This is a genomic window from Agromyces sp. NSFZ (assembly GCF_056156205.1).
Genome location: NZ_CM149585.1, coordinates 1,403,067 through 1,515,820 on the forward strand (window position 1 = coordinate 1,403,067; position 112,754 = coordinate 1,515,820).

107 protein-coding genes and 1 tRNA gene (2 of these 108 cut by a window edge) are annotated in these 112,754 nt (G+C 71.8%); 68 read left to right on the top strand and 40 right to left on the bottom strand.

Translation table 11 applies throughout. The annotated features are described in order from the left end of the window. Positions 1-2,947, top strand: partial view of a glycosyltransferase gene (locus tag ACVFI9_RS06610; protein ID WP_474765254.1) — the 3' portion only. The gene continues 119 nt to the left of window position 1, outside the view; the window shows 2,947 of its 3,066 coding nt (coding positions 120-3,066); its start codon lies off the left edge, out of view; its stop codon occupies positions 2,945-2,947. Further along, complete coding sequence (locus tag ACVFI9_RS06615; protein WP_474765255.1) at positions 2,937-4,388, top strand: DUF5719 family protein; 1,452 nt, start codon at positions 2,937-2,939, stop codon at positions 4,386-4,388. Before ACVFI9_RS06610 ends, ACVFI9_RS06615 begins: the two co-directional genes overlap by 11 nt. A 64-nt stretch (positions 4,389-4,452) precedes the next feature. On the opposite strand, the gene ACVFI9_RS06620 is transcribed toward ACVFI9_RS06615, so the two are convergent. Continuing rightward, on the bottom strand, positions 4,453-4,893 hold the full coding sequence (locus tag ACVFI9_RS06620) for a hypothetical protein (RefSeq protein ID WP_474765256.1): 441 nt from the start codon (positions 4,891-4,893) through the stop codon (positions 4,453-4,455). A 45-nt stretch (positions 4,894-4,938) separates the two neighbouring features. On the opposite strand from ACVFI9_RS06620, the gene ACVFI9_RS06625 reads away from it, so the two are divergent. The 4 genes from ACVFI9_RS06625 (at position 4,939) to ahcY (ending at position 8,816) form a co-directional block, all read left to right on the top strand. Then, positions 4,939-5,154 carry a DUF3499 family protein gene (locus tag ACVFI9_RS06625; RefSeq protein ID WP_474765257.1) on the top strand — a complete coding sequence of 72 codons (216 nt, stop codon included), beginning with the start codon at positions 4,939-4,941 and terminating at the stop codon, positions 5,152-5,154. Beyond that, entirely contained in the window at positions 5,151-6,584 is a 1,434-nt protein-coding gene (locus tag ACVFI9_RS06630; RefSeq protein WP_474765258.1) for a phosphomannomutase/phosphoglucomutase, read from the top strand. The genes ACVFI9_RS06625 and ACVFI9_RS06630 overlap by 4 nt, the downstream gene beginning before the upstream one ends. Positions 6,585-6,640: 56 nt before the next feature. Further along, on the top strand, positions 6,641-7,267 hold the full coding sequence (locus ACVFI9_RS06635; RefSeq protein ID WP_474765259.1) for a hypothetical protein: 627 nt from the start codon (positions 6,641-6,643) through the stop codon (positions 7,265-7,267). Positions 7,268-7,337: 70 nt separating this feature from the next. Beyond that, positions 7,338-8,816 (top strand): adenosylhomocysteinase, encoded by a 1,479-nt coding sequence (ahcY, locus tag ACVFI9_RS06640; RefSeq protein WP_474765260.1) that lies wholly within the window; start codon positions 7,338-7,340, stop codon positions 8,814-8,816. A gap of 109 nt (positions 8,817-8,925) precedes the next feature. Here ahcY and ACVFI9_RS06645 read toward each other — a convergent pair whose 3' ends face one another. After that, the gene (locus tag ACVFI9_RS06645) at positions 8,926-9,768 is read right to left on the bottom strand and encodes an RDD family protein (RefSeq protein ID WP_474765261.1); all 843 of its coding nucleotides are present in this window, start codon (positions 9,766-9,768) and stop codon (positions 8,926-8,928) included. Positions 9,769-9,785: 17 nt separating this feature from the next. Here ACVFI9_RS06645 and ACVFI9_RS06650 point away from each other — a divergent pair, with 17 nt between their 5' ends. Next, a complete protein-coding gene (locus ACVFI9_RS06650) occupies positions 9,786-10,781 on the top strand; it encodes a stage II sporulation protein M (RefSeq protein WP_474765262.1) in 996 nt (331 codons plus the stop codon). Positions 10,782-10,961: 180 nt separating this feature from the next. Here ACVFI9_RS06650 and ACVFI9_RS06655 read toward each other — a convergent pair whose 3' ends face one another. The 6 genes from ACVFI9_RS06655 to ACVFI9_RS06680 all read right to left on the bottom strand — a co-directional run bounded on the left by ACVFI9_RS06655 (position 10,962) and on the right by ACVFI9_RS06680 (position 17,313). Beyond that, entirely contained in the window at positions 10,962-12,299 is a 1,338-nt protein-coding gene (locus tag ACVFI9_RS06655; RefSeq protein WP_474765263.1) for a DUF58 domain-containing protein, read from the bottom strand. Between the two features lies 1 nt (position 12,300). Beyond that, positions 12,301-13,275, bottom strand: a complete 975-nt coding sequence (locus ACVFI9_RS06660; RefSeq protein WP_474765264.1) for an AAA family ATPase — start codon at positions 13,273-13,275, stop codon at positions 12,301-12,303. After that, positions 13,272-14,543: a DUF4350 domain-containing protein gene (locus tag ACVFI9_RS06665; RefSeq protein ID WP_474765265.1), complete on the bottom strand. Its 1,272-nt coding sequence runs from the start codon at positions 14,541-14,543 to the stop codon at positions 13,272-13,274. Before ACVFI9_RS06665 ends, ACVFI9_RS06660 begins: the two co-directional genes overlap by 4 nt. Next, a complete protein-coding gene (locus ACVFI9_RS06670; RefSeq protein ID WP_474765266.1) occupies positions 14,540-15,235 on the bottom strand; it encodes a DUF4129 domain-containing protein in 696 nt (231 codons plus the stop codon). Before ACVFI9_RS06670 ends, ACVFI9_RS06665 begins: the two co-directional genes overlap by 4 nt. Next, positions 15,226-16,467 carry a hypothetical protein gene (locus ACVFI9_RS06675; RefSeq protein ID WP_474765267.1) on the bottom strand — a complete coding sequence of 414 codons (1,242 nt, stop codon included), beginning with the start codon at positions 16,465-16,467 and terminating at the stop codon, positions 15,226-15,228. Before ACVFI9_RS06675 ends, ACVFI9_RS06670 begins: the two co-directional genes overlap by 10 nt. A gap of 63 nt (positions 16,468-16,530) precedes the next feature. Further along, positions 16,531-17,313: an SDR family oxidoreductase gene (locus ACVFI9_RS06680; RefSeq protein ID WP_474765268.1), complete on the bottom strand. Its 783-nt coding sequence runs from the start codon at positions 17,311-17,313 to the stop codon at positions 16,531-16,533. Positions 17,314-17,524: 211 nt separating this feature from the next. On the opposite strand from ACVFI9_RS06680, the gene mtrA reads away from it, so the two are divergent. The 6 genes from mtrA (at position 17,525) to secA (ending at position 26,169) form a co-directional block, all read left to right on the top strand. Further along, complete coding sequence (gene mtrA / locus ACVFI9_RS06685; protein ID WP_474765269.1) at positions 17,525-18,205, top strand: MtrAB system response regulator MtrA; 681 nt, start codon at positions 17,525-17,527, stop codon at positions 18,203-18,205. Positions 18,206-18,213: 8 nt separating this feature from the next. Then, positions 18,214-19,917, top strand: coding sequence for an MtrAB system histidine kinase MtrB (gene mtrB / locus ACVFI9_RS06690; RefSeq protein ID WP_474765270.1), 1,704 nt, complete (start codon positions 18,214-18,216; stop codon positions 19,915-19,917). After that, positions 19,910-21,583, top strand: a complete 1,674-nt coding sequence (locus ACVFI9_RS06695; protein WP_474765271.1) for an LpqB family beta-propeller domain-containing protein — start codon at positions 19,910-19,912, stop codon at positions 21,581-21,583. Before mtrB ends, ACVFI9_RS06695 begins: the two co-directional genes overlap by 8 nt. A gap of 96 nt (positions 21,584-21,679) precedes the next feature. Next, the gene (locus tag ACVFI9_RS06700) at positions 21,680-22,351 is read left to right on the top strand and encodes a ComF family protein (RefSeq protein WP_474765272.1); all 672 of its coding nucleotides are present in this window, start codon (positions 21,680-21,682) and stop codon (positions 22,349-22,351) included. Positions 22,352-22,442: 91 nt separating this feature from the next. Continuing rightward, complete coding sequence (hpf, locus tag ACVFI9_RS06705; RefSeq protein ID WP_474765273.1) at positions 22,443-23,147, top strand: ribosome hibernation-promoting factor, HPF/YfiA family; 705 nt, start codon at positions 22,443-22,445, stop codon at positions 23,145-23,147. Positions 23,148-23,364: 217 nt separating this feature from the next. Beyond that, positions 23,365-26,169, top strand: a complete 2,805-nt coding sequence (secA, locus tag ACVFI9_RS06710) for a preprotein translocase subunit SecA (protein ID WP_474765274.1) — start codon at positions 23,365-23,367, stop codon at positions 26,167-26,169. 248 nt (positions 26,170-26,417) lie between these two features. Here secA and ACVFI9_RS06715 read toward each other — a convergent pair whose 3' ends face one another. Further along, positions 26,418-26,864, bottom strand: a complete 447-nt coding sequence (locus tag ACVFI9_RS06715; RefSeq protein WP_474765275.1) for an Rv3235 family protein — start codon at positions 26,862-26,864, stop codon at positions 26,418-26,420. Between the two features lie 176 nt (positions 26,865-27,040). Between ACVFI9_RS06715 and ACVFI9_RS06720 the strand changes: the two genes are divergently transcribed. Next, on the top strand, positions 27,041-27,640 hold the full coding sequence (locus ACVFI9_RS06720) for a hypothetical protein (RefSeq protein WP_474765276.1): 600 nt from the start codon (positions 27,041-27,043) through the stop codon (positions 27,638-27,640). A 13-nt stretch (positions 27,641-27,653) separates the two neighbouring features. Here the strand turns inward: ACVFI9_RS06720 and ACVFI9_RS06725 are convergent, their stop codons facing one another. Then, positions 27,654-27,947: a helix-turn-helix domain-containing protein gene (locus ACVFI9_RS06725; protein WP_474765277.1), complete on the bottom strand. Its 294-nt coding sequence runs from the start codon at positions 27,945-27,947 to the stop codon at positions 27,654-27,656. A 121-nt stretch (positions 27,948-28,068) separates the two neighbouring features. Between ACVFI9_RS06725 and ACVFI9_RS06730 the strand changes: the two genes are divergently transcribed. The 3 genes from ACVFI9_RS06730 to ACVFI9_RS06740 all read left to right on the top strand — a co-directional run bounded on the left by ACVFI9_RS06730 (position 28,069) and on the right by ACVFI9_RS06740 (position 31,568). Continuing rightward, on the top strand, positions 28,069-28,698 hold the full coding sequence (locus tag ACVFI9_RS06730; RefSeq protein ID WP_474765278.1) for an SAF domain-containing protein: 630 nt from the start codon (positions 28,069-28,071) through the stop codon (positions 28,696-28,698). Beyond that, on the top strand, positions 28,698-29,960 hold the full coding sequence (locus tag ACVFI9_RS06735; protein WP_474765279.1) for a CpaE/TadZ family protein: 1,263 nt from the start codon (positions 28,698-28,700) through the stop codon (positions 29,958-29,960). Before ACVFI9_RS06730 ends, ACVFI9_RS06735 begins: the two co-directional genes overlap by 1 nt. A gap of 108 nt (positions 29,961-30,068) precedes the next feature. Next, positions 30,069-31,568 (top strand): sensor histidine kinase, encoded by a 1,500-nt coding sequence (locus tag ACVFI9_RS06740; RefSeq protein ID WP_474765280.1) that lies wholly within the window; start codon positions 30,069-30,071, stop codon positions 31,566-31,568. Positions 31,569-31,636: 68 nt separating this feature from the next. Here ACVFI9_RS06740 and ACVFI9_RS06745 read toward each other — a convergent pair whose 3' ends face one another. After that, positions 31,637-31,885 (bottom strand): WhiB family transcriptional regulator, encoded by a 249-nt coding sequence (locus tag ACVFI9_RS06745; RefSeq protein WP_055859573.1) that lies wholly within the window; start codon positions 31,883-31,885, stop codon positions 31,637-31,639. Between the two features lie 231 nt (positions 31,886-32,116). On the opposite strand from ACVFI9_RS06745, the gene ACVFI9_RS06750 reads away from it, so the two are divergent. Beyond that, on the top strand, positions 32,117-32,551 hold the full coding sequence (locus ACVFI9_RS06750) for a hypothetical protein (protein WP_474765281.1): 435 nt from the start codon (positions 32,117-32,119) through the stop codon (positions 32,549-32,551). Positions 32,552-32,570: 19 nt separating this feature from the next. Here ACVFI9_RS06750 and bcp read toward each other — a convergent pair whose 3' ends face one another. From bcp to aroA, 3 genes are all read right to left on the bottom strand, one after another. Beyond that, entirely contained in the window at positions 32,571-33,050 is a 480-nt protein-coding gene (gene bcp / locus ACVFI9_RS06755; RefSeq protein WP_474765282.1) for a thioredoxin-dependent thiol peroxidase, read from the bottom strand. Positions 33,051-33,111: 61 nt separating this feature from the next. Further along, the gene (gene rsgA / locus ACVFI9_RS06760; RefSeq protein ID WP_474765283.1) at positions 33,112-34,149 is read right to left on the bottom strand and encodes a ribosome small subunit-dependent GTPase A; all 1,038 of its coding nucleotides are present in this window, start codon (positions 34,147-34,149) and stop codon (positions 33,112-33,114) included. Next, the gene (aroA, locus tag ACVFI9_RS06765) at positions 34,146-35,516 is read right to left on the bottom strand and encodes a 3-phosphoshikimate 1-carboxyvinyltransferase (protein ID WP_474765284.1); all 1,371 of its coding nucleotides are present in this window, start codon (positions 35,514-35,516) and stop codon (positions 34,146-34,148) included. Before aroA ends, rsgA begins: the two co-directional genes overlap by 4 nt. 37 nt (positions 35,517-35,553) lie before the next feature. Here aroA and ACVFI9_RS06770 point away from each other — a divergent pair, with 37 nt between their 5' ends. The 3 genes from ACVFI9_RS06770 (at position 35,554) to ACVFI9_RS06780 (ending at position 38,950) form a co-directional block, all read left to right on the top strand. Further along, positions 35,554-36,288 carry a sigma-70 family RNA polymerase sigma factor gene (locus ACVFI9_RS06770; protein ID WP_474765285.1) on the top strand — a complete coding sequence of 245 codons (735 nt, stop codon included), beginning with the start codon at positions 35,554-35,556 and terminating at the stop codon, positions 36,286-36,288. Beyond that, entirely contained in the window at positions 36,285-36,542 is a 258-nt protein-coding gene (locus ACVFI9_RS06775) for a zf-HC2 domain-containing protein (protein WP_474765286.1), read from the top strand. Before ACVFI9_RS06770 ends, ACVFI9_RS06775 begins: the two co-directional genes overlap by 4 nt. A 173-nt stretch (positions 36,543-36,715) precedes the next feature. Next, positions 36,716-38,950, top strand: coding sequence for an MMPL family transporter (locus tag ACVFI9_RS06780; protein WP_474765287.1), 2,235 nt, complete (start codon positions 36,716-36,718; stop codon positions 38,948-38,950). A gap of 76 nt (positions 38,951-39,026) precedes the next feature. Here the strand turns inward: ACVFI9_RS06780 and ACVFI9_RS06785 are convergent, their stop codons facing one another. Continuing rightward, positions 39,027-42,842 carry a multifunctional oxoglutarate decarboxylase/oxoglutarate dehydrogenase thiamine pyrophosphate-binding subunit/dihydrolipoyllysine-residue succinyltransferase subunit gene (locus tag ACVFI9_RS06785; protein ID WP_474765288.1) on the bottom strand — a complete coding sequence of 1,272 codons (3,816 nt, stop codon included), beginning with the start codon at positions 42,840-42,842 and terminating at the stop codon, positions 39,027-39,029. Positions 42,843-42,992: 150 nt separating this feature from the next. Between ACVFI9_RS06785 and guaB1 the strand changes: the two genes are divergently transcribed. The 4 genes from guaB1 to ACVFI9_RS06805 all read left to right on the top strand — a co-directional run bounded on the left by guaB1 (position 42,993) and on the right by ACVFI9_RS06805 (position 47,530). After that, a complete protein-coding gene (gene guaB1 / locus ACVFI9_RS06790; RefSeq protein WP_474765289.1) occupies positions 42,993-44,432 on the top strand; it encodes a GMP reductase in 1,440 nt (479 codons plus the stop codon). Positions 44,433-44,655: 223 nt separating this feature from the next. Further along, positions 44,656-45,984, top strand: coding sequence for a hemolysin family protein (locus ACVFI9_RS06795; protein WP_474765290.1), 1,329 nt, complete (start codon positions 44,656-44,658; stop codon positions 45,982-45,984). Continuing rightward, positions 45,981-47,018 carry a hemolysin family protein gene (locus ACVFI9_RS06800; protein ID WP_474765291.1) on the top strand — a complete coding sequence of 346 codons (1,038 nt, stop codon included), beginning with the start codon at positions 45,981-45,983 and terminating at the stop codon, positions 47,016-47,018. Before ACVFI9_RS06795 ends, ACVFI9_RS06800 begins: the two co-directional genes overlap by 4 nt. A gap of 77 nt (positions 47,019-47,095) precedes the next feature. Then, positions 47,096-47,530: a VOC family protein gene (locus ACVFI9_RS06805; protein WP_474765292.1), complete on the top strand. Its 435-nt coding sequence runs from the start codon at positions 47,096-47,098 to the stop codon at positions 47,528-47,530. Between the two features lie 15 nt (positions 47,531-47,545). Here the strand turns inward: ACVFI9_RS06805 and ACVFI9_RS06810 are convergent, their stop codons facing one another. Further along, complete coding sequence (locus ACVFI9_RS06810; protein WP_474765293.1) at positions 47,546-48,181, bottom strand: HAD family hydrolase; 636 nt, start codon at positions 48,179-48,181, stop codon at positions 47,546-47,548. A 22-nt stretch (positions 48,182-48,203) separates the two neighbouring features. Between ACVFI9_RS06810 and ACVFI9_RS06815 the strand changes: the two genes are divergently transcribed. Continuing rightward, complete coding sequence (locus ACVFI9_RS06815) at positions 48,204-49,049, top strand: ADP-dependent NAD(P)H-hydrate dehydratase (RefSeq protein WP_474765294.1); 846 nt, start codon at positions 48,204-48,206, stop codon at positions 49,047-49,049. A 13-nt stretch (positions 49,050-49,062) separates the two neighbouring features. Here ACVFI9_RS06815 and ACVFI9_RS06820 read toward each other — a convergent pair whose 3' ends face one another. The 3 genes from ACVFI9_RS06820 to ACVFI9_RS06830 form a co-directional block, all read right to left on the bottom strand. Further along, a complete protein-coding gene (locus ACVFI9_RS06820) occupies positions 49,063-49,794 on the bottom strand; it encodes an amino acid ABC transporter ATP-binding protein (RefSeq protein ID WP_474766193.1) in 732 nt (243 codons plus the stop codon). A 62-nt stretch (positions 49,795-49,856) separates the two neighbouring features. After that, complete coding sequence (locus ACVFI9_RS06825; protein WP_474765295.1) at positions 49,857-50,732, bottom strand: amino acid ABC transporter permease; 876 nt, start codon at positions 50,730-50,732, stop codon at positions 49,857-49,859. Further along, positions 50,729-51,565, bottom strand: a complete 837-nt coding sequence (locus ACVFI9_RS06830; RefSeq protein WP_474765296.1) for an ABC transporter substrate-binding protein — start codon at positions 51,563-51,565, stop codon at positions 50,729-50,731. Before ACVFI9_RS06830 ends, ACVFI9_RS06825 begins: the two co-directional genes overlap by 4 nt. 185 nt (positions 51,566-51,750) lie before the next feature. Between ACVFI9_RS06830 and ACVFI9_RS06835 the strand changes: the two genes are divergently transcribed. The 3 genes from ACVFI9_RS06835 to ACVFI9_RS06845 all read left to right on the top strand — a co-directional run bounded on the left by ACVFI9_RS06835 (position 51,751) and on the right by ACVFI9_RS06845 (position 54,766). Continuing rightward, positions 51,751-53,055 (top strand): glycosyltransferase 87 family protein, encoded by a 1,305-nt coding sequence (locus tag ACVFI9_RS06835; protein ID WP_474765297.1) that lies wholly within the window; start codon positions 51,751-51,753, stop codon positions 53,053-53,055. Between the two features lie 30 nt (positions 53,056-53,085). Next, the gene (locus ACVFI9_RS06840) at positions 53,086-53,397 is read left to right on the top strand and encodes a thiamine-binding protein (RefSeq protein ID WP_474765298.1); all 312 of its coding nucleotides are present in this window, start codon (positions 53,086-53,088) and stop codon (positions 53,395-53,397) included. A gap of 118 nt (positions 53,398-53,515) precedes the next feature. Further along, a complete protein-coding gene (locus ACVFI9_RS06845) occupies positions 53,516-54,766 on the top strand; it encodes an MFS transporter (RefSeq protein WP_474766194.1) in 1,251 nt (416 codons plus the stop codon). A 39-nt stretch (positions 54,767-54,805) separates the two neighbouring features. On the opposite strand, the gene ACVFI9_RS06850 is transcribed toward ACVFI9_RS06845, so the two are convergent. The 6 genes from ACVFI9_RS06850 to ACVFI9_RS06875 all read right to left on the bottom strand — a co-directional run bounded on the left by ACVFI9_RS06850 (position 54,806) and on the right by ACVFI9_RS06875 (position 61,889). Continuing rightward, the gene (locus ACVFI9_RS06850; RefSeq protein ID WP_474765299.1) at positions 54,806-55,456 is read right to left on the bottom strand and encodes a response regulator; all 651 of its coding nucleotides are present in this window, start codon (positions 55,454-55,456) and stop codon (positions 54,806-54,808) included. Further along, the gene (locus ACVFI9_RS06855) at positions 55,457-56,722 is read right to left on the bottom strand and encodes a hypothetical protein (RefSeq protein WP_474765300.1); all 1,266 of its coding nucleotides are present in this window, start codon (positions 56,720-56,722) and stop codon (positions 55,457-55,459) included. Further along, a complete protein-coding gene (locus tag ACVFI9_RS06860) occupies positions 56,719-57,876 on the bottom strand; it encodes a sensor histidine kinase (RefSeq protein WP_474765301.1) in 1,158 nt (385 codons plus the stop codon). Before ACVFI9_RS06860 ends, ACVFI9_RS06855 begins: the two co-directional genes overlap by 4 nt. Before the next feature lie 102 nt (positions 57,877-57,978). Further along, on the bottom strand, positions 57,979-59,184 hold the full coding sequence (gene metX, locus ACVFI9_RS06865) for a homoserine O-acetyltransferase MetX (RefSeq protein ID WP_474765303.1): 1,206 nt from the start codon (positions 59,182-59,184) through the stop codon (positions 57,979-57,981). Between the two features lie 118 nt (positions 59,185-59,302). Next, positions 59,303-60,628: a bifunctional o-acetylhomoserine/o-acetylserine sulfhydrylase gene (locus ACVFI9_RS06870; RefSeq protein ID WP_474765305.1), complete on the bottom strand. Its 1,326-nt coding sequence runs from the start codon at positions 60,626-60,628 to the stop codon at positions 59,303-59,305. A 109-nt stretch (positions 60,629-60,737) separates the two neighbouring features. Further along, the gene (locus ACVFI9_RS06875) at positions 60,738-61,889 is read right to left on the bottom strand and encodes an acyltransferase family protein (RefSeq protein ID WP_474765306.1); all 1,152 of its coding nucleotides are present in this window, start codon (positions 61,887-61,889) and stop codon (positions 60,738-60,740) included. A 72-nt stretch (positions 61,890-61,961) separates the two neighbouring features. Between ACVFI9_RS06875 and ACVFI9_RS06880 the strand changes: the two genes are divergently transcribed. The 6 genes from ACVFI9_RS06880 to ACVFI9_RS06905 all read left to right on the top strand — a co-directional run bounded on the left by ACVFI9_RS06880 (position 61,962) and on the right by ACVFI9_RS06905 (position 66,062). Further along, a complete protein-coding gene (locus ACVFI9_RS06880) occupies positions 61,962-62,747 on the top strand; it encodes an SDR family oxidoreductase (protein WP_474765308.1) in 786 nt (261 codons plus the stop codon). A 1-nt stretch (position 62,748) separates the two neighbouring features. Continuing rightward, on the top strand, positions 62,749-63,438 hold the full coding sequence (locus ACVFI9_RS06885; protein ID WP_474765309.1) for a potassium channel family protein: 690 nt from the start codon (positions 62,749-62,751) through the stop codon (positions 63,436-63,438). A 47-nt stretch (positions 63,439-63,485) separates the two neighbouring features. Then, positions 63,486-64,010, top strand: coding sequence for a phosphoribosyltransferase (locus ACVFI9_RS06890; RefSeq protein ID WP_474765310.1), 525 nt, complete (start codon positions 63,486-63,488; stop codon positions 64,008-64,010). Continuing rightward, the gene (locus ACVFI9_RS06895; protein WP_474765311.1) at positions 64,007-64,726 is read left to right on the top strand and encodes a Type 1 glutamine amidotransferase-like domain-containing protein; all 720 of its coding nucleotides are present in this window, start codon (positions 64,007-64,009) and stop codon (positions 64,724-64,726) included. Before ACVFI9_RS06890 ends, ACVFI9_RS06895 begins: the two co-directional genes overlap by 4 nt. A 1-nt stretch (position 64,727) precedes the next feature. After that, complete coding sequence (locus ACVFI9_RS06900; protein ID WP_474765312.1) at positions 64,728-65,420, top strand: uracil-DNA glycosylase; 693 nt, start codon at positions 64,728-64,730, stop codon at positions 65,418-65,420. A 63-nt stretch (positions 65,421-65,483) separates the two neighbouring features. Beyond that, entirely contained in the window at positions 65,484-66,062 is a 579-nt protein-coding gene (locus tag ACVFI9_RS06905) for an N-acetyltransferase family protein (protein WP_474765314.1), read from the top strand. 22 nt (positions 66,063-66,084) lie between these two features. On the opposite strand, the gene ACVFI9_RS06910 is transcribed toward ACVFI9_RS06905, so the two are convergent. Beyond that, entirely contained in the window at positions 66,085-66,729 is a 645-nt protein-coding gene (locus tag ACVFI9_RS06910; RefSeq protein WP_474765315.1) for a hypothetical protein, read from the bottom strand. Between the two features lie 48 nt (positions 66,730-66,777). Between ACVFI9_RS06910 and ACVFI9_RS06915 the strand changes: the two genes are divergently transcribed. The 6 genes from ACVFI9_RS06915 to ACVFI9_RS06940 all read left to right on the top strand — a co-directional run bounded on the left by ACVFI9_RS06915 (position 66,778) and on the right by ACVFI9_RS06940 (position 73,421). Continuing rightward, complete coding sequence (locus ACVFI9_RS06915; protein ID WP_474765316.1) at positions 66,778-68,202, top strand: amidase; 1,425 nt, start codon at positions 66,778-66,780, stop codon at positions 68,200-68,202. 202 nt (positions 68,203-68,404) lie between these two features. After that, on the top strand, positions 68,405-69,382 hold the full coding sequence (locus tag ACVFI9_RS06920) for a siderophore-interacting protein (RefSeq protein ID WP_474765317.1): 978 nt from the start codon (positions 68,405-68,407) through the stop codon (positions 69,380-69,382). A 7-nt stretch (positions 69,383-69,389) separates the two neighbouring features. Then, complete coding sequence (locus tag ACVFI9_RS06925) at positions 69,390-70,499, top strand: FecCD family ABC transporter permease (RefSeq protein WP_474765319.1); 1,110 nt, start codon at positions 69,390-69,392, stop codon at positions 70,497-70,499. Beyond that, on the top strand, positions 70,496-71,554 hold the full coding sequence (locus tag ACVFI9_RS06930; protein WP_474765320.1) for a FecCD family ABC transporter permease: 1,059 nt from the start codon (positions 70,496-70,498) through the stop codon (positions 71,552-71,554). Before ACVFI9_RS06925 ends, ACVFI9_RS06930 begins: the two co-directional genes overlap by 4 nt. After that, positions 71,551-72,360 (top strand): ABC transporter ATP-binding protein, encoded by an 810-nt coding sequence (locus ACVFI9_RS06935; protein WP_474765322.1) that lies wholly within the window; start codon positions 71,551-71,553, stop codon positions 72,358-72,360. Before ACVFI9_RS06930 ends, ACVFI9_RS06935 begins: the two co-directional genes overlap by 4 nt. Positions 72,361-72,404: 44 nt before the next feature. Further along, entirely contained in the window at positions 72,405-73,421 is a 1,017-nt protein-coding gene (locus ACVFI9_RS06940; RefSeq protein ID WP_474765323.1) for an iron-siderophore ABC transporter substrate-binding protein, read from the top strand. 56 nt (positions 73,422-73,477) lie between these two features. On the opposite strand, the gene ACVFI9_RS06945 is transcribed toward ACVFI9_RS06940, so the two are convergent. The 3 genes from ACVFI9_RS06945 to ACVFI9_RS06955 all read right to left on the bottom strand — a co-directional run bounded on the left by ACVFI9_RS06945 (position 73,478) and on the right by ACVFI9_RS06955 (position 76,283). After that, positions 73,478-73,876, bottom strand: coding sequence for a Fe-S oxidoreductase (locus ACVFI9_RS06945; RefSeq protein WP_474766195.1), 399 nt, complete (start codon positions 73,874-73,876; stop codon positions 73,478-73,480). A gap of 8 nt (positions 73,877-73,884) precedes the next feature. After that, positions 73,885-75,327: a dihydrolipoyl dehydrogenase family protein gene (locus ACVFI9_RS06950; protein WP_474765325.1), complete on the bottom strand. Its 1,443-nt coding sequence runs from the start codon at positions 75,325-75,327 to the stop codon at positions 73,885-73,887. A 62-nt stretch (positions 75,328-75,389) separates the two neighbouring features. Then, positions 75,390-76,283, bottom strand: coding sequence for an arginase family protein (locus tag ACVFI9_RS06955; RefSeq protein ID WP_474765326.1), 894 nt, complete (start codon positions 76,281-76,283; stop codon positions 75,390-75,392). A gap of 134 nt (positions 76,284-76,417) precedes the next feature. Between ACVFI9_RS06955 and ACVFI9_RS06960 the strand changes: the two genes are divergently transcribed. Continuing rightward, a complete protein-coding gene (locus ACVFI9_RS06960) occupies positions 76,418-76,615 on the top strand; it encodes a hypothetical protein (RefSeq protein WP_474765327.1) in 198 nt (65 codons plus the stop codon). 80 nt (positions 76,616-76,695) lie between these two features. Here the strand turns inward: ACVFI9_RS06960 and ACVFI9_RS06965 are convergent, their stop codons facing one another. From ACVFI9_RS06965 to ACVFI9_RS06995, 7 genes are all read right to left on the bottom strand, one after another. Continuing rightward, entirely contained in the window at positions 76,696-77,433 is a 738-nt protein-coding gene (locus tag ACVFI9_RS06965; protein WP_474765329.1) for a PspA/IM30 family protein, read from the bottom strand. A 61-nt stretch (positions 77,434-77,494) separates the two neighbouring features. Next, positions 77,495-79,537 (bottom strand): TPM domain-containing protein, encoded by a 2,043-nt coding sequence (locus ACVFI9_RS06970; protein WP_474765330.1) that lies wholly within the window; start codon positions 79,535-79,537, stop codon positions 77,495-77,497. 106 nt (positions 79,538-79,643) lie between these two features. Then, positions 79,644-80,414, bottom strand: a complete 771-nt coding sequence (locus tag ACVFI9_RS06975; RefSeq protein ID WP_474765332.1) for a hypothetical protein — start codon at positions 80,412-80,414, stop codon at positions 79,644-79,646. Between the two features lie 16 nt (positions 80,415-80,430). Continuing rightward, entirely contained in the window at positions 80,431-80,964 is a 534-nt protein-coding gene (locus tag ACVFI9_RS06980) for a sigma-70 family RNA polymerase sigma factor (RefSeq protein ID WP_474765333.1), read from the bottom strand. A 167-nt stretch (positions 80,965-81,131) separates the two neighbouring features. Next, positions 81,132-81,204: transfer RNA gene (locus tag ACVFI9_RS06985), tRNA-Arg, on the bottom strand. A gap of 72 nt (positions 81,205-81,276) precedes the next feature. Beyond that, positions 81,277-82,473 (bottom strand): ROK family protein, encoded by a 1,197-nt coding sequence (locus ACVFI9_RS06990; protein ID WP_474765334.1) that lies wholly within the window; start codon positions 82,471-82,473, stop codon positions 81,277-81,279. Between the two features lie 13 nt (positions 82,474-82,486). After that, a complete protein-coding gene (locus ACVFI9_RS06995; RefSeq protein WP_474765335.1) occupies positions 82,487-83,113 on the bottom strand; it encodes an iron ABC transporter ATP-binding protein in 627 nt (208 codons plus the stop codon). A gap of 39 nt (positions 83,114-83,152) precedes the next feature. Between ACVFI9_RS06995 and ACVFI9_RS07000 the strand changes: the two genes are divergently transcribed. From ACVFI9_RS07000 to ACVFI9_RS07045, 10 genes are all read left to right on the top strand, one after another. Continuing rightward, entirely contained in the window at positions 83,153-84,826 is a 1,674-nt protein-coding gene (locus ACVFI9_RS07000; RefSeq protein ID WP_474765336.1) for an arginine--tRNA ligase, read from the top strand. Then, entirely contained in the window at positions 84,826-85,590 is a 765-nt protein-coding gene (locus ACVFI9_RS07005) for an LmeA family phospholipid-binding protein (protein ID WP_474765338.1), read from the top strand. Before ACVFI9_RS07000 ends, ACVFI9_RS07005 begins: the two co-directional genes overlap by 1 nt. Before the next feature lie 178 nt (positions 85,591-85,768). After that, positions 85,769-87,229 (top strand): diaminopimelate decarboxylase, encoded by a 1,461-nt coding sequence (gene lysA, locus ACVFI9_RS07010; protein WP_474765339.1) that lies wholly within the window; start codon positions 85,769-85,771, stop codon positions 87,227-87,229. Next, complete coding sequence (locus ACVFI9_RS07015; protein ID WP_474765341.1) at positions 87,226-88,536, top strand: homoserine dehydrogenase; 1,311 nt, start codon at positions 87,226-87,228, stop codon at positions 88,534-88,536. The genes lysA and ACVFI9_RS07015 overlap by 4 nt, the downstream gene beginning before the upstream one ends. After that, positions 88,533-89,630, top strand: coding sequence for a threonine synthase (gene thrC / locus ACVFI9_RS07020; RefSeq protein ID WP_474765343.1), 1,098 nt, complete (start codon positions 88,533-88,535; stop codon positions 89,628-89,630). The genes ACVFI9_RS07015 and thrC overlap by 4 nt, the downstream gene beginning before the upstream one ends. After that, complete coding sequence (gene thrB / locus ACVFI9_RS07025; protein WP_474765344.1) at positions 89,627-90,589, top strand: homoserine kinase; 963 nt, start codon at positions 89,627-89,629, stop codon at positions 90,587-90,589. The genes thrC and thrB overlap by 4 nt, the downstream gene beginning before the upstream one ends. A 261-nt stretch (positions 90,590-90,850) precedes the next feature. Next, on the top strand, positions 90,851-93,052 hold the full coding sequence (gene rho / locus ACVFI9_RS07030; protein WP_474765346.1) for a transcription termination factor Rho: 2,202 nt from the start codon (positions 90,851-90,853) through the stop codon (positions 93,050-93,052). Beyond that, positions 93,053-94,129 (top strand): peptide chain release factor 1, encoded by a 1,077-nt coding sequence (gene prfA, locus ACVFI9_RS07035; protein WP_474765348.1) that lies wholly within the window; start codon positions 93,053-93,055, stop codon positions 94,127-94,129. Then, positions 94,126-94,623 (top strand): N-acetyltransferase family protein, encoded by a 498-nt coding sequence (locus ACVFI9_RS07040; protein ID WP_474765349.1) that lies wholly within the window; start codon positions 94,126-94,128, stop codon positions 94,621-94,623. The genes prfA and ACVFI9_RS07040 overlap by 4 nt, the downstream gene beginning before the upstream one ends. Positions 94,624-94,933: 310 nt before the next feature. After that, positions 94,934-95,827, top strand: a complete 894-nt coding sequence (locus ACVFI9_RS07045) for a hypothetical protein (protein ID WP_474765351.1) — start codon at positions 94,934-94,936, stop codon at positions 95,825-95,827. Positions 95,828-95,945: 118 nt separating this feature from the next. On the opposite strand, the gene epsC is transcribed toward ACVFI9_RS07045, so the two are convergent. Next, positions 95,946-96,524 carry a serine O-acetyltransferase EpsC gene (gene epsC, locus ACVFI9_RS07050; RefSeq protein ID WP_474765352.1) on the bottom strand — a complete coding sequence of 193 codons (579 nt, stop codon included), beginning with the start codon at positions 96,522-96,524 and terminating at the stop codon, positions 95,946-95,948. A gap of 4 nt (positions 96,525-96,528) precedes the next feature. Next, a complete protein-coding gene (gene cysK / locus ACVFI9_RS07055) occupies positions 96,529-97,464 on the bottom strand; it encodes a cysteine synthase A (RefSeq protein WP_474765354.1) in 936 nt (311 codons plus the stop codon). A 117-nt stretch (positions 97,465-97,581) separates the two neighbouring features. On the opposite strand from cysK, the gene prmC reads away from it, so the two are divergent. Beyond that, a complete protein-coding gene (prmC, locus tag ACVFI9_RS07060) occupies positions 97,582-98,454 on the top strand; it encodes a peptide chain release factor N(5)-glutamine methyltransferase (protein WP_474766196.1) in 873 nt (290 codons plus the stop codon). Between the two features lie 13 nt (positions 98,455-98,467). Here the strand turns inward: prmC and ACVFI9_RS07065 are convergent, their stop codons facing one another. Continuing rightward, positions 98,468-99,448, bottom strand: coding sequence for a TetR/AcrR family transcriptional regulator (locus tag ACVFI9_RS07065; protein ID WP_474765356.1), 981 nt, complete (start codon positions 99,446-99,448; stop codon positions 98,468-98,470). A gap of 120 nt (positions 99,449-99,568) precedes the next feature. Here ACVFI9_RS07065 and ACVFI9_RS07070 point away from each other — a divergent pair, with 120 nt between their 5' ends. Further along, positions 99,569-100,504 (top strand): ATP-binding cassette domain-containing protein, encoded by a 936-nt coding sequence (locus tag ACVFI9_RS07070; RefSeq protein ID WP_474765357.1) that lies wholly within the window; start codon positions 99,569-99,571, stop codon positions 100,502-100,504. A 5-nt stretch (positions 100,505-100,509) separates the two neighbouring features. Beyond that, on the top strand, positions 100,510-101,334 hold the full coding sequence (locus ACVFI9_RS07075; protein WP_474765359.1) for an ABC transporter permease: 825 nt from the start codon (positions 100,510-100,512) through the stop codon (positions 101,332-101,334). A gap of 91 nt (positions 101,335-101,425) precedes the next feature. On the opposite strand, the gene ACVFI9_RS07080 is transcribed toward ACVFI9_RS07075, so the two are convergent. Next, positions 101,426-102,061, bottom strand: a complete 636-nt coding sequence (locus ACVFI9_RS07080; protein ID WP_474765360.1) for an HAD-IA family hydrolase — start codon at positions 102,059-102,061, stop codon at positions 101,426-101,428. 42 nt (positions 102,062-102,103) lie between these two features. On the opposite strand from ACVFI9_RS07080, the gene ACVFI9_RS07085 reads away from it, so the two are divergent. The 13 genes from ACVFI9_RS07085 to ACVFI9_RS07145 form a co-directional block, all read left to right on the top strand. After that, positions 102,104-102,889, top strand: a complete 786-nt coding sequence (locus ACVFI9_RS07085; protein WP_474765362.1) for an L-threonylcarbamoyladenylate synthase — start codon at positions 102,104-102,106, stop codon at positions 102,887-102,889. Beyond that, positions 102,886-104,214 carry an MraY family glycosyltransferase gene (locus ACVFI9_RS07090; RefSeq protein ID WP_474765363.1) on the top strand — a complete coding sequence of 443 codons (1,329 nt, stop codon included), beginning with the start codon at positions 102,886-102,888 and terminating at the stop codon, positions 104,212-104,214. Before ACVFI9_RS07085 ends, ACVFI9_RS07090 begins: the two co-directional genes overlap by 4 nt. Continuing rightward, complete coding sequence (locus ACVFI9_RS07095; protein WP_474765365.1) at positions 104,195-104,671, top strand: hypothetical protein; 477 nt, start codon at positions 104,195-104,197, stop codon at positions 104,669-104,671. The genes ACVFI9_RS07090 and ACVFI9_RS07095 overlap by 20 nt, the downstream gene beginning before the upstream one ends. Positions 104,672-104,906: 235 nt before the next feature. Next, positions 104,907-105,686 (top strand): F0F1 ATP synthase subunit A, encoded by a 780-nt coding sequence (atpB, locus tag ACVFI9_RS07100; RefSeq protein ID WP_474765367.1) that lies wholly within the window; start codon positions 104,907-104,909, stop codon positions 105,684-105,686. A gap of 45 nt (positions 105,687-105,731) precedes the next feature. Next, on the top strand, positions 105,732-105,968 hold the full coding sequence (gene atpE / locus ACVFI9_RS07105) for an ATP synthase F0 subunit C (protein ID WP_067947113.1): 237 nt from the start codon (positions 105,732-105,734) through the stop codon (positions 105,966-105,968). A gap of 28 nt (positions 105,969-105,996) precedes the next feature. Further along, positions 105,997-106,557 (top strand): F0F1 ATP synthase subunit B, encoded by a 561-nt coding sequence (locus tag ACVFI9_RS07110; protein ID WP_474765368.1) that lies wholly within the window; start codon positions 105,997-105,999, stop codon positions 106,555-106,557. 3 nt (positions 106,558-106,560) lie between these two features. Further along, positions 106,561-107,352, top strand: a complete 792-nt coding sequence (locus tag ACVFI9_RS07115; protein WP_474765370.1) for a F0F1 ATP synthase subunit delta — start codon at positions 106,561-106,563, stop codon at positions 107,350-107,352. A 96-nt stretch (positions 107,353-107,448) separates the two neighbouring features. Continuing rightward, positions 107,449-109,089: a F0F1 ATP synthase subunit alpha gene (atpA, locus tag ACVFI9_RS07120; protein WP_474765372.1), complete on the top strand. Its 1,641-nt coding sequence runs from the start codon at positions 107,449-107,451 to the stop codon at positions 109,087-109,089. A gap of 40 nt (positions 109,090-109,129) precedes the next feature. Continuing rightward, positions 109,130-110,026, top strand: a complete 897-nt coding sequence (locus tag ACVFI9_RS07125; protein ID WP_474765373.1) for a F0F1 ATP synthase subunit gamma — start codon at positions 109,130-109,132, stop codon at positions 110,024-110,026. A 21-nt stretch (positions 110,027-110,047) separates the two neighbouring features. Beyond that, the gene (gene atpD, locus ACVFI9_RS07130) at positions 110,048-111,508 is read left to right on the top strand and encodes a F0F1 ATP synthase subunit beta (protein ID WP_474765375.1); all 1,461 of its coding nucleotides are present in this window, start codon (positions 110,048-110,050) and stop codon (positions 111,506-111,508) included. A gap of 2 nt (positions 111,509-111,510) precedes the next feature. Continuing rightward, positions 111,511-111,771: a F0F1 ATP synthase subunit epsilon gene (locus ACVFI9_RS07135; RefSeq protein ID WP_474765376.1), complete on the top strand. Its 261-nt coding sequence runs from the start codon at positions 111,511-111,513 to the stop codon at positions 111,769-111,771. Positions 111,772-111,781: 10 nt separating this feature from the next. Further along, on the top strand, positions 111,782-112,354 hold the full coding sequence (locus ACVFI9_RS07140) for a P-loop nucleotide/nucleoside kinase family protein (RefSeq protein ID WP_474765377.1): 573 nt from the start codon (positions 111,782-111,784) through the stop codon (positions 112,352-112,354). Next, positions 112,355-112,754 carry the 5' portion of a YaaA family protein gene (locus ACVFI9_RS07145; RefSeq protein WP_474765379.1) on the top strand. The gene runs 362 nt beyond the window's last position, so 400 of the gene's 762 nt are visible here — the first part of the coding sequence; it begins with the start codon at positions 112,355-112,357; its stop codon lies beyond the right edge, outside the window.

Sequence of the window (112,754 nt, forward strand, 5' to 3'; positions counted from 1 at the left end):
CGCCGCCGACGCACTGGCCCGCGAGCAGATCGGCGCGGCCGGGGCGACGCAGGTCGTGGAGCTGCAGCAGGCGCTGAGCTTCGGTGAGGCGATCCGCACGGCCGACCGCACGCTCGACGCCCCGACCTCCGACGCCGACGCGCTCTGGCTCCTCGCCGAGGACTCGGCACCCGACGCCGACGCGCTCGCCGCCCTGACGGCGACCCTCGAGACGGCCCGGTCGGTCGCGGTTGCGGGGCCGAAGCTCCTGGAGTGGGACGAATCCGAGCGCATCGCCGGGCTCGGCCGCACCGTGACGCGCATGGGTCGCAGTGTCCCGGTCGTCGCCGGGGAACTCGACCAGGGGCAGCACGACCGACTCAGCGACGTCCTCGGACTCGACCCGGCGGCGATCCTCGTGCGGCACACGGTCTGGCGCGCGCTCGACGGCTTCGACCCGGGTCTTCCCACGGTCGACGACGCCCTCGATCTCGGGATCCGTGCGCGGCTGGCCGGCCACCGCGTGGCCGTCGTCCCCGAGGCGAGGGTGCGGTTCGCCGCCGACGGGATCGCCGGCCCCGAGGGCGGCGGCCGCGGGCGCACGGCGCGCCGCGGTTCTCGGGCGGCCCGGGCTGCGGAGCTCCATCGTCGCCTCGTGTACGCGCTGGCAGCCCTGGTGCCCCTGCACTGGCTCAGCTTCCTCCCGCTCGCCCTGCTCCGCTCCGTCCGGCACCTGCTCGTCAAGCGGCCGGGCGCGATCGTCGGGGAGTTCGCGGCAGCCCTGACGACGATGTTCGCGCTGGGGCGGGTCGGCCGCGCGCGTCGCGTGCTCGCGGCATCCCGCAGCACCGGATGGTCGTCGATCGCGCCGCTGCGCCTGCAACCCGACGAGGCCCGCCGGCGACGCCAGGCCGCCGCCGAAGCCAGGAGGGTGCGAGCTCGCGGACGCACCGAGGAACTCCAGTTCCTCGGGGCGGGCGGCGGCTGGGTGCTGCTCGCGACCGTCGTCGCATCGGTCGGCCTGTTCTCCTGGCTCATCGGTTCCACCGGAGTCGGCGGTGGCGGCCTCCTCCCGCTCTCGGGGTTCGCCGAGCTCTGGCGCAATGCCGCCTACGGCTGGCGCGACATCGGCACCGGATTCGTCGGGGCCGCGGACCCGTTCGCCGGAGCACTCGCCGTGCTCGGCTCCCTCACCTTCTGGTCGCCGTCGTTCGCCGTGCTGCTGCTCTGGCTCATCGCGATGCCGGCCGCGGCGATGGGCGTCTGGTTCGCGGCATCGCGGCTCACCGAACGAGGCTCCGTCCGTGCGCTCGCCGCCATCGTCTGGGCCGTGGCGCCGATGTTCCTGAGCGCGCTCGCCGAGGGGCGGTCGGGAGCCGTCCTCGCGCACGTGCTGCTCGGCTGGCTCGCGTTCGCGGCGCTCGGTGCGGCGACCTCGTGGGCGGCTGCGGCCACCGCTTCGCTGCTCTTCGCTGCGGTCGTGGCGGCTGCGCCGAGCCTCGCCCCGGCGCTGGTGCTCGGATGGCTCGTCGCGCTCGCCGTGAGCGGCCGCGCCGCCGTGCGGCTGGTCGGCCTCCCCATTCCCGCGCTCGTGCTCGCGCTGCCGCTCGTCGTCGAGCAGGTCGGGCGCGGGACGCCGCTCGCGCTCCTCGCCGACCCGGGCGTGCCGGTCGTCGGTCCCATACCCACGGCCTGGCAGCTCGCGTTGGGACTCCCGGCTGGGGGATGGGGCGGCTGGGAGGAGATCGTGCGGGCGGTCACGCCGCTCGACCCCCGGTGGGTCGCCTCCGCCCTCCTGGTGCCGCTCGTGCTCGCCGCCCTCGCGGCGGTGCTCACCTCCGACGTCCGCCGCACCGTGCTCACGCTCGCCACCGCGCTCGCCGGATACGCGACCGCGGTCGCCGCCACCAGGATCTCGGTGGCCACGGTCGGGGATGAGACCGTCCCCATCTGGTCGGGCGCCGGGCTCAGCCTCGCCTGGCTCGGACTCATCCTCGCCGCGATCGCGTTCCTCCACGCGCTGCGCCGCGGCGCGGCCGTCGTTTCGGCCGTCGTCGCGGTGTTCACGATCGTCGCCATCGTTCCGTCCGTCGTCGCGCTCGCGACCGGTGCCGTGCCGCTGCGCCCGGCGGGTGAGCGGAGCCTCCCCGCCTACGTGGTCGCCCGGGCCGAAGCCGATCCGCGGATCACCACGCTGCGGATGGAGCCCGAGCCCGACGGCGGCATCCGTGCCACCCTCGAGCATGGCACGGGGGTCACCCTCGACGATCAGTCCACGCTGCACCAGACGCGCGCGCAGTTGACCGGCGACGAAGAGGAGCTCGCGACGATCGCCGGCAACCTCGCCTCGCGAAGCGGGTTCGACCCCGAAGCCGCCGTGCGGGAGTTCGGGGTGGCGTTCGTGCTGCTCGCACCTCCTGCCGACGACGGGCGCGAGTCGACGCAGGCCGAGGAGCGAGCGCGCACCGCCCTCGACGGCAACCCGGCGCTCGTCGCCGTCGGTGAGACGGACTTCGGCGGGCTCTGGAGGTTCGTCGAGGCCGAACCGGATGCCGCGGCCGCCCGTGTGCCCGCCGATGCGGGAGGCTGGCTCGCCACCGTGATCACGATCGCGCAGCTCGTCGTCATCGGCGCGGCACTGCTGCTCTCGATCCCGACCGGAGCCGGACGGGAGGCGGACCGTCGCCCCGTGCGCCGTCCGCCGCGTCGCCGGCCCGCGTGGCGGATCCCGACGCGACGACGCCCGAAGACCCCCGAGCCCGTCGTGCCGGCCGCGGATGCCGCGCACGCCGGGGCCGCCGCCGTGGATCCGGAGGCTGCGGAGGCCGCCGTCGCCCCGTACGTCGGCGCTTCGGCTGAGACCTCCGACGACCCGGCCCCGACCGTGACCGACGCCGACGCCGACGTGGACGGCGACGTGGATTCGGGCCGCGGCAACGAGCGGCAAGGAGACGACGATGGCCGTTGATCGCAAGCTCGTCCGCATCGGCGTGCGTGTGCTCGCCCTGGTCGCCGGGGCGGCGATCGCCGTCGCCAGCGTCGCGGCGGCCGCGCTCGTGCCCTGGCCCGAGTACCGGGTCGAGGTGGCTTCCCAGGAGGTGCAGCCCGCCGAGAGCCGGCAGCTGCGGGTCTGTCCCGGTCCGCTGTTCGCGCTCGGCGAGGACCCGGCGGCGGCGACCGCGGTGTCATCCGTCGGCCCGGCCGAGCTGGTGACGGCGACCGAGCCCTCGGGCGTTCCGCTCGAGCAGGTGCCGCTCGCCGCGCCGGCCAACGCGCGGGCCGCCGAGGACGGCACGCCGGTCGCCATCGCCGCGGAGCCCGGCGGCGTCGACGCCGGCATGCTCGCGGGCGCCCAGTCGCAGTCGGTCGGGAGCGAGACCCTGGCGGGCTTCACCGCGGCGGCGTGCGCCGAGGCCGTCGCCGAATCGTGGCTCGTCGCGGGCGCGACGAACCTCGGCCGCAGCGGAGTCGTGCTCCTCTCGAACCCCTCGGCGGTCGCCGCGACCGTGGACCTGCGCGTGATCGGCGAGACCGGCCCCGTCGAAGCACCGTCCGCGCTCGGCATCACCGTGCCCCCCGGGACGCAGCGCGTCCTCCCGCTCGCGGGCCTCGCCCCCAACCTCACCTCGCCCGTGGTGCACGTCACGAGCGCGGGCGGAGCCGTTGCCGCGAGCCTCGAGCACTCCGTCGTCGTCGGGCTCGCGCCGGCGGGCATCGAGCTCACGGGCGGGACGGCGGCGCCGTCGACCCGTCAGGTCATCCCCGGAGTCGTGGTGCCGCAGGCGGGCGGGGTCGAGGCGACCGAAGACCATGCCGACGGCGACGACCATCCGATCGTCCGGTTGTACGCGCCCGGCGAGGAGACGGTCGACGTCTCCATCGGCGTCGTCCCCGAGTCGGGATCGGGCGGGGACACGATCGAGGCGGCGCTCGAGCCCGGACGGGTCGTGGATGTGCCGCTCGGCGTGCTCGACGCGGGCACGTACACGATCCGCATCGAGGCCGACGCGCCGGTCGTCGCCGCGGCGCGCGCGACCGTCGGCGGCGCCGAGGGCGAGACGGATGCCTCCGCGCCCTCGGATCTCGCATGGACGGTCGCCACGGCGCCGCTCCTCGAGGCGGCCGTGGTCGCCGTGCCCCGCGGGCCGTCGCCGACGCTCCACCTCGTGAACCCCGACGCCGAGGCGGGGGCCGAGGTCACGGTCGTGAGCGGCGGATCGGAGCAGGTCGTCACGGTGCCGCCGGCGGGGGCGGCCTCGGTGTCGCTCGGGGCAGGGGCATCCGTCGTGCTCACCGGCACCGAGGGGCTGCACGCGACCGTTTCGTTCGCCGGCGACGACGGGCTGGCATCGTTCGGCGTGCAGCCGCCGAGCCCGCTCGACTCGCCGATCCGGGTGTATCCGCGCTGAGCTGCGTCGAACTGAGCTGCGCTGGCGCTGCGCACCGACGGCACTCCTCGCGGCGGCGCGCTGCTCAGAGGTGGCGGTAGCGCCCCGGTGCGAGCTCCCACGGGTCCTTGTCGAGCAGCTCGGCCACGGCGCGGAACACGCAGCTCTCGATGAGCAGCTTCTCGTCGCGGTCCTCGCCTTCCTGGAGCCGCAGGAACCGCACGATGGGGAGGCGGTAGAACGTGATGCGGCGTTCGTCGTGCCAGACCTTCCACCGGTCGATGTGGTCGCCGTGGATCGCCTCGGCCGGACCCTGCGCGACCTCGAACACCACGCCCTCGAGTTCGGGCCAGAGCCCGCGCAGGTACGCGGCGGTCGTGGCGATCGTGAAGTCGAACTCGTCGAGCCGCGTGCGCAGCGGCTCGAGGTGCGGGCCGGTCACGGCCGAGCGCATGCCGCGCCCGTGCCGGTCCCGTGCGAGTCGCCGGGGGGAACGGGGCGTCGCGACACGACGGGATCGAGGCATGCCTTCCATCGTAATGTCCCCGCCCGTCGCTACTCTGGTGGAGCCATGAGACGTTGTTCGCGCACCGCATGCGCCGCCGAGGCGGTCGCGACGCTCACCTTCGACTACGCCGACTCGATGGCCGTGCTCGGGCCGCTCGCCGTCGCGCGGGAGCCGCACGGCTACGACCTCTGCGCACGCCATGCCGAGCGCACCTCGGCGCCCGTCGGCTGGCAGATCGTGCGGCACGTGTCACTCGGTGGGGTAGGTTTCAAGGCGTGAATCCCGCTGCATCATCCGAGGCTCGCGCGCGCCTCGACGCCATCGTGAAGGCCTACGACGTCCGCGGAATCGTGGGGGAGGGCCTCACCGACGAAACGGTGGAGTCGCTCGGCGCGGCCTTCGTCGACGAGGTCGGCGCGGCCGGAGACCGGGTCGTCGTCGGGCACGACATGCGCGACTCCTCGCCCGGATTCGCGGCCGCCTTCGCGCGCGGCGCCACCCGCCGCGGTGCCGACGTCGTCTCGATCGGCCTCTGCTCGACCGACGAGACGTACTTCGCCTCGGGGTCGCTGAACGCGCCCGCGGCGATGTTCACGGCGAGCCACAACCCCGCCGCCTACAACGGCATCAAGTTCTCGCGTGCGGGCGCACAGGGCATCTCGCTCGACACGGGGCTCGCCGCCATCCGCGACCGTGCCGCCGATTATGTCGAGCAGGGCATCGCGGATGCCGCTACCGCCGGTTCGGTCACCGAGGCCGACGTGCTGGCCGACTACGCCGCGCACCTCCGCTCACTCGTCGACCTCAGCGGCATCCGCCCCTTGAAGGTCGTCGTCGACGCCGGAAACGGCATGGGCGGACTCACCGTTCCGGCGGTGCTCGGCGAGGCCGCAGGCCTTCCCGCGCTGCCCCTCGAGATCGTGCCGCTCTACTTCGAGCTCGACGGCACGTTCCCGAACCACGAGGCCAACCCGCTGGAACCCGCCAACCTCGTCGACCTGCAGCGCGCCGTCGTCGAGCACGGTGCCGACCTCGGGCTCGCCTTCGACGGCGACGCCGACCGCTGCTTCGTGGTCGACGAGCGCGGTGAGGCCGTGACGCCGTCGGCGATCGCCGCGATCGTGGCGCTGCGCGAGATCGAGCGCGTTCGGGCGGCGGGCGAGCACGACGTCGTCGTGATCCACAACCTCATCACCTCGCGCATCGTGCCCGAGACCATCGAGGAGGCCGGGGCGCTCGCGGTGCGCACGCGGGTCGGCCACTCGCTCATCAAGGACCGCATGAAGGAGACCGGGGCGGTCTTCGGCGGCGAGCACTCGGCGCACTACTACTTCCGCGACTTCTGGGGTGCCGACAACGGCATGCTCGCCGCCATGCACGTGCTCGCCGAGTTCGGCGCGCAGGATGCCCCGCTCTCCGCGTTCGCGGCACGGTTCGACCCCTACGCCCTCTCGGGCGAGATCAACTCGACCGTCGCCGACATCCCGGCCGCCTACACCCGCATCGTCGACGCGTTCACGGGTCGAGGCGACTTCGACGAGCTCGACGGGCTCACCGTCACGGGCGTCACCGCGGGCGACGAGCCGTTCTGGTGGTTCAACGTGCGGCCCTCGAACACCGAGCCGCTGCTGCGGCTCAACGTCGAGGGAGAGGATGCCTCGACGATGGCGGCGATCCGCGACGAGGTGCTCGCGCTCATCCGCGCCTGACCCGAGAGGGTCATCCGTGCCTGGCCCGAGAGGGCGAAGTGAAGAAGGGGCCTGGATTGAACACTCGTTCCGCGCGGATCGCGCTCGTGGTCGCACTGTGTGCCGCACTGACCGGCTGCGCCGCCGGCGCATCCGACGGGGTGCCGGCGAGCCCGTCCTCGATCGAGTCGCCGACCTCCTCGCCGACCCCCATCCCGAGCGCTGAAGAGCCGACCCAGGATCCCGAAGACCCGAGTACGTGGATCATCGACGGCGCAGGCATCGGGCCGCTGCGCCTCGGTGCGGCATTCGATGCCGGGACGCCCGCGGCGGGACCGTACGCTGCCGAGACGATCGAATGCTCGAATCCTTCCGTGAACTCGCTCGTGGCCGACGGGTTCGCACCGCTGACGGTCGTGACGGCCGAGGCCGGCTCAGACATCGTGCTGCTTCAGGTGACGAAGTGGGACGCATCGGTCGACACCGCATCTCCGGCGACCACCGAGGGCGTGGAGCTGGGGATGGACGCTGAGGAACTCCAGGCCGCGTACCCCGGCATCCAGCCGAACGGGGTGAGCAACAACTCGACCACGTACGCCGTCGAGGACGGCGACGGGTGGATGGTCTTCTGGACCCTCGACGACCAGATCGTCCTGATGGCGTCGTCGGCCCAGCCGATCCTCCCGTCGGAGCTCTGCGGCTGAACGCCACGTCGTGACCACGATTTCCGGGTGGACCGCAGCCGGAACACGCCCACCTGACAGAATGGTCGGCATGGATGCCGCCGTCACCACCGCCCTGCCGTACAAGGTCGCCGACCTCTCGCTCGCCGAGGCGGGCCGCCATCAGCTGCGCCTCGCCGAGAACGAGATGCCCGGACTCATGGCGCTCCGCGCCGAGTTCGGCGAGTCCAGGCCGCTCGCCGGGGCGCGCATCGCGGGCAGCCTGCACATGACGGTGCAGACCGCGGTGCTCATCGAGACGCTCGTCGCGCTCGGCGCGCAGGTGCGCTGGGCGAGCTGCAACATCTTCTCGACGCAGGACGAGGCGGCCGCGGCGGTCGTCGTCGGCCCCGACGGCACGGCCGACGATCCCAAGGGCGTGCCCGTCTTCGCCTGGAAGGGCGAGACCCTCGAGGAGTACTGGTGGTGCACCGACCGCATCTTCGACTGGAGCGCGGAGGCCGCGGCATCCGGAGCCGACTGGATCGGCCCCAACATGATCCTCGACGACGGCGGCGACGCCACGCTGCTCGTGCACCAGGGTCGCGAGTTCGAGGCCGCAGGCACGGTGCCCGACGCGACGGATGCCACGAGCCACGAGTTCCGCGTCGTCCTCGACACCCTGCGCCGCTCGCTCGAACTCAGCCCCGACCGGTGGACGCGCATCGCCGCCGAGCTCAAGGGCGTCACCGAGGAGACCACCACGGGCGTGCACCGCCTCTACGAGCTGCACGCCAAGGGCGAGCTGCTGTTCCCCGCCATCAACGTCAACGACTCGGTGACGAAGTCGAAGTTCGACAACAAGTACGGCATCCGCCACTCGCTTCCCGACGGCCTGAACCGGGCCACCGACGTGCTCATGGGCGGCAAGGTCGCGTTCGTGGCCGGGTACGGCGACGTGGGCAAGGGCGCCGCCGAGGCCCTCCGCGGACAGGGCGCACGCGTCATCGTGAGCGAGATCGACCCGATCAACGCGCTGCAGGCGGCCATGGACGGCTATCAGGTGTCGCGCCTCGAGTCGGTGATCGGCGAGATCGACATCCTCGTGACCGGCACCGGCAACAAGGACGTGGTGCGCGTCGAGCACCTCCTCGGTCTCAAGCACCTCGCGGTCGTCGCGAACGTCGGCCACTTCGACAATGAGATCGACATGGCCGGCCTCGAATCGCTGCCGGGTGCCGAGCGCATCGAGATCAAGCCGCAGGTGCACGAGTGGCGCCTGCCCACCGGCCGCAGCGTGCTCGTGCTCAGCGAGGGACGTCTCATGAACCTCGGCAACGCGACGGGGCATCCGTCGTTCGTCATGTCGAACTCGTTCGCGAACCAGGTGCTGGCGCAGATCGAACTGTGGACGCGACCCGAGGCGTACCCCGTGGGCGTGTACGTGCTGCCGAAGCACCTCGACGAGAAGGTGGCGCGGCTGCACCTCGACGCCCTCGGCGTCGAGCTCACCGAGCTCACTCCCGAGCAGGCGGCCTACATCGGCGTGCCCGTCGAAGGTCCGTACAAGGTCGACCACTACCGGTACTGAGTCGCGTCGCTCCCTGAGCCTGTCGAAGGGAGCCTGTGGAGGGGAGCCTGTCGAAGGGCGGGCTCGCCGTCACCGGCTCATCGAGCGGAACCGGCGCGGATGTCGCGCCTCAACGCTCGGGGAACCCCAGCGGCTTCGTGGTGAGCTGCGCCGCGAGCGCCGCCATGCGACGGTCCTCGATCGCGAGCGCCGCGAGGTCGCGGTCGCGCCGGAGGGCGACGACCGCCGCGAGGAACAGCTCGGGCGGGGCATCCGGCACCGGTGACACGAAGGGCGTCACCTCGGCGGCGAGCGAAGCCGCGACGCGGCCACGGCTCTGCGGGGTGAGGTGCTCGACATTGCCGAAGAACGCGGCGACGCGCCGCGCGACCGGATCCGGCAGTCGCCCGACGTCGGCCACGGTCGACCAGCCGGCGAGCTCGGGCGGCACCCCGAACGCCGTCTGCGGCAGCCTCGGTACGCGCTCGACCTGGGAGTGGGTGCCCGCGAGCAGATCGCCGAGGCGCTTCGACGACGGATTCAGGAACCCGACGAGCACCGCGAGGCCGCCGAGCGTGAGGTAGATCTCGATGACGCCCGTGAGCGCGCGGATGAACGCATGCCGGAACCCGATCGCGCCGCCGTCGTCGCGCACGACGCGCAGGCCGAGCGCGAGCTTGCCGAGCGACCGTCCCCGCGAGGCCGTCTCGACGGCCGTGGGCAGCACCACGATGCAGAACACGAGGCCGCCGATGATGATGGCGCGCGCCGCGGCCTCGTCGACCGGCACTCCCGACAGCGCCCAGAGCAGCCCGAGCATGAGCACGATCGTGACGATCACGTCGATCGCAGCGCCGCCGGCCCGGATGAGCGCGCTCGCCGGGCGGACGTCGAGGGTCACGGCCTCGCCGGTGACGACCCCCTCGTCGTCGAATCGGGCGGCCCGGCTCAGGGTCCCGGTCGCGTCGGCCATGGGTAGTATTCAAGCAGATGGACCTCGACGCGCTCGCCACCGCCCGCCACGACGACTGGGACCGGCTCGACGCGCTCTCGCGGTCGCGGCGGCTCGGCGGCCCCGGCGCCGATGAGCTCATCGAGCGGTATCAGGGCGCGGCATCCGACCTCTCGCTCGTCCAGACGACGGCGGGCTCGACCGCCCTCGGTGATCGTCTCTCGATCTCGCTCGCGCGGGCTCGGCTGCGGTTCACGGGCGCACCCGAGAACCCGCTCCGGCAGTTCACGCGGTTCGTCGTCGTGAGCCTGCCCGCCGCGCTGTACCGGCTGCGATGGCCGACCCTCGCCGTCGCCGTCGTCACCTTCGCGGTGGCGGCGCTCTACACCTGGTGGATCGGCGGCGATCCCCGCGTGCTCGCCACCCTCGGCAGCGAACGAGAACTGCGCCAGTTGGCCGAGGAGGGCTTCGTCGCCTACTACTCCGAGAACCCCGCGGCCTCGTTCGCGGGCGCCGTGTGGACGAACAACGCGTGGATCGCGGCGCAATGCGTCGCGTTCGGCATCACCGGTGTGTGGGTGCCGTACGTGATCCTGCAGAACGCGCAGAACCTCGGCATGACCGCCGCGGTGATGTTCGCCTTCGATGAGGCCGACACCTTCTTCCTCTACATCGCCCCGCACGGCCTGCTCGAACTCACGTGCGTGTTCGTGGCCGCCGCCGCCGGCCTCCGCATCTTCTGGGCGTGGGTGGCGCCCGGCCCGCGCACACGGGGGGTCGCGCTCGCCGAGGACGCCCGTTCGCTCTTCTCGGTCGCGATCGGGCTTGTCTTCTTCCTCTTCGTCTCGGGGCTCATCGAGGGCTTCGTCACCCCGGCGCCGTGGCCGTGGCCCGTGAAGATCGGCATCGGGGCGGTCGCACTGGCCGGCTTCCTCGCCTACATGATCGTGCTCGGCGGCCGGGCGGCACGGGCCGGCGAGACCGGCGACCTCGTCGAGTTCGACGCCGGCGCCGCCCGCATCGCCGCCGGCTGACCCCGAGCCGGGCCGACTGCGCCACGAGCGCGCCCGCTCTGCCACTTCGCGTGGCGTGGAGGGCACCGGAGTGGCGCGGAGGTGTGGAGGTGTGGCGCGTGCGCGCGGCGGGCGAGGCGCGGAGGTGTGGCGCGTGCGCGCGGCGGGCGAGGCGCGGAGGTGTGGCGCGTGCGCGCGGCCTCAGAGCCGGCCGGTGGCCTTGAGCTCCAGGTAGCGGTCGGCGAGGGCGGGCGGCAGCTCCTGCGGCGCCGCCGACACGGTGATGGCGCCGAGCCGACGGATGGCCGCCCCGACACGCTCGCCGTCGAGGAGCGCACGCTCGGCGGCGGCCGCGCGGTAGGCCTCGTCGAGGGAGCCGCGCTCGCGGGACGCGGCCACCAGCGCCGGGTCGGCGACCGAGGCCACGATCACGGTGTGCCGCGCCGTGAGCTGCGGCAGCACCGAGAGGAGGCCGCGCGCGCTTCCGGGCGAGTCGGCGGCGGTGAGCAGCACCACGAGCGCGTGCCGGCTCGTGACCCGACGCACCTGGCCGGGCACGGCGGTCCAGTCGGCCTCGATGAGCTCGGCGTCGATGCCGGCCATCGTGTCGACCATGCGGGCGAACAGTTCCGCACCGCTCGCCCCGTGCACGCGGCCGCGGAGACGGCGGTCCCATGCGAGGAAGTCGACGCGGTCGCCCGCGTGCGAGGCGAGCGCGGCGAGCAGCAGCGCCGACTCCCAGGCGGTGTCGAGCCGCGGCTCGTCGGCGATGCGGGCGGCCGCGGTCCGCGACGTGTCGGCGACGATGACGATGCGCCGGTCGCGCTCGGGACGCCAGGTGCGCACCATGAGCTTCATGTTCCCCGGAACCTCGGGATCGGCGTGCCGCGCCGTCGCCCGCCAGTCGATCGAGCGCACGTCGTCGCCGCGCACGTACTCGCGGATCGAGTCGAACTCGGTGCCCTGTCCGCGGATCAGCAGCGGCGTGCGCCCGTCGATCTCGCGCAGGCGGGTCAGGCGCGACGGCAGGTGCGCCCGGGAGTGGAACGGCGGCAGCACCCGGAGGCGCCCGGGCGCCGCGAGGGTGGCCTGGCGACTCCAGAGCCCGAGCGGGCCGGCCGAGCGGATCGTCACCTGCTCGGTGCGGCGGTCGCCGCGCCGCCACGGTGTGAGCTGCAGGGTCATCCGTCGCCGCTCGCCGGGCGGCACCCTGAGCGACGTGCGGTTGGCGCCCGCCACGCCGGCCGAGGGTTCCCAGCCGTCGCGGACGACGGCGCGGAGCATCCGCCCGCCCAGGTTCTGCACCGCGAGCTCCGCCGTGACCGATTCGCCCAGCCGCACCCGGTCGGGCAACTCCCGGCTCAGCGCCACCCGCCGCGGCGACGCCGCGAGCGAGAGGTCGAGGGCGCCCGCGCCGAGGGCGAGCGCCAGCCAGCCCACGAGGGCGAGCCAGGCGGCGTCCGCACCCGACAGGCCCGCGGCGACGACGGGGACGACGCCGAGCGCGACCAGGAGCACGAACCGACCGGTGACCGCCATGTCAGAGCGGCACCTGCACCTGCTGCATGATCGAGCGCAGCACGGCGTCGACGGCGACGCCCTCGAGCTCGGCCTCGGGCCGCAGCTGCACCCGGTGCCGCCACACGGGCAGCAGCATCGCCTGCACGTGGTCGGGCGTGAGCGAGTCGTAGCCGGTGAGCCACGCCCACGCCTTCGCGGCCGCGAGCAGCGCCGTGGTGGCGCGCGGGCTCACGCCGAGGCGCATCGAAGGGCTGCGGCGCGTCGCCCTGGCGAGGTCGACGACGTACGCCAGCACGTCGTCGGAGACGCGAACGGATGCCGCGGCGGCACGGGCGGCGGCGAGCTCCTCGGCCCCGAGCACGGGCGTGACCCCCGCGGCGGCGAGGTCGTGCGGGTCGAAGCCGTCGGCGTGCCGGCGCACGAGCGCCACCTCGGCGTCGCGCTCGGGCACCTCGAGCACGAGCTTCATCAGGAACCGGTCGAGCTGCGCCTCAGGGAGCGCGTAGGTGCCCTCGTACTCGATGGGATTCTGCGTGGCGGCGACCATGAACGGGACGGGCAGCGGACGTGTCACCCCGTCGGCCGACACCTGGCGCTCCTCCATGGCCTCGAGGAGCGCCGACTGCGTCTTGGGCGGCGTGCGGTTGATCTCGTCGGCGAGCAGGATGTTCGTGAACACCGGCCCCTCGCGGAAGGCGAACTCGCCCGTACGCGGGTCGTAGGCGAGCGACCCGGTCACGTCGCCCGGCATGAGGTCGGGCGTGAACTGCAGGCGCCGGGTGTCGAGGCGCAGCGTACGGCTGAGCGTGCGCACGAGCAGCGTCTTCGCCACGCCGGGCACGCCCTCGAGCAGCACGTGGCCTCTGGTGAGCAGCGCGATGATGAGCCCGGTCACGGCGCCGTCCTGGCCGACGACGGCCTTGCCGACCTCGGTGCGCACCCGGTTCAGCGCGGCGCGGAGGTCGTCGTCGGTGCTCGGGATGGTGTCGGTCATGCTCGCCTTCCTGTGTGGCGGGAGGGGTCTCGGGGGCCGGGGCGGATCGCCTGTCGCACGTCCTGCTCGAGGTGCTCGAGTCCCAGGGCGAGGTCGACGAACTCGCGGTCGTGCGCGGGTTCGCCGGCGACGAGCAGGTGGGCGACGGATGCCGCGTCACGGCCCGTCGCGATCGCCACGGCCTCGACGACCGAGGTGACCTCGGCCGGTCTCGGCAGCCGCAGCAGCGCGGCGAGCCGCTCGATCGCACCGATGCGGAGCTGGTCGAGCGCATGGGTGCGGGCACCGCTGCGTGCGTAGAGGCGTGCACGGCCCTCGCTCGTCTCACCGGCCGGCACCTGCACCGGCAGCCGCTCGACCACGAGCGGACCGAACCGGCGTCCGCGCCACACGCCCGCGACGACGGCCACGGCGATCGCGAGCACCATGACGGGGCTGACCCAGCCGGGCGTGAGGTCGGCGATGGTGGGCGCGGCCGCCTCGTCGGCGTCGAGGGGTGACGGCAGGTACCAGACGAGTTCGTCGGATGCCCCGAGCAGCCCCAGTGCGAGCGCGGCGTTGCCCTCCTCGTCGATGCGCTCGTTCGTGAAGGCCGTCGTCGCGGCGACGAGCACGAGCTCACCGCCTGCGGCTCCCGGGCCCGCGGCCAGGGCGTAGCCGAAGTCGTCGTCGCGGAAGCAACCCGACCATTCGCCGGCCTGCGCCGCGTCGTCGATCGTGAGCAGGCGCTGCCCGTCGGAGAGGGTGCCGGCGCGCTCGGCCGCCGGCAGGTCGCAGGCGACGTCGTCGAGCGGCCCGCTCGCGGCGCCCGCGAGCCGCACTCCCGGGGCGAGCCGTTCGAGCGCCGAGAAACCGGGCTCGGCGACGACGAGCCGGTCGGCGACGGCCGTGAGATCGTCGAGGCGATCGCCGAGCAGGCCGAACTCGTCGTAGAGGAAGACGGTGGCGCCCGCACGGGCGCGGTCGATCGCCTCGGCGACGGTCGAGGCCTCGGTGACCGTCACGCCCCGGGCGCGGAGCACCTCGACGACTGCCTTGGAGCCGGCCGGGCCCGGGTTGTCGGAACCGAGCGTCGGGCCCGGAGCCCGGACGCCGCCCTGCACGATGAGCAGCACGACGGCGCCGAGCACGAGGGCGCCGGAAATGACGAGCCACGCGCGTCGCTGCCGGAGCCGGGCACGAAGCGTCGGGGTGATCGCGGGTGCGGCCGACGGGGACGCAGTCGTCGACGACGACGGTGACGACGGCGCCGGGGACGTGACGGTCATCGTCGCGGCTCCGCGGCGGCGAGTCCGGCGGATGGTGCCGCGGCAGCGGCATCGGCGTCGAAGCCCGCGGGAACTGCGGCGGAGACGGCGCGCTCGAGCGCGGTCAACGCCTCGTACCGCTCGCGGGATCCACCACGGCCGAGGTAGCGCACGGCGTCGAAGTCGCCGGCGGCCTCGCGCAGCGCGGGTCCGTGCGCGGGGAAGCGTGCGGTTGCGGCATCCGCGACACCCCGCGCCGTGGTGCCGGGATGCACCCGGATGAGGTCGCGCTCGACGAGACCGCGGGCGAGTGCGCGGAATCGCTCCTCGATCGCGAGCGGCCAGTCGCCGGCGGTCGCGGCCGCCGCGGCGGCTCGGCGAAGGGTCGCGAGGTCGCGCCGATCGGCATCGTCGAAGAGCGGGGCCGCGAGCGTCCGCCGTCGCCGGAGCCGCGGGAGGCCGAAGACGAGCAGCGCGATCACGACGAGCGCGGCCACCGCGATGACGGCGAGCAGCCCGAGCAGCGGGCCGGGCAGGCCGGTGGCGCCCTCGAACAGGCTCGCGATCCAGTCGCGGATGGCCTGCATGGCGAGGTCGAAGGCATTCGGCTCGGCGCTGCGGTACTCGGGCTTCGCGAGCTCGTCCTCCAGCCACCGGCGGGCCTCTGGCGCGTCGGGATCCACCGGGACGTCGCCGTGCGGGATCACGACCACGTGGCGGGGCGTTCGCTTCCGGTGGCCGGTGCGCTCGCGACGGGCGCCGCCCCGGCGGGCGCAAGGTAGGGGTCGCCGACGTCGAGGCCCGCCCCGCGGGCCTCGACGTGCCGCTCGAGTTCGAGGTCGAGTCCCTCCTTGCGCATGCGGAGGTCGATGTAGATGACGGCGATCAGCGCCGCCTGCACCACCGCGGTGATGGAACCGATGAGGAGCGAGAGGATGAGCGTCACCACGGTGGTGATGACGGTGATCGTGATCGCGGCCCCGGTACCGGTGGGATCGACGATGAGGGCGAGCAGCGTGCCCACGAGCGACACCGGCTGCACCACGACGTTCGCCGCCACGTTCAGGATGACGGCGACGAGGATGAGCGTTCCGAACGTGCGCCAGTAGAACCCGTCGGTGAGCCGCCACGAGCGACCCATGGCGGCCCGGATGCCGGCCTGTTCGAGCACGATCACGCTCGGCACGAGCGCGAGCTTCACGCCGAGCCAGGCGCCGAGCACCGCGAGGCCGACGCCGAGCAGGATGGCGACACCGATGCCCACCGCGAGCCCGACCGGCGAGATCGAACCGGCCAGGAGCACGATCACGAAGAGCATTGCGAACGCGACGAGCAGCGCCGCGGCCACGAGCAGCGTCCAGCCGATGAGCGGCCAGATGCGCTTCGCCGCCCGGCGCCAGAGGGCGGCGAATCCGAGCCGGTCGCCGAGGGTGCCGGTGGCCACCTCGACGACCATGACGCCCTGCAGGAACGCGCTCGCGACGACGGAGATCGCCATCGGCACGAGCATCAGCAGGATGAGCCCGCCCACCGTGCCGGACAGGATGGCGTCGGCATCGGCCTCGGTGGCGCTCTCGAGCCGGGTGAAGGTCACGATGAAGAAGGGCACGAAGACCGCCGCGGTCGCGACGACCGAGACGAGTTGCACGACGAGTCCGCTGCCGAACGTCGGGGCGGGGTTGCGCCGCAGCGTGCGGAACGGCGCCCAGAGCAGCGTGCCGAATCCGAGCGGCCTGAGCGGGAGGAGCCCGGGCTTGGGCGGCGGCGTCCACGCACCCGGCGGGGGCGAGACCGGAGGAGGCGGGTACGCGCCGTACTCGCCGAACGAGGGGGACGGCGGAGGGCTGTACGCACCCGGGTCTGCGGAGTCGGCCGGCGCGGGCGGGGCATCCGGTCGAGGGGCCTGGGGTGATCCGCCTGGCGCCTGCCACTCGTGATCGGACACCGGTCTGTGCTCCTTCGTGCGGGGGTCCCCCCCATGCTTTCACATTCGGTCGCCCAGCGGTGGTCACCAGGTGGAGTCGCCACGGATCACCGCGTCACTGCCCCCGTCGATGAAGATCACCTGTCCGCAGAGGTGCGCGTTCTCCTCGCTGACGAGCCAGACGAGGAGCTTCGCGGCGTCCTCGGGCTCGAAGAAGCCGTTCAGCGGCATCGGCACCATGCTCGCGAGCGAAGCGCGGGCCTCCTCGGTGTCGGTGTAGCCCGCGACCATCGGGGTGAGCACCACACCCGGCGCGATCGCGTTGAGCGCGATGCCGGCCCCGGCCCACTCCGGCGTCGGGGCGTGGCGGCGGATCCAACGCACCAGGGCGCGCTTGGTCGTCGCGTAGATGAGGCCGCCGTGCTCGGGCGGGCCGGCCTCGAGTTCCGCCGCTCGCGCCATGGCCCGGTCCTCCCGGCCGTCGAGGAGCTCGGCGAGGAGCGCGTCGTCGTGCGGGAGGAGCGAGGCCATCGACGCGGTCGCGACCGCCCGCGGCGCAGCCGACGCGGCGAGCAGTGGTCGCAGCCCTTCGAGGGTCGCGAGCGTCCCGTAGTAGTTCACCGCGACCGTCTTCGCCGTGGGGGTGGCCAGGCCCGCGTTGGCGACGACCCCGTCGACGACACCGCCGCTGCGTGCCGTGACCTCGGTCACGAGCGTCGCCCGACCCTCGGACGTCGACAGGTCGGCATCCACATCCGAGCCGGCCAGGTCGACCCCGATCACGGTCCCACCGCGCTCCTCGAGCAGTGCCTTCGTGGCCCGGCCGATGCCGCTCGCCGCGCCCGTCACCACATACGTCCTCGCCATGTCGTCCTCCTTCGTCGCCGCCGTTCGGCATCATCATCCCGGCACCGGCGGCTGGGCGTCGGGACTTTCGTCCGGCGCCGGTGACCGCACCCGATGCTGACGGCGATGGCGAGGAGAGCGCTTCCACGCGCAACCGCCTCCCGGGAAGGAACGACTACGCTTGGCATACTGATTTCGGCCGCGCGCCCGCGGCGTCGACAGGAATGAACGGATGACTCCACGCGTACTCGTCGTCGACGACGACACGGCCCTCGCCGAGATGATCGGCATCGTGCTGCGCACCGAGGGCTTCGATCCGTCCTTCTGCACCGACGGCACGAGTGCACTGACGACGTTCCGCGAGACGCGCCCCGATCTCGTGCTGCTCGACCTCATGCTCCCCGGCATGGACGGCATCGAGGTCTGCGGGCGCATCCGCGCGGAATCCGGCACTCCGATCATCATGCTCACCGCGAAGAGCGACACCGCCGATGTCGTGAAGGGCCTCGAGTCGGGCGCCGACGACTACATGGTGAAGCCGTTCAACCCCAAGGAGCTCGTCGCCCGCATCCGCACCAGGCTGCGGCCGGCGCCCGACCCCGTCGTCGAGACCCTCGCGATCGGCGACCTCACCATCGACGCCGCCGGCCACGAGGTGCGGCGCGGCGACGAGCGCATCAACCTCACGCCCCTCGAGTTCGACCTGCTGCTCACGCTCGCGTCGAAGCCGCAGCAGGTCTTCACGCGCGAGATGCTCCTCGAGCAGGTGTGGGGCTACCACTACAAGGCCGACACCAGGCTCGTGAACGTGCACGTGCAGCGGCTGCGTGCGAAGGTCGAGCACGACCCCGACAACCCGCGCATCGTCATGACCGTGCGCGGGGTCGGCTACCGGGCCGGCACGACGACGTAGGCCAGCGGATGTCTCCGGCCGCCGACGCCCCCTCCCTCTTCGCCGCCGGATCGTGGCGCGAGTTCCCGCGCCGCCTGGCGACGCTGTGGCGCCGGTCGCTGCAGTTCCGCACGGTCATCATCACGCTGGGGCTGTCGGGGCTCGCGATCCTCCTCATCGGCCTGTACATCTCGTTCAGCATCGCGTCCAACCTGTTCCAGGACGAGCGCGAGCGGGCGCTGGAGGCGTCGAACAACGCCACCGCCGCGGCGCAGGGCCTCGTCGAGTCGTCCGACGCCTCCGACCGTGGTTCGTTGCAGCTGCTCATGAACGGCCTGAAGGTCACCATCTCGAGCGTCTCGGGCAGCACCGACTTCGCGATCTTCCGCCACCCGGATGCCCCGGTGAACTCCAATGCGCCGCCGGGCGCGCGCAGCCCGAGGCTCGGCGGCGACATCATCACCGACGACCTGCGCGCGCAGGTGCAGGCGGACCCCGACGGACAGTACTGGCAGTCGGTCGCCCTGCCCGACCCCGACGACGACACCGTGCCGGGGATCATCGTCGGCAGCACGCTCGACGTCAAGGGCGCCGGGCGCTACGAGATCTACATCGGCTACGACCTCACCGAGGCGGAGCAGACGCTGGCGTTCATGCAGCTCACGGGCATCATCGGAGCCGCGGCGCTCCTCGCCCTGCTCAGCGTCATCACGCTCATCGTGGTGCGCTGGGTGATCGAGCCGATCCGCACCACCGCGGCCACGAGCCGGCGGCTGGCCGCCGGCGACCTCGGGGTGCGCATGCCCGTGCGCGGTGAAGACGAACTCGCGACGCTCGCGGCGTCCTTCAACGGCATGGCCGACAGCCTGCAGGCGCGCATCCGCGAGCTGGCGGAGCTCTCGGTCGTGCAGCAGCGCTTCGTCTCCGACGTCTCGCACGAGCTCCGCACGCCGCTCACGACGATCCGGCTCGCGGGCGACGTGCTCTACGGGCAGCGTGATGACTTCCCGCCGCCCACCGCGCGCACCGTGGAGCTCCTGCACACGCAGACCGATCGGTTCGAGCGGCTGCTCGGCGACCTGCTCGAGATCAGCCGGTACGACGCGGGCTCGGTGACCCTCGCGACCGAGCCGACCAACCTCGTGCACCTCGCGGGCGACGCGATCGAGTCGATGTACGAGCTCGCCCGCGACCGGGGGAGCGAGCTCCGGCTCGTCGCCCCCGGCGGCCACCTCGAGGCCGAGGTCGACCCGCGTCGCATCCGGCGGATCGTGCGCAACCTGCTCGGCAACGCCATCGAGCACGGGGAGGGGCGGCCCATCGTGGTCTCCGTCGACAGCAACGAGTCCGCGATCGCGCTCTCGGTGCGCGACTACGGCATGGGCATGACCGAGGAGGAGGCGGCACGCGTGTTCGACCGATTCTGGCGCGCCGACCCGAGCCGCACGCGAACGATCGGCGGCACGGGCCTCGGCCTCGCGATCTCGCTCGAGGACGCCGTCGCGCACGGGGGCACGCTCGACGTCTGGTCGCGCCCCGATGAGGGCACGGTGTTCCGGCTGACGCTGCCGCGGTCGGCGGCGGTCTCGACGCTCGTCTCGCCGCTTCCGCTCGAGCCCGAGGATGCCGGTGCCCAGGGGCCGCCGCCCACGGAGTCGATCGGCTCCGTCGAGCCCGAGACCGTCGTGGCGGACGACCGTGAGACCGATTCCCAGGGGGTTCGCGATGCGTAGGCGCGTAGTGGCGGCCTCCGTGGCCCTCGTGTGCCTCGTGCTCACCGGATGCGCGTCCATTCCGGATTCCGGCGGCGTGCAGCGCGGGGACCCTGCGCCCGCCGACCCCGTCGACCTCGACATCCTGGCGCAGCCCCCCGCGGAGGGCGCCACCCAGGAGCAGATCCTCGACGGCTTCATCATCGCGGCGCAGAGCCCTCGGAACAACTACGAGGTGGCGCGCGAGTACCTCACCCAGGCGTTCGCCGAGGAGTGGGATCCCGGCGATGGAGCCACCATCGACGTCCTCGGCGAACGGGACGTCGAGACGGTCGACGAGACCACGCTCCGCCTCGAGGTGACGCCGGCCGCGGCGCTCGGCGGCAACGGGCAGTACGAGGAGCCCGAATCGCGCACACCCATCCCGTTCCAGTACTCCTTCGAGCAGGTCGACGGGGAGTGGCGCATCTCGGCCGCGCCGCCCGGCATCGTCATCGACGAGGTCAGCTTCACGGGCGTGTTCCGCTCGTATGAGCTGTACTTCTTCGACCCGAGCTACCGGTACCTGGTGCCCGATGTCCGCTGGTTCGCCGGTCGGGAGTCGGCGCAGACGAGCATCGTGCGCTCGCTCATCGCGGGCCCGGCGGAGTGGCTGAAGCCGGGCGTCGTCTCGGCGTTCCCCGAAGGAGTGCAGCTCACCCCGGCAGCCGTGACCGTCGCCGGGGAGACGGCGTGGGTCTCGCTCACCGGCGCCGGGCTCGGCGACCTGCGAACCGCGCAGCGCATCCAGGCCCAGCTGGAGGAGAGCCTCATCGGCGTGCGCACCATCGAACAGGTCGACCTCGCCCTGAACGGCGCCGACGCCGACCCTCCCGACCTGACCGACCCGCGGCCCGAGCCGAACCCTCGCGTCGATCCCCGTACCGTGGTCTTCGACGGTCAGACGTTCGGTCACCTCGCGACCTCGGGCGAGCGCATCGAGCCCATCCCCGGGCTGTCCGAACAGGTGGCGACGCTGGTTCCGAGCGGCGCTGCCCTGGGTCCCGGCGGCGAGTCGGCGGCGATCCGGACCGCCGAGGGGGTGTCGCTCCTGCGCGTGGACGAGGACCCGGTGCCGCTCGATCCGCGGGCGAATCCCGTGGTCCCCGCCATCGACGGCGCCGGATTCGTGTGGTCGGTTCCCGCGGACGCACCTGACCAGTTGGCGTGGTACGCCCCCGATGGGACGTCCGAGCAGGTGGACGCGCCCTGGACGGGCACGGCGATCGCGGCGATCGAGGTCTCGCGTGATGCGACCCGCATCGTCGCACTGCTCGCCGACGGCGTGCGAACGAACTTCGTCGCGGCCTCGATCCAACGGGACACCGACGGCAAGCCCATCGCACTGAGCCCGATCGCGCTGCGCCTCGACGACCTCGACGGCACCCCGCTCGACGTCGCTTGGCTCGATGCCAGCACGGTCGCGTCGCTCACCCGGCTCGCCGACGGCACGACCCGCATCGTCACGCAGGAGCTCGGCGGCTTCGCGCGTCGGTTCGACGGACCCGCGGGCGGCGTGGCGATCGACGGCGGCAACAACGATCTCCGGGCGCTCACCGCCGACGGCGAGCTCGTCGTGCGCAGCGGCGTCGGCTGGCAGGTGCGCGCGACGGGCATCCGCTTCATCGCGTCGCAGGAACCCGGCTGAGCGACCCGTCCTCCACCGTCGTCGCGCACGCATGCGGTCGCACCGACGCGGCCGTCTGCGGCGTCGCGATCCGGCGGCCGAGTCACCCTCGAGCGTATGACGTGGTCGAACGCCGTCGCCGATGCGCTCGGGGTCGTCCTGCCGGTCACGTGCGTCGGCTGCGGCGCCGTCGATCGGTCGGTGTGCCGAGCGTGCCGCCCGCGGCTCCTCGGCGATCCGCGGCTCGTCGAACGCCCGGGACTCACCGCGTGGGCGTCGCTCCGCTACGAGGGCGAGGTGGCGAGCGCGATCGGGGCGTTCAAGGACGGCGGGCGAACGGATGCCGCCACGACGCTTGCGCGGGCGCTGCGGGCCGTGATCGTGCCGGCGCTCGCCGGCCTGCCGTCCGGCTCGACCGAGGTCTGCACCGTGCCGTCCACGCCGGCCGCCATGCGCGCGCGCGGCTACGCACCGGTGGAGCTCCTGCTGGCGCGCAGCGGCATCCGCTCATCGAGGGTGCTGCGACTCACCCGGGCCCATGAGGACCAGGCCGGCCTGGGCGCCGCAGCTCGCCGGGCCAACGCCGATGGGGCGCTCGAGGCCCGAGGAGGGCTCACTCGGCGGCGATTCCTGCTCGTCGACGACGTGCTCACCACGGGCTCGACGCTCGCCGAGGCGCGGCGTGCGGTGACGGCGGCCGGGGGGTCCGTCGTCGCGATCGCGGTGCTCGCGGAGACCCCGCTGCGGCGCCCGCCGGTCGTCTCCCGGCTCACGGGAAACTCTCCGTGACAATGCCCGGTCTGGGGGCTACGGTGGCAGGACAGGCGTGGTCGATCCACCCTTCCAGACCCGGGTGACACGCCGGTAGATGGAGGTCGTCATGGAATTGAACATCGTCGGACGAAACCTGGGGGTCACCGACCGATTCCGCGCCTACGCGGCCGAGAAGTCGGAGAAGATCGCCAGCCTCGCCGAACGAGCCATCTCCCTCGACGTGAAAGTCACCCGGCACAACGAGAAGAACGGGAACAACAACGGCCTCGATCGCGTCGAACTGACGCTCGTCGGCAAGGGGCCCCTGGTGCGGGCGGAAGCCGACGGCACCGACAAGTACGCCGCGTTCGACGTCGCCCTCGGGCGGATGCTCGAGCGCATCCGTCGCGCAAAGGATCGTCGCAAGGTCCATCGTGGGCAACGCCGCCCGACGTCGCTGCGCGAGGCCACCGACCTCGGGTTCAGCGAGGTCGGCGTGCAGGCTGCCGCCCCTGAGGTGATCGAGCAGGTGCGCACCGGCAGCATTCCCGTCATCGAGGAGCAGCAGCCTGCTGCCGAGGAGGAGGACGAGTACTGTCCGGTGGTCATCCGCCGCAAGGTGTTCGCCTCGAACCCGATGACCGTCGACGACGCGCTCTACTACATGGAGCTCGTCGGACATGACTTCTACCTCTTCGTGGACTCCGAGACCGGCCGGCCGAGTGTCGTGTACCGGCGCAAGGGGTGGGACTACGGCCTCATCGGCCTCGATGAGCAGGCCGACGCGGAGTCCGGCCCGTCGGAGCCGCGACTCGAGCGCGTCACGGCCTGACGCGACATCCGCTCGGTTCACCGGTGGGCACGGACGTCGGTCCGTGCCCACCGGCATGTCGGTTCCACCCGGCGTTCTCGCCGCCCGCGCCCAGCCTGCTGGCCGCTAGCATGGCTATGATGACCGTCTGCACGGCGGTACCGGGTGCGCCCGGGGGTTCCGACCGAGGACGCCCCAAACAAGAGGCGTGGCGCCCGACGACTACAGGAGAACATTCGTGGCTTCGATTCTGGAAAAGGTCCTCCGCGTCGGCGAGGGCCGAACCCTCAAGCGACTGGAGAACTACGCGGCGGCGGTGAACGCCCTCGAAGACGACTTCCAGGCCCTCAGCGACGATGAGCTCAAGCACGAGACCGTGGAGCTCCGCGAGCGCTACGCCAACGGGGAGTCCCTCGACGACCTGCTGCCCGAGGCGTTCGCCGCCGTCCGCGAGGCGAGCCGACGCACCCTCGGCCTCCGGCACTTCGACGTCCAGCTCATGGGCGGCGCGGCTCTGCACCTCGGCAACATCGCGGAGATGAAGACCGGTGAGGGCAAGACGCTCGTCGCGACGACGGCCGCCTACCTCAACGCCCTCACCAGCCGGGGCGTGCACATCGTCACGGTCAACGACTTCCTGGCGAGCTACCAGTCGGAGCTGATGGGCCGTGTCTTCCGCGCGCTCGGCATGACCACCGGATGCATCCTCGCCGGTCAGACCCCGGCCGTGCGCCGTGAGCAGTACGCCGCCGACATCACCTACGGCACGAACAACGAGTTCGGCTTCGACTACCTGCGCGACAACATGGCGTGGCAGGCGTCCGACATGGTGCAGCGCGGCCACAACTTCGCCATCGTCGACGAGGTGGACTCGATCCTCATCGACGAGGCGCGCACCCCGCTCATCATCTCCGGGCCCGCCTCCGGCGAGGCGAACCGCTGGTTCACCGAGTTCGCCAATCTCGCCAAGCGGCTCGTGCCCGGCGAGGACTACGAGGTCGACGAGAAGAAGCGCACCGTCGGGGTGCTCGAGCCCGGCATCGAGAAGGTCGAGGACTACCTCGGCATCGACAACCTCTACGAGTCCGCGAACACTCCGCTCATCTCGTTCCTGAACAACTCGATCAAGGCGAAGGCCCTCTTCAAGCGCGACAAGGACTACGTCGTCATGAACGGCGAGGTGCTCATCGTCGACGAGCACACCGGGCGCATCCTCGTCGGCCGCCGCTACAACGAGGGCATCCACCAGGCCATCGAGGCGAAGGAGGGTGTGCAGGTCAAGGCCGAGAACCAGACCCTCGCGACCGTCACGCTGCAGAACTACTTCCGTCTCTACGACAAGCTCTCGGGCATGACGGGTACGGCCGAGACCGAGGCCGCCGAGTTCATGTCCACCTACAAGCTCGGTGTCGTCCCCATCCCGACGAACCGGCCGATGATCCGCATCGACCAGCCCGACCTCGTCTACAAGAACGAGGAGTCGAAGTTCGCGCAGGTCGTCGAGGACATCGTGGAGCGCCACCGTAAGGGGCAGCCGGTACTCGTCGGCACGACGAGCGTCGAGAAGAGCGAGTACCTGTCGCGCCTGCTCGCGAAGAAGGGCGTGCGGCACGAGGTGCTCAACGCCAAGAACCACGCGCGTGAGGCGGCGATCGTGGCGCAGGCCGGTCGCCACGGCGCCGTGACCGTCGCCACCAACATGGCCGGTCGAGGAACCGACATCATGCTCGGCGGCAACGCCGAGTTCATCGCGGTGCAGCGCATGCACGAGCGTGGGCTCAGCCCGGTCGACACGCCCGAGGAGTACGAGGCCGCGTGGGACGAGGTGTTCGAGCAGGTCAAGGCCGAGATCGCGATCGAGGCCGAGAAGGTCCTCGCCGCGGGCGGGCTGTACGTGCTCGGAACCGAGCGGCACGAGTCCCGCCGCATCGACAACCAGCTGCGCGGGCGCTCGGGCCGTCAGGGCGACCCCGGCGAGAGCCGTTTCTACCTGTCGCTCACCGACGACCTCATGCGGCTGTTCAACGCCGGCGCCGCCGAGAGCATCATGTCCCGCGGCGTCCCCGACGACGTGGCCATCGAGTCGAAGGTGGTCACCCGGGCCATCCGCTCGGCGCAGTCGCAGGTCGAGGCCCGCAACGCGGAGATCCGCAAGAACGTGCTGAAGTACGATGACGTCCTCAACCGCCAGCGCGAGGCCATCTACAGCGACCGTCGGCACATCCTCCAGGGCGACGACCTGCACGAGCGCACGCAGACGTTCCTCGAGAACGTCATCGACGAGGTGCTCGACGCGCACACCGCCGAGGGCAGCCCCGACGAGTGGGACTTCGACGCGCTCTGGACCGAGCTGAAGACGCTCTACCCGATCGGCATCACGATCGACGAGGTGGTCGCCGAGGCCGGCGAGAAGGGCCGCGTGAACCGCGACTTCATCCGGCGCGAGATCCTCTCCGACGCGAAGCTCGCCTACCAGCGCCGCGAGCAGCAGTTGGGCAGCCCGGCGATGCGCGAGCTCGAGCGCCGAGTCGTGCTCTCGGTCATCGATCGTCGCTGGCGCGACCACCTCTACGAGATGGACTACCTGAAGGACGGGATCGGCCTTCGTGCCATGGCCCAGCGCGACCCGCTCGTCGAGTACCAGCGCGAGGGCTACGCGATGTTCCAGCAGATGATGGGCTCGATCCGCGAGGAGACGATCGGCTTCCTCTTCAACCTCGAGGTCGAGGTCGCTCCGCAGGCCGGAGCCGGGGCCACGATCGAGGCGAAGGGACTCAACCGGCAGGCCACCCCCGACGAACGACTCAGCTACTCCGCGCCGAGCGATTCCGGCGGCGTCGAGGTGCGCAACCAACGGGGCCAGGTGCAGCAGGCGGCGACCGAGCGCGCGCGCCGCGCCGTCGCGCAGGCGCAGGCGCCGGCCGCGGCGCCCCAGGTCGAGCCGGCGCGCGGGGCGTTCGGTCAGCGCACGAGCGGTGAGGGAGCGCAGCCGGCCCCGCAGAACCGCGCCGAGCGCCGCGCGCAGGAGCGCAAGGGGCGCTGACTCGCGCCCACGGGTCCGGCCGGCCCGCGCCACCCGCGCCCGCGCCGACCTCCCGCGCCAGTTCGGCGCCCTCTGCGCCACTTCAAGTGGCGCAGAGGGCGCGGACGTGGCGCGGCGTCGCGCGCTGATGCGCGGACGTGGCGCGGCGTCGCGCGCTGATGCGCGGACGTGGCGCGGCGTCGCGGGAGGGATGCGCGGACGGGCCGCGGCGTCGCGGGAGGGATGCGCGGTGCGGCGGCCGAGATCGCTCAGAGCACGCTGATCGCGCTCGCGCGCCAGCGCTGGTCGAGACCTTCGAGGCGAATGGCGACGGCACGCGACCTCGGCCGCTGGTGCACCATGACGACCGCCTCGAGGATGCCGTCGGCGGGCTCGCAGGTCAGCACGTTGCCGATCGTGAAGGCCGGACGTCGGGGGGCCTGGCCCTTCACCCGGCGCGCCCGCGCCGCGAGCACGACGCGCTTCGACAGGTTGCGGTAGACATCGTCGGTGACCCAGCGAGCGAGCTGGTCGAGGTCGCGGGCGCCGGCGAGCACCTCGATGACGCAGTGCGTGAGGTTGCGCAGCAGCGGCTCGGGGTCGGGCAGCTCGCTGCGGCGCGTCGGCTGCCGGCCGAAGTAGTCGTCATCGTCGTCGAGGAACGGCAGGCTGGAACCTCGTGCGACTGGGCGTGCAACGGCAGGGCGTGCGGTCATCTGTGCTCCATGAGGGTGAGCGACGGCGGTTCGGCCGACGACGGAATCACCCCCGATCGGGGGACGTTCGGGGGATCCCGGAGTGAACGGTATTCAGGGGCCCGGATGGTGTCAAGGAAATTCCTCGCCTGTGGAGAACGAACGTCCCTCGCCACGGCCCGGGGTAACGTGCCCGCATGCGCTGGGACCTGCTGTTCGACGACCTCGAGTCGCAGCTGGACCAGGAACAGCGAGACGAGGAACGAGCGCTCGCCCTCGAGGAGGAGCGTCTCCGACTCGGTCGCCTCGTGCTGCGCGATCGACTCGCCGCCATGGCGGCGGCGGCGGGGGAGGACCACTCGGCCACCGTCCGCGTCGAGCTCCGCGGGGGTCGCCTGCTCGAGCTCCGACCGCTGTCCTTCGGCCGCGACTGGATGAGCGCCGCGGTGCGCCCGGGCGGGAGCCGGCAGGGTCAGTGCATCGTGCCGCTGGGTGCGATCGCCGCGATCCTGCCGACGCCCGCGCAGCTCGAGGTGAGTCTCCTCCCGGCGGGCGAGCCGGCCACCCGGCTCGCCGAGCGCATCGGGCTCACCTTCGTGCTGCGCGACCTGTGCCGACGCCGCATGCCCGTGCACCTCACCACCGAGGACAGCCGAGTGCACGGCACCATCGACCGGGTCGCTCGAGACCATCTCGACCTCGCGGTTCACGAGCCCGGCGTACCGCGCCGCGATCGCGAGGTGCGCAGCTCGCGCATCGTTCCGCTCGAACGCGTGCTGGTCGTCGACTTCGGATGAACCGAGGCCCGACTCAGTCGACCGTGCGAAGCCGACCCGACCTGGCGCCCGAGAGCTCGAGGACGTTCGCGAACTCGCCCTGGTTCCAGAGCGCGTGCCGCCGGGTCTGCTCGTACTGTTCCTCGATCCAGACCTCGAGCTGGGTGCGCTCGACCCGCCAGGGACCGGAGGTGCCGACGCGAATGGCGGGGAGCTCGCCCGTCCGGATCAGGTCGTCCACGGTCTGGACGTCGACGGCGAGCAGCTCCGCCGCGTCGGCGACGGTGAGGAACCGGCCGATCTCGTCGCCAGGGCCGTGTGGGGTCATGTGTTCGATTATCGACCCGGGACGAAGAGGCGATCGCGGGTGTGGATAACTTCGAGGCATCCTCTCGGTTTCGCGTCACGATTGAGCCCGGCGCGAGCGCGCGTCGTCTGGAAGGAGCACGATGGCCCGTCGACCCGAGCGAACCGATCGGGGCGCCGTTCGGCTCGACCCGCGTCTGCTCATCGGCATCGTGCTCGTCGCCGGGTCCACCACCGGCGTGTGGGCCCTCGTCGACGGTCTCGACGACTCGGCGGCGACGTACGCGGCGAGAGACACGCTGACACCGGGCACGCGCATCGCGGCCGACGATCTCGAGGTCGTGTCGGTGCGCCTCGCCCCGCGCTCCGAGCACTACCTGACGCCCGACGACCTGCCCGAGGGCGGGCTCGTGGTCGTGCGCACGATCGAGGCCGGCGAGCTCGTGCCCGACTCGGCGGTCGACACCGTCGACCGAGCGGGGCTCGCGACGGTCGTCGTGTCGAGCCGGGCGGCGCTGCCGGGCAGCGTCGGCCCGGGCGCGACCGTCGACGTCTGGGCGGCGCACGGCGCCGACCGCGACGCCTACGAGCCGCCCACGGTGCTCGTGGCCGGCGCCGAGATCGCGGCCGTGCAGGAGCCCGAGGGCATGGTGGACACCGGTGGTCCGTCGGTCGAGCTCCTCGTTCCGCGCGAGAAGGTCGCCGCACTGCTGGAGGCGCTCGCGGCGGGCGACGTCATCGACCTCGTCCCGGCTCGCCCGGGCACCGACTGATGGCGCGCCTCGCGATCGCGCTCGACCCGGCGACCGAAGACCGCCTGCTCGCCGACGTCGTCGAGCACGGGCACGTCATCGTGGCGCGACTGCTGGGGTGGCGCGACGTGCTCGGCAACCTCGACGTGCTCGCACCCGAGGTGGTGCTCGTCGGCGCCGGTCGCGACACCCTGAGCGCCGAGCTGCTCGCCGCATGCGACGAGCGGGGCATCCGGCTCGTCGCCCTCGCCGCCGGCGACGCCGAACGCGCGCACGCCGCGCAGCTCGGCCTGCACGAGGTGCTCGACCGTGCCGCGAGCTGGGCCGAGATCGAGCCGATGGTGAGCGGCGGGGTCGTCGCCGTGCCCTCCCGCATCGGCGACGCCTCCCCGCGAGCCCCGCGCGCAGCATCCGTCGTCGCGGTCTGGGGGCCGGCCGGAGCCCCCGGCCGTACGACCGTCGCGGTGAACCTCGCCGCCGAGATCGCAGCGGCGGGCCACTCCGTCGCGCTCGTCGACGCCGACCCCTACGGGGGCACCGTCGCGCCGCTCCTCGGGCTCCTCGACGAAGCGCCGGGATTCGCCTCGGCGTGCCGCCTCGCCGGTGGAGGCGCGCTCGATCGTGCCGAGCTCGAACGCATCGCCCAGCGCTACTCGGCCCCGCGCGCCTCGTTCGACGTGTTCACCGGTCTCGTGGGCCCGAGCCGATGGCCCGAGCTGTCGTCGGAGCGCGTGACCACGAGCCTCGAGGTGATCCGCGCCTGGGCGGAGTACGTCGTGATCGATACGGGATTCAGCCTGGAGCGCGACGAGGAGCTCACGAGCGACCAGTTCGCGCCACGCCGGAACGCGGCGACCTTCGCCGCGCTGGCTGCCGCCGATCGCGTCGTCGCGGTGGGGCTCGCCGACCCGGTGGGCCTCTCCCGGCTCCTGCGGGGGCACGGCGAGCTCGTCGACCACGTCGAGCCCGAGCGCATCGAGGTCATGGTGAACCGGGTGCGCACGAGCGCCCTCGGCATCGACGCGCACGCGCAGGTGCGGCAGACGCTCCGCCGTTTCGCGGGTATCAGCGAGGCGACGATGCTGCCGCACGACGGGCGAGCGGCCGACGCGGCGATCCTCACCGCCCGCACGCTCCGCGACGCGGCCCCGCGCAGCCCGCTCCGCGCCGCACTCCGCGACTACGTGCTCGACCGGGTGCTGCCGGTGCCCGAGGCCGCCCGGCGTCGTGTCCTCCGATTCGTCCCCGTGCGGCGCGCCGAGCCGAGCCGAGCCGCAGGGTGAGCGCAGCGGCATCCGCCCTTCGGGCATCCGCCCTGCAGGCATCCGCCCGGCCCTGCGGCAAGGCCGGCGCCCGCCCGAGCTGCAGGACGCGCACACTACGCTGGATCTGTGTCGACCCTCAGTGATCTCGTCCTCGCCCAGGGCCGCAGCAGTCAGGCCGACGTCGACTGGCTGCACATGCTCGTCGGCGACCTGCAGCTGCTCGCCGACCTCGCCTTCGCCGACATCGTGCTGTGGGTGCCGTCCGGCGACGACGACTTCGTCGCGGTCGCGCACTCCCGGCCGTCGAGCGCCGCGACCCTCTTCTACCGGGACTTCGTCGGCCAGGCGATCAAGCCGCAGTGGCGCGACCTCGTGACCAGCGCCTTCACGACGGGCGCCATCGCCGACTCCTCCGCGCCCGACTGGTACGAGGAGATGCCCACGCGCGTTCGGGCCGTGCCCGTCATGCGCCGGCTGTCGGCCACCGGCACCGAGCTCGCGTCCGAGCCGGTCGCGGTCATCACGCGCCACACGAACCTCGGCGCCACGCGCACGCCGAGCCGCCAGGAGCTCACCTTCAACGAGTGCGCCGAGGAGCTCTTCCAGATGATCGCGTCGGGGGACTTCCCCGACCTCGGCGCTCCGAGCGGGCCGAGGCGCGGTGCCCCGCGCGCCTCCGACGGGCTCATCCGCCTCGACGTCGACGGCATCACGACGTTCGCGAGCCCGAACGCCCTCTCGGCGTTCAACCGCATGGGCTTCGACGACGAGCTCGAGGGGGAGTCGCTCGCCGAGGTGAGCACACGGCTCCTCAGCGGCAAGCTCGTGGTCGACGAGACCCTGCCGCTCGTGGTCACCGGACGCGCGCCGTGGCGTACCGACGTCGAGTCGCGCGGGGTGACGGTGTCGCTGCGCGCGATCCCCATCCGCCACCGGGGCGAGCGGATCGGCGCCATCGTGCTGAGCCGCGACGTCACCGAGCTGCGCCACCAGGAGCAGGAACTCATCACCAAGGACGCGACGATCCGCGAGATCCACCATCGGGTGAAGAACAACCTCCAGACCGTCGCGTCGCTGCTGCGCATCCAGGCCAGGCGCACCCACTCCGACGAGGCGCGCGAGGCGCTCACGCAGGCCATGAGACGGGTCGGCGCGATCGCGGTCGTGCACGACACCCTCTCCGAGGGACTCACCCAGAACGTCGACTTCGACGAGGTCTTCGATCGGGCGCTGCTGCTCGTCGCCGAGGTCGCGTCCGCACACAACACCACGGCGCATCCGACGCGATCGGGGTCGTTCGGGGTGCTGCCGAGCGCCTACGCGACACCACTCGCCCTCGCCCTCACCGAGCTCGTGACGAACGCCGTCGAGCATGGGCTGGCCGGTCAGGAGGGCGATGTCGAGATCATCGCCGACCGCTCGCAGACGGCGCTCACCGTGCAGGTCCGCGACAGCGGGTCGGGCCTTCCCGAGGGCAAGGTCGGCGAAGGACTCGGCACGCAGATCGTGCGCACCCTGATCCAGGGCGAACTCGGCGGCACGATCGACTGGCACACCATCGTCGGTCGTGGCACCGAGGTGACGATCGACGTCCCACTGCGGTGGATCACCCCAGCGGAGCGGTGAGCGGATGCCCCGAGCCTCGGCCGTGGGCGGGGTGTTCGCCGTTCAGGCGGCGGTGGTGGGCCGGGGGTTCAGCCGGCGCGGCGTGCGCGAGCGGCGCGGCGCTTCAGCGCGCGGCGCTCGTCTTCGCTGAGGCCGCCCCACACGCCCGAGTCCTGACCGGTCTCGAGGGCGTACTGGAGGCAGATCTCGGTGACCGTGCATCGGGCGCAGACGGCCTTCGCCTTCTCGATCTGGTCGACGGCGGGACCAGTGTTGCCGACCGGGAAGAACAGTTCGGGGTCAGCGGTGAGGCAGGCGGCTTTATCGCGCCAATCCATGGAGATGCTCCTTGCGGTGTACTTCGATGCAGACGCGCACGATTGCGCAGCCGAAATCCGGCATGTGCTGCAGGGGGGAAGCCGAATCTCGGGAAGTAGGATCATGACTGATCGGCTCACGTCCCTGTGAGCATCAACTCGGCCTCATAAATGGTCGCATAGCGGAGAGATCGAATCAATAGTCGTGAATGGGATTAGCCTGTGAATCAGCGTGCGTCCGACGAGGAATCCATGCCTCCAGCGGCATCCGATTCGCCCGGGGTGAAGGCGGCGCTCGTCGTCATCAGCGCCGTCCTCATGCTCGAGGCGGCGGCCCTCATCGGCCTCGTCGTCTGGCTCGTGGTCGACCTGTTCGCGCTGCAGCCGTCGTCGTACACGACCGCCATCGCACTGCTCGTGCTCGTCGTCATCGGCGCGCTCTGGGTGAGCGTCACGGCCGTCGCCTCGCTGCGGCGCGCGCCGTGGTCGCGCGCCGCAGCGATCGTCTGGCAGGTGCTGCAGGTGTCGGTGGCCGTCGGCGCCTTCCAGGGCCTGTTCGCCCGTCCCGACATCGGGTGGCTGCTGCTCGTGCCGGCCATCACCGTCATCGGGCTCCTCCTCTGGACGCCCGTGCGGCTCGCCTACACGCGGCCCGGCGACGAGTCATCCGCCCCCGACGGGGCCTGACTCGCGTCGAGCACCCGCATCACGCGGCGTCGAGGCCGAGCTCCCGGCGCACGCGCGCCACGTGGCCGGTGGCCTTGACGTTGTACCAGGCCTTCTCGATGCGGCCGTCTTCGCCGATGACGAAGGTCGAGCGGATGGCACCCACGACGATCTTGCCGTAGAGGGACTTCTCACCCCAGACGCCGTAGGCCTGCTGCACCTCGAGGTCGTGGTCGGCCAGCAGCGGGAAGTTCAGGCGGTCGCGCTCGGCGAAGCGCTTGAGCTTCGCGACGTCGTCCTTCGAGATGCCGATGACGCGCACGCCCGCGCTCGCGAAGGAGTTGAGGCTGTCGCGGAAGTCGCACGCCTCGGTGGTGCAGCCGGGCGTCATCGCCTCGGGGTAGAAGTACAGCACCACGCGGCTGCCGCGGAGGGACGAGAGGGTGACGGGCGTGCCGTCCTGGTCGTCGAGGGTGAAGTCGGGAGCGAGGTCGCCGGGGGCGAGTCGAGCATCGGTCATCCGTCCATGCTAAGCAGGGCGGCTGGATGCCTCGTGCACGGTGGTGCGACGAGGGCGACGCCTATGCGAAGGTCGTGAGCAGGCGCTGCAGTGAATCGAGGCGCGCCCGGCCCGTGTCGCCGAGCTCACCCGCGTCGACGGCCTCGTTGATCGCGCAGTCGGGCGCGTCGGGGAGGTGCGTGCAGCCACGCGGGCAGTCCTCGGCGACGCGCGCGAGGTCGGTGAAGGCGCCGAGGATGTTGGCCGGATCGACGTGTCCCAGCCCGAACGACCGCACGCCCGGAGTGTCGATGACCCAGCCGGTGCCCGCCTCGGAGCGCACGCGCAACGACACCGTCGACGAGGAGGTGTGCCGCCCCCGGCCCGTCACGACGTTGACGTGGCCGATGGCGCGGTTCGCCTCGGGCACGAGGGCGTTGACGAGCGTCGACTTGCCGACGCCGGAGTGACCGACGAAGACCGTGCGATGGTCGATGAGCGCCGCGGTGATCTCGTCGAGCGGCATCCGCTCGGAACTCGAACGGAAGACGGGCAGTTCGAGTCCCGAGAAGTTCGCCAGGAACTCGTCGGGGTCGGCGAGGTCGGTCTTGGTGATGACGAGCAGGGGCTGGATGCCGGCGTCGAACGCCGCCACGAGGTAGCGGTCGACGAGGCGGATGCGCGGCTCGGGGTTCGCCGCGGCCACGACGATGAGCATCTGGTCGGCATTCGCGACGATGACCCGCTCGACCTCGTCGGTGTCGTCGGCGCTGCGCCGCAGCAGCGTCCCGCGTTCGCCGACCCGGACGATGCGCGCGAGCGTGCCCGGCTCGCCCGTCGTGTCGCCGACGAGGTCGACGCGGTCGCCGGTCACCACCGACTTGCGGCGCAGTTCGCTCGCCCGAGCGGCCGTGATCTCGCGCTCGTCGCCGCCACCCTCGTCGACGAGCACGGCGTAACGCCCCCGGTCGACGCCGAGCACCGTTCCGGGCACCGCGTCGGCGTGCTCGGGACGCACCTTCGTGCGGGGACGGCTGCCCCGGCGATTGGGACGCACGCGCACGTCGGATTCGTCGAACTCGTCCTCGGCCTCGTCGTCGTCGGCGTCCCACCAGCTCATGCCAGCATCTGCTCCCACAGCTTGGTGAACTGGGGGAGGGTCTTGCCGGTCGACGCGATGTCGTCGACGACGACGCCGGGCACGGCGAGCCCCACGATGGCGCCGGTCGTGGCCATGCGGTGATCGGCATATGCGTGCCACAGGCCGCCGTGCAGGGGTGCGGGATCGATCCGCAGGCCGTCGTCGAGTTCGGTGACCCGGCCGCCGAGACCGTTGAGTTCGGCCGCGAGCGCGGCGAGCCGGTCGGTCTCATGGTGGCGGATGTGCCCGATGCCGGTGAACGTGCTCGGCCCGTCGGCGAACGCGGCGAGCGCGGCCAGGTTGGGCACGAGTTCACCGGCCTCCGACAGGTCGAGCTCCACGGCCCGGATGCCGCGGCCGCCGTCTGCGGCACGCGGCGGCGCCGTGACGGTGAGCCGGTCGTCGTCGAACGAGACCCGCGCGCCGAATCGGGTGAGCAGGTCGGCCAGCCGCGCACCCACCTGGGTCGTCTCGGCGGGCCACCCCGCGATCGTCACATGCCCGCCGGCGATCATCGCCGCCACGAGGAACGGCGCCGCATTGGAGAGATCGGGCTCGATGGTCACGTCGGTGGCGTGGATCGGCCCCGGAGCGACCTGCCAGCGGCCGGGCTCCGGGGTCGTGACCTCGACGCCGCGGGCACGCAGCGCTGCGATCGTCATCTCGATGTGCGGGAGGCTCGGCAGCCGCTCGCCGGTGTGCCGCAGATCGAGGCCGCGCTCGAAGCGGGCGGCGGCGAGCAGCAGTCCCGAGACGAACTGGCTCGACGCCGATGCGTCGAGCTCGAGGGTTCCGCCCTCCACTCGCCCGGTGCCGTGCACCGTGAACGGCAGGGCTCCGCGACCGTCGTCGTCGATGTCGACGCCGAGCGACCGGAGCCCGAGGATCGAGGCGCCCATGGGGCGGCGCCGGGCGGCCTCGTCGCCGTCGAAGGTCGTCGGGCCGAGGCCGAGCGCGGCGACGGGCGGGAGGAACCGCATGACGGTGCCCGCGAGCCCGCAGTCGATGGTCGTCGAGCCCAGCAGTTCGTCGGCCGGGATGACGCGCACGTCGTCGCCGAAGCCGCCGGTTCCCGGCATCCGCTCGAATCGCGTGCCGAGGGCTCGGAGCCCCTCGATCATGAGCTCGCTGTCACGCGACCAGAGCGGCGCGTGCAGCGTCGAGTGGTCGTCGGCGAGGGCGGCGAGCACGAGCTCGCGGTTCGTGAGCGATTTCGAACCGGGCACGGCCACCACGGACGCGAGCGGGCCCGCCGCGACGGGCGCCCGCCATCCGACATCCGTCTCGGTCTGCCTCGCCTCGCCGTACGGGTCGAACTCGGGTGCGGAATACCTCGAAATCTGCATCGGTTACCAACAGTAGCGTCAGGGGGCGCAGAAGGAGATGGTACGCGTGACGGTTGCACTGCTCGAGCGTCCGAATGTCTCGCCGGTCGACGATCTAGGATGGCCGGTGATGACTTCGGACGAGATCGACACCACGCGCGACGATGCCCCGGCGAACGACGGGCGATCGCTCGGCGAGCTCTTCGAGGAGCAGGCACTGCCGTTCATCGACCAGCTGTACGCCGCGGCGCTCCGCATGACGAAGAACCCGTCGGACGCGCAGGACCTCGTGCAGGAGACGTTCGTGAAGGCCTTCGCGGCGTTCGCGGGCTTCACGCAGGGCACGAACCTCAAGGCGTGGCTGTACCGGATCCTCACGAACACCTTCATCAACAGCTACCGCAAGAAGCAGCGGGAGCCTTACCAGGGCACGATCGACGACCTCGAGGACTGGCAGCTCGGCGGCGCCGAGTCCACGACCGCGCGATCGACCCGCTCGGCCGAGGCCGAGGCCATCGACCACCTGCCCGACAACGCGGTGAAGGATGCCCTGCAGGCCCTGCCCGAGGACTTCCGCCTCGCCGTGTACTTCGCCGACGTCGAGGGATTCTCCTACCAGGAGATCGCCGACATGATGAACACGCCCATCGGGACCGTGATGAGCCGCCTGCACCGTGGCCGGCGGCTGCTTCGCGAGTCCCTCGCCGACTACGCGCGCGAACAGGGATTCGCGGCCGCGGAGCCGGCGCGTCAACCCACCAGGAGGCAGAGCATGCCGAGGAGCACGAGATGACCGACTGCGGCTGTGAGAAGGCCAGGGCCGAACTCGAGGAGTACCTCCACCACGAACTGGCTCGCGAGGATGCGGCCGACATCCACGAGCACATCGAGAACTGCCCCGATTGCCGGGCGGAGCTCCGCGTCGGCGTCGCCATCACCGAGGTGGTGCAGCGCGCCTGCAAGGAGAGCGCGCCCGAGGAACTGCGCACGATGGTGCTGACGCGCATCCGCGACATCCAGTCGGGGCACGTCATCCTCGTCGACTGACCTGACGACGCGGCCGACGGGCGCGAGTGTGCCGACCCGTTCGGTCTGCGGCGCCGCTCGCGTTTCCGACTTTCGGTGGAAGCGGAAGCGGATGCCCCTTCCGTAACGTCGTTGACGTGGATACCTCTGCTCGACCCAGGCCCCGCCCGGGCCGCGTTCCGACGTGGCTGCGGGTGCTCATTCCGACCGTCCTGATCCTCGTCTGGTTCGCCGCGTTCGGCGCAGGCGGGGCCTCGTTCGGCGCCCTCAGCGACGTCGTCGAGAACGAGCAGGCGCAGTTCCTGCCCGACGACGCGGAGTCGACGAAGGTGCAGGAGCTCCAGGCGGAGTTCCGCTCGGGCGACGCGATCCCGGCGATCGTGGTCTACGCGCGGGACGGTGGGCTGAGCGATGCCGACACCGAGGCGATCGCCGACGACGCGGCCGCGTTCGCGGACGTGGCGGGCGTCACGACCGACGGGGTGTCGCCGCCGCTTCCGTCGGACGACGGCGAGGCGGCTTCGGTCTTCGTGCAGGTCGACGCGTCGGCCGAGATCGACGCGACCGTCGAGGAGCTCCGCGACCGCATCGCGGGGACCGCCGGCGACGGGCTCGAGGCCGCGGTCACCGGGCCGGCCGGCTTCACGACCGACCTCACGGCGGCGTTCGCAGGCATCGACGGCCTGCTCCTGCTCGTGGCATTCGCGGCGGTGTTCATCATCCTCGTGGTCGTCTACCGTTCGCCGCTGCTGCCCGTGATCGTGCTCGGCACGAGCCTCACCGCGCTGACCGCCTCGGTGCTCGTGGTCGTCGCGCTCGCGCGTGCCGACGTGCTGGTGCTCAACGGGCAGACGCAGGGCATCCTGTTCATCCTCGTGATCGGCGCCGCCACCGACTATTCGCTCCTGTACATCGCGAGGTACCGTGAGGCGCTGCAGAGGTACGAGCGGAAGTGGGATGCCACGTGGGCGGCGCTCCGCGGATCGTGGGAGCCCATCGTGGCATCCGGCGGCACGGTCATCGCGGGCCTGCTCATGCTCCTCGTGAGCGAGCTCACGAGCAACAAGATCCTCGGACCCGTCTCGGCGATCGGCATCGTCTTCGCCGTGCTCGTCGCCCTGACGCTCCTGCCGGCGCTCATGATGTGGGCGGGCCGCGCCGCGTTCTGGCCGCTGCGTCCGAAGTTCGGCACGCTCGAGGTCGACACCGAGGCTCCCCTCGCGCGGCGCGGCATCTGGCCGAAGCTCGCGCGCCTCATCGCCCGGCGACCCCGCGTGACGTGGATCGTGTCCACGCTCGTGCTCGCCGTCATGGCGATCGGCATCACCCAGCTCGACGCCGACGGCGTGCCCTCGAGCGAGTTCGTGCTCGGCGAGTCGCAGGCCCGCGACGGCCAGGCCATCCTCGGCGAGCACTTCCCCGGCGGCTCGGGCACTCCGGCGGTCGTCATCGCGCCCGAGGACTCGCTGCAGGACGTCGCCGACGTGCTGCTCGCCACCGACGGCGTCGAGTCCGTCGCGGTGGTCTCCGCGGACTCGCCGAGCGGCTCGCTGCCCGTCACCGACGAGGGCGTGCAGCCCCTCGGCCCGCCCGGGACGCCCCCTGGTGAGCCGACGGTCGTCGACGGCCGGGTGCAGCTCGACGCCACCCTCGCGTACGCGAGCGACTCCGCCGAGGCCGAGGGGGTCGTCGCGGACCTGCGCGCCGAGCTGGGCGCCGTCTCGAGCGCCGAGGACCCGGTGCTCGTCGGCGGCACGTCGGCGATCGCGCTGGACACGAAGGAGTCCTCGATCCGCGACCGGAACCTCATCATCCCGCTCGTGCTCGTCGTGATCCTCCTGATCCTCATGCTGCTGCTGCGCTCGATCCTCGCGCCGGTCCTCCTCATCGGCACGGTCGTGCTCTCGTTCGCCGCGGCCCTCGGCGTGTCGGCGCTCGTGTTCAACGGGGTCTTCGGGTTCCCCGGGGCCGATCCCGTCGTCCCGCTCTTCGGGTTCGTGTTCCTCGTCGCGCTCGGCGTCGACTACAACATCTTCCTGATGACCCGGGTCCGCGAGGAGAGCCTTCGGCACGGCACCCGCGAGGGCGTACTGCGCGGCCTCATCGTCACGGGCGGCGTGATCACCTCGGCGGGCCTCGTGCTCGCGGCGACCTTCGCGGCGCTCGGGGTGCTGCCCATCCTGTTCCTCGCGCAGATCTCGTTCATCGTGGCGTTCGGCGTGCTGCTCGACACCTTCCTCGTGCGGTCGCTCCTCGTGCCGGCGCTCTCGTACGACATCGGCCGGGCGATCTGGTGGCCCTCGAAGCTCTGGCGGACGGCGACGCCCGAGGCACGGGACCGATCCACGGATATCCTCCGGCCCGACCCCGTGGCCCAGGCGGAGGCGGCGCCGACGGAGGGGAAGGTCGAGGCGGGCTCGCGAGCCTGACCGGTCCGGGGGGACGACGAAGGGGGTGGATGCCGCGGCATCCACCCCCTTCGTGTCGTGCGTGAGCGCGAGCGCGCTACAGCGTGAGCGCGCGCCGGACGAGCTCGGCCTGCTCGGCCGAGTGGCGCTTGGCGGAACCCGTGGCCGGCGACGCCGACGCCGAGCGGGCCACCACGTGGACCGGGCGCGGACCGAGCTTGTTCGTCTCGATGATGAAGTACGGCCAGGCGCCCTGGTTCTCGGGCTCGTCCTGGGCCCACAGGAGCTCCGCGTTCGGGTAGCTGTCGGCGGTGGCCTTCAGCTCGACCGCGGGCAGCGGGTACAGCTGCTCGACGCGGACCACGGCGATCTCGGGGTTGGGGTTCTTCTCGAGCTCGGCGATCAGGTCGTAGTAGAGCTTGCCCGACACGTACACGGCCCGCTTCACGGCGGCGCGGTCGGTGATGCGCGCATCGTCGATGACGGGTTCGAAGCGGCCGCTCGTGAAGTCGGCGACCTCGCTCGTCGCGCCGCGGAGACGAAGCATGGCCTTCGGGGTGAAGACGACGAGCGGGCGACGCGGGCGAACGTACGCCTGGCGGCGCAGCAGGTGGAAGTACGAGGCCGGCGTCGAGGGCCGTGCCACCGTCATGTTGTTCTCGGCGCAGAGCTGCAGGTAGCGCTCGATGCGGGCACTCGAGTGGTCGGGGCCCTGGCCCTCGTAGCCGTGGGGGAGCAGGAGCACCACGCTCGAGCGCTGACCCCACTTCTGCTCGGCCGAGGAGATGAACTCGTCGATGATGGTCTGCGCGCCGTTCGCGAAGTCGCCGAACTGCGCCTCCCACATCACGAGCGCGTCGGCCCGCTCGACGGAGTACCCGTACTCGAAGCCCATGGCCGCGTACTCGCTGAGCAGCGAGTCGTAGATCCAGAAGCGCGCCTGGTTCTCGGCGAGGTTCTGCAGGGGCAGCCACTCCTGGCCGTTCTCGCGGTCGTGCAGCACCGCGTGCCGCTGCACGAAGGTGCCGCGGCGCGCGTCCTGGCCGGCGAGGCGCACCGGCGTGCCCTCGAGCAGCAGCGATCCGAGTGCGAGGAGCTCGCCGAAGCCCCAGTCGATCTTGCCGTTGCGGCTCATGTCGTGCCGCTTCGTGAGCAGCTGCTGGATCTTCGGGTGCACCGTGAAGCCCGCGGGCTTGTTGTCGAACGCGTCGCCGATGGCGTGCACGACCTCGAGCGAGACGCCGGTGGTCTCGAGCTCGCCGGCGGGGGAGTCGGACTCCCGGCTGGAGTCGGTCGCGCCGACGATCGGGATCGCGCCCGTCTGCGCGGCGTGGGTCTCGGCGAAGGCGCGTTCGAGGCGGTCCTGGAAGTCGCGGTGCGCCTCCTCGTACTCCTCCTCGGTGATGTCGCCGCGGCCGACGAGGGCTTCGGTGTAGAGCTTGCGCACCGAGCGCTTCGCCTCGATGAGGTTGTACATGAGCGGCTGGGTCATCGAGGGGTCGTCGCCCTCGTTGTGGCCGCGGCGCCGGTAGCAGACGAGGTCGACGACCACGTCGCGCTTGAACTCCTGGCGGTAGCGGAACGCGAGCTCCGCGACGCGCACGACGGCCTCGGGGTCGTCGCCGTTCACGTGGAAGATGGGCGCCTGGATCGTCTTCGCGACATCCGTCGAGTAGATCGACGACCGGGCGTCGCCCGGCACGGTCGTGAAGCCCACCTGGTTGTTGACGACGATGTGCACGGTGCCGCCCGTGCGGTATCCGCGCAGCTGCGACATCTGCATGGTCTCGACGACGATGCCCTGTCCGGCCATGGCGGCGTCACCGTGGATGAGGATCGGCAGCGTCGAGAAGGTGCCGATGGGCTTGCGGTCCTGCTTCGCCCGCACGATGCCCTCGAGCACGCCGTCGACCGCCTCGAGGTGCGAGGGGTTGGCGGCGAGGGTCACCGGGACCTGGTGCCCGTCGTCGGCGGTGAACACCCCCTCGGTGCCGAGGTGGTACTTCACGTCGCCCGAACCCGAGAAGTTCTTCGAGTCCTGGGTGCCCTCGAACTCGCGGAACACCTGGCCGTAGGTCTTGCCCGCGATGTTCGTGAGCACGTTGAGGCGGCCGCGGTGCGCCATGCCGATGGCGACCTCGTCGAGGCCCTCCTTCGCGGCACCCTGCAGGATCTCGTCGAGGAGGGCGATCATCGACTCGCCGCCCTCGAGGCTGAACCGCTTCTGGCCGACGTACTTCGTCTGCAGGAACGTCTCGAACGCCTCGGCCTCGTTGAGCTTGCCGAGGATGCGCATCTGCTCGTCGTGGGTCGGCTTCTCGTACTTGCGCTCGACCTCGTTCTGGATCCACTTGCGCTGGACCGGGTCCTGGATGTGCATGTACTCGATGCCGATGGTGCGGCAGTACGAGTCGCGGAGGACGCCGAGGATGTCGCGGAGGAGCGCGGTGCGCTTGTCGCCGAAGCCGCCCGTGACGAACTCGCGGTCGAGGTCCCAGAAGGTGAGGCCGTGGCTCGCGATGTCGAGGTCGGGGTGCGAGCGCTGCACGTACTCGAGCGGGTCGGTGTCGGCCATGAGGTGACCGCGCACGCGGAACGCGTTGATGAGCTCCTGCACGCGCGCCGTCTTGTCGATGGCGCTCGCGATGTCGACCGAGATGTCGGGGGCCCAGCGGATGGGCTCGTACGGGAGGCGGAGCGCGGCGAAGAGGTCCTCGTAGAAGCCGCGCTGGCCGATGAGGAGCTCGTGCACCTTCTTCAGGAACTCGCCGGAGCCCGCACCCTGGATGACGCGGTGGTCGTAGGTGGAGGTGAGCGTGATGGTCTTGCCGATCGCGAGGTTCGCGAGGGTCTTCTCCGACGAGCCCTGGAACTCGGCCGGGTACTCGAGGGCGCCGGCGCCGATGATGCAGCCCTGGCCCTTCATGAGTCGCGGCACCGAGTGCACGGTGCCGATGCCGCCCGGGTTCGTGAGCGAGATCGTCGCACCCTGGAAGTCGTCGGCCTTCAGCTTGTTCTGGCGTGCACGCTGCACGAGGTCCTCGTAGGCGGCGAGGTACTCGTTGAACGTCATCGTCTCGGCGCGCTTGATCGCGGGCACGAGGAGCGCTCGGCTGCCGTCGGGCTTGGGGAGGTCGATGGCGATGCCGAGGCCGATGTGGGCGGGCTTCACCATGCTCGGCTTGCCGTCGACCTCGGTGTAGTAGACGTTCTGGCTCGGGAACTCCTTGAGCGCCTGGATGAGCGCCCACCCGATGAGGTGCGTGAACGACACCTTGCCGCCGCGCGAGCGACGGAGATGGTTGTTGATCACGATGCGGTTGTCGATCATGAGCTTCGCCGGGACGGTGCGGACACTCGTCGCGGTCGGCACGGTGAGGCTCTGGTCCATGTTCGCCGCGAGGGTCTTCGGCAGGCCCTTGAGGGTGACGACCTCGTCCTCCTGCGGCGCCTCGGCGACCACCGGCTGAGGGCTCGTGATCGGCACGTCGGCGGGGACCGGGGCGGTGCGCGGGGCGACCGAGGTGGTGCGCGCCTCGGGCGCCTGCCCGATGACGAGCGACGGCGAGGTGAGTGGTGCGGATGTCGCGGCTGCGGCGGTGTCGGCTGCGGGCGCCTCGGCTGCGGCGGCGGGAGCGGCCGGAGCGGCGGGCTCTGCGGTGGCGGGAGGGGCGGGCTCTGCGGCGGCGGGAGGGGCGGGCGCGGCCGCATCCGCCGGCTGCGACGTGGCCGGCTCGGCGGGTGTTCCGGTGCGCACCTGGCGGTAGTGCTCGAGCACCGGCCACCAGGTCCGATCGACCGATTGGGGGTCGGCGAGGTACTTCTCGTACATCTCGTCGACGAGCCACTCATTGGCTCCGTACTCGCCCGCCGTCGTCTCCTCGGATCCCGACCCGGTCAGTTGGCTCGACACAGCCTCTCGCCCACTCTCTCCATCGATGCTGGATTGCCTTCGGCGCCCGTCACGCGCACACGCGAGCGTCTGCGGTGCCGGACCACCCACACAAGCCTAATCCCCTCGGCGAGACTGGGTCCCCCGGTTGCGGCGGGTAGCGTAATGGCCATGGAGTTCTACCGGACGACGCCGCGACACGACCTCACGTACTCCGACGTGTTCCTCGTGCCGAGCCGATCGGGCGTCACGAGCCGGCTCGACGTCTCGCTCGCCCCCGACGACGGGTCCGGGGCATCCGTCCCCCTCGTCTCGGCGAACATGAACTCCATCACCGGCCCGAGGCTCGCGGCGACGCTCGCGCGGCGCGGGGGCCTCGGTGTGCTGCCGCAGGACCTGCACCTGCAGGACCTCGACGCCGCCATCCGCTGGGTGAAGTCGCAGTCGCCGCGCTTCGACACGCCCCACGACTTCGACCCCGACGACTCCGTCGCCGACGCGCTCGAGGTGCTCCCGCCGGTGCCGGGGCACGGCGTCGTGCTGCACGACGCCCGCGGGCAGTTCCTCGGATGCATCACCGCCGAACGGCTCGCGACGGCGCTGTCCGACGCGCGGCTCGGCGACCTCGTGCACGGCGACCTCACCTCGCTCGACGCCGACGACGTGGACACGCCGCGCCGGGCGTTCGATCTCATGGTGGAGGCCGGACTCGACTTCGCCCCCGTCATGGAGCACGGCCGCGTGGTCGGCACGCTGAGCCGGCGCAGCGCGCTGCGCGGCACGCTGTACCGGCCCAACGTCGACGCGCAGGGCCGCCTCCGGGTGGCCGCGGCCGTCGGCATCAACGGGGATGTCGCCGCCAAGGCGCGCGCCCTCGTGGCCGCCGGCGTGGACATGCTCGTGATGGACACGGCGCACGGGCACCAGGACGGGATGATCCGCGCGGTCGGCATCGTGCGGGACCTCGGGCTCGGCGTGCCGATCGTGGCCGGCAACATCGTGACGGCCGACGCCGTCGCCGACCTCGTCGAGGCGGGCGCCGACGTGCTCAAGGTCGGCGTCGGCCCTGGCGCCATGTGCACCACGCGCATGATGACCGCGGTCGGGCGCCCGCAGTTCTCCGCGGTGCTCGAGACCGCCGAGGCGGCGCGAGAGCTGGGCGCGAAGGTGTGGGCCGACGGTGGCGTGCGGTACCCGCGCGACGTGGCGCTCGCGCTCGCCGCGGGCGCGGCATCCGTCATGATCGGCTCCTGGTTCGCCGGCACGATCGAGGCGCCGGGAGCACTGCGGCGCGACGCATCCGGCCGCCTGTTCAAGGAGAGCTGGGGCATGGCGTCGACGAAGGCGGTGCGCGAGCGGTTCGACCGGCTCTCGCCGTACGAGCTGGCACGCAAGGAGCTGTTCGCCGAGGGGATCTCGTCGTCGGCGATCTACCTGGATCCGCTGCGACCCTCGCTCGAGGACCTCCTCGACATGATCACGTCCGGCGTGCGCAGCGCCTTCACGTACGCGGGCGCCCGGACCATCGAGGAGTTCCGCGAGCGGGCCCTCGTCGGGGTGCAGTCCGCCGCCGGCTACGAGGAGGGCAAGGCGTTGCCGGTCAGCTGGTAGGGCTGTGGATGCCTCGGCGCCGCCGGTCGTCGCCGTGGCTACGCTGACGGCCGTGGCGGGCGGCGTGGGCGGCGCGTCGAGTGGCGACGGACGTGTGACGGCCTCGTTACGGCTCGGGAACGGCGGCGACGGCCCCGATATACTGGGCGGACAATGGACGATCCTCCCTCTGCGAATACGCCCGGCCATAGACCCTCGCCCGTGACCGCTCGGGGAGGTGCGGATGTCTGAGTGGGTTCTCCTCGGCATCGGACTCCTCCTCACGATCGGCACGGGCTTGTTCGTTGCGAGCGAGTTCGCGCTCGTCAACCTCGATCGCGCCGACCTCGAGGCGCGACGGGAGCGGGGTGAGACCCGGCTCGCCCTCACGATCTCGGCGCTGAAGATCACCTCGACGCACCTCTCGAGCGCCCAGCTCGGCATCACGCTCACGACCCTCCTCACGGGCTACACGATGGAGCCCGCGATCAGTTCCCTCCTCGCGGCGCCGCTCACCGCGCTCGGCCTCCCCGAGGCCGCGCTGCGGCCCGTCGGGGCGACGACCGCCATCGTGATCGCGACGCTGCTCTCGATGGTGCTCGGCGAGCTCGTGCCGAAGAACTTCGCCCTCGCCCTCCCCATCGCCACCGCGAAGCTCGTGATGCCGTTCCAGTCGGCGTTCACGTGGGTGTTCCGCCCGGCGATCTCGGTCCTCAACGGCAGCGCCAACGGGATGCTCCGCGCCATCGGCATCGAGCCGAAGGAGGAGCTCTCCGGCGCCAGGTCGGCCGAGGAGCTGTCTTCGCTCGTGCGCCGCTCCGCCAATGCCGGCCTGCTCGAGCAGGACACCGCGACCCTCCTCGGCCGCACGCTGCGCTTCGCCGACCACGACGCCTCCGACGTGATGACGCCACGGCCGGCGATCGCGGCGGTGCAGCGCCAGGAGTCCGCCGAGGCGGTGCTCGAACTCGCCAGGCAGACGGGCTACTCGCGATTCCCCGTGTACGACGAGAACCTCGACGACGTCGTGGGTCTCGTGCACGTGAAGCAGGCCGTCGCGGTGCCCCGCGAGCGGCGATCGGACGTCCCCGCCTCGGCGCTGCAGTCGGAGGCCCTCCGGGTGCCCGAGACCATGAAGCTCGATGCACTGCTCGGCGAACTGCGCGGCCGCGGCTTCCAGATGGCGGTGGTCGTCGACGAGTACGGCGGCACCGCGGGCGTCACGACGCTCGAGGATCTCGTCGAGGAGCTCGTCGGCGAGGTGGCCGACGAGCACGACCGCACGCGGGCCGGCATCGTGCGCCGCGGTGACATCGTCAGCTTCCCCGGCATCCTCCGGCCGGATGAGCTCGTCGACCGCACCGGCATCCGCGTGCCCGAGAACGGCGACTACGAGACCGTCGGCGGCTTCGTGATGGCCGAGCTCGGCCGGCTTCCCGTCGTCGGCGACGAGGTGCCCATCGAGGAGGGCACCCTCGTGGTGCAACGCCTCGACGGGCGGCGCATCGATCGCGTGCGCTTCGTACCGAAGCCGATGCCCACTCAGCCCTCGGTCGAGGAGGAGACGCGATGAGCGACTGGCTGGGCATCATGTGGCTGTTCCTGCTGCTCATCGCGAACGCGTTCTTCGTCGGGGCCGAGTTCGCGGTGATCTCCGCGCGGCGCTCGCAGATCGAGCCGCTCGCCGAGGCGGGCAGCCGCCGGGCCAGGACCGCGCTGTGGGCCATGGAGCACGCGACGCTCATGCTCGCGATGAGCCAGCTGGGCATCACGATCTGCTCGCTGCTCATCCTGAACGTGTCGGAACCGGCGATCCACCACCTGCTCGAAGTGCCGCTGGAGCTCACCGGCTGGTCGGAGGGCGTCGTATCGACCGTGGCGTTCGTCATCGCCCTGCTGCTCGTCTCGTACCTGCACGTGGTGTTCGGCGAGATGGTGCCGAAGAACCTCTCCTTCTCGGTGCCGGACCGCGCGGTGCTGATCCTCGCGCCGCCGCTCGTGTTCCTCGCCCGCCTCTCGCGGCCGATCATCGTCGCCCTCAATGCGACGGCGAACGGCGTGCTGCGGCTCTTCGGCGTGGAGCCGAAGAGCGAGGCGACCTCGACGTTCACCCTCGAGGAGGTGCAGACGATCGTCGACCAGTCGCGCCGCGAGGGCGTGCTCGACGACGCGAGCGGCACCCTCACGGCGGCGTTCGAGTTCACCACCAAGCAGGTGAAGGATGTCGCGGTGCCGATGTCCGGCCTCGTCAGCCTGCCGCCGACGGCGACTCCCGGCGATGTCGAGCGCGCCGTTGCGCGGCGCGGTTTCTCGAGGTACGTCATCCGCGGAGACGACGGCGAGCCCGACGGCTACGTGCACCTCAAGGACGTGATCGACCTCGACGACGACGAGTTCGACGACCCCATCCCCGCGAAGCGCGTCCGGCGGCTCGTCTCGATCTACGACGGCACCGACCTCGAGGACGCGCTCGCGACCATGCGACGGCTCGGAACGCACGTGGCGAGGGCGTTCGACGAGGAAGGCGCGACGACCGGCGTGATCTTCCTCGAGGACATCATCGAGGAGCTCGTCGGCGAGGTGCAGGACGCCACCCGACGCGGGTGATCGCTCGACCCGGATCCGATGCGGCTCGACTCGGGTCGGCGTAGGATGACGCCGACCCGAGGAGTTGAGGAAGCATCATGTTCGAGAAACTCATGGCGACGGCGGTCCTCCCGGCAGCGGACCTCGACCGCGCGCGCAAGTGGTGGCACGATGTGCTCGGCCGCGACCCGGTGTACGAGGACACCGACGGCGAGGCGTTGTTCTACGACATCGGGGGGACGGTGCTCATGGTCTACCGGAGCGCCTATGCCGGCACGGCGCAGAACACGGCCTTCAACCTCGTGACCGACAACCTCGACCGGGACATGACGGAGATGCGCACGCACGGCGTCATGTTCCACGACTACGACCTGCCCGGCCTGAAGACGGTCGACGGGGTCGCGCAGATGGGCGAGGAGCGGGGCGCCTGGTTCAGCGACAGCGAGGGCAACATCATCGCGATCGGCGAGGTCTCCGCGCAGATGCGCGAGATGGCGGCCCGCATCCGCGGCTCCGCGGCGGGCATGGGCTGAGCCGCCGCCGAGGCGTCAGGCGGCGAGGGCCCGGAGCCACGACTCGAGTTCCGTGGCATCCGTGAACACGTGGCCCGAACCGCCGACGGCCTCGGCGCCCGCGACGTTCTCCGGCTTGTTGTCGATGAAGACCAACTCGCCCGGCGTGATGCCGAGTTCGCCGATCACGTGCTCGTAGATGCCGGCGTGCGGCTTCACCAGTCCGAGCTCGCCGCTGACGAAGACCCGCTCGAACAGCGGGGCGAAGGATCCGAACCGCAGCCAACCGGTGAAGTCCGCGCCGGCGTTCGAGAGCAGCGCGATGCGCGTGCCGCCGGCAACGAGCGCGTGCAGCACTCCGAGCGTGCCCGGATCGACGCTCAGCCAGCTGCGGTGATCGATCGCCCACAGCTCGTGCACGTCGATCGGGCTCCAGTGAGCACCGACGTCGCGGCCGACGCGCGCCCAGTACTCCGCGATCGACACGGTGCCCTGATCGAGGCCCTCGCGATGCGCCCAGTACGCGGGCCACAGCTCCTCGCCCGGGACATCGGCTCGTGCCGCGAGTGCGGCGCGGTCCGCGTCGGTCGGCTCGCGAGAGATGACCTCGCCGTAGTCGAAGACCACCACACGCGGAGCGAGGCTGATCGGAGCGGGGACGTCGCGGGGCATCCACCCAAACTATCGTTGGAGCATGACCCCCTGGCAGGAGTGGACCGCGGTCGACGCGGCGAAGTGGATCGCGGCACCGACGGCGGAGGACGACAAGTACACGCGCGGCGTGCTCGGGGTGGTCACGGGCTCACCCGAGTACCCCGGTGCCGCGGTGCTCGGCGTCGAGGCCGCGCATCGGGCCGGCGTGGGCATGGTGCGCTACATCGGTCCGCGTGCCCTGCGGCAGGCGGTGCTGGCGAAGCGTCCCGAGACCGTCACCGTGGCGGGACGCGTGCAGGCGTGGCTCGTCGGATCGGGCATCGACCAGGGCCGCCGCCCCTTCGTGCTCATCGGCGACCTCGAGCACGCCCTGACCGATCGGGTTCCCGTCGTGCTCGATGCCGGCGGACTCGATCTCGTCGGCACCCACACCGCTCCGACGGTCATCACCCCGCATGCCCGGGAGCTCGCGAAGCTGCTCACCGCGCGTGAGATCCCGGCGACCGTCGAGGAGGTGCGCGCCGACCCCCGGGGCTGGGCCGAGCGGGCCGCGAGGGAACTCGGCGTCGCAGTGCTCCTCAAGGGCGCCGTGACGCACGTCTGCGATCCCGACGGCGACCGCTACACGGTCACCGCGCCCACCCACTGGCTCGCCACCGCGGGGTCCGGCGACGTGCTCGGAGGCATCCTCGGCGCGCTCGCCGCCACGCACCACCGCGAGCTCGCGACGAACGCCGAGGTGCTCACGGCGCTGGCGGCGACGGCGGCATGGGTGCAGGGCGAGGCGGCGCGCCGTGCCAGCGCGAGCACGGGCGGCGGACCGGTCACGGCACTCGACATCGCCGCCGCCGTGCCGTCGGTGGTGGGCGCGCTCCTCGAGGGCTGAGGCGCCGGCCCGATCAGCCCCGCGGGAGGAACCGCGCCAGGAACTCGCGGGTGCGCGGCTCCCGCGGTGCACTGAAGAACTCGGCCGCGGGGGAGTCCTCGATGATGCGGCCGGCGTCGAGGAAGACCACCCGGTCGGCCACGTCGCGAGCGAAGGCCATCTCGTGGGTGGCCATCACGATGGTGGTTCCGGACTCGGCGAGCGAGCGCACGAGTTCGAGGACCTCGCCGACGAGCTCGGGGTCGAGCGCGCTCGTCACCTCGTCGAGCAGCAGCAGCTCGGGGGCGGTGGCGATGGCGCGCACGATCGCGACTCGCTGCTGCTGGCCGCCCGAGAGCCGGTCGGGATAGGCGGTGGCGTGATCGGCCAGCCCGATCGAGTCGAGCAGCTCGAGTGCTCGGCGCTCCGCGTCGGCCCGGCGCGTCCGGTGCACGAGGCGCGAGGCGAGCGTGACGTTCTCGAGCACGCTGAGGTGCGGGAACAGGTTGTAGTGCTGGAAGACCACGCCGATGCGAGCCCGCACGCGGTCGGCATCGATGCGTGGGTCGCTGACGTCCTCGCCCGCGAGGAGGATCACCCCGTCGTCGATGGACTCGGTGAGGTTGACGGTGCGCAACAGCGTCGACTTGCCCGACCCGCTCGCGCCGACGAGTGCGACGACCTCGTGCGCCGCCACGTCGAGGTCGACACCGCGCAGCACGTCGCGATCGCCGAAGGCGCGACGGATGCCACGGAGCCGGAGCACGGGCGTCGAGCCCGCCGTCGTGGCATCCGCCCGCCCGACGCCGGCCGCTCCGCCGAGCCCGCTCACACCAGGCTCCCGGCCTGCTCGCGGGTACGCATGCGCGCCGAGACCCAGTCGGTGAGGCGGATCGTCGGCCACGCGAGCAGCACGAACAGCAGCCCGGCGACGACGTACGGCGTGTAGTTGAAGAAATGCGCCGTCTCGATCTGCGCCGCCCGTACGGCGTCGACCGCGCCCAGCACCGAGATGAGGCCGACGTCCTTCTGCATGGCGACGAAGTCGTTCATGAGGGCGGGGGTCACGCGCCGCACCGCCTGCGGCAGCACGACCCGGCGCATGGTCTGGCCGTGGCTGAGCCCGAGCGAGCGCGCCGCGAGGCGCTGCGACGGGTGCACCGAGTCGATGCCGGCGCGGAACACCTCGGCGACGTACGCCGAGTAGGTGAGGATGAGCGCGATCGTGCCCCAGAACGCGGCGGGCATGCGCTCGAAGAAGTCGAGCCCCGGGATGCCGTAGCCGACGAGGTACAGGACGATGATGAGCGGCATGCCGCGGAAGAGGTCGGTGTAGGCGGCCGACAGTGCCCGCAGCGGGAAGAACACCGGCCCGCGGAGCGTGCGCAGCGTGGCGAGCACGAGCGCGAACAGGAGCACGCCGATGCTCGCCACGACGAGCACCTGGATGTTCAGCCAGAGACCCTCGAGCACGCGCGGGAGCGAGGCGAGCGCGACCTCGGGATCGAAGAAGCTCTGCTGCACGCGCGCCCAGCCGGGCGAGCCCACGAGGGCGAACCCGAGGGCCACCGCCAGGGCGATCGTCGATGCGGCGCCGATGAGCACCGAGCGCAGGGTCTGACGGCGACGGAACGCCCGCCGACCGAGTTCGAGTTCACTCGGCCGCCAGGCGGCGTCGACCGCGGATGCCGCGGCATCCGTCATTCGAGCACGGGCGCCGCGTCATCGCCGCCCAGCCACTCCGCGGCGAGTTCGTCGAGCGTGCCGTCCTCGCGGAGCGCGTCGACCGCCGCGGAGACCTTCTCGGTGAGCGGCGAGTCCTTCTCGAGCACGAGCCCGAACTCGTCGCCGCCGCTCGTCGACGGCAGCTGGCCGACGATCTCGCCGCCGTCGAGCTCGACGGCCGTGAGGTAGAACGCCGTCGGCAGGTCGACGACGATGGCGTCGACCTGGCCCGACTGGAGCGCGAGCTTCGCGTCGTCGTTGGTGCTGAACACCTGCGCGCCCGCGGTGGGCGCGATGACCTCCTCGACGGCGTCGAGGCTCGTCGTGCCCGTCTGCGCGCCGATGAGCAGGCCCTTCAGGTCGGCGATGGTCGTCGCGTCGGCGGCAGGCGAGTCGTCGATGGTGATGACGACCTGGGTGGTCTCGTAGTACGGCGACGAGAAGTCCACCGCCTCGGCGCGCTCGGGCGTGATCGAGAACTGCTGCAGGTTGAAGTCGAAGTCCTTCGGCCCGGGCGCGATCGCCTGGTCGAAGGTGGTGCGCACCCATTCGACGTCGCCCGAGCCGAAGCCGAGCTGCTCGGCGACCGCGTACGCGACGGCCGCCTCGAAGCCCTGACCGGATTCGGGTGCGTCGTCCTGCACCCACGGGTAGTACGCGGGCTCGCCGGTGCCGATCGTGAGCTTGCCGGGGGTGACGTAGTCGCTGTCGGTGTCACCGGCGTCACTGCCGGCATCGGATGCGGCGCAGCCGGCGAAGAGCAGCGCGGCGGATGCCAGGACGGCGAGGGTGGACAACGGGCGTCGGTTCATCGGGGCCTCCGTGGATGCGGGGTCGTGCGGGGTGCGTGATCGGGCGGGGTGCGTGGTCGGGCGGGAGCGTGGCGGCGATGCGGGGGCGCTGGTGGGGATGCGTTGCGGGGATTCCAGCATGGCGCACTCCGCCGGCACGTGGTGGGAGGCGTGGCGGATTGTGACGCTCGACTAGGCTCGTCGGCATGACGGAGGGGGGCGTTCGCGAGGCATCCACGTCGCCCGCACCGCAACCAGCGGGCGTCGCAGCCCGGTTCGGTCCTCGAATGCGGCGACTCCTCGGCGGTCGCCTCGCCCTCTGGATCGCCTTCGCGCTCGTGCACGCCGCGCTCATCCAGCTGAACCTCCGGGCGCCGGGCTGGCCGCTCGGCGATGTCGAGGGCGTCTACCGCGTGTGGGCGATGAACGCCGCCGAGGGGTACGTGCGCATGGGCATCGACGTGCCGTGGGTGTATCCGATCCTCGCGTTCGCACCGATGACCGGGGCGCTCGCCTTCGGCCCCGAGTGGTACAGCCAGACCTGGCTCGGCATCGTCACCGCGCTCGACGCCCTCGCGTTCGCGGTGCTCCTCGGCCGTCGGCGGCTGTCGCGCCCGCGCCGCCTCGCGGCCTGGTACTGGCTCGGCTTCCTGGCCCTGCTCGGTCCGATCGCCCTCGGGCGCATCGATGCCGTCACGGTGCCGCTCGCCATCACCGGCCTGCTGTGGGGGGCGGGTCGGCCACGCGTCGCCGCCGTGCTCCTCACGATCGGCGCGTGGGTGAAGGTCTGGCCGGCGGCCCTCCTCGGGGCGCTCCTCGTTGCGTCGCGCAAGCGCGCCGACCTCCTCACGGTCGCCGTCGCGTTGAGCGGCGGGATCCTCGGCGCGAGCCTCATCGCCGGATCCGGCCTGAACGCGCTCGGCTTCGTCGGCGCCCAGGCCGGGCGCGGCCTCCAGATCGAGGCCCCCGTGGCGCTCGCCTGGCTCTGGCAGATCGCGGCCGGGGCTCCCGGCATGCGCATCTCCTACGACCGCGAGATCCTCACCTTCCAGATCGCGGGTCCTGGGGCGGATGTCGCGGCCGCCCTCACGACGCCGGTCATGGTGCTCGGCGTGGTGGCGGTGCTCCTCGTGGGCCTGCGTGCCCTGCGCCGTGGCGCCGCCTTCGGACGCCTGCTGCCGCCCCTGTCGCTCGCCTTCGTGCTCGTGCTGATGCTCGCCAACAAGGTCGGATCCCCGCAGTTCGTCACCTGGCTCGCCGCACCCGTGATCCTCGGGCTCGTGCTGCGGCCTCGGCGGTTCGCGGTCCCCGCGTCCCTCGCCGCGGGCATCGCGCTCGTGACGCAGGGCATCTACCCGTACTGGTACGACTGGCTGCTCGTCGCGCACCCGCTGCTCGTGCTGGCGCTCACGGTCAAGTTCGTGCTGCTCGTGCTGCTCCTCGCGTGGTGCGTGCGCGCCGTGTGGCACGCTGGAGGCGACGCGGGCTCGCGGCATCCGTCGCCGGCCTGAACCGCTGCCCCGAACCATGGAGGAAGAACCATGCTCGTCGCATTCTCGGTCGCCCCGAGCGGCACCGGCAACGCCGATGGATCCGTGCACGACGCCGTCGCCGCTGCGGTCAGGATCGTCCGCGAATCGGGGCTCCCGAACCGGACGACGTCGATGTTCACCGAGATCGAGGGCGAGTGGGACGAGGTCTTCGACGTGGTCCGCCGTGCCACCGAGGCGGTGGGTGCGTACGGATCGAGGGTGTCGCTCGTGCTGAAGGCCGACATCCGACCGGGCTACTCCGGCGAGCTCGACGCGAAGATCGAGCGGCTCGAATCCGCGATCGAGGGCGACCGCGCCTGACGGCGTCGTCCGGCGGGCCGGGACCCGGTCGGGGACCCGGTCGACGGCCTCGTCGGCGGCGTCGAATCGATTCGATCCGTGCGAGAATCGTCGGGTGACCCATCCCATCGACGGGCCGATGACGCTTTCGCCGGCCCGGATCCGTGCCGCGCTGCTCGCGCTGGCCCTCGGCGGCTTCGCCATCGGCTCGACCGAGTTCGTCGCGATGGGCCTGCTGCCCGACATCGCCGCCGACCTGCTGCCCGGCCTCTACGCGGCATCCCCTGAAGACGCGAACGCGCAGGCGGGCTGGCTGATCTCGGCGTACGCGCTCGGCGTCGTCGTCGGCGCGCCCACGATCGCGGCGGCCGCCGCGCGCTGGCCTCGTCGGCGCCTGCTGCTGGCGCTGCTCACGGCCTTCACCATGGGCACCATCGCGTCGGCGCTGCTGCCGAGCTTCGGGCTCGTGCTCGTAGCGCGCTTCGTCGCGGCGCTGCCGCACGGCGCGTACTTCGGCATCGCCTCGCTCGTCGCCGCGAGCCTGATGGGCCCGGGCAAGCGCGGCCGCGGCGTCGCGCTCGTGCTGTCGGGACTCACGGTCGCCAACGTGGTCGGCGTCCCGGCCATCACCTGGCTCGGGCAGGCCGCCGGCTGGCGGATCGCCTACCTCACGGTCGCCGGCATCTTCGCCCTCACGTTCGTCGCGGTGCTCCTCGCCGTGCCGTGGCAGCCCGGCGACCCTCGCGCGACCATCCGCCGCGAGCTCGGCGCGTTCCGGCGGGCGCAGGTGTGGTTCGCGGTGGGCATCGGCGCCATCGGATTCGGCGGACTCTTCGCGGTGTACAGCTACGTCGCGCCGCTCGCGACCGAGGTCACGGGACTGCCGCCTGCGCTCGTGCCCGTCGTGCTCATCGTCTTCGGCCTGGGCATGACGATCGGCAACCTCCTCGGCGGGCGTCTCGCCGACTGGAGCGTGCGACGGAGCATGTACCTGTTCTTCGGCGTCCTCGCCGGCGCGCTCGTGCTGCTGGGGTTCACCGCCGCGAACCCCGCCGGGCTCTTCACCGGCGTCTTCGTGGTGGGCGCGTCATCCGCCGCCCTCTCGCCGGCGATCCAGACGAGGCTGATGGATGTCGCGCGCGACAGCCAGTCGATCGCGGCGGCGCTGAACCACTCGGCGCTGAACATCGGCAACAGCCTGGGCGCCCTCCTCGGCGGCCTCGCGATCGCGGCAGGGCTCGGCTACGTCGCCCCGATCTGGATCGGCCTGCTGCTCACCGTCGCCGGCGTGCTCCTCACCCTTGCGTCCTTCGCGCTCGACCGGTGGCGGGCGCGGCGCGGCGCGTCGTTTCCGTACGCCACCGGGGCCGTCGAGGTCGTCGACGCCTGAGCGCCGGGCAGCGCCGCACCGCGACCCCGCGGCATCCGCTCAGTCGGACTGCAGCAGGATCCCGTCGAGGATCGCGCGCTTGCGGAGCGCGACCTTGGTGCCCACGTCGAAGCCGGCCGCGCGGTACTTCTCGCGGATGCGCTTCAGGTAGCTCTTCGCGGTCTCCTCCGAGATGCCGAGCTGGAACGCGACGGCCTTGACCGGCTGACCGGCGCCGTACAGCGCCATCACGCGGCGCTCCTGTGCCGAGAGCTTGGGCACCGCACCGTCGTCGGCGAGGGCGTCCTCGAGCTCGGGCGTGAGGTACGACTCGCCGACACGTGCGGCGCGGATCGCCTCGATGATGTTCTCGACCGGCTCGGACTTCACGAGGTACCCGAGTGCGCCGGCCCCGAGCGCCTCGCGCACGACGGCGGGCTCGGAGTACGTGCTCATGAGCATCGTCTGCACGCCGGCGCTCTTCAGCATCGAGAGCTTCAGCGAGATCGGGATGTTGTCGCGGAGGTCGAGGTCGAGGAGCACCACGTCGACCGGGAACTCGGGGTGGGCGAGCAGCTCCGACCACGATGCCACCGCGGCGACGAGGTCGATATCGGATGCCGCGGCACGCAGCCACTCCGAGAGCGCGCCCAGCAGCATGCGATGGTCGTCGACGATCGCGAGACGGATGGGTGGACCGTTCTCATCCATTCAGCTTCCCCTCGATCTGGCGGCCGCTCGGGCCGACGTGCTGCCTGCTTGGGCGTTCGGGTCGACCCTGCAGGCGATGTCGATGCGGAAGCCTTCGGCGACCGGCACGACCTCGTGGATTCCGACACTACCGATAGCGTCCCATGCCGACGGGTCGACGCGTCGGCGGGAGACGCCGGCGATCTCGACGGCCATGTCGAACCGGGTGGGATCGACGTCGCCGCGCTCGACCGTCTCGCGGCAGCGCACGACCGCCGACATCGGCTGCGCCGACTTCTTCGGGCGGTCGGCCACGAGGAGCCACAGGGCGAGCAGGAGGCCGTCGCGCTGCGACTGGGAGAGGAGTCCGGCGCAGCCGTTCGGATCGTCGACGGTGACGCGATCGTTGAGGTACGCCGACTCCGTGACGGCGTGGCGGAGCCACGTGTCGGTGCGTCCCTCGATGAGGCGGACGCGGAGGCGTGCCGCGAGCGACCCGGCGCGCTCGGCGGCCTCGTCGGGCAGCGGGATCGCGATGCGCCCCGATCCGACGTCGTCGAGCAGCGTCTCGGCGTCGAAGTCCAGCTGGGCGAGCTCCTCGGAGGCGCGCATGCCGACGGCCGACCTGGACGTGCCGACCGTGCTCTGCACGAGCGAGAGGTCGAGCTCCCGGCCGACCAGCCGCCGGAATCCGTCGATCGCGAGCGTCACGAGGAAGACCGGGAAGACCGCGGATGCCGCGATGGCGACTCCGGCGACGGCCGCGACCCCCGCGGCACCCGTCTGCACGAGCGACTCGATGGCGATCGCCGCGCCGATGATCCCGGCGATGGCGAGCGGGAGGCGCGTTCCGCGGATCGCGGCGACCGGCATCAGCACGGCGGCCGCCGCGGGTGCGGCCGTGGGCGTGACGCCGAACCGCAGCAGCCCGGCGGTCGCGACGAGGTCGAGTGCCACCGGTGCGGCGAGGGCGACGAGCAGCAGCACGTAGAGCCAGTCGGGAAGGCTGCGCCACAGGATGCGCGAGAGCGCCCCGATGACGACGACGGCTGCGAGCGCGATCCAGGCCGGCCACGGACCGGGACCCGGCAGCAGGAAGTACGGTGCGAGCGCGATCGCGTGCACGAGGTGCGCGAGCACGATGAGCCCGGCAGCGACCGTGATGCCGGTCGCGAGGCGCCGGCCGCCGTGGCTCTCGCGCACGTCGCGCGCGGTCCGCGAGGACCGCGCGGGGCGACGGAGTGCGCGTGGCTGGGCGCGGAGGTCGTCGAGCGGCTCGTCGGTCACGGCTTCGGCACCTCCAGCATGACCGTCGTCCCGGACCCGGGCGACGAGAACACGCGCGCTCGCCCCCCGACGGTGTGGAGCCGGCCCACGACCGATTCGGCGTAACCGAGGCGGGCGCCGTCGACGGTGTCGGGCTCGAAGCCGCGTCCGGTGTCGGTGACCATGGCGCGGACGGTGCGGTCGTCGTCGGTGACGGTCACGTCGGCCTCGTTCACGCCGGCGTGGCGCCGCACGTTCTCGAGGCATTCGCCGAGTGCACCGAGCAGCGCGTCGAGCGTCTCGCGTGGCAGGGCGAGCTGCCCGGCGCCGTGCCAGTTCACGTCGAGTCCCATGCGGGCGAAGCGCTGCCGCACCGCTTCGAACGTCGTGCCGAGTTCGTCGGCGGGGGAATCGGGGGAGAAGATGGCCGTCGAGCCCGAGTCGAGGGGTGCCCCGAGGCGGAGCTGGCGGAGGAGTCGGGCGTCGTCGCCGGCCTGCTGCCGGAGGGCGCTCGGACCCACGCCGACGCCCGAGTGCGCGAGCAGCGACAGGGTCGCGAGCACCGTGTCGTGCAGCACGCGCGCGTCCTGGCGCTGCTGCGCCTCGAGTTCGCTCGCGAGGCGCTCGGCCTCGTGCGCACGGCCCACCTCGTCGATGCGGTCGGAGGCATCGGCGATCGCTCGGTCGATCCATGCCCCGAACGTCATGCACACCGCCCACCCGGCGATGGCCGTCACGACGACGCCGCGGAGGTCGTGACCCCGGGCCGACGCGATCCAGACCGCGACGAGGACGGCGCCGAGGAGACCGGTGACGAGGATCGGTCCGTTGCGACGTACGACGAGCGTGATCGAGACCGAGGCCGCGCTGACGCCCGCGGTGATCGCCATCGACGTGACCGTGGCGGGATCGAGGACCGATGCGCTGCCGAGCGCGATGATGCGCACGATCGCGACGGCGACGACCCCGAGCGCGGGGAGCAGGAGCCCTCGCGCCGAGTGGATGCCGACGAGGGCGGCGATCGCCGCACCCGTGAGGGCCGCGATGACGAACTCCACGCCGGTGGAGACACCGGGAACGAGCATGCACGCGAAGGCGCTCGCCGCGCCGACCAACCCGGTGACCCGCGCCAGGCGTCGGAGCAGCCGGTCGCGTTCCTTGTGGATGCGCTTCACTCCACCCCCTCAGCAGGGTCTCACACCCCGGCACGCGAGTGCCCCCGTCATCTCGAAACTGTAGTCGAGATTCCGTCCGTTGCGCGTGCGTGCCTGTCGGGCTCAGGCGGCGAGCAGCGTGCGCAGGGCCGCGCCGACCTCCGCATGCTCGATGAGGAACGCATCGTGCCCGTACTCGGAATGCAGCACGACGGGGTCGGGACCGTGCACGCTGCGGCGCAGTCGCGATGCGATCTCGACCTGCCCCTCGAGCGAGAAGTAGCGGTCGCTGTCGATGCCGAGCACGAGGCTCGAAGCCGTGATCCCGTCGAGGGCGGCCGCGACGCCGCCGCGCCCCCGTCCGACGTCGTGCGAGTTCATGGCGTGGGTGAGCACGATGTAGCTGTTCGCGTCGAAGCGGCGCGTGAACCGGTTGCCGTGGAAGTCGAGGTAGGACTCGACGGCGAACCTGCCGCCGCCACCGAGGGGGTCGAGCCCCGACTGCCAGCTCCGCTCGAACCGGGAGTTGAGCTCGGTCGCGGTGCGGTAGTTCAGCATGGCCATGCGCCGGGCGAGCGCGAGCCCTCGGCTCGGCCCCTCGCCGTCGGCTGCGTCGTAGTAGTCGCCGCCGCGGAAGGCGGGGTCGCTGCGGATGGCCTCGATCTGCACCGAGTTCAACGCGACCTGGTCGGCGGTCGCCGCGGGCGGCCCCGCGAGCACGGCGATGCGCTCGACGGCATCGGGCGCCATGATCGCCCACTCGAGCACCTGCATGGCGCCCATGGAGCCGCCGATGACGGCGGCGAAGCGCGTGATGCCGACGCGCTCGGCGAAGGCGATCTGAGCGCGCACCTGGTCGCGGATGGTGAGGAACGGCAGGCGCGCGCCCCACTCCAGTCCGTCGGGCGCGAGGGATGCCGGCCCGGTGGAGCCCTGGCATCCGCCGATCACGTTGGGGGCGATCACGAAGTACCGATCGGTGTCGATGGGCAGCCCTGGCCCGACGACGCCCGGCCACCAGCCGGCGCTCGGATGCCCCGGACCTGCTGAGCCGATCACGTGGCTGTCGCCCGTGAGGGCGTGCAGCACGAGGATGGCGTTGTCGGCCCGCGGCGAGAGGGTGCCCCAGTGCTCGTAGGCGATGCGCACCCCGGGCAGGGTCTCACCGGACTCCAGCGGCAGGTCGCCGATGCTCACGAACCGGCGGTCGCCGATGGGATCGCCCTCGCGCCACGCGCCCGTCGCGGGTGCTCGGCCCGCCATCGTCAGCGCGCGCGCCTCGGAGACGAAGCTCGCGGGCATCGCGTCGGCGGTCGTCTGCCAGTCCATGTTCCGATTCTCCCCAACCCCGAAGACGGTCGGGTCATTGTTACACCGTTTCACCGCGAAGACGACGGATGCCGCGGGCCCAGTCGGCCCGCGGCATCCGTCGTCGAACGGGGTGGAGTCAGACCCGGCTGGCCTCCGTGGCCGCACGCGCCGCCGCCAGGCCGGCCTCGAGGTCGGCCTTCAGGTCGTCGATGTTCTCGATGCCGACCGAGAGGCGCACCAGGCCGGGCGTCACGCCGGCGGTGAGCTGCTGCTCGGGGGTGAGCTGCGAGTGCGTGGTCGACGCGGGGTGGATGACCAGTGAGCGCACGTCGCCGATGTTGGCCAGGTGGCTGAACAGCTCGAGGTTGTCGACGAGCGCACGGCCCGCGTCGACCCCGCCCTTCAGCTCGAACGACAGCACGGCGCCGACGCCCTTGGGGGCGTAGCGGTTGGCCGCGGCGTACCAGGGGCTCGACGGCAGGCCCGAATAGTTCACGCTGGCGACGTCGGCGTGGTTGTCGAGCCACTCCGCGATCTCCTGCGCGTTCTGCACGTGTCGCTCGAGGCGGAGCGAGAGCGTCTCGATGCCCTGGATGAGCAGCCACGCGCTCTGCGGCGAGATCGCCGAGCCGAGGTCGCGGAGCAGCTGCACGCGCGCCTTGATGATGTAGGCGAGCCCGTCGCCGACCGCCGCCGTGTAGCTCGCGCCGTGGTAGGACGGGTCGGGTTCGGTGAGGCCCGGGAACTTCTCGACGTTCTTCGACCATTCGAAGGTGCCTCCGTCGACGATCGCGCCGCCGATGACGGTGCCGTGGCCGCCCAGGAACTTCGTCGCCGAGTGCACGATGATGTCTGCGCCGTGCTCGAACGGACGGATGAGGTACGGCGTCGCGATCGTGTTGTCGACGATCAGCGGGATGCCGGCCTCGTGCGCGACGTCGGCGACGAGGCGGATGTCGAGCACGTTGATCTTCGGGTTGCCGATGGTCTCGGCGAAGAAGAGCTTCGTGTTCGGACGCACGGCGCGGCGCCACTCGTCGGCGTCGTCCTGGTTCTCGACGAACGTCGTCTCGATGCCGAGCTTCGCGAGCGTGTACTTGAAGAGGTTGTACGTGCCGCCGTAGATCGAGGAGGAGGAGACGATGTGGTCGCCCGCCTGCGCGATGTTCAGGACCGCGAAGGTCTCGGCAGCCTGGCCGGAGGCCACGAGCAGGGCGCCGGTGCCCCCCTCGAGCGCGGCGAGGCGCTCCTCGACCACGGCGGTCGTCGGGTTCATGATGCGCGTGTAGATGTTGCCGAACTCGGCCAGCGCGAAGAGGTTCTGCGCGTGCTCGGCGTTGTCGAACACGTAGGACGTGGTCTGGTAGATCGGCGTGGCCCGAGCGTTGGTCGTCGGGTCGGGGGCTGCGCCCGAATGCACCTGCTTGGTCTCGAAGCGCCAGTCGGCGGTGTGCTCGCTCATGGGGTCTCCTTCTCGGGGCGGGAGTCCCCCCACCCGGTGCGAGCCACGTTACGTTCGGGCCGATGCCCGTGCAACGCGTGCCGACACACGGCGTAATCGCGTCTCTGCGTCAGTCGCGGCGTTCGCCGTCGGGGGGCGGCTCGGGTGCCGCTGCGGGCGTCGGGGGGAGCGCCTCGGGGGGCAGCACGATCGTGCCGGTCGCGGTCATCGGCTCGGGACGCAGCAGCCACCGCGCGCGGGGTTCCACGAGCGGCCGGAAGATCCGCCGCACGGGCTTCAGCGACAGGACCACCGCGATGCCGATGCAGAACAGGATCATCGCGGGCAGCACCCAGAACGGCTGGTCGCCGGCGAGCAGCCCCGTCTCCCGGAAGGGGAAGAGCACGAAGGTGTGCAGGAGGTAGATGTACATGGTCGCGGTGCCGAACGGCGTGAACCACGTCGCCCCGCGGGGCATGAGCATGAGGAAGGCGATCGTCAGCACGAACGCGCCGAGCAGCAGGACGAGACGGATGGCGCCCGACCACGGCTCGTCGTAGCCGATCGCGACGTACGCCTCGTCGTAGAGCATGAAGCGGCGGAGCTTCAGGTCGCGCCACGTCTCGATGGCGAGGGGCATGACCACGAGCACGGCCGCGAACAGCGCGATGGCCCCGGCCCGCCATCGCCACGCGATGCTCGCGGGCAGTTCGAGCCACCGCCCGGTGAGCTGCCACTGGCGCAGCTTCCAGCCGAAGACGAAGAACGGCAGCATGCCCAGGGTGCGCGAGAGCGCGAGCGTCGAGTCGATCGTCTCGGTGTACCCGGCACCGAGTGAGATCGCGATCGCGATGAGGAGCGGGTAGCGCAGGAGCACGAGGTAGGGGAGCACGAGACGCCAGACGGCGAGCGCGATGAGGAACCACAGGGTCCACGAGGCCGTCGTGTAGTCGAGCTCGAACGCCCCGCCGAGCAGCCAGCGGATGACGGTCCAGATGGTCTCGAAGATGAAGAACGGGAAGACGATGTCGGTGAGGATCTGGCGCATGGCCCGCGCGTTCGGCGGACCGGACTTCGCGAAGTACCCGCTCACCGTCACGAACACGGCGACGTGGAACGAGTAGATGAACAGGTACACGCTGTACGCCGCATCGTCCTCCCCGATGAGGGGGAGGATGCCGTGGCCGATCACGACGAGCGTGATCGCGATCCACCTCGCGTTGTCCCACAACGGCACCCGGCGCCGCTTCGTCGGGGTCGTCGCGTGCGGCCTCGTGTGCATCGTCCCATTCAAACACCCCGTGGTCGGCCCGTCCCGGGGGTTGCGGAGGGGCGGAGACGGCAGAATGGGCGCATGAGCGAGCTTCGGGCGGTCGTGACAGGTGCGAGTTCCGGCATAGGCGCGGCCACGGTGCGCGCGTTCCGCGCAGCGGGATGGGACGTCGTGGGCGTCGCCCGCCGCGAGGACCGGTTGCGGGCGCTCGCCGAGGAGACCGGGGCATCCGTCTTCGTCGCCGATGTCACGAAGCAGGCGGATGTCGACGCGCTCGTCGCGCATCTCGAGGAGACCGGGCCGGTGCACGCGCTGGTGAACAACGCGGGCGGCGCGAAGGGGCTCGACTCGGTCGAGGCGTCGTCGATCGACGACTGGGCATGGATGCTCGAGGTGAACGTGCTCGCGTTGAAGCGCGTCACGAGTGCGCTGCTCCCGCTCCTCCGGCGCGGGGCGACCGGTCGCGGCGTCGCCGACATCGTGAACATCACGTCCATCGCCGGCCACGTCGCGTACGTGGGCGGCGGGGGTTACAACGCGGCGAAGTTCGCCGCGCACGCCCTCACTGAGGTGCTCCGGCTCGAGCTCAACGGCGAGCCGATCCGCGTGGTCGAGGTGGCCCCCGGCATGGTGAAGACCGACGAGTTCTCGCTCGTGCGCTTCGGCGGCGACCGCGAGCGCGCCGACGCCGTCTACTCGCAGGTGCCCGAACCGCTCGTCGCCGAGGACATCGCCGACGTCATCATCGACGCCGTGCTGAAGCCCCGGCACGTGGACCTCGACCTCATCGTCGTCAAGCCGGTCGCGCAGTCGGCGCCCCACCTCGTCGCCAAGGGCGAGCTCCGGGTGCGCGGAGACGCGGGCTGACGTGTCGGTCCCGCCGGGCCTGGAGCGCCGTGCGCAGTGGGAGACGCGCACCGCGACGTTCCTCGTCGTGCTCGGCGCCGTGTTCATCGTGGCCTACTCGATCGTCGTGCTCTGGCCAGCGGCCCCGCCCCCGGCCCAGGTGGCGCTGCTCGGCGTCATCGCGCTGGTGTGGATCTTCTTCATCGCCGAGGTCGTGGTGCGCATCGTGCTGACGCCGCGCGGCGAGCGCTGGACGTTCGTGTGGCGGCATCCGGTGGACGTGCTCTCGGCCGTGCTTCCGCTCTTCCGGGCATTGCGGGTCGTCTCGCTGCTCGGGCAGGTGCCGTACCTCCAGCGTCGCAGCGGCACCGCGGTGCGCACGAGGATCATCGTCTTCGCGCTCAGCTACGCGCTCATGTTCGTGTACTTCATCGCCCTCGCGACGCTCGCCGCCGAGCGCGACGCGCCGGGGGCGACGATCACGAGCCTCGGCTCGGCCCTGTGGTGGGCCGTCGTCACCATCGCCACGGTCGGCTACGGCGACACGTACCCGATCACCGTGCCGGGCCGCATCTACGCGGTCATGCTCATGATGGGCGGGATCGCCATCGTCGGCACGGCGTCGGCGACCGTCATCTCGTTCATCAACGAGCGCATCGGACAGGCACGCCAGCGCCACGACGAGGAGCCGCCCTCCGACGGCCGGGTGTGAGCGGGAGGTCGCGGGCGGGCCGGCCGATCGGCCGTTAACCTGTGGGGATGACCTTCGATGCGAACGACGCCGCCTCGGGCGCCGACGGGATCCGGCGCGAGATCCTCACCTGGGACGAGTTCGGCGAGGCCGCCCGGTCGCTCGCCCGCGACGTGCTGCGGTCCGGCTTCCGGCCCGACGTCGTGATCGCGATCGCGAGGGGCGGGCTGCTGCTCGCCGGGGCGATCTCGTATGCGCTCGGCACCAAGGCGTGCGGGTCGATCAACGTGGAGTTCTACACGGGCATCGACGAGCGGCTGCCCGAACCCGTGCTGCACCCGCCCATGCTCGACGCGCCCGCGCTCGGCGGCAAGCGCGTGCTCCTCGTCGACGACGTCTCCGACTCGGGCCGCACGCTCGCGAAGGTCGTCGCGATCATCCGCGACGAGGGCGCCGAGGTGCGCTCCGCGACCCTCTACACGAAGTCGCACACCGTGCTCGAACCCGACTACGACTACCGTCGCACCGACGACTGGATCGTCTTCCCGTGGTCGGCGCAGCCGCCCGTCGAGGTCGCGGGGACGGCAGCATGAGCGTGCACCTGGTCGGCGGAGGCTGGCAGGACGAACCCGACGGCGCCGCGTACGCGGCGTTCCTCGACGAGGCGGCCGTTCGTGCCGCGGCATCCGGTCGCGACGTGCCGCGCATCGCGGTCGTCTCGGTACGCGACGGCGACGAGGCCGAGCACGCGGCGAAGCTCATCGAGGCCGTTGCGGCCGCCGGCGCGTTCGAGGCCCACGTGACCGCGGTCGCCCATGGCGGGCAGATCCCCGCGACGGCGTTCGTCGACGTCGACGGCATCCTCGTGGGCGGCGGCCTCACGCCCGTCTACCGCGACCTGCTCGAGCCGCATTTCGGCGAGCTGCGGCGGCAGGTCGCGGCCGGCGTGCCGTACCTCGGCTTCTCCGCCGGTGCGGTCATCGCGGCCGAGCACGCGCTCGTCGGCGGCTGGCGCATCGGCGGGGTGCCCGTCGCGCCCGAGGACGCCTCGGAGGACCTCGACGAGCTCACGGTCGCCGCCGGCATCGGGCTCGTGGACGTGTCGGTCGACGTGCACGTCGCCCAGTGGGGCACGCTCTCGCGGCTCGTGTCGGCGATCGAGGCCGGCCTCGTCGAACGCGGGCTCGGCATCGACGAGCTGACCGCGCTCATCGTGGGCGAGGGCGGGCTCCGGGTCGCCGGCCACGGCAGCGTCTGGCGCGTGCTGCCCGCCGAGACCGGCGTGGTCGTCTCGACGATCGGCGCCTGAGGTGGCGAAGACCCTCGACGAGCTCGCCGCCGACGGACTCATCGACCAGGGCTGGGCGAGTGCGCTCGCACCGGTCGCACCGGCGATCGCCGCGCTCGGCGACTTCCTCCGGGCCGAGACGGCGGCCGGGCGCGGCTACCTGCCGAGCGGCGACCGCGTGCTGCGGGCGTTCGGCTCGCCGCTCGACCGCGTGCGGGTGCTCATCGTCGGGCAGGACCCGTACCCGACGCCGGGACATCCGATCGGCCTCTCCTTCGCCGTCGACCCGCACGTGCGACCGGTGCCGAGGAGCCTCCAGAACATCTACCGCGAGCTCGCCGACGACCTCGGGGTGGTGCCGCCCGCGCACGGCGACCTCACGCACTGGGCCGGCAACGGCATCATGCTGCTGAACCGGGTGCTCACGGTGCAGCCCGGCCAGCCCGCTTCGCACCGCGGGCGCGGCTGGGAGGAGGTGACCGACCACGCGATCCGCACGCTGGTGGCGAGGCGCCGGCCGCTCGTCGCGATCCTGTGGGGGCGTGACGCGCAGAACCTGCGGCCGCTGCTCGGCGGGACGCCCGTGATCGAGTCCGCGCATCCGAGCCCGCTCTCGGCCTCGCGCGGCTTCTTCGGGTCGCGGCCGTTCAGCCGGGCGAACGCCATGCTCGAGGCGCAGGGCGGCGAACCCGTCGACTGGCGCCTGCCCGCCTGAGCGGTCGGGCGCGACATCCGGCCGTGACATCCGTTCGCAACATCCGCGGAGTAACCTGACGTGATGCTCGAGGAGGAATACCAGGAGCGTCGCGTGCTGCCCCGTCACCTGCGCAGGCCCGAGGCCGCCGAGGCGCCGTTCGAGTACGCCATCCGCGACGCCCGACTCGCCGACATGCCCGCGGTGCGCGAGATCTACAACCACTACGTCGCGAACTCCACGGTGACCTTCGACGAGGACGCCATGACGCTGCGCGAGTGGAAGGCGAAGTTCGCCTACCTCGAGAAGCTCGGCATGCCGTTCCTCGTGGCCGAATCGCCGTCCGGGCAGCTCCTCGGGTACGCGCTCGTGGCGCCGTGGAAGCAGAAGCGCGCCTACCGCTACACGGTCGAGAACTCCATCTACCTGGGCCCGGCCGCCGCCGGCAAGGGACTCGGCCGGGCGCTGCTCGCCGAGCTCATCGCGCGGTCGAAGGCCGCCGGCCTGAAGGAGATGATCGCGGTCATCGCCGACCAGGGCGCCGAGGCGTCGATCGCGTTGCACGAGAAGTTCGGCTTCGTCGAGATCGGCCGCATGGGCCGCGTCGGCTACAAGTTCGACCGCTGGCTCGGCACCGTGCTGCTGCAGAAGTCGCTCAAGTAGCGGGCGGATGCCCCGGGGCCGCTCAGAGCGCGAGCTGCAGTTCGAGCTCGGCGGCGATGAGGGCCGTCACCGTCGAGGCCAGGCCGGTCGCCAGCAGCAGCCCGGGATGCGCCAGCCCGATGACCACGCGCCGCATCGCCGGGCGGCCGGCGAACAGCGTCGCCGGCACCTCGCTCGTCGCGGGCACCTCGCGCCAGCCCCGGAGCCGTCCGAGGAACCACGCGCAGCGCACGATGAGCGCGGCCCAGAGCACGGACACGACCACCGGGGTGAGCCCGGCCATGAGGTCGAATCCGATACTCGCGACCTCCTCGTCGTCGCCCTCGGCCGCGAGCTGGATCGCCGTGGAGATCACCGCGCCGAGCACGACCGAGGTCGACCACGCGACGAACGCGAGCACGAGCGTGAGGTAGCGCACGAAGAAGTGCCCGAACACGCTGGTGCGGTCGTGCAGGTGATCGCGAGGCGTGGCGCTCAGCACGATGATCGCGGCGGCGAGGCTCGGCGCCACGAGCACGAGCACGAGGAGCGACCACACGAGTGTCGGCCAGTCGAGCACGGCCGCGACGACGATCAAGGTCGTGAACACGGCGGCCCACACCGTGCCCCAGACGAGCGGATGCGTCACGACCGATCGAGCCGCCCGCACCCCTCCGCTCGCCCGCATGCCCTCACCCTAGCGGCCGGGGTCGGCGCCCGACCGTAGGCTCGGAGCATGACCGAGCTGCACGAGTACACCGCCCTCGAGCTCCACCAGCTGCTGCAGCGCGGGCAGGTGTCGCCCGTCGAGGTCGCCCGCCATTACCTCGACCGCATCGAGCGCCTCGACGGCGATGTCGGCGCGTTCGCCGAGGTGACTCGCGAGGCCGCGCTCGAGCGCGCGCGGTTCGTGACCGAGCACGTGGCCACCGCGGCGCCCCTGTGGGGCATGCCGCTCGCCGACAAGGACCTGCATCGCCGGGCCGGCGTTCCGGCCAGGTTCGGCTCCCGTGCCTTCACGGACTTCGTGCCCGACGAATCCGACGAGCTCGTGCGCGCCGTCGACGAGGCGGGCGCGGTGAGCCTCGGCAAGAGCGCGACGCCCGAGTTCGGCCTGCCGTCGTACACCGAGGGACTCGCCGGTCCGCCGACGCGGAACCCGTGGGACCTCTCGCTCGGCGCCGGCGGCTCGAGCGGGGGAGCGGCGGCGGCCGTGGCATCCGGAATGCTGCCGTTCGCGCCGGGCTCCGACGGCGGTGGCTCGATCCGCATCCCGGCGGCGGCGTGCGGACTCGTGGGACTCAAGCCGTCGCGCGGCCGGGTGCCCTCCGGGCCGGGGCTGGCGAGCCTCGCGGGGCTCGGCGTCGTGGGCCCGATCGCACGCACCGTCGCCGATGCCGCACTGCTCCTCGACGGGCTCATCGCGCCGACCGGCTATCCGGCCCGGCACCGGTACGCGCTGCGCGCGCCAGGGGATGACGGCCCCTACCTCGGCGCGGCCATCCGGGGCGAGGGCCGCTTCCAGCTCGGCGTCGTGACCGACTCCCCATGGGACGACGCCTACGAGATCACCGTCGCGCCCGAGGCGCACGAAGCGCTCGAACGCGCGATCGCCGCCTTCGACAGGCTCGGCCACGGCATCGAGGCGATACCACCCGCGCCCGAGCCGGGGTACGCGCCCGCGTTCCGCACCATCTGGCAGGCCGGTGCGGCGACCATCGAGGTCGACGGCGAGGCCGAGGCATTGCTCGAGCCGCTCACGCGGTGGCTCATGCTGCGCGGCCGATCGGTGCCGGCGCGGCAGCTCGCCGAGGCGCTGGCCTGGCTCGCCGGCTTCGAGGAGCGCGTCATCCGTCGCTTCGCGCCGTTCGACGCCGTGCTGACCCCGGCGCTTGCGCTCACGCCGCCACCGGTGGGCTGGTACGACCAGGAGGACGGCGAGCGCAACTTCGCACAGCAGGTGCAGGTGACGCCGTTCACGTCCTTCGTGAACGTCTCGGGGCTCCCGGCCATCACCGTGCCGGTCGACGAGACGACCGACGGCGTGCCCATGGGGGTGCAGCTCATCGGACGGCCGGGTGGTGAGGCCACGCTGTTCGCGCTGGCGGCGCAGCTCGAGCGTCGCGTGCGACGTGGGCACCGGCATCCGCCCAAGTGGTGACGCCGCTGGCCCAGCCACCGCGCGACCGCGCCACCGCGCGACCGCGCCACCGCGCTCGCGCTCGCGCGACCGCGCCACCGCGCGACCGCGCCACTTCGGCGCCCTCTGCGCCAGTACGGTTGGCGCACTCCCGGCGGAACTGGCGCGGAGGCGGGCCGGAGGCTGGGCGCGGCCGGGGAAGACCGTGTGGCAAACTTAGGTAATGCTTACCTCACCTACCCTGGCTCCCGCTCGGGAACGGCCGGCGTATCGCAGCTTCCGCGTACGGGTGTCGCGTGTCGACCATCTCGCGCCGCACTTCACGAGCATCACCTTCACGGGTGACGAACTCGACCGGTTCGGCACCGCCGGACTCGACCAGCGGGTCAAGGTCGTGCTGCCGCTGCCCGAGGTGGGCTTCGCGGCATTTCCCGACGCCGACGACTGGTACTCCGCGTGGCGCGAGCTTCCACCCGAACTGCGCAACCCGTTCCGCACCTACACCGTGCGCGCGGTGCGGCCCGACGCGCGCGAGGTCGACATCGTGTTCGTCGCGCACGGCGACGCCGGCCCCGCGTCGGCCTGGGCGGCCTCGGCTGCTCCCGGCGACGAGGTCGTGCTGATCGGCCCCGACGAGCTCAGCGCCGGCCGCACCGTCGGCATCGACTGGCGACCCGGCGACGTCGAGACGCTCGTGCTCGCGGGCGACGAGACCGCGGCCCCCGCGATCGCGTCGATCCTCGAGTCACTGCCCGGCGACGCGAGGGGCATCGCGATCATCGAGGTGCCGACCGCCGGTGACCGCCTCGAGATCGACGCGCCCGACGGGGTCGAGCTGCGTTGGCTGCCGCGCGACGCGAGCGGATGCACCCACGGTGCGCTGCTCGTGCCGGCGGTGCGCGACTGGGTCGTGCGGCACCTCGCGGCTCGCGGACTCGTCGGGGTCGTCGGCGCCGATCCCGTCGCCGCCGCGCGCGCCTCCGCCGCACTCGCGGCCGTCGAGCGCGCGGAGGCCGATCACGCGCCGCTGTGGGACGTCCCCGAGGGGCAGAGCCTCGACGGAGACTGCTACGCCTGGCTCGCGGGCGAGGCATCCGCCATCACCACCCTCCGCCGCTTCCTCGTGCGCGAGGCGGGACTCGACCGCCGTCAGGTGGCCTTCATGGGCTACTGGCGCACGGGTCGGGCCGAGCTCGACTGATCGCGCGGTGAGCGAACGGATGTCGCGCATCGCACCGGGGGCGCCACCGCGCGTCACCGGGTCCACCGCGCACGCCGCGCACGCCGCCGACGCCGCCGGCAGCCGCGCCGGCCGGCGGTCCCGCCGGCGGCTCGCGCCCGCGGGCGTGCTCGCGGGGTCGCTCGTGCTGCTCGGCGTCGTCGTGCTCGCGAGCCTCGCCATCGGCACCAGACAGGTGCCGTTCGACGTCGTGCTGCAGGCGTTCACGTCGCCGGCGGCCGGCGACCCCGATCAGGTGGTGGTGCGCGACCTGCGATTGCCGCGCGCGGTCGTCGGCGTCATGGCGGGCGCAGCCTTCGGGGTGGTCGCAGCACTCCTGCAGGGCGCGTCGCGCAACCCGCTCGCCGACCCCGGCCTGCTCGGCATCAATGCGGGGGCTTCGCTCGCGGTGGTCGCCGCCATCACGTTCGCGGGCGTGGCTTCGCCGTACGGCTACATCTGGTTCGCATTCGGCGGCGCCGCGCTCGCCGCGACCGTCGTGTTCGCCATCGGCTCCGCCGGAGGTGCAACCCCGGCCAGGCTCGCGCTCACGGGAGCGGCCGTCACGGCCGCGGCGACGCCGCTCATCACGCTGCTCCTCATCCGCGACGAGGGCACGCTCTCGCAGTACCGCTTCTGGTCGGTCGGCTCCCTCTCGGGTCGCGGCCTCGAGACGGCCACCGTGCTCTGGCCCTTCCTCGTCGTGGGCCTCGCGCTCGCCGGGTGGCTTGCCCCGAAGCTCAACCTGCTCGCGCTCGGTGACGACCTCGCGCGCGGCCTCGGCGTGCGGCTCGGCACCACGCGCGTCATCACCGCCGCCGCCGTGATCGTGCTGGCCGGGACGGCGACGTCGCTCGCCGGCCCCATCGCCCTCCTCGGCCTCGCCGTGGCCCACGCCGCGCGCGGACTCGTCGGCGGCGACCACCGCTGGATCATGCCGGTCGCCGGCGTGCTCGGCGCGACCGTGCTGCTGGCCTCCGACGTCATCGGTCGAGTGGTCGTGGCTCCCGCCGAACTCGAGGCCGGCATCGTCGCCGCGGTCGTCGGCGCGCCCGTGCTCATCGCGCTCGTGCGACGCAGGAACGGGTCGGCGCTGTGAGCATCGACGCTCCCGTCGCCCCCGTCGCGTCGATCGCGTCCCTCCAGCGCGGGCGCGCACGGCGACGTCGGCGGGGCGCATCCGTTCTCGCCGTCATCGCGCTCGTCGCGATCTTCGCGGGCACGACGTCGCTGCTCATGGGTGCCGCGGGCCTCGGCCTCGGCGACGTCGTCGCCGCGCTCGTGGGGCAAGGCTCGCCGAAGGCCGAGTTCGTCATCCTGCGACTGCGCCTGCCGCGCGTGGTCGCGGCCGTCATCGCAGGGGGTGCTCTGGGGCTCGGCGGCGCGCTGTTCCAGACCACGCTCCGCAACCCGCTCGCGAGTCCCGACATCCTCGGCGTCACGGGCGGCGCCAGCCTCGCGGCGGTCGGCTCGATGCTCGTGCTCGGGCTCGAGGGTCCGGCGGTCTCGCTCGCGGCGTTCGCCGGCGCGCTGACGGTCGCGGCGCTCATGTGGGGGCTCGCCTGGCGCGGCGGGCTCACCGGCATCCGGTTCGTGCTCGTCGGCATCGGCCTCGCGTCGATCGTGTCGGGCCTGCTCGGCTGGCTCATCACGCGCGCCGACCTGCGTGAGGCGTCGGAGGCGCTCGTCTGGATGGTCGGCGGCATCGCCTCCGTCGGGTGGGACGAACTCGCGATCGCCGGCGCCGCCGCGACGGTGCTGCTCGGCGCGACGGCGCTCTTCGCTCCACGGATGCCGCTGCTCGCCCTCTCCGACGACAGCGCGCGCTCCGTCGGGCTCGATGCCACGCGTGCTCGCATCGTGGCGATCGTGCTCGGAACGGGCCTCGTCGCCGTCGCGACGGCGCTCGCCGGGCCGATCGCGTTCGTGGCACTCGTCGCAGCCCCCATCGCGCGCGCCCTCGTGGGGCACGGCCGGGCGGCGCTCGCCGCCTCGGCCGGCGTCGGCGCGGCCATCGTGCTCGTGGCCGACCTCGTGGCGCAGCATGCGTTCGCCGGCAGCTCGGTGCCCGTCGGCATCGTCACGGGCCTCATCGGCGCGCCGTACCTCCTCTGGCTCATCGCGAGAGGCAACCGGAAAGGATCCGACGGATGACCCGGTCGGCAGCCCGCTCACTTCGCGCCGAGTCGCTCACGCTCGCGTACGACCGGCGCACCGTGATCGACGGACTCGACCTCGAGCTCCCAGACGGGCGCATCACCGCGATCGTCGGACCCAACGCGAGCGGCAAGTCCACGCTCCTCCGGGGCCTGGCGAGGCTGATGCGCCCCGAGGCCGGACGGGTCACGCTCGACGGCCGCGACATCCGCTCGTTCGCGGCGAAGGAGTTCGCCCGTCGCGTCGCCGTGCTGCCGCAGCAGCCCGTCGCACCCGACGGCGTGCTCGTGGCCGAGCTCGTGTCGCGCGGCCGTCACCCGCACCGGGGCTGGTTCGGCGCACGATCGAGCGATGACGACCGCGTGGTCGCGGAGGTGCTCGAGGCGACGGGCACCGCCGAGCTCGCCGACCGCGCCGTCTCGGAACTGTCGGGCGGGCAGCGACAGCGCGTCTGGATCGCCATGGCGCTGGCGCAGCGCGCCGACATCGTGCTGCTCGACGAACCGACGAGCTTCCTCGATGTCAGCCACCAGCTCGAGCTCCTCGATCTGCTCACCGAGTCGAACCGCGATCACGGCACCACGGTCGTCATGGTGCTGCACGAGCTCAACCTCGCCGCCCGGTACGCCGACCACCTCGTGGTCATCGACGGCGGGCGCATCGCCGCGGCGGGTGAACCGGCCGACGTGATGACCGCCGAGACGATCGGCGCGGCGTTCGGCCTGGACTGCATCGTGGCCGGCGATCCGGTGACCGGCGACCCCATGGTCGTGCCCGTCGGCCGATTTCACCGCCGTGCATAATTAGGTTAGCCTTACCTAAATATCATCGACTCGAAAGGGAGTCCATGCACGCCCGACGCACACTTGCCGTCATCGCCGCCGCCGCGGCCGCCGCCCTCGCCCTGGCCGGATGCTCCGCGCCCGCATCGGAGGCCGATGACGCCGCCGGGACATCCGACGGCTCCTTCCCCGTGACCATCACGCACGCGTTCGGCGAGACCGAGATCGACGCCGTGCCCGAGCGCGTCGCCACGTGGGGCTGGGGGAGCACCGAGGCGGCCCTCGCGCTCGGCGTGGTCCCCGTCGCGATGGCGCAGCAGTCGTACGGCGCCGACGACGAGGGCGTGCTCCCGTGGGTCGCCGAGAAGCTCGACGAACTCGGCGAGGAGACGCCCACGATCCTCACCGACGACGGCGAGGCGCCACCCTACGAGGAGCTCGTCGAGGCCGCGCCCGACGTGATCCTCGCCCCGTACTCGGGCATCACCGAGGAGCAGTACGAGCTGCTCAGCGAGATCGCCCCCACCGTCGCCTACGAGGGCGAGGCGTGGACCACGCCCTGGCGCGACGTCGTCACCACCGTGGGCACCGCGCTCGGCAAGGCCGACGAGGCGCAGGCCGTGCTCGACGGCCTCGACGCAGAGCTCGCGGCGCAGGCCGACGCGCACCCCGAGCTCGACGGCCTCACCGTGGCCGCCGTCTGGGACGTCGCCGGCACGTTCTACGTGTACACGCCCGAGGATTCGCGCGTGGAGTTCCTCTCGGCGCTCGGCCTCGAAGTCGCCCCGGCCGTGGCGGAGCTGCAGAACGGCGACTCGCCGTTCTTCTACACCCTGAGCTACGAGGAGCTCGACCGGCTCGACAGCGACCTGCTGATCAGCTACCACGACACGCCGGCCGAGGCCGAGGCGTTCCTCGGATCGACACCCGTCCAGGCGATCCCGGCCGTGGCGCGCGGACAGGTCGCCCAGGTGGTCGGCACCGAGCTCATCGCGGCGGTGTCCCCGCCCACCGCCCTGTCGCTCACGTACGGGCTCGACGAGCTCGTCGCGGCGCTCTCGGCGGCGGCGCAGAGCGACTGACGCGCTCCGCCTGCCCGGCGAGCGTCCGCGCGCCACGTGCACGACCGTGGGCGCGGTCAGCGCGGCGTGCCGGGCCTGCGCAGGGGCCGTCCCCGGCGCACGTAGCCGCCGGCCTCGAGCCCGGCCTCGATCTCGAAGCGGTTACGCAGGGGATCGAAGCCCGAGGCGGCGTAGAGCAGCGGGAAGAGCATGCCGTACGTGCGCCACTGCGTTCGGTGCACGGCCTCGTGCCCGAGCACGATGTCGCCGTCGTTGCGGTCAGTGAGGTAGCAGCCGCCGACGCACGAGCCGCCGCGCCCGAACGTCCACTTCGGCATGCCGGTGAAGACGATGAGGCCCTGTCGCACCCGAATCGGCCCGGTGCTCCAGATGAAGCCCCACGTGAAGCCCACGAGGGTCGCCCACCAGTACCCCGCGCGGCTGATGGGCGAATCCGTGAGGCGGATCCGGAGCATCCGCTCGCTCACGCGGCCGCCTCGGGGCGCCCGAGGTTCTCGAGCAGTCGCAGCCAGACCTCGCTCATCGTCGGGAATGCGGGCACCGCGTGCCAGAGCCGTTCGACAGGCACCTCGCCGACGATCGCCGTCGTCGCGGCGTGGAGCAGCTCGGCGACGTCCTGGCCGACGAACGTCGCGCCGACGATCACGCCGCGCCCGGCGTCGACGACGAGACGGGCGCGTCCCTCGTAGCCGTCGGCGAGGATGCCGGCCCCGCTCGCCGATTCGATGGCGACGTCGCCGAGCCGCACGTCGATGCCGGCGCGCCGTGCGCCCTCCTCGGTGAGCCCGACGGCGACGCACTCGGGTTCGGCGAACACGACCTGCGGCACGGCGGCGTGGTCGGCCGTCGCGGCGTGCACGCCCCATGGCGACGCATCGACGGGGCGGCCCTCCGCACGCGCGACGATCACGTCGCCGGCGGCTCGGCCCTGGTACTTGCCCTGATGGGTGAGGAGCGCCCGGTGGTTGACGTCGCCCGTCGCGTACAGCCAGTCACCGTCGCCGGCTGCGCCGCGCACGAGCATGGTCTCGTCGACGTCGAGCCAGTCGCCCGGCTCGAGGTCCACCGTCTCGAGCCCGATGCCGTGCGTGCGCGGGGTGCGTCCGGTGGCCACGAGCACCTCGTCGGCCGTGATCGTCGAGCCGTCGTCGAGCGTGATGGTCACCTCGCCGTCGGCGCCGCGTTCCACGCTCGTCGGCTCGACACCCGGGCGCACGGATGCCCCGAGCCCGCGCAGCCCGGCGGTCACGGCCTCGCCGGCGAACGGTTCGAAGCCGCCGAGCAGGCGGCTGCGCACGAGCAGCGTGACCTCGGTGCCGAACCCCGCGAAGGCCGTGGCCATCTCGGTGGCCACGACGCCGCCGCCGATGATCGCCAGTCGCGCGGGCGGATGCTGCACGCTCGTCGCCTCGCGGCTCGTCCACGGGTTCGCCTCGGCGAGTCCGGCGATGCGCGGCACGAGGGGGTCCGAACCCGTCGAGACGACGACGGCGTGGCGGGCGACGAGGGTGATCTCACTGCCGTCGGGCCGCTCCACGACGACGCGGCGGGGTCCGTCGAGGCGTCCGGATCCGCGCTCGAGCTCGATGCCCACGCTGTCGAGCCACTTCACGGCACCCGTGTCCGACCAGTCCGACACCCAGTAGTCGCGACGGCGGAGCACCGCGGCCACGTCGAGCGACCCGGTGACGGCCTCGGCGGCACCGGGCACGCGCTGCGCCGCCCGGAGCGCGGCGGCGCTGCGGAGCAGCGTCTTCGACGGGATGCACGCCCAGTAGGAGCATTCACCGCCGACGAGTTCGCGTTCGACGATCACCGTCTCGAGTCCGCCGGCACGGGCCCGGTCGGCGACGTTCTCGCCGACCGGCCCGCCGCCCAGGACGACGACATCCACCTCGCGCTCCATGTGTCTCCTTCCGCCTTCGATTTCCGGCCGCGTCGGGCCGCGTCAGGTCGCGTGCGTCAGCGTCAGACCGCGTCGGCCCGACCGTCGCGGCCGGCGTCCGCCCGTGCGACGCGTTCGCCCGAGGTCAGCGCCCCGACGAGTCGGAGGATCGCGGGCAGGTCGTCGTTCGCGGCCTCGGGGGAGGCGGGGGCGAAGCCCGCGATCGCGGCGCCCGCGAGCGGGAAGCGCGCCGTCACGGCCCGGATGAGCGCGGCGAGGTCGCCGGCCTCGACGCCGAACGGCATGGGATAGGAGAGGCCGGCGAGCGCCGACGGATCGAGCACGTCCAGGTCGACGTGGACGAATACGTTCGAGGCACCCGTGAGTTCGAGCGCCTCGATCACGATCGCCGGATCGGCGAGGTCGCCCGCTCCGATCACGGCCACGCCGTGCTGGTCGATGAAGCGCTGCTCCTCGTCGTCGACGGCTCGGATGCCGCCCAGCACGAGTCGGGCGGGGGCGACCCGTGTCGCCTCGTCGAGCGCGAGCCCGTCGGCACCCTCGCCGGCGATCGCGCGGAGCGTCATGCCGCCGAACCCGCCCGACGGCGAGGACTCGGGGGTGTTCAGGTCTGGGTGCGCGTCGAGCCAGAGCACCGCCAGGTCGCCGCCCGTGCGGCGTGCCGCGTCGGCGACGGCGGCGAGGGATGCCCCGCAGTCGCCGCCGATCGTGATCGCCAGTTCGGGCACGCCGGCGAGCGCCTGCTCGGTGCGTTCGCGCACGCGCCGGAGCGCGCTGTAACGGCGGACGCCGGTGCCGAGGGAGTCGCCGGCCTCGATCGGCACCTCGACCACGACGGTCGCGGCGGCCGGGAGGTCGCCCTGGATGGCGATCGCCCCGTCGGCGAAGCTCATCGCTCGAGCGGACACGGAACCCTGCCAGAGGGGGACGACGACGAAGGTTGCGGGAGCAGGCATGGCTCCCAGTATCCCGTTCGGCGTGGCCCCGGTCGAGCGCTTCGCGTCGACGCCACCCGGCGACCCCGAACGCAACGGCCATCGCGAGACTCGAGCGGAGCTGGCTGCTCGACGCGGTCGAGGCGGATGCTGCGATGACGAGGTTCGCGGCACTGCCCGTCGAGCGGCTCGGTCATGCCGGTCTCACGACCGACGCGTGGCGGCTTCGCAGTGCCGTGCGCACCGCCGACGCATTCTCCGTGGCGGCGGCGAACGCGCTCGATTGCCTGCTGCTGACCACCGACCGGCGGCTCGGTCGCTCCGGTGTCGTGCGTACGCTGCTCCCGTCCTGAGCCACCGGCCGGCAGCACCCGGACGCACGGATGCCGCGACCCACGAGGTGGGCCGCGGCATCCGTCACCGACCGGTTCGGCTACTGCGAGAGCTGGCCCTGCGACGACCCGCCGGCCTTGAGCGCGGCGAGGCGAGCGTCGACCTCGGTGAGCTCGCCGAGGTCGTCGAGCTCGTTGAACTGGGCGTCGAGGCTGGATGCCGCGAGCTCGGCCTGACCGCGGACGACGGCCTCCTCCCGACGGATCTTGTCCTCGAAGCGGCCGATCTCGCTCGTCGGGTCGAGGATGTCGATCGACTTCACAGCGTCGTGCACCTGCCGCTGCGCCTGGGCGGTCTTCGCCCGGGCGATGAGCTCGGAGCGCTTGTTCTGCAGCTGGACGAGCTTCTCCTTCATGCCGTTCAGCCCGGCCTTGAGCTTCTCGACCACCTCGGTCTGCGCGGCGATCTGCGGCTCGGCCGCCCTCGCCTCGTTCTCGGCCGAGATCTGGCGGCTGAGGGCGACCTTCGCGAGGTTGTCGAACTTGTCGCCGCCGGCCGCGTCGCCCGACGAGCGCAGCTCGTCACCCTTGCGGCTCGCGGCGATGGCCTTCTCGCCCCACTCGCGCGCGGCCTCGACGTCTTCGCGGTGGTCGTCCTCCAGCAGGCGCAGGTTCCCGATGGTCTCGGCGATCGCGGCCTCGGCGTCGGCGATGGAGTTCGTGTAGTCGCGCACCATCTGGTCGAGCATCATCTGCGGATCCTCGGCCTGGTCGATGAGCGCGTTGATGTTCGCCCTCACGAGCTGCGAGATGCGACCGAAGATGGACTGCTTCGTCATGGTGGTTCCTTTCGTGGTGATCGTTGATCCGTGTTCGTCGTCAGGTCGAAGTGGGTGGTGATCAGAACCGCCCGCCGCCGCCGCGACGGCCGCGCGTTCCCGAGCCGCCGAAGCTGCCGGGGGAGCGGCGTCCGCCGCCGCCGAAGCCGCCGCCGAAGCCCCCGCTCCGGCGTCCGCCGCCGCCGAAGCCGCCGCCACCGCCGAAGCCGCCGCCACCTCCGCCGCCGAGCACGGAGTTGATGAGGATGCCGCCGAGCACGGCGCCCATGAGGTCGCCTCCTCCGCCCCCGCCGCCGTAGCCGCCGCTCGAAGGCGCTCCGAAGCCGCCGCCCATGCCCGCGCCGAAGCCGCCGACGTCCTGCTGGGCGATCGAGAGCGCGGTGCGGGCGAGCGATTCGGCGCGCTGCGCCGTGGCCAGGGCGTTCGCGGGGTCGGATGCCGCAGCCGCCTCGGCCTCGACGAGCAGGCGTCCGGCCTCGGCGAGCCTCGTGCGCGCCTCCGCGCCGACGGCGCCCCGGCGCGCGACGAGGTAATCCTCGGCCGCCTGCACCTGGGCGCGTGCCGCCACGAGCGATCGTCCGAGTTGGGCTTCGGCGCGGGCGCGCTGCTCGGCGGCATCCCTGGCGCCCGCGATGGCCGCGTCGATCTCGGCGTTCACCTGCTCGAGCCGGGCCTGCGTGGCGAGCGGATCGCGCCCGGGCGCGCCGATCGCGGCGCGGAGCTGGGCGGCGTCGGATGCCACGCGGTCGGCGAGTTGCGCCGCGGCGCCCGCGCCAAATCCGCGGGCGGTCTGCACGTCGCGTTCGAGATCGGCGACGCCGGCCGCGATCGCCTGGTCGGCGGCCGCGAGGTCGGTGGCGAGCCGGTCGATGGCCTCGCTCAGGAGCTTCGCCTGGTCGCCCGCCTCCTCGGCCGCGCGGATCTCTACGGCGGCGTCGCCGGCTCGCCCGGCTGCGAGCGCGGCAGCCGCCTCCTCGAGCGCTCCCCTGGCGAAGGCGAGGCGCGCCTCGGCCTGCTCGGGGTTGTCGGCGACGGGCGCGATGGCGGCTGCCGCGTACTCCGGGGTGAGCGCGGAGAGACGTTCGGCGGCCGGCGCCACGGCGGTGCGTGCCGCATCGACCTCGGCGCGCACGCGCTCGAGTTCCGCGGGTGCGTTGCGCTCGAGGGAGCGGAGCTCGTCGAAGCGCTCGGCCTGCGCGTCGAGCAGCGCGTCGGCCTCGCCGGCGAGGCGGATGATGCCGCCGTACCAGGCGCGCCGCTCCTCCTCGGTGTCGGACTCGGCGTCGTCGAGCTGCTGCTGCAGGGTGAACGCCTCCGCGAGCTTGGCCTTCGCGCCGTCGAGGGCGGTGCGGAAGTCGGCCGTGGCCTCCTCGCCGTAGGACGCCACGGCGAAGGCGAGTTCCTCCTCGCTGGTCTTCACCGCGTCGTCGGCGGCGACGAGTGCGCCGCCGGCCTCGCGCCGGAGCTCCTCGATCGAGGGCTGCGGAGGGCCGGTCGGGCCGGCCGCCGGCCCCTTGCCCTTGCGCCGGCGGGCGATGATGATCGCGATGACGGCCACCACGATCGCACCGATGACGATGAACCACACCCAGCCCCAGCCGCCGCCTCCGCCGCCGTCGACGGCGTCGGGCCCGCCGCCCAGCGCGTCCGCGGCCGCGATCGCCGCGCCCGCCCAGTCGTCGTCACGGAGGTGGGGCTCGATGACCTCCAGCTGCAGACGTTCGAGCTCGTCGTCGGACAGCGAGGCCTCGGCGTCGGCCGACAGGTAGTAGGTGCGCTGGTCGACCGCCACGGCGAGGAGGTAGTCCTCGGCGCCCATGCCGTTGGCGATGGCCGTGTCGTTCGCCCAGCTGTCGGCGGCCTCGGGGTTCGTGAACTCGTCGACGTAGGCGACGAAGAGCTGCCGGCCGCTCTCATCGGCGGCTCGATCGATGGCCTCGACCACCTCGTCGGTGCGTCCGCCGAGCGCGCCCACCGTGTCGACGACCGGGGACGAGCCGAACTCGACGGGGTCTTCAGCCCAGGCTGCGGTCGGCGCCGCGACCCCGATCAGCGCCCCCAGCGCGATCGCCAGAACCACCGAACTGCCACGAACGGATGCCATGCACCAGTGCCTTTCCCCCGGGCCGAGCGGACCCTCCGAGTCTATGGGGCGGGCGGATGCCGCGTCCACGAGCCGTGCGCCGTGACACGCGTTCGACGGCCCGCGATCAGCCGACGGTGAACGGTGCGAGCGGGGAGACGACGGACACGGGGTCGGTCCCGTCTGCCTCGGCGAACGCGACGACCGCGGTCAGGGCGTACGCACCGGGTTCGAGCACGGATGCCGCACCCGCGCGGGCATCGTCGTCGGCCGTGCCGCAGCTTCGCGCCTCGAACGCTCCCGGCAGCGACGTGGATTCGCCGGGCGCGAGTTCGATCGCGAGCGGGGGGAGGTCGGGGTCAGGATGCGACGTCCACACGGCGACGCCCGATGCGGCCACCGTGAGGGCCACGTCGGGATCGATGGCGCCGGTGACGGTCTCCGCACCGACGTTGGCGACCGTGACCGTGACCGGGCTGAGGGTGCCCGGGAGCACGGGCGTCGTCGGCACGTCGACCGTGACGGCGAGCGAGCTGGTCGAGGCATCCGTCGCCGGGGCGACCGGCGCGCCGCACCGGTTCACCTCGTGCGGCGCGACGGCTCGTGGCCCGACCGCGTCCTCGGCCGCCTCGTCGCCCTCGCCGACCTCGGGCGCGACCGCACCGGACTCCGCCGACTCGAGCGCGACCCGGCCGTCGGTTGCGGTGGGTCCCCGGAGCTCGGGCAGCCCGAGCACCAGCCCGGCGACGGCGAGCACGCCGGCGACCGCGCCGACGCCGCTCAGGAGCGCCGTGCGACGGCTGCGTCGTGCCGCGCGGCTGCGGCGGAGCACCTCGTCGACGTCGATCGGAGTCGGTGCCGCGGCATCCGCTGCCCGCTTCAGTCGCTCGCCAAGCATCCCGTCATCGTTCGGGTCAGGAGCCGACATGGCTGCCTCCGCTCCGCGAGGCGCGCGCGCCCGCCGGGTCGATCGACGAGGAGAGTGCCCGCAGGCCGTCGCTCAGGTACCGCTTGACCGCGCCCGAGCTGATGCCGAGCACCTGCGCCACGCCGTCGACCGTGAGGTCCTCGTAGTAGCGCAGCACGATGCACGCCGCCTGCCGGGGCGCCAGCCGCCGGATGCGTTCGATCAGGTCGAGCCGCTCGTCGGTGGCCGATGCGGGGGAGTCGACCGCGGCCGGCTCCACGGCGAGGTGACGCACGTTGCGCCACGTGCCGTCCCGTCGTGAGCGGTCGATGACCGCGTTGAGGATGGCGCGGCGCACGTACGCCTCGGCCCTGGGCAGCGTCATGGCGAGGCGCGGGGTGCCGAACGTGCGCACGAGCGCATCCTGCACGAGGTCGGCGGCGTCGTCGACGCTGCCGGTGAGCAGGTACGCGTAGCGGCCGAGTGCGTCGCCGCGCTCGACGACGAGCCGCGTCGCCACCTCGTCCCACGACCGGGCCACCCGAGCTCCTCCCGACGGCGGCGATTCCGCCGTCATCCTCTCAGACGAGCGAGGGGGGCGTTCCGTTGGGGTCGGCGGCCGAGCGGACGACGCGGGTGCGTCTGGGGACCCGGAAACGGAACGAGCCGGACCCTCAGCGAACTGATCGGACCCGGCTCATCACAACGTGCCCCCGGAGGGATTCGAACCCCCGACCTACGGTACCGGAAACCGGCGCTCTATCCCCTGAGCTACGGAGGCGCACAGTTGGAAAGACTACCACTGCGCGGGCTCCGATCCGCACACCGCCGAGGCCGGCGGCGACGGCGCGGGTCAGGCGAGGCTCACGCTGGCGACGGTGTCGAGGAGCTCCTCGCGCACCTTGCCGGCGAGCAGGAGCCGGGCACCGCGGAGCACGGGGTCGCGGTCGACACCCGTGGCGACCACCTCGGGGCTCCACCGGCTGATGCGGCGGATGACGCGGCCCACCTCGGCGGCGAACGCGGCGCCTCCGAGGCTCGCCGACGGCCCCGCGAGCACGAGGCGCCCCGGGTCGAGGATCGCGAGCAGGGGCAGCGCGATGTGCCCGGCACGCTCCGCGAGCGCGTGGAAGACCTGGTCCCTGGCGTGCTGCGCCCCGGGTGCCTCGAGGGCGGCGCGTGCCGCGTGGTAGCCGCCGGCGTCGATGCCGTGCCGCTTGGCGAGCAGCGCGACCGCCCGCCCGCCGACCAGGTCCTGCACGGTGCGGGCCCCCGGATCGATGGCGGTCGCGTCGACCGACAGGGGCAGGAAGCCGATCTCGCCCGCGCCGCCGAAGCTGCCCCGGTGCAGGTCGCCGGCCACGTCGAACGAGGCGCCGACGCCGTTGCCGAGCCACAGCAGCACGAAGACGTCGCTGTCGGCGCCCGCGCCGTACTCGCGCTCGGCCAGCGCCGCGAGGTTCACGTCGTTCTCGAGGTGCATGGTGCGGCCGAGCTCGCCCTCGAGGATGCGGCGCAGCCCGCGCACCGGCCAACCGGGGAGGGTCTCGCTGAACAGCTCGCCGGTCTCGCCGGGGTCGACGTAGCCGGGGATGCCGATGCACACCGAGTGCACCTCGGCGGGGTCGGTGCCGGCGGCCGCGCTCGCCTCGGCGATGGCGCGCGCCACCTCGTCGGGCGCGGAGCGCTCGGTCGGGTCGCGTGGCAGGTCGAAGCGCACGGTGGGCCGTTCGGCACCGGTCGCGTCGACCACCGTGGCACGAAGCTCGAAGGCGTCGAGGTCGAGGGCGACGCCGAGCGGCCGGTCGGTGCGGGCGGCGTAGAGCACCGCGCTGCGTCCGGCCGAGCCGGAGGTGCGGCCGCGTTCCTCGATGACGCCCGCGGCGAGCAGGCGCGACATCATCTGCGAGGCGGTCGGCTTGGAGACCCCGACGAGCTCGCGGATCCGGTTCCGGGTGAGCGGACCGTGCTCGAGGAGCACCGCGAGTCCGGCGCGGTCGTTCACCGCACCGAGCCAAGCGGGCGTTCCCGTCGCGGAGTTGGCCGTCACGGTCGGGTTCCGCTCAGGCCGGCAGGTTCTCGAGGACCGAGGCCATGAGGCGCTGGGCGTCGCCGGGCTCGAAGAGGGCGGCGGAGTCCATCACGATCCAGTACGGCCCGCTGAACACCTGCGCCTCGCCGCTGCCCCCTGCCTGGAGGAAGTAGCCCTCGACCTCGGGGGGCGTGCCGTAGGTGGGCACGGGCTTGCTCGAGAGCGCGGCGGCGTTGCGTCGTTCCTCGCCCGCCTGCTCGGTGGGCGTGGCCACGGCGATCTCGATGACCTCGCCGCTCGTCTGGTTGAGGTAGCCGCAGGCCGTGCCCTCGTCCTCCTCGACGGCGGTGACGACGGCCTCGGCCTTCGGCTCGTAGCCCGGGTCGCTGCCGAAGTTCGGGTTGAAGGCGTACAACTGCTCCGCCGTGAGGAGCGCGTCGCACGGGATCTCGAACGGCACGGGCGGTTCCGCGGTCTGGGTCGGCTCGGGAGCAGCCGTCGACGTCGCTGCGGGGTCGGCGGGCCCGCCCGTCGGGTCGGCGGTGGCGCGGGGCTCGGGCATCGCCCCGGTGCATCCGCAGAGCAGGGCGACGGATGCCGCGGCGACGAGTGCGAGGCCGATCGGACGGGTCGGGGCGAGGCGGGTCGGGCGCGGCATGTGACGAACCTTACCAATCACGGCGGATAGGATTTGCGGGTGACTCCCGACGATCTCTCGCGTATCCTGTTCGACCTCGTGAACGGGATCGCCGAGCGACGTCGGGCGGCCGGCGCCGACGTCTCGCTCGCGCTCACGGCCGACCAGGTCACCCTCGAGCGCCCGAAGCTCCGGGAGCACGGCGACTGGGCGTCGAGCATCGCGATGCGGGTCTCGAAGCCGCTCGGCATGAATCCGCGCGAGCTCGCCGGCGAGCTCGCGGCCGCCCTGGGCGCGGTCGACGGCGTGGCCAGCGCCGAGGTCGCGGGCCCCGGCTTCATCAACATCCGATTGGATGCCGCCGCCGCGGGCGCGCTCGCGAAGGTCATCGTCGACGCGGGCCCCGGCTACGGTCGCGGCGATGCGCTCGCCGGCCGCGTCATCAACCTCGAGTTCGTGTCGGCGAACCCCACGGGCCCGCTGCACATCGGCCACACCCGGTGGGCGGCGCTCGGGGACGCCATGAGTCGCGTGCTGCGTGCGGCGGGCGCCGAGGTGGCCAACGAGTACTACATCAACGACGCCGGCACCCAGATGGACAACTTCGGCGCGTCCGTGCTGGCCGCCGCGAAGGGCGAGCCCACCCCCGAGAACGGCTATCCCGGACAGTACGTCGCCGACCTCGCGGCACGCGTGCTGGAGCGCGAACCGCATCTGCTCGAGCTGCCCCACGAGGTCGCCCTGCACACGGCCAAGGAGATCGCGTACGAGTTGCAGCTCGCCGAGATCCGCGCCTCGCTCCAGCGGTTCAACGTGCACTTCGACGTGTGGACGAGCGAGCGCCGCCTCCAGAACCGCGGAGACGACGGGCTCTCCGACGTCGACACCGCCGTCGAGCGGCTGCGGGCGCAGGGGCACGTGTACGACTCCGACGGGGCGGTCTGGGTGCGCACGACCGACTTCGGCGACGACAAGGACCGCGTGATCCGGCGCAGCAACGGCGAGTACACCTACTTCGCCGCCGACGCCGCCTACTACCTCGACAAGAGCGACCGAGGATTCGCCAAGAAGATCTACCTGCTCGGCGCCGACCACCACGGGTACATCCACCGTCTCAAGGCGCTGGCGGGAGCGGCCGGCGACGATCCCGACCGGGACATCCAGGTCTACATCGGCCAGCTCGTGAGCATCAACGGCGCGAAGCTCTCCAAGCGGGCCGGCAACATCATCGAACTCGACGACCTGCAGGCGTGGCTCGGCACCGACGCGCTGCGGTACACGCTCGCCCGGTATCCCGCCGATTCCCCGCTCACGATCGACCCTGAGATCCTCACCCGGCGGACGAACGACAACCCGGTCTTCTATGTGCAGTACGCGCACGCGAGGACCTGCGCCGTGGACCGGAACGCGGCATCCGTCGGCGTCGACCGCTCGACGTTCGCGCCCGAGCTGCTCACCCACGAGACCGAGTCGGCGCTCCTCGGCGGGCTGCAGGAGTTCCCGCGCGTCGTCGCCCACGCCGCCGAACTGCTCGAGCCGCACCGCGTCGCCCGGTACATCGAGGAGCTCGCGGGCCTCTACCACCGCTGGTACGACAACTGCCGCGTGCTGCCCCTGGGCGACGAGACCGTGGGCGACCTGCACCGCACGCGGCTCTGGCTGAACGACGCGACCGGCCAGGTGATCCGCAACGGCCTCGACCTGCTCGGCGTCTCGGCGCCCGAGCGCATGTGATGACCGCCGCCGCGGCCGCGCGACCGCGCCGTCGAGCCGGTCGCGTGTGGGGCATCCTCGCCGTCATCGTCGTCGTGCTCGCCGCGCTCGCCGTGCTGGCCGACGTCGTCGTGCGCAATGTCGCCGAGCAGCGCTTTGGCGAGCAGATCCGTGCGAACCTGCCCGAGGGCGTCGATGGCGAGGTCGACGTCACGATCGGCGGACTGTCGGTCATCGCCCAGTACCTCTCGGGCACCATGGATCGTGTCGAGCTCAGCGCGCCGTCGCTCGACGTGAACGGCGCCCCGGTCGCCGTCGACGTGGTGGGCGAGGGCGTGCCGGTCGACCTCGCGTCGCCCGTGGCGCGCATCGCCGGCACGATCACCGCCGACGAGGCGTCGCTCAACCGGCTCGTCGCGGTCGCCGGCGTCGAGGGCGGCTTCACGCTCGGCGACGGCGTGGTGGGCTACGCGGGCACGCTCGACCTGCTCGGGCTCGCGATCGACTACTCGGTGACCGCCCGGCCGACGGCCGCCGGCGACTCCGTGCTGCTCCGGCCCGAGGGGGCCGACGTCGGAGCTGGCGGCGGCGCCGTCGACGTCTCGGGTCTCGTCGACCGCCTTCTCGGCGAGGACCCGCTCGCGGTCTGCGTGGCCGAGTACCTGCCGGAGGGCGTCGACGTGCACGACCTCGCCATCACCCCCGAGGCCGTGACGGTCGAGCTCCGGGCGCAGGAGCTCATGCTCGACGAGGCGAGCCTCGCCCGCACGGGCGCGTGCGGCTGAGCGCCTCGGCGACGGCCGCCGTCGGCATCGGGCGTCACGGATTCGGCCCGGCATACGAGCCTCGGTAGACTCGGGGAGGCCGCTCCACAAGGGCGGCGCGCAGCAGGCTCCAGGAACCGATCCGGGTTCGCTCGCCGCGAGCGACCCGTCGACCCGTTCCCTCCCGTGAGGTTTCCCCGTGTCATCCACCGAGGCAGTACCCCAGTGGCTCCGCGTGCCCGATGACGCCAACGCGCTCGCCGCGTCGGTCTGGCCCGCGGGCGCGCACCGCGACGACGACGGACGGCTCGTCGTCGGCGGCGTCGCCGCGACCGAGCTCGCGCAGCGTTACGGCACGCCCCTCTACGTCGTCGACGAGGCCGACGCACGGGGTCGTGCGACCCGTATCCGCACGGCGTTCGAGCGCGCCGCGGCATCCGTCGGCACGACCGTGACCGTCTACTACGCCGGCAAGGCGTTCCTCTCGGGCGCGATCGTGCGTTGGGTCACCGAGGCGGGCCTCGGCGTCGACGTCGCCACGGGCGGCGAGCTCGCGGTGGCGCTCGCGGCGGGCGCAGACCCCGCCCGCATCGGCTTCCACGGCAACAACAAGTCGATCGCCGAGATCGAGCGCGGCGTCGCCGCCGGCGTCGGGTCGATCATCATCGACAGCGAGGCCGAGCTCGAGCGGGTGGCGGATGCCGCGGCCCGGGCCGGCCGCGTGCAGCGCGTGCGACTCCGCGTGAACAGCGGCGTGCACGCCTCGACGCACGAGTTCCTCGCCACCGCGCACGAGGACCAGAAGTTCGGCGTCTCCCTCGAGCGCGCGGCGGAGCTCGGTGAGCGCATCCGCGGCCGCGACTCGCTCGAGTTCCTCGGCCTGCACTGCCATATCGGCTCCCAGATCTTCGACTCGGCCGGGTTCGCCGAATCCGCCGAGCGCCTGCTCGCCGCGCACGCCGAACTGGCGCGAACGGCACCGGTGCCCGAGCTCAACCTCGGCGGCGGCTTCGGCATCGCCTACACCTCGGCCGACGAGCCGACGCCCATCGAGGAGATCGCGCTCGGCATCGCCGAGGCCGTCGCCGGCGCCTGCCGATCGCACGGCGTGCCCGTGCCGAAGCTGGCCTTCGAGCCCGGACGCTCGATCATCGGCCCGGCCGGGATCACGCTCTACACGGTCGGCACCATCAAGCCCGTGCCGATCGAGGGCGGCTGGCGTCACTACGTCTCCGTCGACGGCGGAATGAGCGACAACCTCCGCACCGCGCTGTACGGCGCCGACTACACGGCCCGCATCGCCTCCCGCGTGTCGGATGCCCCGCCGGCGCTCATGCGCATCGTCGGCAAGCACTGCGAGTCGGGCGACATCGTCGTCGACGCCGACTACCTGCCGCACGACATCGGGCCCGACGACCTGGTGGCCGTGGCCGCGACGGGCGCCTACTGCTGGTCGCTCGCGAACAACTACAACCACGTGCCGCGTCCACCGGTCATCGCCGTGCGCGACGGCGTCGCACGCGTCATCGTGCGCGGCGAGACCGAGTCCGACCTGCTCGCCCGCGACGCCGGGCTCGACGCGGGCGCCGACGACGCAGGGGCATCCGCGGCATCCGGCCGCACTGCCGCATCCGACTCCGCCGAAGGGGCCACCGCATGATCGAGTACCGCACCATCCGCGTGGGCCTCCTCGGCGCGGGCTCCGTGGGATCGCAGGTGGCGAGGCTCCTCCTCGAGCACTCCGACGAGCTCACGCAGCGCGTCGGCGCGCGCATCGAGCTCGTCGGCATCGCCGTGCGCGATCCCGCGGCCCGACGCGACGTCGACCTGCCCGCCGAGCTCCTCACGACCGACGCCGAGGCGCTCATCCTCGGCAGCGACATCGTGATCGAGCTGATGGGCGGCATCGAGCCGGCCCGCACCCTCGTGCTGAAGGCGATCGCCTCGGGCGCCGACGTCGTCACCGGCAACAAGGCGCTCCTCGCGAACCACGGCCCCGAGCTCTTCGCCGCGGCCGAGCAGGTCGGTGCCCAGTTGTCGTACGAGGCCGCCGTCGGCGGCGCCATCCCGATCATCCGGCCGCTGCGCGAGAGCCTCGCCGGCGACCGCATCGACCGGATCCTCGGCATCGTGAACGGCACCACGAACTTCATCCTCGACCGCATGGACACGACGGGCGCCTCCCTCGAGGACGCCCTCGCGACCGCGACCGAGCTCGGCTACGCCGAGGCCGACCCCACTGCCGACATCGGCGGCTACGACGCCGCGCAGAAGGCGGCGATCCTCGCGAGCCTCGCGTTCCACACGAGCGTGCCCGTCGACGCCGTGCACCGCGAGGGCATCACGGGCGTGAGCGCCGACCAGGTCGAATCCGCCAGGCGCGCCGGCTTCGTCGTGAAGCTCCTCGCGATCTGCGAGCGACTCGTCGACGACGAGACGGGCGAAGAGGGCGTCTCGGCGCGCGTCTATCCCGCGCTCGTGCCGCGCAGTCATCCGCTCGCCGCCGTGCACGGTGCCAACAACGCCGTCTTCGTCGAGGCCGCCGCCGCCGGTCCGCTCATGTTCTACGGCGCGGGCGCCGGGGGAGTGCAGACGGCGTCCGCCGTGCTCGGCGACCTCGTCGCGATCGCCCGCCGCCACGTCATCGGCGGCCCCGGCACCGCGGAGTCCACCCACGCCGAGCTGCCGGTGCTCGACATCGGCCGCATCACCACGCGCTACGCGATCACCCTGGAGGTGGCCGACGAGCCCGGCGTGCTCGAGCAGATCGCCCGCGTCTTCGCCCAGCACGGCGTCTCGGTCGAGCAGCTCCAGCAGACGGTGAGCGGCGAGTCCGAGCGGGCTACGCTGGTGATCGGGACGCATGAGGCGAAGGAGTCCGCGCTCGCCGAGACCGTCGCCGCCCTCGCCGAGAGTCCAGTCGTCGCATCCGTCGCGTCCGTCCTCCGAGTCGAAGGAGCAGTGTGAACCAGCCCACCCCCAAGGCATCCTCCCGCCAGTGGCGCGGCGTCATCCGCGAGTACGCCGACCGGCTCGACGTCACGGATGCCACGCCCGTCGTCACCCTCGGCGAGGGCGGCACTCCGCTCCTGCCCGCCCCGGCGCTGTCGCGCCGGACGGGCGCCGACGTGTGGGTGAAGTTCGAGGGCATGAACCCCACGGGCTCCTTCAAGGACCGCGGCATGACGATGGCCGTGACGAAGGCCGTCGAGCGCGGGGCGAAGGTCGTGATCGCGGCATCCACCGGCAACACGTCCGCTTCGGCCGCCGCATATGCGACGCACGCGGGCATCAGCGCCGCGGTACTCGTACCCGAGGGCAAGATCGCCATGGGCAAGCTCAGCCAGGCCGTCGCGCACAACGCGCACCTGCTCCAGGTCCAGGGCAACTTCGACGATTGCCTCGACATCGCGCGCGACCTCGCCGCGAACTACCCGGTGCACCTCGTGAACTCGGTGAACAACGACCGCATCGAGGGACAGAAGACGGCGGCCTTCGAGGTCGTCGAGGTGCTCGGCGACGCGCCCGACTTCCACTTCATCCCCGTCGGCAACGCCGGCAACTACACGGCGTACACGCGCGGCTACCGCGAAGACGTCGCTGCCGGCAACGCCACGCGGATGCCGCGGATGTTCGGCTTCCAGGCATCCGGGTCCGCTCCCATCGTGCGCGGCGAGCCGGTGAAGAACCCCGAGACCATCGCGAGCGCCATCCGCATCGGCAACCCCGCCTCGTGGGACCTCGCACTGCAGGCGCGCGACGAGACCGACGGCTACTTCGGTGCCATCGACGATGACAAGATCCTCGAGGCGCAGCGCATCCTCTCGGCCGAGGTCGGCATCTTCGTCGAGCCCGCGTCGGCGATCTCGGTCGCCGGGCTCCTCGAGCGCTCGGCCGCAGGCGCCGTGCCGGCCGGCGCCCGCGTCGTGCTGACGGTCACGGGGCACGGCTTGAAGGACCCGCAGTGGGCGCTCCGGCTGCCTGACGGCACCGAGGTGCAGCCCACCGTCGTGCCGGTCGACGTGGCCGCCATCGCGCGGGTGCTGGGGCTCGCGTCATGACCGCGACGACCGCCGCGACGGGGTCGTCGCTCGCCGAGTCGATCGTCGGTCGCGCGGTGCACGTGAAGGTGCCCGCGACGAGCGCGAACCTCGGCCCGGGCTTCGACACGCTCGGCCTTGCACTCGCCCGATACGACGAGCTCGACGTCGAGGCGATCGACGCCCCCGAGCACCGGATCGAGGTGCACGGCGTCGGCGAGGGCGAGGTACCCCTCGACGAATCGCACCTCGTGATGCGAGCCATCGCGCACACGTTCGCGCGCGCCGGCGTGCCGATGCCGAAGCTGCACCTCGTGGCCCGCAATTCGATCCCGCACGGGCGCGGCCTCGGCTCCTCCGGTGCCGCGATCGTCGCGGGCGTGATGGCGGCGAAGGGGCTGCTCGCGGGCGTCGTCGAGTTCACGCCCGACGAGCTGCTCGAACTCGCCACCGAGCTCGAGGGACACCCCGACAACGTCGCGCCGGCCCTCTTCGGCGGCCTCACCATCGCGTGGGTGACACCCGAGGGTCCACGGCACAAGAAGCTCATCGTGCACCGCGGCGTCTCGCCGCTCGTGCTCGTGCCCGAGCACGAGATGTCCACCGCGCTCGCGCGGTCGCTGCAGCCCGAATCGGTGCCGCACGAGGACGCCGTGTTCAACGTCTCGCGCTCGGCGCTGCTCATCGCGGCGCTCATCCAGAGTCCCGAGCTCCTGCTCGCCGCCACAGAGGACAAGCTGCACCAGCACTACCGCGCACAGGCCATGCCCGAGACCGATCGGCTCATCCGGGTCCTGCGCGCGGCGGGGCATCCGGCGGTCGTCTCGGGCGCCGGGCCCTCGATCCTCGTGCTCGCGAGCGACCCGAGTGAGCGGGCCGACGCCATCCGCCTCGTCGAGGAGTCCGCCGACACGGCATGGCAGGCGCTGCCGCTCGCCGTGGACTTCCTCGGTGCGACGGTGGCCGACCTCGAGCGCTGACGGCCGCCGGATGCCGGGCCGCGACATCCGGCGCCACGGGCGCGTCGTGCGCGCAGACCGCCCGCGGTTCGGTGTTAGGATTGGGGCGCACCCGGCGGATGACGCATCAGTACCGCAGCATCCGGCCGCATCGTGCACTTCCCGCAATTCATTGCCTACGCTCTCGCGCATGTCTGCGCCACCGCGCACCGACATCGCTCGTGCCAGCGATCAGCTCTCCTGGGCCGCATCTCTCGTGACCAGGGGAAAGGAACATACCCAGTGACGAACGCAACCGACCACGCCGACGTGAGCGTGGCGAACCGCACCCGCCTGAGCGCCCTGAAGGTCGCCGAGCTCCAGGAGCTCGCCGTCTCCCTCGGCATCGCAGGTGCCTCCAAACGCCGCAAGGGCGAACTCGTGGACCTGATCTCCGCTCGACAGGAGGCGGACGTCGCCGTCGACGCACCCGTCGCGGCGAACGCGGCCGACGCTCCGGCGGCGGAGGCTCCCGCGGTCGAGGCCGCCGCGCAGGAGGCCGAGTCCGCTCCGGTCGCCACCGCCGAGAACGCTCCGGTCGCCACCGCCGAGGTGTCGGCCGAGTCAGCCGTCGAGGCGCTCGCCGAGCCGGCCGTGGCCCCCGAAGCGGCCGGCGCCTCCGAGTCGGCCGCGCCGCAGCCGGCCGCGCAGGCCGAGGCTCCCGTGGTGACGCCTCCCACGCGTCAGGGCCGCCAGTCGCGGCGCGTGACCACCGCGTCGACGTCGGCGCTGCAGCACGTGAACAACGGCGGCGCCGGCGTCTCGCTCGTGCCGACCGACGTCGACGCCGATGCCCGTGAGGCGGCGCGCGCCGCCGTGCGCGAGCAGCTGGCCGCGGCGACCGGCGAGGGCGCCCGAGGCGCTCAGCCCGCCGAGGGCGAGGCCGAGGCCACCACGACCGAGCAGCCGCGTCAGGGCCGCAGCCGCAACCGCGGCCGCCGTGGCGGCGACCGCAGCGAGCGCGGCGGCGACGACCAGCAGAAGGCCGGCGAGGAACGCCAGGGCCGCAACGGACAGGGCGGCGAACGCCAGGGCGACCAGGGCCGTCCGGCCGAGGTCGAGGGCGGCAAGCCCGGCCGTGAGCGTCAGGCCGACTCCGAGTCGGGCAAGCAGCCCGGTGAGGGCCGTGGCCAGGGTCGCGACGGCCGTGAGGCTCGCGACGCCCAGCAGGGCGAGGGCGAGGGCGGTCGGCGGAGCCGATACCGCGACCGCAAGCGTCGCGGCCAGGGCACCGGCACCGACGAGATCGAGCCCGAGATCCTCGACGACGACGTGCTGATCCCCATCGCCGGCATCCTCGACGTGCTCGACAACTACGCCTTCGTGCGCACCACCGGTTACCTCCCGGGCCCGAGTGACGTCTACGTCTCGCTCGGCCAGGTGAAGAAGTACAACCTGCGCAAGGGCGACGCGGTCGTCGGCGCCATCAAGCAGCCGCGCGACGGCGAGTCGAACAGCCGCCAGAAGTACAACGCGCTCGTCAAGGTCGACTCCATCAACGGGCAGTCGACCGACGACGCCGCCGGTCGCGTCGAGTTCCAGAAGCTCACGCCGCTGTACCCGCAGGAGCGCCTGCGGCTCGAGACCGAGCCGACCAAGCTCACGCAGCGCATCATCGACCTCGTCGCACCGATCGGCAAGGGCCAGCGCGGCCTCATCCTGGCGCCGCCGAAGGCCGGCAAGACCATCGTGCTGCAGCAGATCGCCAACGCCATCGCGACGAACAACCCCGAAGTGCACCTCATGGTCGTGCTCGTCGACGAGCGCCCCGAAGAGGTCACCGACATGCAGCGCACGGTGAAGGGCGAGGTCATCGCCTCGACCTTCGACCGCCCCGCCGAAGACCACACCACGGTCGCCGAGCTCGCGATCGAGCGCGCCAAGCGCCTCGTCGAGCTGGGGCACGACGTCGTCGTGCTGCTCGACTCGATCACCCGCCTCGGCCGCGCGTACAACCTCGCGGCGCCGGCATCCGGTCGCATCCTCTCCGGCGGTGTCGACGCGTCGGCGCTGTACCCGCCGAAGCGCTTCTTCGGCGCAGCGCGCAACATCGAGAATGGCGGATCGCTCACGATCCTCGCCACGGCGCTCGTCGAGACCGGATCGAAGATGGACGAGGTGATCTTCGAGGAGTTCAAGGGCACCGGCAACTCCGAGCTGCGCCTCTCGCGCCAGCTCGCCGACAAGCGCATCTTCCCCGCGGTCGACGTGAACGCCTCGTCGACCCGTCGTGAGGAGATGCTGCTCTCGCCCGACGAGGTGAAGATCACCTGGAAGCTCCGTCGCGCGCTCGCCGGCCTGGAGCCGCAGCAGGCCCTCGAGGCCGTGCTGGGGCGCCTGAAGGAGACCCAGTCGAACGCCGAGTTCCTGCTGCTCATGCAGAAGTCGATGCCGGTCGCCAACGGCGCCGCGCACTCGCACGGCCACGAGAGCGACCACCGGTAAGTGTTCGATTCCGTCCAGGCCCTGCTCGCCGAGCACGGCGAGCTGCAGGAGCAGCTCGCCGACCCTGCGCTGCACGCCGACGCCGCGCGTGCGAAGAAGGTCAATCGGCGCTACGCCGAGCTCAGCCGCATCGTTCACGCGCACTCGGCGTGGCTCCAGGCGCAGGACGACCTCGCGGCCGCGCGCGAGCTGGCCAAGGAGGACGAGGCGTTCGCCGAGGAGATCCCCGGGCTCGAGGAGGGGCTCGCGCAGGCGCAGGAGCGGCTCCGGCGGCTCCTGATCCCGCGCGACCCCGACGACGGCCGCGACGTGATCATGGAGATCAAGGGCGGCGAGGGCGGCGCAGAGAGCGCCCTCTTCGCCGGCGACCTGCTGCGCATGTACATGCAGTACGCGCAGTCGAAGGGCTGGAAGGTCGAGCTCCTCGACCAGAACGAGTCCGACCTCGGCGGCTACAAGGACGTGCAGGTCGCGATCAAGTCGAACGCGACCGACCCGGCGCAGGGGGTGTGGGCGCACCTGAAGTACGAGGGCGGCGTGCATCGCGTGCAGCGCGTGCCCGTCACCGAGACGCAGGGACGCATCCACACCTCGACGACGGGCGTGCTCGTCTTCCCCGAGGTCGACGAGCCCGAAGAGGTCGACATCAACCAGAACGACCTGAAGATCGACGTGTACCGCTCGTCGGGTCCCGGCGGACAGTCGGTGAACACCACCGACTCGGCCGTGCGCATCACGCACCTGCCGACGGGCATCGTCGTGTCGATGCAGAACGAGAAGTCGCAGCTGCAGAACCGCGAGGCCGCCATGCGCGTCCTTCGCGCACGCCTCCTGGCGCGCCAGCAGGAGGAGCAGGCGGCCGCGGCATCCGACGCCCGCAAGTCGCAGATCCGCTCGATGGACCGTTCGGAGCGCATCCGCACGTACAACTTCCCCGAGAACCGCATCGCCGACCACCGCACGGGCTACAAGGCGTACAACCTCGACCAGGTCATGAACGGCGCGCTCGAGCCGATCATCGAGTCGGCCGTGCAGGCCGACGAGGAGGCCCGGCTCGCCGCCCTCGGCGACGAATGACCGGACCGCTGACGATCCGGCCCGCGACGGAGCACGACTGGGACGCGATCCATCCGATCTTCGAACAGGTGGTGCGCGAGGGCGAGACCTACGCGTACCCGATGTCGTTGTCGTCGGATGCCGCGCGCGAGCTCTGGATGGAGCGGCCGCCGGGGCTGACCGTCGTCGCCGAGCTCGACGGCGCGATCGTCGGCACGGCGAAGATGGGCCCCAACCGCCCGGGCCACGGCGACCACATCGGCACCGCGTCGTTCATGGTCGATGCGGCCGCGCGCGGCGCCGGCGTCGGGCGGCGACTCGGCGAGTACGTCATCGACTGGCACCGGCGGCAGGGTTTCGAGGGCATCCAGTTCAACGCGGTGGTCGCGTCGAACGCGGCGGCGGTGCACCTGTGGACGTCGCTCGGGTTCGAGATCATCGGCACCGTGCCGAACGCCTTCCGTTCGCCGCGCTTCGGCAGGGTCGGCCTGCACGTCATGTTCCTGCCGCTCTGAGCCTCGGCCGCGGCATCCGCGCGCTCGACCTGCGCCCGGCTGCGCTCACCTGCACGCCCGCTCACCTGCACGCCGATGCGCCACTTCGGCGGCCCGTGCGCCACGTGATGTGGCGCGCGGGGCACCGAGATGGCGCGCCGCGTGATCAGTGACTCGTCCTCGACAGCCGGTGAGGGTTCGCGAGAGCCGAGCGGCGGCCGGATGCCCCGTGGCGGCGCTGCAACTCGGTCATGCTCGACGCATGGAACTCGATGCGTTTCCGCGCGCCAGCGCAGGAGTGATTCCCTCGGCTCGTGCGCGGTCGATCGGATTGACCGCGCAGCTGCTGACGGCACGAGATGCCGGTGAGCTCGTGGCGGTGCGGCGCGGTGTCTACCTCCCGGCCGTCGGCTTCGAGGACCTGGCGGCGATCGAGCTGCATCGGGCCCGCGCCCACGCCGTCGCACATCAGCGCCCGGGCGTGGTCTTCGCCGGCTTCACGGCGGCGGTGCTTCAGGGCATGCCCGTCGTCGGCGCGGTGCCCGACCACATCGTCGTGCTCGCGCGACGCAGATCGGGTCGGCGTCGGAACGGCGTGGTGGAGATCGTTCGGCCGAGTGGCGTCCGGGCCGCCACGGCCGATGGAGTCGTGACGACCTCGCGGATCGACACCCTGCTCGAGGTGGCGCGAACCCGACCGCTGCTCACGGCCCTCGCCATGGTGGATGCCGAGCTGTATCGCCCGCGATTCGGGGACGCGGGCGCGAAGTGCACCATCGAGGAGCTGCGCAGGGCGTTCGCGGGCATGCTGCCGTTCCCCGGGAGTCGCAGGGTCGCGGTCGTGCTCGATCGGGCGACGCATCTCGCGGAGACACCGCTCGAGACCCTCAGCCGCGTCCGAATCGACGAACTCGGGTTCCCCGAGCCCGAGTTGCAGCGGTCGGTGCGGCGTGCCGGCAGCGGGTCGCTCGCATTCCTCGACTTCGCATGGCCCGAGTACGGGGTCTGGGGCGAGGCCGACGGCGACGGCAAGTACCTCGGCAACGCGAAGCGGAACGGCGATGGGAGATCCGCCGCCGAGATCGTGCGCGACGAGAAGGCTCGCGAGAACGAGGTGCGAGCGGCAACGAACTGGCGCTGCGCCAGGTGGGATTGGGCTGAGGCGTGGAAATCCGGCCCGCTCCGCGACATCCTGCTCCGCGCGGGTCTCCCGCGCGTGCGCTGACGCGGGCCCGGACCGAGCCCGCTCGCCGCTCCGCGCCAGTTGTGCGTCGCGTGCGCCAGTTGTACTGGCGCAGAGGACGCCGAAGTGGCGCGGAGATGGGGCGGGCGGCCGTGCCGCGTCAGATGTGCCAGTCGTGCACGCCGCGAGCCGCGTCCGCCGTGGATCGCTGCAGCGGCCTGACGCCCGCCGGCACGCCGACGAGGAGCGAGTGCGGGGGAGCGGCCTTGGTCACCACGGCGTTCGCGCCGACCGCGCTCCAGGCGCCGATCACGATGTCGCCGAGGATCTTCGCGCCGGCGCCGACGGTGACGCCGTCTTCGAGGGTCGGGTGCCGCTTGGTGCCCGGCGGCGTGTTGCGCGGCGCCTTCCCGCCCAGCGTGACGCCGTGGTAGAGCATGACGTCGTCGCCCACGACGGACGTCTCGCCGACGACGACGCCCATGCCGTGGTCGATGAAGAAGCGGCGGCCGATCGTCGCCCCCGGGTGGATCTCGATGCCCGTGAGGAATCGCACGAGCTGCGACAGCAGTCGCGCCGGCAGCCGGAAGCCGGCACTCCACAGCCGGTGCGACAGGCGGTATGCCCAGATGGCGTGCAGTCCCGAGTACGCGAGGAAGACCTCGAGGTCGCTGCGCGCGGCGGGGTCGTGCGAGCGGGCGGTCGCGAGGTCTTCCCTGAGCGTTCTGAGAATCGGCACCCGATCAGTCAAGCAGACCTTCGTACAAGACCGTCGAGAGGTACCGCTCGCCGAAGCTCGCGATGATCACGACGATGGTCTTGCCGGCGTTCTCGGGGCGCTTCGCGAGCTCGACCGCGGCGTGCACCGTCGCGCCGGAGGAGATGCCGCCGAGGATGCCCTCCTCGATGCCGAGCCGGCGCGCCATGGCGAGGGCCTGGTCGATGTTCACGTCGAAGATCTCGTCGTAGACGTCGCGGTCGAGGATCGACGGCACGAAGTTCGCCCCGATGCCCTGGATCTTGTGCGGGCCGGGCTGCCCGCCCGTGAGGATGGGCGACTCGGCCGGCTCGACGCCGACGATGCGCACCTCGGGCTTGCGCTCCTTGAGCACTTGGCCGACGCCCGAGAGGGTGCCGCCGGTGCCGATGCCCGCGACGAAGATGTCGACGCCGCCGTCGGTGTCGTTCCAGACCTCCTCGGCCGTGGTGCGACGGTGGATCTCGACGTTCGCGAGGTTGTCGAACTGCTTCGCGAGCACCGCGCCCGGGGTGTCGGCCACGATCTGCTCGGCGCGCGCGACGGCGCCCTTCATGCCCTCGCCGCCGGGCGTGAGCACGAGCTCGGCTCCGTAGGCGCGGAGGAGTCCGCGACGCTCGCGGCTCATGGTCTCGGGCATGGCGATGATCACCTTGTAGCCGCGAGCGGCACCGATCATGGCGAGTGCGATGCCGGTGTTGCCGCTGGTCGCCTCGACGATCGTGCCGCCGGGCTGCAGCTCGCCAGAAGCCTCGGCCGCGTCGACGATCGCGATGCCGAGGCGGTCCTTCACGCTCGCCGACGGGTTGTAGAACTCGAGCTTCGCGAGCACCTCGGCCGGCGCGCCATCGGTCACCCGGTTCAGGCGGACGAGCGGGGTGCCTCCGAAGACCTGCGTGATGTTGTCGAAGACCTTGGCCATGGTGCTTCCTCTCGGGTACGTGCGACGGCTGGGCCGCCGGGCGGGCTGCCGTGGTCAAGCCTACGTGGCGCCCCTTGGGCGGCACCGTGCGTTACATTCCATTTCGTGGATGAACGGATGCCCCCGCCCGGCGCACGCGACCTGCGCGCGGTGCGCGACGAGACCGTGGCCCGGTTCGCCGCGGCAGGCGTCCCCGACCCGGTCGTCGACGCGGAACTGCTCATCGGGCACGTCCTCGGCCTCTCACGCGGGGGCGTGCAGGCACGGCTCGTGATGGGCGGGCAGCTGCCGGCGACGGATGCCGCGACGCTCGAGTCGCTCGTCGCGCGCCGCGAGCGGCGGGAACCGCTGCAGCACCTCACGGGCCGCGCTCCGTTCCGCTCCCTCGAGCTCGCGGTCGGGCCGGGCGTGTTCGTGCCGCGGCCCGAGACGGAGCAGGTCGCCCAGCTCGCGATCGACGCGCTGCGCGCTGCGGCGGAGCCCGAGCCCATCGCGATCGACCTGGGCACTGGCACCGGTGCGATCGCCCTGGCACTGGCGACGGAGGTGCCCCATGCGCGCGTCTGGGCGGTGGAGAACTCGCCCGAGGCCTTCCCGTGGACGCGCCGGAACGTCGACGAGGTCGGCGCCCCGAACCTGGAGCTCGTGTTCGGCGACCTCGCGACGGCGCTGCCCGAGCTCGACGGTCGCGCGGCGGTGGTGGTCTCGAATCCGCCGTACGTGCCCGCGACGGAACTGCCCCGGGACGCCGAGGTGCGGCTGCATGATCCCGGGTCGGCGCTCTACGGCGGCCCTGACGGGCTCGACGTCATCCGCGTGCTGTCGGCGCGGGCCGCGGAGCTGGTGCATCCCGGCGGCGCACTCGTGATCGAGCACGCCGAGACGCAGTCGGCGGCGATCGCGGCGATCCTCGCGGCCGACGGCTGGCGCGGGGTCGTGCACCACCGAGATCTCACGGGCCGCGACCGGGCGACCACCGCCGTGCGCTGACGACCGGCGTCGGCTACTTCTGGCGCTCGGCCCGCGCTCGCGCGTTCCGTTCGCGTTCGAGCGCCGCCTTGATGGCCTCGCGTTCCCGCTTCTGCGCCTCGCGGAGCGCCTTCTCCGCCTCGCGCCGAGCCTTCGCGGCCTCGCGGACGCGCGGGTCGCGCGGCAGCTCGAGCTGCGGCGGGAGCGGGGCCCGCTCGACCATCGCCGGGCTCGACCCCACCTGTTCGACGTGGTGCTGGAGTCCGTCGAGGATGCGCTGCAGCCCGAACTCGAAGTCGTCGTCGGTGTCGACCGAACCCGCTCCGGGCTCGGCGACGTACCCACCGGCCATGAGCAGCGGGCTGAGGTAGGGGAACCGCTCGGGGGTGACGAGTTCGGTGAGCGCTTCGAAGAAGTTCTCGCCCGAGACATCCGCGGGGTCGGATGCCGCGGCGGCCGCACCGAGGTCGCGCGCCTGTGCGCTCGTGGCCCGCGTGTAGCTGGTGAGCAGGAGCAGGGCCGACATCTTCTCGCCGTCGCTCAAGGGCAGGTCGCGCATCTCGCGCAGCGCCCAGTCGACGATCGTGAGGCTGTTCGGCGTGATCGGCGCGCCCGAGATGGGGACGTCGACGAGCCACGGATGCTCCTGAAACGCCGCCCGGAGGGCGAGCACCCACGCCGTCAGCCCCTCGCGCCAGGTGCGCTCGAGGGAGTCGTCGGGCACCGAGACGGCGCTCGCCGCCTCCTGCATGAGCAGTATGAGGTCGTCCTTGCTCGTCACGTACCGGTAGAGCGACATGGTCGTGAACCCGAACGAGGCGGCCACCCGGCTCATCGACACCGCGGCGAGGCCGTCGGCATCCGCGATCTCGATCGCGGCGTCGACGATGCGCTCGATGGAGAGCTCGCGCTTGGGGCCGCGCTGCGGGTTCGCGGCGATGCCCCACGTGAGGGCCACCCCGCGCGGCAGCTCGGGGTCGGGCCGATCGGGGTCGGACGGCGTCGGGTTCGGCATCGGCTCCCGTTCTCGCGGCGGTGTTGACGTCCAGTCTAGAACTGTGTATTACTGAAACAACAGCGGATAACATAAACAGTTTTCCGGATACGCAGAGCACATCACCGACAGGAGCAACCCATGTCCCTCGCCATCGAAGCCCGCGGTCTCCGCAAGCGCTTCGGCCGCGCCGACGTCCTCACCGGACTCGACCTCAGCGTGCCGTCGGGCACCGTCTTCGCCCTCCTGGGCCCGAACGGCGCCGGCAAGACCACCACGATCAACATCCTCACCACGCTCGTCCGCCCCGACGCCGGTGCGGCCCACGTCGCCGGCCACGACGTCGTCGCGGAACCCCACGAGGTGCAGCGCCGCATCGCGCTCACCGGGCAGTCCGCCGCCGTCGACGAGGTGCTGACCGCCACGGAGAACCTCGTGATGATGGGCCGGCTCTCGGGGCTCGCGCGCCGCGAAGCCCGCCTCAGGGCTGCCGAGCTGCTCGAACGCTTCGGTCTCGCGGATGCCGCGGGCCGGCGGGTCGGCACCTTCTCGGGCGGCATGCGCCGTCGCCTCGACCTCGCGCTCAGCCTCATCGTGCCGGTGCCGGTGCTCTTCCTCGACGAGCCGACGACCGGCCTCGACGCCCGCAGCCGGCAGGAGCTCTGGAGCGTCATCCGCTCGCTCGCCGACGACGGCAGCTCGGTGTTCCTCACCACGCAGTACCTCGAGGAGGCCGACCGCCTCGCCGACCGCATCGCCGTGCTCGACGGCGGCCGGATCGCCGCAGAGGGCACCGCCGACGAGCTGAAGGCCCGCATCGGCGGCGACGTCGTCGAGTTGCGGGACGCCGACGGCGACCTCGTCGTCGAACTGCCGACCGACGGCACCGTGCACGGACTCCGCGCGGCCGTCGATGTGCTCGATCGCAACCCCGCCGCGGCCGCCGACGGCGCGTCGGTCGCCATCCGCCGCCCCAGCCTGGATGACGTGTTCCTCGCGATCACCGCGCGCGGTGCGGCAGTTCCCCTGAGCCGTGGCGAAGGGTCCGATTCCCGTGAACTCCTCGAGACGAAGTGACGAACATGACCACCATCACCCTCACCGACGCCGACACGCGCTCCTCGACCCGCGCCGCCACTCGTCCGCGTCTCGGCGCCCTGACCGCCGAGTCGACCTTCATCGCCCGCAGCTTCCTGCACTCGGTGCGCGACGCGGAGGCCATGATCATGGCCGTCGTGCTGCCGACGATGCTCATGCTCATGTTCACGTGGATCTTCGGCAACGCCATCGATCCCACCGGCGGCTACGTGGACTACGTCGTGCCGGGCATCATCCTGCTGTGCGCGGGGTTCGGCGCCTCCTCGACCGCGATCGCCGTGTCCCGTGACATGACGACGGGCATCATCGACCGCTTCCGCACCATGCCGATCCGCAGCGGCGCGGTGCTCACCGGGCACGTGGTGGCGAGCCTCGTGCGCAACTTCGTGGCGACCGCCGTGGTGATCGCCGTGGCGCTCCTCGTGGGGTTCCGGCCTTTGGCCTCGCCGCTCGAGTGGGTCGGCGTGCTCGGCGTGGTCGCCCTGTACATCCTCGCGATCACCTACCTGTTCGCGGCGATCGGCCTGGCCGCCTCGACACCCGAGGCGGCGAGCGGGTACGGGTTCGTCCTGCTGTTCCTGCCCTACGTGTCGAGCGCCTTCGTGCCCATCGAGACCATGCCCGAATGGCTGCAGGCGGTCGCCGAGTACCAGCCCATCACGCCCGTCATCGAGACCATCCGTGCCCTCCTCATGGGCACGCCGCTCGGCGACTCCGCCTGGTGGGCGATCGGCTGGTGCGTCGGCATCATCGCCGTGTCGGTCGTGTGGGGCGCCTGGCTCTTCCGTCGGAAGGCCGGTCGCCGCTGACACCGGCGGCGATGACCGGATGCCGCGGGCCGCTCGGGTTCGCGGCATCCGGCGCCTTCGGCTGCGGCCCGCTGAAACCGCTCAGCCGAGCTCAGCCGCGCTCGGCCGCGAACGCCTCGATCGCCTCGACGAGGGCGCCCGTGTTGTAGCCGCCGTCGACCTCGAAGAGCTGGAACGCCGTGATGCCGACGGCCTCGGCGCCGCGCACGTTCGCCCCCGAGTCGTCGACGAACATGGCGTCCTCGGGTGGGATCCCGTACCGGCTCAGCGCGCGCGTGTAGACGCGAGCCTCGGGCTTGCGGGCGCCGAGCACCGCCGAGACGAGGTCGTTCTCGCCGAGCAGGCCCGCGACCTCGGGTGCGAGCTCGGCCAGCGACTCGCGGAAGATGACGGGATTGTTGGAGAGCAGCGACACGGTCCCGAGCTCGGCGGCCCGGCGGAGCGCCTCGATCGACTCGGGAATCGGCGTCATCGCCGCACGCCGGGCGTCGCGCCATCCGTCGGCCGTGAGCCGCCCGCCCGTGACCTCGTTGAACGCCGCCAGGTACTCCTCGGTCGAGGGATACTCGCCCGCCTCCGCCGCCGCCTCGAAACCCTCCTCCCACCAGCGTTTGGCCAGGGCGTACTGGCTGACGCCGGTGAGCTCGGCCAATCGCGGGAGCCGCCTGCGGAAGTCGTACGCGTACAGCGTCTTGTCGAAATCGAACAGGAACAGCAACGCGGCCATGCCCCGAGTATGGCAAGCGGCGGGGTCTAGAATCGAGCGGTCATGACTGCCATCTACGACTGCTCGGTCGACTCCCAACTGCTCGCCGGAATGCGGCTCGCCCGTGCGGCCATCGGTCGCGGCGAGCTCGTGGTGATCCCCACCGACACGGTCTACGGCGTCGCCGCCGATGCGTTCTCGCCCGCCGCCGTCGCGCGCCTCCTCGAGGCGAAGGGACGCGAGCGCACGTCGCCGCCGCCCGTGCTGATCCCCGGCATCCCCACCCTCGACGCGCTCGCGAGCGACGTGCCCGAACCCGTGCGCCGGCTCGTCGCCGAGTTCTGGCCGGGCGGACTCACCGTGATCCTGCATGCGCAGCCCTCGTTGCAGTGGGACCTCGGCGAGACGCGCGGCACCGTCGCGCTGCGCATGCCGTCGAACAGGATCGCCCTCGAACTCCTCTCCGAGACCGGTCCGCTCGCCGTGTCGAGCGCCAACCGGTCGGGTGAGCCGTCGGCCATCACGGCGGCGGATGCCGCGGCGATGCTCGGCGACGCCGTGACCGTGTACCTCGACGGCGGTGCCGCCGGTACCGAGTACGAGCCGATCGGCGAGCGCCCCGGCGACACCTCGTCGACGATCGTGGACGCCACCGGACTCGACGCCGACGGGGGAGTGCTGCGCATCGTCCGGGCCGGCGTCATCTCCCGCGAGCGCATCGCCGCCGTCGTGGGCGAGGAACTGCTCGCGCCGGCCGACGGCGCGGCGCCGGCCGACGAGGTCGCGCCCGAAGCATCCGAGGAAGCCGCACGCGCCGCCTCCGACGAAGCGGATGCCGCCGCCTCATGACCCTCTTCCTCCTGCTCGCCCTCGTGGCCGCGCTCGTCACCTTCGGCGGCTCGGTGCTGGTGTGGAAGCTCAGCCTGAAGTACCGGCTGTACCCGAAGATCCGAGACCGCGACGTGCACACCCGGCCGACGCCGCGCCTCGGCGGGATCGCCATGTTCGTCGGCATTCTCGCGGCATTCGCCGCGGCGGCGTTCATCTCATCGCTCGGATCGACGAGGTTCTCGAACATCTCGATCATCTTCCAGAACCCCGGTCAGGTGCTCTCGATCCTCGGCGCCGCGCTCCTCATCGTGCTGATCGGCGTCGCCGATGACATCTGGGACCTCGACTGGACGACGAAGCTCGCCGGCCAGTTCATCGCGGCCGGCCTCATCGCCTGGCAGGGCGTGTCGATCGTGTCGCTGCCCATCGGCGGCATCACCGTCGGGTCGTCCTGGATGAGCGCGACGATCACGGTGTTCGCGATCGTGCTCGTGATGAACGCGATCAACTTCATCGACGGCCTCGACGGGCTCGTCGCCGGCGTCGCGCTCATCGCGAACGGCGTGTTCTTCCTCTACACCTACCTCCTGGTGCAGCAGACCTCGCCGCTCAACTACTTCAACCTCGCCTCGCTCATCGCCGTGGTGCTGGTGGGCGCGTGCGCGGGCTTCCTGCCGCTCAACTGGCATCCGGCGAAGCTGTTCATGGGCGACGCCGGGGCGTTGCTCGTGGGCCTCCTGATGGCCACGTCCGCCATCTCGGTGACCGGCCAGATCAACCCCGGTTCCGTCGGCCTCGAAGAGCTGTTCGCGGCCTTCATCCCGATCCTCCTGCCGTTCGCGGTGCTCGTCATCCCGCTGCTCGACTTCGGCCTCGCCGTCATCCGTCGCCTTCGAGCCGGCAAGTCGCCGTTCGCCGCCGACCGGAAGCACCTGCACCACCGGCTCCTCGACATGGGTCACTCGCATCTCAACGCGGTGCTGATCTTCTACGCGTGGACGGCGGTCGCCTCGGTCGGCTTCCTCCTCACTTACGTCTTCCCCCTGTTCGGCATCGATGCCGTGTGGGGCTTCGTCTTCCTCGGCGTCGGCTTCGTGGCCAGCGCCATCTTCACGCTCGCTCCGCTCGGACGTCGCAAGCGCCTCACCGTGGCGGCCGAGGCGAAGCCGGCGGCCGCGGCGGATGCCTCGGTGTACGACGAACTCGAGACGGGCCCGATCCCCGTGCATCACGTCGACCTCCTCGACGAGGCCGTGTCGAAGGCGAGCCCGGTCGTCGCTCCGAACCGCCCGGTAGAATCGGGCGACCCCGAACTGGAGCACCATGACCGACGCACGCCCTGAGCCCGACCGCACCCCGACCTCGAATCCCGTGCTCCGGCGCGCGCTCGTCTGGGGCGCCGCACTCGCCGGGGTCGTCCTCGTGGTGAGCGGCATCCTCGGCCTCGTCTTCGCCGGCGCCGAGGGCCTCGTGAGCGCGCTCATCGGCACCCTCATGGCGGCCGTGTTCATGGGCATCACGGCGGCGAGCATCCTGTTCGCCAACCGCTTCGCATCGAGCGAGGTCTTCATCGGCGCGTTCTTCGGCATCGTCCTCGGCGGATGGCTCCTGAAGTTCATCGTCTTCATCGTGCTCGTCGTGGTGCTGCGCGGTGCCGACTGGCTGAACCCGACCGTGCTCTTCCTCAGCCTGGTCGCGGGCGTCATCGCCTCCCTCGTGGTCGACGTGCTCGTGGTCGCGAAGTCGCGGATGCCGTATGCGAGCGACGTGCAGCTGCCGAAGGCTCCGCACGACGAATAGCGTCCGCACGACGAAGAGCGTCCGCCCGAATGGCATCCGCAGGACGAATCGGTGCCCGGCGAATTCGTCCGCTCGTAGAAGTTCTTGCTAGAGTGATGGCGATCCCCCCACGGTTTCCCACCCTGGTCCGGCATGGGCGGATTCCGTTCCGTTGTTCGTCGTCGCGAGAGCCGAGCTCCACGCCCCGAAACAGGAGATAGCGCTGCTAGCTAACGCCCTCAACCTGCTGGTACCGATGTCGACCGACGAAGGCGGCTTCCACGCTCCGTCGATCCTGGAGTTCTTCCCCGAGGTCGTGCTCTTCGAGGGCACGCCCTTCGCGATCAACCGCATCATGATCGTCCGTTTCGTCGCGGTCGCGGCGCTCCTGCTCATCTTCTGGCTCGGCACGCGCCGCATGCAGGTCGTTCCCGGCCGCTTCCAGAGCCTCGTCGAGATGGGCCTCGACTTCGTGCGCGTGAACATCGCCGAGGACCTGCTCGGCAAGAAGGACGGCAAGCGCTTCCTGCCGATCCTCATGACGATGTTCTTCATGATCCTGTTCATGAACCTGACGGGCATCATCCCGTTCCTGAACATCGCGGGCACCTCGGTCATCGGCGTTCCGCTCGTGCTCGCCGTCGTCTCGTACGTCACCTTCATCTACGCCGGCATCAAGAAGAGCCCGGGCGGCTTCTTCAAGAACTCGCTGTTCCCGCCCGGCGTGCCGATCTTCGTGCTGCCGATCGTGGCGCTCATCGAGCTCATCTCGACGTTCATCCTGCGCCCCGTCACGCTCACCCTGCGACTCCTGATGAACATGATCGTCGGGCACCTGCTGCTCGTGCTGTTCTTCTCCGCGACGCACTTCTTCCTCTTCACGCTCGGCGGGGCATGGACGGTGCTCGCCGCGGGCAGCCTCGCGTTCGGCTTCGCCTTCACGCTGTTCGAGATCCTCGTCGCCCTCCTGCAGGCGTACGTCTTCACGCTCCTCACCGCGGTCTACATCCAGCTCGCGGTCGCCGAGGAGCACTGAGCCGGGCACTCGCCCACTTCACTCCCTAAGAAAGGAAACACCAACGTGGACGCAACCACCGTTCTCGCGGAGATCAGCGGCAGCATTGCGACGGTCGGATACGGCCTCGCCGCGATCGGCCCGGCCATCGGCGTGGGCATCGTCGTCGGCAAGACGATCGAGGGTGTCGCCCGCCAGCCCGAGCTCGCCGGCCGCCTGCAGGTCCTGATGTGGATCGGCATCGCCTTCACCGAGGCGCTCGCGTTCGTCGGCATCGCGACCGGCTTCATCTTCGGCTTCTGATCCGCCCGCTCCAATCGAGGAGGCAACTGTGCTTCATGCACTCGTGAGTGCTGCAACCGAGGGGGAGTCACCCAACCCGCTGTTGCCGGCCGCCTACGACATCATCTGGTCGGCGGTCATCTTCGTGGTGCTGCTCCTGTTCTTCTGGCGCTACGTGCTGCCCCGGCTCCAGAAGCTGCTCGACGAGCGCGCCGAGGCCATCGAGGGCAACATCGCGAAGGCCGACGAGGCGCAGCGCAAGGCCGAGGCGGCCCTCGAGGAGTACACCGCCCAGCTCGCCGACGCGCGTGCCGAGGCGGGTCGCATCCGCGAGACCGCCCGCGAAGACGGCAAGAAGATCGTCGCCGAGGCCAAGGACCAGGCCGTGAGCGAGGCCGCGCGCGTCACCGCGAGCGCGCAGGCGCAGATCGAGGCCGAGCGCCAGTCGGCACTCGTGTCCCTCCGGTCCGAGGTCGGCACCATCGCGATCGACCTCGCCTCCGGCGTGATCGGCGAGTCGCTCTCCGACGACCAGCGGGCCAAGGCCGTGGTCGACCGCTTCCTCGCCGACCTCGAGGCATCCGAGGCCACCGCCGGAGGGAAGAAGTAACCCATGGGTAGCGCTACGAGAGAGGCCCTGGCCGAGACGCGGGCGGCGCTCGCGTCGCTCGGCCGTCCCGCGCTCCCGGTCGCGGAGGACCTCCTCGCCGCGGGCCGCGTCATCGGGTCGACGTCGCAACTGCGTACCGCCCTCACCGACACCGAGGCGGATGCCGCGCAGAAGCGCGCGCTCGTCGAGGCGGTCTTCGGTCGCAGGATCTCGGCCGACGCGGCGACGCTGCTGGTCAGTGCGGCCTCCAGCCGCTGGTCGAGCGCGGCCGACTTCCTCGCGGGAATCGAGGAGCTCGGGTTCCGGCTCGCCGCCGACAGCGCAGGAGAGGGCGTCGACATCGACGCCGAGCTCTTCTCCTTCGAGCGCACGGTCGCCTCCGACGCCGAGCTCGAGCTCGCGCTCGGGTCGAAGCTCGGCTCGCGGCAGGCCAAGGTCACCCTGGTCGAGCGGCTGCTCGGCAGCGCGTCGCCAGCGGCGCTCGCCATCGTGCGACACCTGGTGCAGGACCCTCGTGGTCGTCGCATCGGCGAGATGCTCCGCAGCGCGGCCTCGGTCGTCGCCGACCAGCGCGGCTTCGACGTCGCGACGGTCACGACGGCCGTTCCGCTGACCGCCGACCAGCTCGCTCGCCTCGAGCAGGGCCTGTCGGCGCAGGCCGGGCGGCGCATCCGGTTCGACACCATCGTCGATCCCGCCGTCCTCGGCGGGGTTCGCGTGCAGATCGGCGACGACGTCATCGACGGTTCCGTCGCCAGCCGCCTCGGCGCGCTGAGGCAGAAGCTTGCCGGCTGACGCCGGACCCACAACGACCGGCGTCCGCGCCGCGACACACCAGTAGCTGTACAACCAGTACAGAAAAGGGCCTGGCCCGCAGAGAAGGAAATGGCAATGGCAGAACTCTCCATCAGCCCCGACGAGATCCGTTCGGCTCTCTCGGAGTTCGCCCGGGACTACGAGCCGGGCGCGGCCCAGAAGACCGAGGTCGGGTACGTCACCGACGCCGCCGACGGCATCGCCCACGTCGAGGGACTGCCCTCGGTCATGGCGAACGAGCTCGTGCGCTTCGCCGACGGCACGCTCGGCCTCGCGCTGAACCTCGAGGAAGACGAGATCGGCGTCGTCGTGCTCGGTGAGTTCACCGGCATCGAGGAGGGCATGGAGGTGACCCGCACCGGCGAGGTCCTCTCGGTGCCCGTGGGCGAGGGATACCTCGGCCGGGTCGTCGACCCGCTCGGCAACCCGATCGACGGATTGGGCGAGATCACCGGCATCGAGGGCCGCCGCGCCCTCGAACTGCAGGCGCCTGGCGTCATGCAGCGCAAGTCGGTGCACGAGCCGCTGCAGACCGGCATCAAGGCCATCGACGCGATGATCCCGGTCGGCCGCGGCCAGCGCCAGCTCATCATCGGCGACCGCCAGACCGGCAAGACGGCCATCGCGATCGACACGATCATCAACCAGAAGGCCAACTGGGACTCGGGCGACCCCAACAAGCAGGTGCGTTGCATCTACGTCGCGATCGGCCAGAAGGGCTCGACGATCGCGGGCGTGAAGGGCGCGCTCGAAGAGGCCGGCGCCATGGAGTACACGACCATCGTCGCGGCGCCCGCGTCCGACCCAGCCGGCTTCAAGTACCTCGCGCCCTACACCGGTTCGGCCATCGGCCAGCACTGGATGTACGACTCGAAGCACGTGCTCATCATCTTCGACGACCTGTCGAAGCAGGCCGAGGCCTACCGCGCCGTGTCGCTGCTGCTGCGCCGCCCGCCGGGCCGCGAGGCGTACCCCGGTGACGTCTTCTACCTGCACTCGCGTCTGCTCGAGCGTTGCGCGAAGCTCTCCGACGACCTCGGTGCGGGCTCGATGACGGGACTTCCGATCATCGAGACGAAGGCCAACGACGTCTCGGCGTACATCCCGACCAACGTGATCTCGATCACCGACGGCCAGATCTTCCTGCAGTCCGACCTCTTCAACGCGAACCAGCGTCCGGCGGTCGACGTCGGCATCTCGGTCTCCCGAGTCGGCGGCGACGCGCAGGTGAAGTCGATCAAGAAGGTCTCCGGCACGCTGAAGCTCGAGCTCGCCCAGTACCGCTCGCTCGAGGCGTTCGCGATGTTCGCGTCCGACCTCGACGCCGCGAGCCGCCGCCAGCTCGCCCGCGGTGCACGCCTGACCGAGCTGCTCAAGCAGCCGCAGTACTCGCCGTACCCGGTCGAGGAGCAGGTCGTGTCGATCTGGGCCGGTACCAACGGCAAGCTCGACGAGGTGCCCGTCGAGGACATCCTGCGCTTCGAGCGCGAGTTCCTCGACTACCTCGGCCGCAACACCACCGTGCTCACCGAGCTGCGCGACACCAATGTGCTCTCCGACGAGAACGTGGCCACGCTCGAGTCCGAGGTCGACAAGTTCAAGCTCGAGTTCCAGACGGGTGAGGGCAAGCCGCTCGCATCGGTCGGCTCCGAGCAGTTCGAGGCGATCGCCGAAGAGGATGTCAACCAGGAGAAGATCGTCAAGGCTCGCCGCTAGGCGTCACGGCCTCGATCGGATCTAGGGATACAGGAGAGAAATGGGAGCGCAACTTCGGGTCTACCGGCAGAAGATCAAGTCTGCCCAGACGACGAAGAAGATCACCAAGGCGATGGAGCTCATCGCCGCCTCGCGCATCCAGAAGGCGCAGGCGCGTGTGACGGCTTCGACGCCGTACTCGCGCGCCATCACCCGCGCGGTCTCGGCCGTCGCGACGTACTCGAACGTCGACCACGTGCTCACGACCGAGCCCGAGACGATCGAGCGGGCGGCCGTGGTCATCCTCACGTCCGATCGGGGCCTCGCGGGTGCGTTCAACTCGCAGGTGCTGCGCGAGGCCGAGGAGCTCAGTGAGCTGCTCCGCTCGCAGGGCAAGGAGGTCGTGTACTTCCTCGTCGGTCGCAAGTCGGTGGGCTACTTCCAGTTCCGTCGCCGGGATTCCGAGCGGCAGTGGACGGGCAGCTCCGAGAACCCCGAGTTCGAGCTGGCGAAGGAGATCTCCGACGCGGTGCTCGAGGCGTTCCTGCGAGATGCCTCCGACGGTGGGGTCGACGAGATCCACATCGTCTACAACCGGTTCGTGAGCATGATGACGCAGACCCCCGAGGTTGTCCGCCTGCTTCCCCTCGAGGTCGTCGAGGGCGTCGAGGAGCCCGACGCGACGGTGCAGCCGCTCTACGAGTTCGAGCCCGACGTCGAGACCGTGCTGGACTCGCTGCTTCCGGTCTACATCGAGAGCCGCATCTTCAACGCGCTCCTGCAGTCGGCGGCGGCCAAGCACGCCGCGACGCAGAAGGCGATGAAGTCGGCGAGCGACAACGCCGACAAGCTCATCACCGACTACACCAGGCTCGCGAACGAGGCGCGTCAGGCCGAGATCACGCAGCAGATCGCCGAGATCGTGGGCGGCGCCGACGCGCTCGTCGTGAAGAAGTAATCCAGAAAAGAGAGAGCCAGAATGACTGACACCGCAACCGCGCCGGTCGCCGAGTCGACCGCCGGCGCCGTCGGCCGCATCGCCCGCGTCACGGGCCCCGTCGTCGACATCGAGTTCCCGCACGACTCGATCCCCGAGATCTACAACGCTCTCCAGACCGAGATCACCCTCGGCGGCGAGACCACGACGCTCACGCTCGAGGTCGCGCAGCACCTCGGCGACGACCTCGTGCGTGCCATCGCGCTGAAGCCGACCGACGGCCTGGTCCGCGGCCAGGAGGTCCGCGACACCGGTGCCGCGATCTCGGTGCCCGTCGGCGACGTCACCAAGGGCAAGGTCTTCAACGTCATCGGCGAGGTGTTGAACGGCGAGCCCGGCGAGCAGCTCGAGATCACCGAGCGCTGGCCGATCCACCGCAAGCCCCCGGCCTTCGACCAGCTCGAGTCGAAGACGCAGCTCTTCGAGACCGGCATCAAGGTCATCGACCTGCTCACCCCGTACGTGCAGGGTGGCAAGATCGGCCTCTTCGGCGGTGCGGGCGTCGGCAAGACCGTCCTCATCCAGGAGATGATCCAGCGCGTCGCGCAGGACCACGGTGGCGTGTCGGTGTTCGCGGGCGTCGGCGAGCGCACGCGTGAAGGCAACGACCTCATCCACGAGATGGAGGAGGCGGGCGTCTTCGACAAGACGGCCCTCGTGTTCGGCCAGATGGACGAGCCGCCCGGGACGCGCCTTCGCGTGGCCCTGTCCGCCCTGACGATGGCGGAGTACTTCCGCGACGTGCAGAAGCAGGACGTGCTGCTGTTCATCGACAACATCTTCCGCTTCACGCAGGCGGGTTCCGAGGTGTCGACCCTGCTCGGCCGCATGCCCTCTGCGGTGGGCTACCAGCCGAACCTCGCCGACGAGATGGGCATCCTGCAGGAGCGCATCACCTCGACGCGCGGTCACTCGATCACCTCGCTGCAGGCGATCTACGTGCCGGCCGACGACTACACCGACCCGGCGCCGGCCACGACCTTCGCGCACCTCGACGCGACGACCGAGCTCTCGCGTGAGATCGCCTCGAAGGGCCTGTACCCGGCCGTGGACCCGCTGACCTCGACGTCGCGAATCCTCGACCCCCGGTACCTGGGTGAGGACCACTACCGCGTCGCCACCACCGTCAAGCAGATCCTCCAGAAGAACAAGGAACTGCAGGAGATCATCGCGATCCTCGGTGTCGACGAGCTCTCCGAGGAAGACAAGATCACGGTCTCGCGTGCGCGCCGGATCCAGCAGTTCCTCTCGCAGAACACCTACATGGCGAAGAAGTTCACGGGCGTCGAGGGGTCGACCGTGCCGCTGAAGGACACGATCGAGTCGTTCGACGCGATCGCCCGCGGTGACTTCGACCACGTCGCCGAGCAGGCCTTCTTCAACGTCGGACCGATCACCGACGTCGAGGAGAAGTGGGCGCAGATCCAGAAGGAGAACGGCTGAGCATGGCCGCCCTCAACGTGAGCGTCGTCTCGGCCGACCGGGAAGTCTGGGCGGGCGAGGCGAGCATGGTCGTCGCCCGCACCGTGGAAGGCGAGATCGGCATCCTGCCCGGTCACGAGCCCATGCTCGCCATCCTGGCGGGCGGCGAGGTGAGGGTGACCCTCGCGGGCGGTGAGAAGATCACCGCCAACGCCGAGGACGGCTTCCTGTCGGTGCATGCTGACGCGGTGCAGGTGGTCGCCTCCCGCGCCGAACTCGCCTGAGGAGGTTCGGATGCCGGGGGAGCAGCCGATCGATCGTCAATTCGGTGACCTGAGCGTCACCCAGCTCGTCGTCATGGCGGGCCTACCGGGCGCGGGCAAGTCGACGATCGCGGAGATCGTCGGCGCCCGGCTCGGTGCCACCGTCGTGTCGGTCGATCCCATCGAGTCCGCGATCCTGCGCGCCGGGATCGATGCCGACCAGCCGACGGGACTGGCCGCGTACCTCGTCGCCGAGCAGATCGCCGAGAAGGAACTCGAGTCGGGTCGCACGGTGATCGTCGACGCGGTGAACGCCGCAGAGGCGGCGCGCCTGCAGTGGCGTGACTTGGCCGATCGCACCGACGTGCGCCTGCGGGTCATCGAGGTGGTCTGCTCCGACGAGGGCCTGCATCGTGAGCGCCTCGAGAAGCGGGAGCGCCGGTTGCCCCACCTCGACGAGACGACGTGGCGCGCGGTCGAACAGAGCCTCGAGGGCTACGCCGCGTGGACAGGCCCGAGCTCTGCGCTGCCGCGTATGACGATCGACAGCGTCGGCTCCCTCGGATCGAACGTCGACGCCGCCCTCGCGTTCATCGCGTCGTAGATGCTCGTCCTGCTGCCGCCGTCGGAGACGAAGCGCGACGGCGGCGAGGGTTCACCTCTCGACGTCGCCTCGCTCTCGTATCCCCGGTTCACCGCACTCCGGCTCGAGCTGATCGAACGTGTCGGTGCGCTCGCTACGGATTCCGAGGCGATGATGCGGGCGCTGAAGCTCGGTCCTCGCCTCGCCTTCGAGGTGGAGCGGAACCGGACGCTGCGCACCTCGCCGACGATGCCTGCCATCGACCGGTACACGGGGGTCCTGTTCGACGCGCTGGACGCCGGCTCCCTCGACGCACGGGCGAGGTCGTTCGCGGCTCGCACCCTCGTGGTGCATTCGGCGCTGTTCGGTCTCGTCGGCGCGCTCGATGCGATTCCGGCGTACCGGCTCTCGCATGACTCGC

Coding starts and splice junctions, on each gene's coding strand:
- ACVFI9_RS06810 (WP_474765293.1), bottom strand. CDS start 48,181: ATGCCCCGCGACGTCCCCGCTCCGATCAGCCTCGCTCCGCGTGTGGTG.
- guaB1 (WP_474765289.1), top strand. CDS start 42,993: ATGGAGTTCTACCGGACGACGCCGCGACACGACCTCACGTACTCCGAC.
- ACVFI9_RS06960 (WP_474765327.1), top strand. CDS start 76,418: ATGACGAGGTTCGCGGCACTGCCCGTCGAGCGGCTCGGTCATGCCGGT.
- ACVFI9_RS06730 (WP_474765278.1), top strand. CDS start 28,069: ATGGCCCGTCGACCCGAGCGAACCGATCGGGGCGCCGTTCGGCTCGAC.
- ACVFI9_RS06970 (WP_474765330.1), bottom strand. CDS start 79,537: ATGGCATCCGTTCGTGGCAGTTCGGTGGTTCTGGCGATCGCGCTGGGG.
- ACVFI9_RS06935 (WP_474765322.1), top strand. CDS start 71,551: ATGACCCGGTCGGCAGCCCGCTCACTTCGCGCCGAGTCGCTCACGCTC.
- ACVFI9_RS06625 (WP_474765257.1), top strand. CDS start 4,939: ATGAGACGTTGTTCGCGCACCGCATGCGCCGCCGAGGCGGTCGCGACG.
- ACVFI9_RS06965 (WP_474765329.1), bottom strand. CDS start 77,433: ATGACGAAGCAGTCCATCTTCGGTCGCATCTCGCAGCTCGTGAGGGCG.
- ACVFI9_RS06955 (WP_474765326.1), bottom strand. CDS start 76,283: ATGCCTGCTCCCGCAACCTTCGTCGTCGTCCCCCTCTGGCAGGGTTCC.
- ACVFI9_RS06745 (WP_055859573.1), bottom strand. CDS start 31,885: ATGGATTGGCGCGATAAAGCCGCCTGCCTCACCGCTGACCCCGAACTG.
- ACVFI9_RS06620 (WP_474765256.1), bottom strand. CDS start 4,893: ATGCCTCGATCCCGTCGTGTCGCGACGCCCCGTTCCCCCCGGCGACTC.
- ACVFI9_RS06870 (WP_474765305.1), bottom strand. CDS start 60,628: ATGAGCGAGCACACCGCCGACTGGCGCTTCGAGACCAAGCAGGTGCAT.
- ACVFI9_RS06845 (WP_474766194.1), top strand. CDS start 53,516: ATGACGCTTTCGCCGGCCCGGATCCGTGCCGCGCTGCTCGCGCTGGCC.
- rsgA (WP_474765283.1), bottom strand. CDS start 34,149: ATGAGCTGGTGGGACGCCGACGACGACGAGGCCGAGGACGAGTTCGAC.
- ACVFI9_RS06940 (WP_474765323.1), top strand. CDS start 72,405: ATGCACGCCCGACGCACACTTGCCGTCATCGCCGCCGCCGCGGCCGCC.
- ACVFI9_RS06850 (WP_474765299.1), bottom strand. CDS start 55,456: ATGGATGAGAACGGTCCACCCATCCGTCTCGCGATCGTCGACGACCAT.
- ACVFI9_RS06920 (WP_474765317.1), top strand. CDS start 68,405: ATGCTTACCTCACCTACCCTGGCTCCCGCTCGGGAACGGCCGGCGTAT.
- ACVFI9_RS07075 (WP_474765359.1), top strand. CDS start 100,510: ATGACCACCATCACCCTCACCGACGCCGACACGCGCTCCTCGACCCGC.
- ACVFI9_RS06660 (WP_474765264.1), bottom strand. CDS start 13,275: ATGACCGACACCATCCCGAGCACCGACGACGACCTCCGCGCCGCGCTG.
- atpD (WP_474765375.1), top strand. CDS start 110,048: ATGACTGACACCGCAACCGCGCCGGTCGCCGAGTCGACCGCCGGCGCC.
- aroA (WP_474765284.1), bottom strand. CDS start 35,516: ATGCAGATTTCGAGGTATTCCGCACCCGAGTTCGACCCGTACGGCGAG.
- ACVFI9_RS06995 (WP_474765335.1), bottom strand. CDS start 83,113: ATGCCGCGCCCGACCCGCCTCGCCCCGACCCGTCCGATCGGCCTCGCA.
- ACVFI9_RS06945 (WP_474766195.1), bottom strand. CDS start 73,876: ATGCTCCGGATCCGCCTCACGGATTCGCCCATCAGCCGCGCGGGGTAC.
- hpf (WP_474765273.1), top strand. CDS start 22,443: ATGGAATTGAACATCGTCGGACGAAACCTGGGGGTCACCGACCGATTC.
- ACVFI9_RS06655 (WP_474765263.1), bottom strand. CDS start 12,299: ATGGCGGTCACCGGTCGGTTCGTGCTCCTGGTCGCGCTCGGCGTCGTC.
- ACVFI9_RS06910 (WP_474765315.1), bottom strand. CDS start 66,729: ATGCGGGCGAGCGGAGGGGTGCGGGCGGCTCGATCGGTCGTGACGCAT.
- ACVFI9_RS07080 (WP_474765360.1), bottom strand. CDS start 102,061: ATGGCCGCGTTGCTGTTCCTGTTCGATTTCGACAAGACGCTGTACGCG.
- ACVFI9_RS06715 (WP_474765275.1), bottom strand. CDS start 26,864: ATGACCGCACGCCCTGCCGTTGCACGCCCAGTCGCACGAGGTTCCAGC.
- ACVFI9_RS07040 (WP_474765349.1), top strand. CDS start 94,126: ATGACCGGACCGCTGACGATCCGGCCCGCGACGGAGCACGACTGGGAC.
- metX (WP_474765303.1), bottom strand. CDS start 59,184: ATGGACTGGCAGACGACCGCCGACGCGATGCCCGCGAGCTTCGTCTCC.
- ACVFI9_RS07140 (WP_474765377.1), top strand. CDS start 111,782: ATGCCGGGGGAGCAGCCGATCGATCGTCAATTCGGTGACCTGAGCGTC.
- ACVFI9_RS06895 (WP_474765311.1), top strand. CDS start 64,007: ATGAGCGTGCACCTGGTCGGCGGAGGCTGGCAGGACGAACCCGACGGC.
- ACVFI9_RS06770 (WP_474765285.1), top strand. CDS start 35,554: ATGGTACGCGTGACGGTTGCACTGCTCGAGCGTCCGAATGTCTCGCCG.
- bcp (WP_474765282.1), bottom strand. CDS start 33,050: ATGACCGATGCTCGACTCGCCCCCGGCGACCTCGCTCCCGACTTCACC.
- ACVFI9_RS07085 (WP_474765362.1), top strand. CDS start 102,104: ATGACTGCCATCTACGACTGCTCGGTCGACTCCCAACTGCTCGCCGGA.
- ACVFI9_RS06680 (WP_474765268.1), bottom strand. CDS start 17,313: ATGGCGAGGACGTATGTGGTGACGGGCGCGGCGAGCGGCATCGGCCGG.
- ACVFI9_RS06700 (WP_474765272.1), top strand. CDS start 21,680: ATGACGTGGTCGAACGCCGTCGCCGATGCGCTCGGGGTCGTCCTGCCG.
- ACVFI9_RS07125 (WP_474765373.1), top strand. CDS start 109,130: ATGGGAGCGCAACTTCGGGTCTACCGGCAGAAGATCAAGTCTGCCCAG.
- ahcY (WP_474765260.1), top strand. CDS start 7,338: ATGGATGCCGCCGTCACCACCGCCCTGCCGTACAAGGTCGCCGACCTC.
- ACVFI9_RS07135 (WP_474765376.1), top strand. CDS start 111,511: ATGGCCGCCCTCAACGTGAGCGTCGTCTCGGCCGACCGGGAAGTCTGG.
- ACVFI9_RS07005 (WP_474765338.1), top strand. CDS start 84,826: ATGACCGCCGCCGCGGCCGCGCGACCGCGCCGTCGAGCCGGTCGCGTG.
- prmC (WP_474766196.1), top strand. CDS start 97,582: ATGCCCCCGCCCGGCGCACGCGACCTGCGCGCGGTGCGCGACGAGACC.
- atpA (WP_474765372.1), top strand. CDS start 107,449: ATGGCAGAACTCTCCATCAGCCCCGACGAGATCCGTTCGGCTCTCTCG.
- ACVFI9_RS06890 (WP_474765310.1), top strand. CDS start 63,486: ATGACCTTCGATGCGAACGACGCCGCCTCGGGCGCCGACGGGATCCGG.
- ACVFI9_RS06830 (WP_474765296.1), bottom strand. CDS start 51,565: ATGAACCGACGCCCGTTGTCCACCCTCGCCGTCCTGGCATCCGCCGCG.
- ACVFI9_RS07015 (WP_474765341.1), top strand. CDS start 87,226: ATGATCGAGTACCGCACCATCCGCGTGGGCCTCCTCGGCGCGGGCTCC.
- thrB (WP_474765344.1), top strand. CDS start 89,627: ATGACCGCGACGACCGCCGCGACGGGGTCGTCGCTCGCCGAGTCGATC.
- ACVFI9_RS07090 (WP_474765363.1), top strand. CDS start 102,886: ATGACCCTCTTCCTCCTGCTCGCCCTCGTGGCCGCGCTCGTCACCTTC.
- ACVFI9_RS06815 (WP_474765294.1), top strand. CDS start 48,204: ATGACCCCCTGGCAGGAGTGGACCGCGGTCGACGCGGCGAAGTGGATC.
- ACVFI9_RS06665 (WP_474765265.1), bottom strand. CDS start 14,543: ATGACCGTCACGTCCCCGGCGCCGTCGTCACCGTCGTCGTCGACGACT.
- ACVFI9_RS07095 (WP_474765365.1), top strand. CDS start 104,195: ATGACCGACGCACGCCCTGAGCCCGACCGCACCCCGACCTCGAATCCC.
- atpB (WP_474765367.1), top strand. CDS start 104,907: ATGTCGACCGACGAAGGCGGCTTCCACGCTCCGTCGATCCTGGAGTTC.
- mtrB (WP_474765270.1), top strand. CDS start 18,214: ATGTCTCCGGCCGCCGACGCCCCCTCCCTCTTCGCCGCCGGATCGTGG.
- ACVFI9_RS06795 (WP_474765290.1), top strand. CDS start 44,656: ATGTCTGAGTGGGTTCTCCTCGGCATCGGACTCCTCCTCACGATCGGC.
- ACVFI9_RS06800 (WP_474765291.1), top strand. CDS start 45,981: ATGAGCGACTGGCTGGGCATCATGTGGCTGTTCCTGCTGCTCATCGCG.
- mtrA (WP_474765269.1), top strand. CDS start 17,525: ATGACTCCACGCGTACTCGTCGTCGACGACGACACGGCCCTCGCCGAG.
- ACVFI9_RS06615 (WP_474765255.1), top strand. CDS start 2,937: ATGGCCGTTGATCGCAAGCTCGTCCGCATCGGCGTGCGTGTGCTCGCC.
- ACVFI9_RS06695 (WP_474765271.1), top strand. CDS start 19,910: ATGCGTAGGCGCGTAGTGGCGGCCTCCGTGGCCCTCGTGTGCCTCGTG.
- ACVFI9_RS06880 (WP_474765308.1), top strand. CDS start 61,962: ATGAGCGAGCTTCGGGCGGTCGTGACAGGTGCGAGTTCCGGCATAGGC.
- ACVFI9_RS06775 (WP_474765286.1), top strand. CDS start 36,285: ATGACCGACTGCGGCTGTGAGAAGGCCAGGGCCGAACTCGAGGAGTAC.
- ACVFI9_RS07070 (WP_474765357.1), top strand. CDS start 99,569: ATGTCCCTCGCCATCGAAGCCCGCGGTCTCCGCAAGCGCTTCGGCCGC.
- ACVFI9_RS06735 (WP_474765279.1), top strand. CDS start 28,698: ATGGCGCGCCTCGCGATCGCGCTCGACCCGGCGACCGAAGACCGCCTG.
- ACVFI9_RS06825 (WP_474765295.1), bottom strand. CDS start 50,732: ATGACGGATGCCGCGGCATCCGCGGTCGACGCCGCCTGGCGGCCGAGT.
- ACVFI9_RS06975 (WP_474765332.1), bottom strand. CDS start 80,414: ATGCTTGGCGAGCGACTGAAGCGGGCAGCGGATGCCGCGGCACCGACT.
- ACVFI9_RS06835 (WP_474765297.1), top strand. CDS start 51,751: ATGACGGAGGGGGGCGTTCGCGAGGCATCCACGTCGCCCGCACCGCAA.
- ACVFI9_RS06650 (WP_474765262.1), top strand. CDS start 9,786: ATGGACCTCGACGCGCTCGCCACCGCCCGCCACGACGACTGGGACCGG.
- ACVFI9_RS06915 (WP_474765316.1), top strand. CDS start 66,778: ATGACCGAGCTGCACGAGTACACCGCCCTCGAGCTCCACCAGCTGCTG.
- ACVFI9_RS06805 (WP_474765292.1), top strand. CDS start 47,096: ATGTTCGAGAAACTCATGGCGACGGCGGTCCTCCCGGCAGCGGACCTC.
- ACVFI9_RS07115 (WP_474765370.1), top strand. CDS start 106,561: ATGGGTAGCGCTACGAGAGAGGCCCTGGCCGAGACGCGGGCGGCGCTC.
- ACVFI9_RS06905 (WP_474765314.1), top strand. CDS start 65,484: ATGCTCGAGGAGGAATACCAGGAGCGTCGCGTGCTGCCCCGTCACCTG.
- ACVFI9_RS06645 (WP_474765261.1), bottom strand. CDS start 9,768: ATGGCCGACGCGACCGGGACCCTGAGCCGGGCCGCCCGATTCGACGAC.
- ACVFI9_RS06725 (WP_474765277.1), bottom strand. CDS start 27,947: ATGACCCCACACGGCCCTGGCGACGAGATCGGCCGGTTCCTCACCGTC.
- ACVFI9_RS07065 (WP_474765356.1), bottom strand. CDS start 99,448: ATGCCGAACCCGACGCCGTCCGACCCCGATCGGCCCGACCCCGAGCTG.
- cysK (WP_474765354.1), bottom strand. CDS start 97,464: ATGGCCAAGGTCTTCGACAACATCACGCAGGTCTTCGGAGGCACCCCG.
- ACVFI9_RS06720 (WP_474765276.1), top strand. CDS start 27,041: ATGCGCTGGGACCTGCTGTTCGACGACCTCGAGTCGCAGCTGGACCAG.
- ACVFI9_RS06950 (WP_474765325.1), bottom strand. CDS start 75,327: ATGGAGCGCGAGGTGGATGTCGTCGTCCTGGGCGGCGGGCCGGTCGGC.
- ACVFI9_RS06840 (WP_474765298.1), top strand. CDS start 53,086: ATGCTCGTCGCATTCTCGGTCGCCCCGAGCGGCACCGGCAACGCCGAT.
- ACVFI9_RS06875 (WP_474765306.1), bottom strand. CDS start 61,889: ATGCACACGAGGCCGCACGCGACGACCCCGACGAAGCGGCGCCGGGTG.
- ACVFI9_RS06750 (WP_474765281.1), top strand. CDS start 32,117: ATGCCTCCAGCGGCATCCGATTCGCCCGGGGTGAAGGCGGCGCTCGTC.